Below are 92,641 nucleotides of genomic sequence, written 5' to 3'. Positions count from 1 at the left end.
CTGCAGTGGGATGTGCCGGCCGGGGAATTGGGGTCGCACCGGCCACAGTGGTGATTTCAGGGCCGCTTTCGCGGGCAAGCCCTAATGCCGGTCAGTTAAGCGCTAAAGCAGAAAAACCTGCGACCTGTGGCGAGGGAGCTTTCTCCCGTTGGGGCGCGAAGCGGCCCCAAAAATGGGACTGCTACGCAGTCCAGCGGGAGCAAGCTCCCTCGCCACAGGGACCGGTTCTGTCTTAACTGACTGGCATTAGGGCAAGCCCGCTCCCGCATTTTGACTGTATTCCAAAGAGCGACTCAGTTAATTGTGGGAGCGGGTTTGCCCGCGAAGCCCCCGCCATTTCCCCATCCCGAGACACCTGACCTCACAACGACAACACTCCACTGTACAGCCCATAGGCCGCCAGCCCGGCGCCTGTAATCACGCAGCCGAAAATGCCTTTTTCCACAGGCGTAAACAAAGGCTGGCCCTGCTCGCGCTTGGCCTGGGCGAACAGGATCACACCGGGGGCATACAACAGGGCCGACAGCAGCAGGTATTTCAGGCCGCCCGCATACAGCAGCCACACGGCGTAAGCCAGGGCAATCAGGCCCACCAGCAAGTCCTTCATGCGCCGGCGCTGGGCGCCTTCGTAGGTTTCGCCACGCCCGCTCAACAGCACCGCATAGGCCGCCGACCACAGGTAGGGCACCAGAATCATCGACGATGCCAGGTAAATCAGAGTGGTGTAGGTACTGGCTGAAAACAGCGTGATCACCAGGAACGCCTGGATCATCACGTTGGTCAGCCACAGGGCGTTGACCGGCACCTGGTTGGCGTTTTCCTTCTTCAGGAACGCCGGCATGGTGTTGTCCTGGGCGGTGGCGTAGAGAATTTCCGCACACAGCAACGCCCATGACAGCAGCGCCCCCAGCAGCGAAACCGCCAGGCCCAGGCTGATCAGTATCGCGCCCCAGGGCCCGACGATATGTTCCAGCACCCCGGCCAGGGATGGGTTTTGCAATTGCGCCAGTTCCGGCTGGCTCATGATCCCCAGGGACAGCACATTCACCAGCACCAGCAGCGCCAGCACGCCGAGAAAGCCAATCACGGTGGCCCGGCCCACGTCCGCGCGTTTCTCGGCCCGTGCCGAGTAAACGCTGGCGCCTTCGATACCGATGAACACAAACACTGTGACCAGCATCATGTGGCGCACCTGGTCCGCCACGCTGCCCATTTGCGGATTGCCCAGGCCCCAGATATCGCGGCTGAAGATATCCGCCTTGAACGCCACGGCGGCAATCACGATGAACATCAGCAGCGGCAAAATCTTCGCCACGGTGGTGATCTGGTTGATGAACGCCGCCTCCTTGATTCCGCGCATCACCAGAAAATGCACAGCCCACAGCAACACCGACGCACAGCCGATGGCCAGCGGCGTATTGCCCTGACCGAACACCGGAAAAAAGTAGCCCAGGGTGCTGAACAGCAATACGAAATAACCGACGTTGCCCATCCACGCACTGATCCAGTAACCCCAGGCGGACGAGAACCCCATGTAATCGCCAAACCCGGCCTTGGCATAGGCATACACGCCGGAGTCCAGCTCGGGCTTGCGGTTGGCCAGGGTCTGGAACACAAAGGCCAGGGTCAGCATGCCGACCGCCGTGATAGCCCAGCCGATCAGCACCGCGCCCACGCCAGCCCGTTCGGCCATATTTTGCGGCAAGGAAAAAATCCCACCGCCGATCATCGAACCCACCACCAGGGCGATCAGGGCACTGAGCCTAAGTTTCTGTGCGGGGTGGGACATGGAGATTCCTCGAAATAAATTTTTTAGGTGACACTTTAGTGCACGACTAATTCATTTAATCAGTGCACTGCCCCATAACATAAAGACATGTAAATACACGGCTTTTAGGCTTATTTAGAATTTAAATAAGTGCGACATGAAGCAATCGACAAACAATATTAAAAAAGTTTGCATATTGCTGAACACGAACTAGCTTCATACATCCGCATGCCCACCAATGGATTAATCAGAAGGGAGAAAAGCGCTCTGCAAAGCGCGTTTGGGCTCTTCAGCGCCCACGAACGCCCATACTAAATCATTAATTCACAAGGGAATGTGCCAATGGTGTGATCTGAGTCAGCTGTTTGATTAGCGCACGGAATTATTCTGTGATCTCTCTCTCCTGAATTGGAGTCATGCAATGTCTGATTCACCCGCAAAACTTAGGCTTGGTGCGCTGGTTGCCCTCGTCGTCGGCTCAATGATTGGCGGTGGGATCTTCTCATTGCCGCAGAATATGGCCGCCAGTGCCGACGTGGGCGCGGTGTTGATTGGCTGGGTGATTACCGCCATCGGCATGCTGACCCTCGCGTTCGTGTTCCAGACCCTCGCCAACCGCAAGCCAAACCTGGACGGCGGTGTCTACGCCTACGCCAAGGCCGGTTTCGGCGACTACATGGGCTTCTCGTCCGCCTGGGGTTACTGGATCAGTGCCTGGCTGGGCAACGTCGGTTACTTCGTGCTGCTGTTCAGCACACTCGGCTATTTTTTCCCGATCTTTGGCGAAGGCAATACCCCGGCCGCGGTGATTGGCGCGTCGGTATTGCTGTGGGCCGTGCATTTCCTGGTGCTGCGCGGGATCAAGGAAGCGGCATTCATCAACCTGGTGACCACTGTCGCCAAAGTGGTGCCACTGGTGCTGTTCGTCTTGATCGCACTGTTCGCGTTCAAGCTGGACATCTTCACCGCTGACATCTGGGGCGTGAAAAACCCGGACCTGGGCAGCGTGATGAACCAGGTGCGCAACATGATGCTGGTCACCGTATGGGTGTTCATAGGCATCGAAGGCGCTAGCATCTTCTCGTCCCGCGCAGAAAAACGCTCCGATGTGGGCAAGGCCACCGTGATCGGCTTTATCACCGTGCTGCTGTTCCTGATGCTGGTGAACGTGCTGTCCCTGGGGATCATGACCCAGCCGGAACTGGCCAAGCTGCAGAATCCATCGATGGCCGCCGTGCTGGAACATGTGGTGGGCCACTGGGGCGCGGTGCTGATCAGCGTCGGCTTGATCATTTCGCTGCTGGGGGCGCTGCTGTCGTGGGTGCTGCTGTGCGCGGAGATCATGTTCGCCGCCGCCAAGGACCACACCATGCCGGCCTTTCTGCGCAAGGAAAACGCCAACCACGTGCCGGTCAACGCTTTGTGGCTGACCAACGCGATGGTGCAAATGTTTCTGGTGATCACGCTGTTTTCCGCCAGCACCTACCTGTCGCTGATCTACCTCGCCACCTCGATGATCCTGGTGCCCTACCTGTGGTCGGCAGCTTATGCGCTGTTGCTGGCGGTGCGCGGCGAGACGTATGAAAACGCCATTAAGGAGCGCAAGAAAGACCTGTTCATCGGCGCCATCGCCCTGATCTACGCGATCTGGCTGCTCTATGCCGGCGGCACCAAATACCTGCTGCTCTCCGCCCTGCTCTACGCCCCCGGCGCGATCCTGTTCGCCAAGGCCAAGCGTGAACTGGGCAAACCGATATTCACCAACGTCGAGAAGCTGATTTTCGCCGCAGTGGTCATCGGCGCCCTGGTGGCTGCCTATGGGCTCTATGACGGCTTCCTGACCCTATGATTCTTTACCCAAAGAAATGATGTTCCTTGGAGGATCTGAAATGACCACGGAAAAAGTGAAGTACGGCGTCCATTCCGAAGCCGGCAAACTGCGTAAAGTCATGGTGTGCTCCCCAGGCTTGGCCCACCAGCGGCTGACCCCCAACAACTGCGATGAGTTGCTGTTCGATGACGTGCTCTGGGTCGCCCAGGCCAAACGCGACCATTTCGACTTCGTTACCAAGATGCGCGAACGAGACATTGATGTGCTGGAAATGCACAACCTGCTGACCGACATCGTCGCCATCCCCGAAGCCCTGGACTGGATTCTGCAGCGCAAGATCACCCCCAATACCGTCGGCCTGGGCCTGGTCGACGAAGTCGGTTCCTGGCTGCGCAGCCTGGAGCCGCGCAAGATCACCGAGTTCCTGATCGGTGGCGTGTCGGCCGATGACTTGCCGAGCAGCTTCGGTGGCAGAACCATCGAGATGTTCCGCGACTTCCTGGGCCACGCCAGTTTCATTCTGCCGCCGCTGCCCAACACCCAGTTCACCCGCGACACCACCTGCTGGATCTACGGCGGCGTAACGCTCAACCCGATGTACTGGCCGGCGCGACGCCAGGAAACCCTGCTGACCAGCGCCATCTATAAATTCCACCCCGAATTCACCAACGCGGACTTCCAGATCTGGTACGGCGACCCCGACCAGGAGCACGGCGCCGCCACGCTGGAAGGCGGTGACGTGATGCCGATCGGCAACGGCGTCGTGTTGATCGGCATGGGCGAACGCTCGTCCCATCAGGCCATCGGCCAACTGGCGCGCAACCTGTTCAAGAACAAGGCGGTGGAACGGGTCATCGTCGCCGGCCTGCCAAAATCCCGCGCAGCGATGCACCTCGATACCGTGTTCAGCTTCTGCGACCGCGACCTGGTTACCGTCTTCCCCGAGGTGGTCAACCAGATCGTGCCCTTTACCCTGCGCCCTGACGAAAGCAAGCCCCACGGTATCGATATTCAACGGGAGACCACCAACTTCCTCGACACCGTCGCCGCAGCGCTCAACCTCAAGGCCCTGCGCGTGGTCGAGACCGGCGGCAACAGTTTCGCCGCCGAACGCGAGCAATGGGATGACGGCAACAACGTGGTGGCCGTAGAGCCGGGCGTGGTGATCGGTTACGACCGCAACACCTACACCAACACCCTGCTGCGCAAGGCCGGGGTGGAAGTCATCACCATCAGCGCCGGTGAACTCGGCCGAGGCCGTGGCGGCGGCCACTGCATGACCTGCCCGATCATCCGCGACCCTATCGACTATTAAGGAGATTCCATCATGGCTTTCAATATGCGCAACCGCAGCCTGCTGTCGCTGATGCACCACACCACTCGCGAGCTGAACTATCTGCTGGACCTGTCCCGCGACCTCAAGCGTGCCAAATACACCGGCACCGAGCGTCCGCACCTCAAAGGCAAGAACATCGCGTTGATCTTCGAAAAAACCTCGACCCGCACCCGCTGCGCGTTCGAAGTCGCGGCCCATGACCAGGGTGCGCACGTCACCTACATCGACCCGGTGTCGTCACAGATCGGCCACAAAGAAAGCATGAAAGACACCGCTCGTGTCTTGGGCCGGATGTTCGATGCGATCGAATACCGTGGTTTCGCACAGGAAATCGTCGATGAGCTGGCCAAGTTCGCCGGCGTGCCGGTGTTCAACGGCCTCACCGCCGAATTCCACCCGACGCAAATGATCGCCGACACCCTGACCATGCGCGAACACAGCGACAAGCCGCTGCATGACATCAGCTACGCCTACCTTGGCGACGCGCGCTACAACATGGGCAACTCGTTGCTGATGATCGGCGCCAAGCTCGGCATGGATGTGCGCATCGGCGCGCCAAAAGCCCTGTGGCCCCACGAGGACTTCATCAAGCAGTGCCAGGCCTTCGCTGAAGAAAGCGGCGCACGCATCACCATCACCGAAGACCCTGCCGAGGCGGTCAAGGGCGTGGACTTCATCCATACCGATATCTGGGTGTCCATGGGCGAACCGGTGGAAGCATGGGACGAGCGCATCGAGCAACTGCTGCCGTACCAGGTCAACACCCAGATGATGAAAGCCTCGGGCAACCCGCGCGTGAAGTTCATGCACTGCCTGCCGGCGTTCCACAACAGCGAAACCAAGGTCGGCAAAGACATCGCCGCGCGTTATCCGCACCTGGCCAACGGCGTGGAAGTGACCGAGGAAGTCTTCGAATCGCCCGCCAACATTGCCTTTGAGCAGGCGGAAAACCGCATGCATACCATCAAGGCGATTCTGGTGTCGGCGTTGGCGGATATCTAAACCTCAACACCGCTCCCACTGTCGAAACACGGTCAGTGTGGGAGCGGGCTTGCTCGCGAAGGCGGCGTGTCAGTCGCTACATCTTTCACCGATACACCGCTTTCGCGAGCAAGCCCGCTTCTACATTTTGCCCGGTGTTCACAAAGCTGAGCTCTAGAAGGATTGCATTATGCGCATCGTCGTAGCCTTGGGCGGCAACGCCCTCCTGCGCCGTGGTGAACCCATGACCGCGGACAATCAACGCGCCAATATCCGGATCGCCACCGAACAGATCGCCAAAATCCACGCCGGCAACGAGCTGGTGATTGCCCACGGCAATGGCCCGCAGGTCGGCCTGCTGTCGTTGCAGGCAGCGGCCTATACCAGCGTGTCGCCTTACCCGCTGGACGTGCTGGGTGCCGAGACCGAGGGCATGATCGGCTACATCATCGAACAGGAACTGGGCAACTTACTGGACTTCGAAGTGCCCTTCGCCACCTTGCTCACCCAGGTTGAAGTGGACGCCAAGGACCCGGCCTTCCAGAACCCCACCAAGCCCATCGGCCCGGTGTATGCCAAGGCCGAAGCCGAAAAACTCGCCGCCGAAAAAGGCTGGGCCATTGCTCCGGATGGCGACAAATACCGCCGGGTGGTGGCCAGCCCACGCCCGAAACGCATCTTCGAAATTCGCCCGATCAAATGGCTGCTGGAGAAAAAGGCCATCGTGATCTGCGCCGGCGGCGGCGGTATCCCGACAATGTACGGCGAGGACGGCAAACTGCAGGGCGTTGAAGCGGTGATCGACAAGGACCTGTGTTCATCCTTGCTGGCCGCGCAACTGGACGCCGATCTGCTGGTGATCGCCACCGACGTCAACGCGGCATTCATCGACTTCGGCAAGCCCACCCAGAAGGCCATCGGCCAGGCTCACCCCGACGCCATGGAACAACTGGGCTTCGCCGCCGGTTCCATGGGGCCCAAAGTGCAAGCGGCCTGCGAGTTCGCGCGCCAGACTGGCAAAACGGCAGTGATCGGTTCACTCTCCGACATCGAAGCCATCGTCCAGGGCAGCGCCGGCACACGCATCAGCACGGCGACACCTGGCATCACCTATCTGTGAAGTAGAGGAGATTTGCCTATGGCTACCTTTGAACCGGGACACCTGCACGTCGAACGTCACGCACTCAACGAGCATGACTACAGCTACAACCTGTGCATCGACTATGAAGTCAGCCAGGACCCAAAGGAAGGCAAGGGAATGCTCTTCAAACTGCACGGCTCGGTGCAGGGCAAGGACCTCAAGGAAGAGTTCTTCCTGCCCAAGGACCAGGCCTTCGATTTTGCCCGGCATGCCATGAACATCGCGCAGAAATACGGCATGCCGAAGATGGCGGTGCTGAATGGCTCGATGCACAAGCAGTACGACTTGATGTTCGAAGACGTGCGGCATCAGTTGGACGTGAAATCAGGTGATCCGGTCAAGCCCGAGCACCTGGAATAACCCACCTGCACTGACACAACGCAGGCAATGTGGGAGCAAGCCCGCTCCCACATTTTTGATCTCCATCACCTGTCAGGCATACTGGCCGCCTCTCGCTTCCCAGAATTCTCAGCAGCCCCATGCGTATCCACGTCAGCTTTATCGACCGCGTCGGCATTACCCAGGAAGTCCTGGCCTTGCTCGGTGGGCGCAATCTCAACCTGGATGCGGTGGAAATGGTGCCGCCCAACGTCTATATCGACGCGCCGACCTTGAGCGCCGAGGTGCTCGAAGAACTGCGCGATGCGTTGTTCAGCGTGCACGGCGTGCAAGCGGTGACAGTGGTGGACATCCTCCCCGGCCAGCGCCGCCATCTGCAACTGGACGCCCTGCTGGCCGCCATGACCGACCCGGTGCTGGCCCTGGACAGCGCGGGTAAGATCCTGCTGGCCAACCCGGCGTTGATCGCCCTCTACGGGCGCGAACCGGCCGGGGAAAGCATCGCCGAGCTGTTCAACGACCCTGGGCTGCTGGAGACCTTGCTGGAGCACGGCTTTCGCCTGCCGCTGCGCGAAATCAGCGTCAACGGCCAAACCCTGCTGCTGGACGCCACGCCGATCACCGACGCCGGCGCCCTGCTCACCCTCTACCCGCCCAACCGCATCGGCGAGCAATTGTCGGCGCTGCACCACGACCATGCCGAAGGGTTCGACGCGCTGTTGGGCGAGTCTGCGGCCATCCGCACCTTGAAGGCGCGCGCGCAACGAGTCGCCGCGCTGGATGCACCGCTGTTGATCCAGGGCGAGACCGGCACCGGCAAAGAGTTGGTGGCACGCGCCTGCCATGCGATCAGCGCACGTCACAGCGCGCCGTTTTTGGCATTGAACTGTGCCGCGTTGCCGGAGAACCTCGCCGAAAGTGAATTGTTCGGTTACGCCCCCGGCGCCTTTACCGGCGCCCAACGCGGGGGCAAGCCGGGGCTGATGGAGCTGGCCAACCAAGGCACGGTATTCCTCGATGAGATCGGCGAAATGTCGCCGTACCTGCAAGCCAAGTTGCTGCGCTTTCTCAATGACGGCAGCTTTCGCCGAGTGGGCGGCGACCGTGAGGTGAAGGTGAACGTGCGCATCCTCAGCGCCACCCACCGCGACCTGGAAAAGATGGTCAGCGAAGGCACCTTCCGTGAAGACCTGTTCTACCGCCTCAACGTCCTCAACGTTGAAGTGCCGCCGTTGCGTGCACGCGGCCAGGACATCCTGTTGCTGGCCCGCTACTTCATGCAGCAGGCCTGCGCGCAGATCCAGCGCCCCGTCTGCCGCCTGGCACCGGGCACTTACCCGGCGCTGCTGGGTAACCGTTGGCCGGGCAACGTACGCCAGCTGCAAAACGTGATCTTCCGCGCCGCTGCCATCTGCGAAAGCAGCCTGGTGGACATCGGCGACCTGGATATCGCCGGAACCTCCGTCGCCCGCCAGAGCGACGGCGAAGTCGACAGCCTGGAACAAGCGGTGGAAGATTTCGAGCGCAGCCTGCTGGAAAAGCTCTACACCAGCTACCCCTCCACCCGCCAACTGGCCAGCCGTTTGCAGACTTCCCACACTGCCATCGCCCATCGCCTGCGCAAATACGGCATCCCTAATAAACCCTGAACCCACAGCGGCATTGCAGTGCTGGCAGGATTTGGTCTGAGAACGACACTCCGTGTACTGAAAGCGCTACAGCGTAACGATATCGCTACAACCCTGTTTTTTGCGCGCCATGCAAGGCTTTGATCCGCATAGACTTTTTTTCTCGTGCCCAAGTGTAGCGAAATCGCTACACCCGAACGCCGCCGATTTATAAAGGCCTTCTTTAAGCCTTTGTTTTTTAACATTTTAATAACATTGGCCACGATATTGCTAAGCAACTCCCATTATTCCAATCCCGTCCACCAGACGAATCTGGCCTTGAGGAGTTTCCATGAGCGAGTTGCGCTTCACTGAAGATCACGAATGGCTGCGCGCCGAAGCCGATGGCAGCGTTACCGTGGGCATCACCGCTTTTGCGCAGAATGCGCTGGGTGATGTGGTTTTCGTGCAACTGCCTGAGCTGCAGGCCTACGACCGTGGCGCTGAAGCCTCCACCGTGGAATCGGTCAAAGCCGCCAGCGGCGTGTACATGCCTCTTGACGGTGAAGTGCTGGAAGTGAACGCCAAGCTCGAAGGCAACCCTGAATTGGTCAACGAAGACCCAATGGGCGAAGGCTGGTTCTTCCGCTTTAAACCGGCTGATGCCGAGGCGGTAGCTAAACTGCTGGATCAGGACGCGTACGACCGCCTGATCAAAGCCAACGCTGAAGCCTGAGGAGCGTGCCATGACAATCACTACGAGCACCGCCAACGAATTCATCGCCCGCCACATCGGCCCGCGCCAGGAAGACGAGCAGCAAATGCTCGCCAGCCTGGGCTTTGATTCCCTCGAAGCCTTGAGCGCCAGCGTGATTCCGGAAAGCATCAAGGGCACCAGCGTGCTCGGCCTGGAAGACGGGTTGAGCGAAGCCGAGGCCCTGGCCAAAATCAAAGCCATCGCCGCCAGGAACCAACTGTTCAAGACCTATATCGGCCAGGGCTACTACAACTGCCATACGCCGTCGCCAATCCTGCGCAACCTGTTGGAAAACCCCGCCTGGTACACCGCGTACACCCCGTACCAGCCCGAGATTTCCCAGGGCCGCCTCGAAGCGCTGCTGAACTTCCAGACCCTGATCAGCGACCTCACCGGCCTGCCGATCGCCAACGCATCCTTGCTCGACGAAGCCACCGCCGCCGCCGAAGCCATGACCTTCTGCAAGCGCCTGAGCAAGAACAAAGGTAGCCACGCGTTCTTCGCCTCGGTGCACAGCCACCCGCAAACCCTCGACGTACTGCGCACCCGCGCCGAGCCACTGGGCATCAATGTGGTAGTGGGCGATGAGCGCGAACTGACCGACGTCAGCGCATTCTTCGGCGCCCTGTTGCAATACCCGGCCAGCAATGGCGATGTGTTCGATTATCGCGAGCTGACCGAGCGGTTTCACGCAGCCAATGCCTTGGTTGCCGTGGCCGCTGACCTGCTGGCCCTGACTTTGCTCAGCCCGCCGGGCGAGTTCGGCGCCGATGTGGCCATCGGCAGCGCGCAGCGCTTCGGCGTGCCGTTGGGCTTTGGCGGCCCGCATGCGGCGTATTTCTCTACCAAGGATGCGTTCAAGCGCGACATGCCGGGCCGTCTGGTCGGTGTCTCGGTAGACCGCTTCGGCAAGCCGGCCCTGCGCCTGGCCATGCAGACCCGCGAGCAACACATCCGTCGCGAGAAAGCCACCAGCAACATCTGTACCGCGCAAGTGCTGCTGGCCAACATCGCCAGCATGTACGCCGTTTACCACGGCCCTAAAGGCCTCATCCAGATCGCTCAGCGTATTCACCAGCTGACCGCGATCCTGGCCAAGGGCCTGACCGCCCTGGGCTTGAAGGTCGAGCAGGAACACTTCTTCGACACGATCACCCTCAACACCGGCGCGAACACCGCCACCCTGCACGACAAGGCACGTGCCCAGCGCATCAACCTGCGCGTGGTGGATGCTGAGCGTATTGGCCTGTCGATCGACGAAACCACCACCCAGGCTGATATCGAAGCCTTATGGGCGATCTTCGCCGACGGCAAGGCGCTGCCCGCTTTCGCGGCAACCGAAAGCACCCTGCCGAGCGCCTTGCTGCGCCAGTCGCCGATCCTCAGCCACCCGGTGTTCAATCGCTACCACTCGGAAACCGAGCTGATGCGCTACCTGCGCAAGTTGGCCGACAAGGACCTGGCGCTGGACCGCACCATGATCCCGCTGGGCTCGTGCACCATGAAGCTCAACGCCGCCAGCGAAATGATCCCGGTGACCTGGGCCGAATTCGGCGCCCTGCATCCGTTCGCCCCGGCAGACCAAAGCGCCGGTTATCTGCAACTGACCTCAGACCTGGAAGCCATGCTTTGCGCGGCCACCGGCTACGACGCAATCTCCCTGCAGCCGAACGCCGGTTCCCAGGGTGAATACGCAGGCCTCCTGGCCATCCGCGCCTATCACCAGAGCCGTGACGAAGCGCGTCGCGACATTTGCCTGATCCCGTCGTCAGCCCACGGCACCAACCCGGCGACGGCCAACATGGCCGGCATGCGCGTGGTGGTCACCGCCTGCGACGCACGTGGCAACGTGGACATCGAGGACCTGCGCGCCAAGGCCATCGAGCACCGCGAGCACCTCGCCGCGCTGATGATCACCTACCCGTCCACCCATGGGGTGTTCGAGGAAGGCATCCGTGAAATCTGCGCGATCATTCACGACAACGGCGGCCAGGTGTACATCGACGGCGCCAACATGAACGCGATGGTCGGCCTCTGCGCACCGGGCAAGTTCGGCGGCGACGTGTCCCACCTGAACCTGCACAAAACCTTCTGCATTCCCCACGGCGGTGGCGGCCCGGGCGTTGGCCCGATTGGCGTCAAGTCACACCTCACGCCGTTCCTGCCAGGCCATGCGGCCATGGAACGCAAGGAAGGTGCAGTGTGCGCGGCGCCCTTTGGCAGCGCGAGCATCCTGCCGATCACCTGGATGTACATCAGCATGATGGGCGGCGCCGGCCTCAAGCGCGCATCGCAGTTGGCGATCCTGAACGCCAACTACATTTCCCGTCGCCTGGAAGAGCATTACCCGGTGCTGTACACCGGCAGCAACGGCCTGGTGGCGCACGAATGCATCCTGGACTTGCGCCCATTGAAAGACAGCAGCGGCATCAGCGTAGATGACGTGGCCAAGCGCCTGATCGACTTCGGCTTCCACGCGCCGACCATGTCGTTCCCGGTGGCCGGCACCTTGATGATCGAACCGACCGAAAGTGAATCCAAGGAAGAACTGGATCGCTTCTGCGACGCCATGATCGCCATCCGTGAAGAGATCCGCGCGGTGGAAAACGGCACGCTGGACAAGGACGACAACCCGCTGAAGAACGCGCCGCATACGGCCGCGGAACTGGTGGGCGAATGGAGCCACCCCTACAGTCGCGAGCAGGCTGTATACCCGGTTGCTTCGCTGATCGAAGGCAAGTACTGGCCGCCGGTTGGCCGGGTCGACAACGTATTTGGCGACCGCAATCTTGTGTGTGCGTGCCCGTCGATCGAGAGTTACGCATAACCTGAAGGTCAACTCGAAATAGATGTGGGAGCGGGCTTGCTCGCGAAAGCGGTGTATCAGTTATAGATGCATCAACTGACAGTCCGCTTTCGCGAGCAAGCCCGCTCCCGCATTTTTGACCGAGTACACCCGACACATAACAAGAAACCGGAGAACCACTCATGTCTTTAAGCGTGTTCGACCTGTTCAAAATCGGCATCGGCCCTTCCAGTTCCCACACCGTCGGCCCGATGCGCGCCGCCGCCCGTTTTGTCGAAGGGCTCAAGCGCGACAACCTGCTCGGCGCTACCACCTGCATCAAAGTAGAACTCTACGGTTCGCTTGGCGCCACCGGCAAAGGTCACGGCAGCGACAAGGCCGTGTTGCTGGGCCTGGAAGGCGAGCACCCGGACACCGTGAACACCGAAACCGTGGCCGAACGCCTTGCGCAGATGCGCAGCGACGGTCGCCTCAACCTGCTCGGCGAACACAGCATTGCGTTCAACGAGAAAGAACACTTGGCGATGATCCGCAAACCCCTCGCCTACCATCCCAACGGCATGATCTTTCGCGCCTTCGATGCGGCCGGCATTCAGGTCCGCAGCCGCGAGTATTACTCGGTCGGCGGCGGTTTCGTGGTGGATGAAGACGCGGCCGGCGCCGACCGCATTGTCGAGGACGCCACGCCCTTGACCTTCCCGTTCAAGCACGCCAAAGACCTCCTCGGCCATTGCACCACTTATGGGCTGCCCATCAGCCAGGTGATGCTGACCAATGAAAGCGCCTGGCGCCCGGAATCGGAAACCCGCAGCGGCCTGTTGAAAATCTGGCAGGTGATGCAGGATTGCGTGGACGCCGGCTGTCGCAATGAAGGGATCCTGCCCGGTGGGCTGAAGGTCAAACGCCGGGCCGCCGCGCTGCATCGGCAACTGTGCAAGAACCCCGAGTCGGCCCTGCGCGACCCGTTGTCGGTACTCGACTGGGTCAACCTGTATGCCCTGGCGGTCAATGAAGAAAACGCCAACGGCGGGCGCGTCGTCACCGCGCCCACCAACGGTGCGGCCGGGATCATTCCTGCGGTGCTGCATTACTACATGCGGTTTATCCCCGGCGCGAACGAAGACGGCGTGGTGCGCTTTCTGCTGACCGCCGCCGCCATCGGCATTCTGTACAAGGAAAACGCCTCGATCTCGGGCGCTGAAGTCGGTTGCCAGGGTGAGGTCGGCGTGGCCTGCTCCATGGCCGCCGGCGCACTCTGCGAAGTGCTGGGCGGCAGCGTTTCACAAGTGGAAAACGCCGCTGAAATCGGCATGGAACACAACCTTGGCCTGACCTGCGACCCGATTGGCGGGCTGGTGCAGGTGCCCTGCATCGAGCGCAATGCCATGGGCTCAGTCAAGGCGATCAACGCTGTGCGCATGGCCTTGCGCGGCGATGGGCAACACTTTGTGTCCCTCGACAAAGTGATCCGCACCATGCGCCAGACCGGCGCCGATATGAAGAGCAAATACAAAGAAACCGCCCGTGGCGGTCTGGCGGTCAATATTATCGAGTGCTGACGCCCAACCGCGCGCCGGCACGTTTTCAGGAGCTGAACATGTCCACCGAAACCCTGTTGAAAACCCCATTGCACGCCCTGCACATCGAGCTGGGCGCGCGCATGGTGCCCTTCGCCGGCTACGACATGCCGGTGCAGTACCCGTTGGGCGTCATGAAGGAGCACCTGCACACCCGTGAACAGGCCGGGCTGTTCGATGTGTCCCATATGGGCCAGATCCGCCTGACCGGCGCCAATGCCGCCAAGGCCCTGGAAACCCTCGTGCCGGTCGACATCATCGACCTGCCGGTGGGCATGCAGCGCTACGCCATGTTCACCAACGAGCAGGGCGGCATTCTCGACGATCTGATGGTGGCCAACCTGGGCAACGACGAATGGTTCCTGGTGGTCAATGCCGCCTGCAAGGACCAGGACCTGGCGCACCTGCGCGCACGGATCGGCGACCAGTGCAGCATCGAGCCGCTGTTCGAAGAACGCGCGCTGCTCGCCCTGCAAGGCCCTGCGGCGGTGAAGGTGTTGGCGCGCCTGGCACCGCAAGTCACCAAGATGACGTTCATGCAGTTTGCCTCCCTGCGCCTGCTGGGGGTGGACTGCTACGTCAGCCGCTCCGGCTACACCGGTGAAGACGGGTTTGAAATCTCCGTACCGGCTGAAAACGCCGAAAGCCTGGCCCGCAGCCTGCTGGCCGAGACCGAAGTGCAAGCGATCGGCCTGGGCGCCCGCGACTCCCTGCGCCTGGAAGCCGGCTTGTGCCTGTACGGCCATGACATGAATACCGAAACCACCCCCGTTGAAGCCAGCTTGCTATGGGCGATCTCCAAGGCGCGCCGTGCCGATGGCGCGCGTGCCGGCGGCTTCCCGGGCGCAGACCGGATCTTCACCCAGCAGCAAGCCGGCGTTAACCGCAAGCGCGTGGGGCTGCTGCCGCAGGAACGCACCCCGGTGCGTGAAGGCGCGCAAATCGTCGACGCAGAGGGTACTGTGATCGGCAGCGTGTGCAGCGGTGGCTTTGGTCCAACCCTCGGTGGTCCGTTGGCGATGGGCTACCTGGACAGCGCATTTGCCGCACTGGATACCGAAGTGTCTGCGCTGGTGCGTGGGAAAAAGGTGCCATTACGTGTAAGTAAAATGCCATTCGTGCCGCAGCGTTACTTCCGTGGTTGAATGATCGTTTCCATAAGTAACGTGGTTGCGTTACGCGCACTAAACTGTAACGCAACCGCCATAAAACAGTGCACCTTCGATAGTCATTGTTATCGGAATTTCCCTATAACAAGTGAGCAAGCCTATCGAATAAGACGGCCCCACTGTTATTCAACAAAGTGTCATACACCCGAGCGAAATCGGGGCTTCTGGCAGGGGTTGTGTTTTTCATATTAGTTGGCGTAGAGTTTGTCCACTGTGTTTGCATGGGTCGCTTGGAACCTGGACCTGGGCAGTAGCTAAAGTAGTAGTGCTACAACCCGTTCGACGTCTCTTACTTTCCTGCAACCCAGCCCAGTACTCTTTCATGTGAAAGGGGCTGTCATTAATTTTTAGCGTCAAAGGAAAGAAGAAAATGGCTGAACGTCAGAGCGGTACCGTCAAGTGGTTCAACGACGAAAAAGGCTTTGGTTTTATCACTCCAGAAAGCGGCCCGGATCTGTTCGTGCATTTCCGCGCTATTCAGGGCAACGGCTTTAAAAGCCTGAAGGAAGGCCAAAAGGTCACCTTCGTGTCAGTTCAAGGTCAAAAAGGCCTGCAGGCTGACGAAGTACAAGCAGAAGGCTGATCCTTCCTGCGACAAAAAGCCCCTGATATGACATCAGGGGCTTTTTTATGGGCGCGATTCCGTAAACTGCATTTTTCTCCAGAGAGCCCTGCCATGTCCAAATCCCTGTTGAGCCCCCAAGGCGAGTTCCCCGCCGTTGGCCTGGGCCGCCGCCTGGCAGCGATGTTCTACGACTTTCTTCTATGCACCGCCCTGCTGATCGTCACCGCCTTTATCTACAAGCTGGTGTGGATAGCCTTCGTCGGTGAAGCGAAGATGCGCACCCTCACCGAATCCGGCGCGTTGGACGGTGACCCGCTGCTGTCGACGATTCTGTTGTTTGTGCTGTTCGGTTTCTTCGCCAAATTCTGGACCCATTCCGGCCAGACCCTGGGCATGCAGGTGTGGGGCGTGCGCGTGCAGAACGCCGACGGCTCGCGCATCAGCCTGTGGCAGGCGTTGCTGCGTTTTGTGGTGTCGATTGCGTCGTGGTTGTGTGCGGGGCTGGGGTTTATCTGGTCGCTGTTTGATAAGCAGAAACGTACTTGGCACGACATCTACTCGGACACGCAACTGGTGCGTATCCCGAAGCAAAAGAAGTAATCACAGAACAGCGGAGATCAAAATATGGGAGGGCTAAGCCCTCCCACATTTTTACCCAATCAGCCTTGAGTCAGGCGTTGCCAGCCAGTTTGAGGCGCGCAGCCTGGGTGAAGTCGAGCATGCGCTTGAGCGGGCGTACCGCGTGCGGGATTACCGAGGGCTCGACGACTACCTCATTACTGCCCTCACGCAAGCACTGCAACGTACGCTCAAGCGTGTTCATCGCCATCCACGGGCAGTGCGCGCAACTGCGGCAGGCGGCGCCGTTGCCGGCGGTAGGCGCTTCGATAAAGACCTTGTCCGGGCACAGCTGCTGCATCTTGTAGAAGATGCCGCGGTCGGTGGCGACGATGAATGTCTTGTTCGGCAGCCGCTGCGCCGCCGCAATCAACTGGCTGGTGGAACCCACGGCGTCCGCCAGTTCGATCACCGAGGTCGGTGATTCCGGATGCACCAGGATCGCAGCGTCCGGATACAGCGCCTTCATGTCTTCCAGCTGCTTGGACTTGAACTCTTCGTGGACGATGCAAGCACCGTCCCACAGCAGCATATCGGCGCCGGTCTGGCGCTGGATGTACGTGCCCAGGTGCTTGTCCGGGCCCCAGATAATCGTCTCGCCGTTGTCCATCAGGCTTTCGACGATCTCCAGCGCGCAACTGGACGTCACCACCCAGTCGGCACGGGCTTTGACCGCCGCCGAGGTATTGGCGTAGACCACCACCGTGCGCTCGGGGTGCTGGTCACAGAACGCGGAGAATTCATCCACCGGGCAACCCAGGTCCAGGGAGCAGGTGGCCTCCAGGGTCGGCATCAGGATACGTTTTTCAGGGGTAAGAATTTTCGCGGTTTCGCCCATGAACCGCACCCCCGCCACCAGTACGGTCTTGGCCGGGTGAGCAGCGCCGAAGCGCGCCATTTCAAGGGAGTCGGAAACACAGCCGCCGGTTTCTTCGGCCAGGGCCTGAATCACCGGGTCGCAGTAGAAGTGGGCAACCAGCACCGCGTCTTGCGCTTTAAGCTCGGCGGCGATGGCAGCGCGCAAGCTTGCCTCTTCATCGGCGCTGAGGGCCTTGGGCTGCTTGGCGTCGAGGTGAGCTTGAACCAGTAGGCGTTCGGAAATGTGCGTCATGTTCGCAAGACCTGCAGGCGCAGTAGCGCGAAAGTCGAGTGTACCACCGGCTCTGGAGCCCTTCGGGCGCCGCCGGACGAAGTGTGTATTCATCAAGCACGGGTAAAGCTGAAGCTGCGCAAGGCTACAGAATATCGAATGGATTCAAAAGCCTAATCTGGTATTGCGCAGGCATTATTCGGGGGGGAAGGCCGGTGCAGTTAAGCCCCGCGAATACCGCTATTCAAGGTACTCACAGGGCTGCACATATAGGGCGTCAGGCAAATAGCTTCTGGACGTTGCTCATCGCCTCATCGGCAAACCCTTGCAGAAAGGCCTCGAACGCCGGCACGTCATCCGGGCCGCCGGTGTAAGGCTGACCAATGATGGTCCAGGTCGCCAGGCTTTGGCTGGCGCCTTGCGGCACCACTTGCATGACGGCCCACAGGTTGCCGATGTTCAGCGAGGTGTAAATCAGCGACCAGGTCATGGTCATGCCTTCGTCGTCATAGCTATTGAGTTGCTCGATCACCACATTGCCGTCCTTGAACAACTTCTTGCGTACCGAGCGCACGCCCTCTCCCGTCATTTCGATATGAGACAAGGCCGGAATAAACTTCGCGAAACCGGAAAAGTCACCCACGATATCCCACACGCTGCGCGCATCACCGTTGACGATGACGCTGGCGACCACAGGGTTGCCCACGGGGTTGCGCACCAGGGTATCGGGTTCAAAATGTTGCATGAAACAACTCCTTTTCTTGCTTGGATGAAATCGATCAATCGCCGACAGGCGCTGCTGCCATTGTGTCACCGCGCCCCTCTGGAAATCGTGACCAGCCATGCGAAACACCTTCAGGTACTGCGCTTCGTCACCCACCTTGGAAAGGTTGTAGCCATTGGACGTCGCGAGCGGTGTGCAACCGCTTCTGTGCCTGCCGGCAATGCCAATGCGCCCGCAGAACAAATAGAACGCATCGCTGTAGCCTATCAAGTACGCCTCGCGGCGCACGGTGCGCATCAAGCCTAGCTAAGTTGCTGGTGGGCGGGCAGTGAGAAGCAGGAGCAAGGATGGACTGCGGGGAAAGGGGAAGAGAAAGAGGAGTATCAACTGACCAACAAGATCAATCGGATCACGGCGCAATGCGCGCCGGTTTGGACAGGCTAAATGACAGGCAAAAAAAAACCCGGAAATCCTCACTTACGTGGGCCTTCCGGATTTTCTAAACCGCCAAAAATGGTGGGTCGTGTGGGATTCGAACCTACGACCAATTGGTTAAAAGCCAACTGCTCTACCAACTGAGCTAACGACCCGCTGTGTGGTGGCGCGTATAATACTGATTTCTAAGGACTATTCAACACCTTATTTGAAATAAATCAGAAAAAACGCGTTTGAACTGTAATTGGGTGGGTAGAACGCCTCTCGCAGCAGCCGAATCAGCGGCCCGGCTCGTCATTCCACAGGTATTTGTGCAACTGCAATTGCAGGCGCACCGGCAGGTTGTCCGCTACTACCCAATCCGCCAGTTCACGGGCATTCAGGTCGTGATGGCTGGGTGAGAACAGCACCTCGCCCGCACGTCGCTCCAAGCCATACTGGATCAGCTTGGAAGTCGCCCAGTCATAGTCGTCACGGGAACAGATAACGAACTTGACCTGATCGTTGGCCGTCAGCAAGTCCATGTTCTCGTAGCGATTGCGGTGGGCTTCCTTGGAATCGGGGGTCTTGAGGTCGACCACTCGACTGACTCGCGGGTCGACCGCAGAGATGTCCAGGGCGCCACTGGTTTCCAGCGAGACTTCGTAGCCGGCGTCACACAACTGCTTGAGCAACGGGATGGCATTGGGTTGCGCCAGTGGCTCGCCGCCTGTCACGCAGACGTAGCGCGGCCGGTAGCCGGCAACCTGTTCCAGAATGTCGTCGAGGGTGCGCACGGTGCCGCCGCTGAAGGCGTAGGCGCTGTCGCAGTACTGGCAACGCAACGGACAGCCGGTCAACCTTACAAATACGGTGGGCAGGCCAGCAGTGCGCGTTTCACCCTGCAACGAGTAAAAAACTTCGGTAATACGTAGTGTGTCTTGCATAGTCGCCACGGGCGTAACAGCTAAACAGGCTGTCCGCCTCCGTCAGGCACTTCATGGGATTGCGCCAACGCGTCAACCCGAGGAAGCGTGTTCATAAAAGGGCGTGGATTCTAACGAAAAAACCCGCGCCAGGCGCGGGTTTCTTCTAAACGGGCTGCGTGGCCTACAAGCGTTGCAGATCCCGCTGGGCCAACTGAGCAGCAGAAGTACCCGGATACTGGGCGACCACCTGCTGCAGAATGCCTTTAACCTTGTCGGCATGACCCAGGCGGCGTTCTACGTCGGCAAGCTTGTAAAGCGAGTCCGGCACCTTGGCGTGCTTGGGATACAGCTGGCTGACCTTGGCAAACGCCTGGCCTGCCCCCTGTAAATCACCCTTTGCCAGGTTGACCTCACCCAACCAGTACTGGGCATTGCCCGCGTATTGGCTGTTGGGGTACTTACGCAGGAAAGCGGTAAACGCCTGGCTGGCCTTATCGAAATCCTTGGCCTTGATCAGGTCGAAGGCTGCATCGTAATACAGTTTTTCCTTCGCCGGATCACCCGGTTCACTGCTGGCGGCCGGGGCCTGGCTGGCTGCCGTGGCCCCCGCTGCTGCGCCACCGGCGGCGGCACTGGGCGCGCCACCGGCAGAAGAATTATCAGGAGTAGCGGCAGGTGCAACACCGGCTCCAATACGTCGATCAAGATCCTGGTAACGCTCCAGGCCCTCTTGCTTAAGCTGGTTCACTTGATTCTGCAGAACTTCAATAGCGCCTTGTTGCTGGGCCAATTGATCCTGCATGCGTTGCAGCTGGTTGAACAGCTCGCCCTGTGCCGAGGGCGCGGCCGTAGCCGCTCCCCCAGCATAGGCGCCGTTCGTGCCATAACCCGCTGGCGGATAACTGCTGCCGCTATTGTTATAGCCAGAGTTGTTATCCGTTACAGGAACCGCAGCCCACACCGTAAACGGTGCGAGGCTGAGAGCCAATACAGTTAGAGCACGACGGCACGTTCGCATGACGAATTACTTACGCAGTTCGACGCGACGGTTCTGAGCCCACGACTGTTCGTCGTTGCCAGTTGCAACTGGACGCTCTTTACCGTAGGAAACCAGTTCCAGTTGGCCTGGAGCAACACCTTGCAGTACCAGGTAGCGCTGAACGGCTTTCGCACGACGCTCGCCCAGAGCCATGTTGTACTCACGAGTACCACGGGCGTCAGTGTTACCTTCCAGAACAACGCGAGCGCCGTTAGCTTTCAGGTCCTTGGCGTGAACGTCCAGAGCGCGCATGGCTTCTGGCTTCAGGTCCGAACTGTCGTATTCGAAGTAGAAAGTGGTGATCGCGCGCAGAGCAGCTTCTTCGCTCAGGGAGCCGTCGACTGCACCAGTGTTAGCGCCGTAACCAGCGTTTGGATCAACAGCTGCGCCTTCACCGGCATTGTCGCCGCCTTTAGAGGAGCAACCAACGGCTACGGACAGAGCCAGAGCCAGAGCAGCAAACTTACCAAACTTCAGCATTTCCATCGTGAAACTCCTAATGAACCCCAGTGTGTTAAGTACTTCTTTTTGTAGCGCCGCGTCAGTTCAGGTAAGGGGACCAGGACGGTTCTCTGACTTCGCCTTGTGCGGTAGGAAGCGGGAGCCTTACGCGTCCATTAATGGACACGAGCATCAAGACTCCCCGGCCCTGCTGGCGGGTGGCGTAGATTACCATGGTGCCGTTGGGCGCAACAGTAGCTGACTCATCAAGGTTGGTATCTGTAAGGATTTTCACGGTTCCGCGCTGCAAATCCTGGGCCGCAACCCGGAAATTAGTGAAACCATCCTGACGGTGAATCATCACCAACGTCTTTTCATCGGCCGAAAGCTTGGGGTTGGCGTTGTAGTTACCGATAAAGGTCACGCGTTCCGCGCCACCACCACCCACGCTGGCTTTGTAGATTTGTGGCTTGCCGCCTCGGTCGGAGGTGAAGTAGATGGTCGAGCCATCCTTACCCCAGAACGGTTCGGTGTTGATGCCCGGGCCGCTGGTCACGCGAGTGAGCTGGCGCGAAGCCATGTTCATCACGTAGATATCCGGATTACCGTCCTTGGACAGTACGAATGCCAGGCGCGAACCATCCGGCGACCAGGCTGGCGCACCGTTGAGGCCTTCAAAGTTGGTGATCTGCTCACGACGGCCGGTATCAATGTGCTGGACGAAGATACGCGGACGCTTCTGCTCGAACGACACGTAGGCGATACGCTTGCCGTCCGGCGCGAAGCGCGGCGACAGAATTGGTTCGCGCGATTGCAGCAGGGTCACGGCGCGCGCGCCGTCATAGTCGGAGCGCTGCAGGGTGTAACGCGTGTTGTCTACGGAGAAACGCTCAGCGGTGACGTACAGCATGCGTGTGGAGAACGCACCCTTGATACCGGTGAGTTTTTCAAACGACTGGTCCGAAATGTAGTGGGCCATGTCACGCAGTTGTTCGGCGGTGCCGGAGACATTGCCGGTCAGGACCTGCTGCTCAGTGGCCACGTTGAACAAGGTGTAGGTGATTTGCAGGCGACCGCCGGCCGGCGTGATGTTGCCGACCATCAGGTACTGCGCACCCACCGCTTTCCAGTCACGGAACACGACTTCGCTGGCCTGGTTGGGCTGGCTGATCATGTTGCCTTTAGGAATCGGCGCGTAATAGCCGGAGTTGCGCAGGTCGTCGCTGACGATCTGGGCCATGTCGTCCGGCAGCACACTGCCGCCCTGCCAACCGAACGGTACTACTGCGATCGGGGTGGCCCGATCGCTGCCGCTGGTAACCAGGATGTTCTTTTCATCCGCCGCCGCTATCCCTGCCATACAGCAAATAACGACAAGCATTCCTCGAAGAAGGTTTCTCACAAGGCTAGATCCTCAGGTGTGAATGTCATCTTGAATGAACGATAGGGAGCGAAGTCGCTTGGTTTCATTCCCTGCATCTCGGTCAACCGGCCAATATTCTTGACTGCGGCGACCGCCGAACTGTCGAACGAACCGTCACCACTGGACTTGGCCACGCTGACCGAAGTCACCGTACCGTCCGGCAACATGCCGATCTGCAGCACTACTGTCATGCCTTTACGCGCCGAAGGTGGACGTGTCCAGCCTTCCGCTGCCCGAGCCCGGATCAGGTCATCGAAACTGCCCGCGACTTCATCGCCACGCTCATCGGCCAAGGCTTGCTGACGCTGAGGCGTATCGGAAAGCAAATCTGCCAGGGCCTGAGCCTTTTTCTCTTCGGCGGATTTACGTGCTGCTTCCTGGGCCTTTTTCTTGGAGGCGTCGGCGGCAGCTTTCTTCTTCGCGTCGTCGGCGACTTTCTTCTTCGCCTCGTCTGCTTCAGCTTTTTTCTTGGCGTCTTCGGCGGCTTTCTTCTTCGCGTCTTCGACGATCTTTTTCTTGGCTTCTTCAGCGGCCTTTTTCTTGGCCTCTTCTTCAGCAGCTTTCTTGGCTTCTTCTTCAGATTTCTTCTTGGCTATATCAGCCAATTGTTTCTCTTCAGCCTTTTTAGCTTCGGCAGCTTTCTCGGACTTCTTGGCTTCATCAGCCTTTTTCGCCTCGTCGGCTTTCTTCGCTTCGTCAGCCTTTTTCGATTCCTCGGCCTTTTGAGCCGCCTCTTCTTTCTTTTGTTCCGCAGCAGCCTTCACCGCTTCCTGCTCGACCTTCTTCTGTTCCATCTGCTCGACTTCGGTCTGGCGCGCAGCCGACTTCTGGGCCTCACCCGCAATCTTCTGATTGGTCTGGGTGGTGGCCTGACTTTTCGATTTCAGCTGATACAGGGTCGCCTGCACGATCGGCTTGGCTGGCGGCAGGTCCGGGGTCATGGCAAAGCTGACGAACAGCATGCCAAACACCAGGATGTGCAGGGCAATTGCCCACACGCCAGGCCAGAAATAGCTTTCCGAGGCGGACGGCTCTCGCTGTTGCTGCATCAGGGCGCCTCGGTAATCAAGCCAACGTTACCGACGCCGGCCTTCTGCAGCCCGCCCATGGCGCCCATGACGGAGCCGTAGTCGACCGACTTGTCACCGCGAATGAACACCTGGGTGTGCTTGCCGCCTTCGTTGCCGGAGCGAATGATCTTGGTCACCGCGTCAGTCATTGCCGGCAAGGTCAGGGCCTTGTCCTGCTGCTTCTGCGTGTCGACTTCGCTGCCAAGGTTCCAGTAGTAGGTCTTGTCAGCCTTGATCGAAATGGTCAGGACCTGAGTGTTGTTGTCTTGCGGCAAGGCTTCACTGGAAACCTTGGGCAGATCAACCTTCACGCCCTGGTTGAGCATCGGCGCGGTCACCATGAAGATCACCAGCAGCACCAGCATCACGTCGATGTAGGGCACTACGTTCATCTCGGCGACCGGCTTGCGCTTTTTGCGAGCTCGAGCGATTAAAGCCATTGGGAATTACCTGCTTATTCTTCGCTGGTGTGCACTTTACGGTGCAGGATCGCCTGGAATTCATCGGCGAAGGTGTAGTAACGGCTGATCAACGTTTCGCTGGTGGCGGCAAAACGGTTGTAGGCGATTACTGCGGGGATAGCGGCGAACAGGCCGATCGCGGTGGCGATCAGGGCTTCGGCAATACCTGGGGCCACGGTGGCCAGGGTCGCTTGCTGAGCCTGGGCCAGACCACGGAAGGAGTTCATGATGCCCCATACGGTACCGAACAGGCCGATGTAGGGGCTGACGGAACCCACGGTCGCCAGAAACGGCAAGCTCTGTTCCAGCTTTTCTTCCTCGCGGGAGATGGCCACGCGCATGGCTCGGGCCACGCCTTCCATCACGGCTTCCGGGTCAACACCCGGCTGCTGACGCAGACGTGAGAATTCCTTGAAACCGGCGCGGAAGATTTGCTCGACGCCCGAATCCGGGTCCGGGTTGCTGCCGGCCTGACGATACAGCTTGGACAGGTCGATACCCGACCAGAAGCGCTCCTCGAAGCTCTCCAGGGCGCGTCGACCGGCGCGCAGCAGGTTGCTGCGCTGAAAAATCATGACCCAAGAGGTAACCGATGCGGCTACCAGGGTCAGCATGACCAGTTGCACCACGACACTGGCATTGCTGACCAGGCTCCACATCGAGGAATGGTCGACGACGGTAGGTTCCACGCTAAATCTCCTGCTTTGATTGTTTACCCGCGCCGCTCACGGCGGCAAAGGCCGCACGTAGAGTTTCGGGAATGGCCCGAGGTTTCAAACTGTTGGTGCGAACACATGCCACCAGGAACTGCCCCTCACAGAGCAGCGTTGCATCCGTAGCCCGCCTGACCTGCTGTTTGAATCGCAGGCTGGCACGGTTCAATTCGATGACTTCAGCGCTGACCAGCAGTTCATCGTCCAGTCGCGCCGGTGCGTGGTAACGCGCCTCGCTGGAATGCACGACGAATAACAGGTCCTCCCCTGCCAGCGTGGATTGGGCAAAGCCCAGTTCCCGTAGCCGCTCGGTTCGAGCCCGTTCCATGAATTTCAGGTAATTGACGTAATAAACGATGCCGCCGGCATCAGTGTCCTCGTAATAAACGCGACAGCGATGTGCGAACGACTGATCCCCGTTTTGCGCGCGCATACTCTAGTGCTTACTCCTCAGGTTGCCAATCCGGCTGGACAACTGTTTTTTCATTCCTGAATTTTCTTCAGTGACTCAAATGACGACGCCAAACACTGGGACAGCACAAAGCTCGGATAAATCACCCCAACTGGCAAATACCCTGTAGGAGCGAGCTTGCTCGCGAAGCACCTGAGCGCGCCGCGTACAACCAGACACACTGCGTTGCCGTTGGCGGTTTTCGCGAGCAAGCTCGCTCCTAGAGACTTTTTAATCGTCCACTGCATCGAGGAATTCGTCTACCACGGGCATCTCTCCCAATCGTGACGGAATATTTAGCCCAAAGTGCAAATAAGCATGGCGCGTCACTACCCTGCCCCGTGGCGTGCGCATGATGTAGCCCTGCTGGATCAGATAGGGTTCGAGCACGTCCTCAATGGTATGACGCTCTTCACTGATGGCGGCGGCAAGGCTGTCCACGCCCACCGGGCCACCGTCAAATTTCTCGATCATGGTCAAGAGCAGACGCCGATCCTGGTGATCGAAACCATGCTCGTCCACATCCAGCAGGTTCAAGGCCAGGTCCGCGACAGCCTTGGTGATGTGCCCCTTGGCCCGCACTTCGGCAAAATCGCGCACGCGGCGCAGCAAACGGTTGGCGATCCGTGGTGTACCGCGGGCGCGGCGGGCGATTTCGAACGCGCCTTCCGGGTCCAGCGGCAAGCCGAGGATGTTCGCCGAACGGCTGACGATAGTCGCAAGGTCTGCCGTGCTATAGAACTCCAGACGTTGAACAATCCCGAAACGGTCTCGCAGCGGGTTGGTCAGCATGCCGGCACGCGTGGTGGCGCCTACCAGGGTGAACGGTGGCAGGTCGAGTTTGATGGAACGGGCCGCCGGGCCTTCGCCGATCATGATGTCGAGCTGGAAGTCCTCCATCGCCGGGTACAGCACTTCCTCGACGATCGGCGACAGTCGGTGGATCTCATCGATAAACAGCACATCGTGAGGTTCGAGATTGGTCAGCAATGCGGCCAGGTCGCCGGGGCGCTCCAGCACCGGGCCGGACGTGGACTTGATCGACACGCCCATTTCCTGGGCGATGATGTTGGCCAGAGTGGTTTTACCCAGCCCCGGCGGGCCGAAGATCAGCGTGTGGTCCAGCGACTCGCTGCGCCCGCGCGCGGCCTGGATGAACAGCTCCATCTGCTCGCGCACGGTGGGCTGGCCGATGTAGTCGGCCAGGCTCAGGGGGCGGATAGCGCGGTCCTGGACTTCTTCACGGTCGCGCGGGCCGGTGGCCGCGATCAGACGATCAGCTTCTATCACTTAAATCATTCCCTTCAGGGCTCGGCGGATCATGTCTTCGCTGCTCAGGTTCTTGTCCTTGATCGCCGACACCGCTTTGCTGGCCTCCTGCGGCTTGTAGCCCAGGGAGATCAACGCGCTGACGGCATCGCTTTCGGCACTGGCGACCTGGCCTGCCGGCATATCCGGCTGGTTCGGTACCAGGGCGAACATGCTCGGCACCACTTCCCAGGCCTTGAAACGATCCTTGAGTTCCACCAGCAGGCGCTCGGCGGTTTTCTTGCCGACACCGGGCACCTTGGTCAGGGCCGAGGTGTCCTGGGCTGAAACGGCACGTACCAGTTCATCCACTTCCAGGCTCGACATCAACGCCAGGGCCAGCTTGGGCCCTACGCCATTGAGGCGAATCAGCTCGCGAAAGAAATCACGGTCGCGCTTGCCAATGAAACCATAGAGCAATTGCGCATCTTCGCGCACAACCAGATGGGTGTGCAGCGTCAGCGGCTCGCCGACCGACGGCAGGCGATACAGGGTGGTCATGGGCACTTCCAGCTCGTACCCCAACCCATTTACATCCAGAATCAGGTGCGGCGGCTGTTTCTCAGCCAGGGTGCCGCGCAAGCGTCCAATCACGGTTCAGATCCTTAAAGCGTGGGGGTCAGACCAAGGCTGACCGCACATTTCGATTGCGCTGATGCTATCAGAGACGCAGGCGTCCGCCACGACTGCGTGCGGCGCCCAAACCATGAGGCAGCAGGCTGGAGCGGGTGTGGGCGTGGCAAATGGCAATGGCCAGGGCGTCGGACGCGTCGATCTGGGGTTTGGAGGTGAGCTTGAGCATGTGCATGACCATCATCTGCACCTGTTCTTTATTTGCGCCCCCGGTGCCGACCACGGCCTGTTTGACCTGGGTCGCGGTGTATTCGGCGATTTCCATGCCCTCCTCCGCCCCCGCCACAATGGCCGCGCCACGGGCCTGGCCGAGCTTCAGCGCCGAGTCGGCATTCTTGGCCATAAACACTTTTTCGATGCCCATGGTAACCGGCCCGTAAGTCTGGATGACTTCGCGCACGCCGCGATAGACGATCTGCAGGCGTTCGGCCAACTCCCCCGCGCCGGTGCGGATGCAGCCCGAGGCGACATAGACGCAGCCACGCGGGGTGTGCTGCACCACGCCAAAACCGGTGATGCGCGAACCGGGGTCGATACCTAGGATTAAAGTCATAACGCCTGCGGGTTAGTGGGAACACACATAACCCCTTTTGAAGCGGGCTTGCTCGCGAAGGCGGAGTGTCAATCACTGAGTAGATTGACTGATACACCGCCTTCGCGAGCAAGCCCGCTCCCACAGGGGGGTCTTCGTTGTACTAAGAAAGTTGCTCTGCTACAGATTCCGGAATATCGGCGTTCGAATACACGTTCTGCACATCGTCCAGGTCTTCGAGCATATCCAGCAGCTTCAACACCTTCTGCGCACCGTCCAGGTCCAATTCGGCGCTGGTGGTCGGCAGCATCACAATTTCCGCATCCGTGCCCTTGAAACCTGCGGCCTCCAGGGCGTTGCGCACCGCGTAGAAGCTGGCGAACGAGGTAAACACGTCGATGGAGCCATCTTCGTTGGTGACCACGTCGTCGGCATCCGCCTCCATCGCGGCTTCCATTAACGCGTCTTCATCCGTGCCCGGCGCAAAGGTAATCTGGCCCTTGCGCTCGAACAGGTAGGCCACCGAACCGTCGGTCCCCAGGTTGCCGCCGCACTTGCTGAACGCATGGCGAACCGCTGCTGCGGTACGGTTGCGGTTATCGGTCATGCATTCGACCATCACCGCAACGCCACCTGGGCCGTAGCCTTCATAGGTCAACTCGACCATGTCGTCGGTGTCGGCGGCGCCGGCACCACGGGCCACGGCGCGGTCGATGATGTCACGGCTCATGTTGGCGCCGAGCGCCTTGTCCAGCGCCAGGCGCAGACGCGGGTTGGAGCCAGGGTCGCCGCCACCCTGACGGGCGGCGACGGTCAGCTCGCGGATCCACTTGGTGAAGATCTTGCCTTTCTTGGCATCCTGACGCTCTTTGCGGTGCTTGATGTTCGCCCACTTGGAATGGCCAGCCATAACACAACTCCGAAATTCTGTAGAAACCGTATCAATCCCGCTGGGCGGGATTTCCCTCTTTTAAACGCAAAGACGCATCCGAAGATGCGCCTTTTTGACTGCGTACTGCCTTATCGCGCTTTCACGCCGCAGCCTTACTCAGCCTTCGGCGTCTCGCGCAGGCGAATGTGCAATTCGCGCAGTGCCTTGGCATCCACCACACCCGGTGCCTGGGTCATGACGTCCGCGGCGCTCTGGGTTTTCGGGAACGCAATCACTTCACGGATCGACTGGGCGCCGGTCATCAGCATCACCAGACGGTCCAGGCCGAAGGCCAGGCCACCGTGCGGCGGCGCACCGTATTTGAGCGCGTCGAGCAGGAAGCCGAACTTCTCTTCCTGTTCCGCTTCGTTGATGCCCAGCAGGCGGAACACCGCTTGCTGCATCTCTTTGCGGTGAATACGGATCGAACCGCCACCCAACTCAGTGCCGTTGAGCACCATGTCGTAGGCACGGGAAAGCGCGCCGGCCGGGTTGGCTTCCAGCTCGGCTGGAGAGCACTTCGGCGCGGTGAACGGGTGGTGCAAGGCGCTGAAGCTGCCGTCGTCGTTCTCTTCGAACATCGGGAAGTCGACAACCCACATCGGCGCCCATTCGCAGGTCAGCAGGCTCAGGTCGTGACCGAGCTTGATGCGCAGCGCGCCCAGGGCTTCGCTGACGATCTTGGCTTTGTCGGCACCGAAGAACACGATGTCGCCATCAACCGCACCGACGCGATCGAGGATCGTGTTCAGGTTGGCTTCCGGGATGTTTTTCACGATCGGCGATTGCAGGCCGTCAACACCGTTGGCGCGCTCGTTGACCTTGATGTAGGCCAGGCCTTTGGCACCGTAGATGCCGACGAACTTGGTGTAATCGTCGATCTGCTTGCGCGGCATGCTCGCGCCGCCAGGCACACGCAGAGCAGCGATGCGGCATTTGGGGTCGTTGGCCGGGCCGCTGAACACCTTGAAGTCGACGTCTTTGAGTTGGTCTGCCACGTCGACCAGTTCCAACGGGTTGCGCAGGTCCGGCTTGTCGGAACCGTAGCGACGCATGGCCTCTTCGAAGGTCATGTGCGGGAATTCGCCGAACTCCAGGTCCAGCACTTCCTTGAACAGGTTGCGGATCATTTGTTCGGTGAGGCCCATGATCTCTTTTTCATCGAGGAAGCTGGTCTCGATGTCGATCTGGGTGAATTCAGGCTGGCGATCAGCACGCAGGTCTTCGTCACGGAAACACTTGGCGATCTGGTAGTAACGGTCGAAGCCGGCCACCATCAGCAGTTGCTTGAACAATTGCGGCGATTGCGGCAGCGCGAAGAACGAACCGGGGTGGGTACGGCTCGGTACCAGGTAGTCGCGCGCGCCTTCCGGAGTGGCCCGGGTGAGGATCGGCGTTTCGACGTCGAGGAAGCCGTTCTCGTCGAGGAAGCGGCGGATGCTGGTGGTCATGCGTGAACGCAGACGCAGCTTCTCGGCCATTTCCGGGCGACGCAGGTCCAGGAAGCGATAGCGCAGGCGGGTTTCCTCGCCAACGTCGGAATATTCGTTGAGTGGGAACGGCGGGGTTTCCGACTCGTTCAGCACTTCCAGCTCGTAGCCCAGCACTTCAATACCGCCGGAGGCCATGTTCTTGTTCACGGCACCGGCCGGACGCAGGCGCACCTTGCCGGTGATCTTCACGACGTATTCGCTGCGCACGCGGTCGGCGGCGGCGAAGCTCTCGGCACGGTCCGGATCGAACACCACCTGGGCCAGGCCGTCACGATCACGGATATCGAGGAAGATCACCCCGCCGTGGTCGCGGCGACGGTGAACCCATCCGCAAAGGGTGATTTCCTGACCTTCCAGGGCCTCGTTCAGTTGGCCGCAATAGTGGCTGCGCATCATGGTAGTGTTTTCACTTCTCGTAATTCGAAATTCGGTGGCAGGCCTGCCTCGTCACCGTACATTAAAGCAGGGGACGGATAATGCGGGAGCCTGCGCGTAGAGTTCAACTCAGTCTGCTTTGTCGCCGCCCGCCAGATTCTTCTTGGCGCCGGTCTTGAAATCGGTCTCGTACCAGCCGCTGCCGCTCAGGCGGAAGCCCGGCATGGACAACATTTTTTTCAACTCAGGTGCCTGGCAGGCAGGGCAATCGACCAACGGCGCGGCGCTGATCTTCTGAATGGCTTCCAACTGATGACCACAGGAAGCGCATTGATAGTCGTACATGGGCATGGAGATGTCTCGGCGATCAGATCGTTACTGCGCCACGCCCTGCCGTTTTGCATAAAGCCCGGCATGCGCAGCAAAGCGCGGGATTATATCTGGTAAATCGAGGCAGCGCAGCCGGCTTTCTGCCCAAGGCCCGGCCCGCCAGAAGGAAGAGCCGGGCCTTGGAGCCCTCCTATCACATTGGCCCACACGCGCCGAGGCGACCTTTCAACAGGTGAACGACGCACACCACGCGCACCAGCCCGCTGAAGTTCTTCACACCGCCATAACGCAAATGCACTTCCCGGTCGACGTAGGACAACAGCGCACTGACCGAGCAGGTATTGATCCTGGCTATTTCCGTCAGGATATTCCAGTAGATCTGTTCAAGCCGCAGGCACGTGGAAAACCCGTTGAGCCGCACCGACCGCGATAATGGTTTGGCGAGCCCCATGTCGAACCCTTTCGCAAAGGGGTCGACCTTTATCTTGTGAAAACCAGAGGTTTCCACGCCCTTACCCAATCCACATGACATACACGTGACACTCCCTTGCCAAACAGCAGTCCATGGGTTTCTCCCATTGGACGGTAAGCCTATAAAACAGCAGGAAGCGACGAGCAGCCAGAAGACGGGGGAGTTGGGCGTCGTAGGACAACGCCAGCAAACACAGGGAAACAAGTGAGCGGCGCCATGGAGACGCCACCCGAGTTCGACGGTTACTGGTTTTCGAGCAGCGAGCGCAGCATCCACGCGGTTTTTTCGTGCACTTGCATACGCTGGGTCAACAGGTCTGCCGTCGGCTCATCGCTGACCTTGTCGAGCAGCGGGAAAATGCCCCGCGCGGTGCGGGTTACGGCCTCCTGACCAGCTACCAATTGCTTGATCATCTCTTCAGCGCTCGGCACACCCTCTTCTTCCTTGATCGAAGACAGACGGGCGTAGATCGAGTAGGCACCCGGTGCCGGAAAGCCCAGGGCACGGATACGCTCGGCAATGGAATCCACCGCCAGCGCCAGCTCGTTGTACTGCTCTTCGAACATCAAGTGCAGCGTACGAAACATGGGGCCCGTGACGTTCCAATGGAAGTTGTGGGTCTTCAGGTACAGTACATAGGTATCGGACAGCAGCCGTGAAAGCCCGTCGACGATGGATTTACGGTCTTCTTCACTGATACCAATATCGATTGCCATGTTTTTTCCCCTTCAATTAATGAGCATTCATTGATCAGGTGCAGGACCACTCTAGCAAGAGTGCAGGCCGCGTGCAGCCCGGCACAGCCAAGCGACGTGCGGCAAATCGCCCCGCACCGCTTGCGAGGCAGCGGCCGGCGAGCCGGTTGCCGAGTAGGAAAAAACGCTCGGAAGGCCGCTGAAATTACCTGCACCCGTCTAGGACAAGCCTCCGACGCGAAAATGCCGCCAAGATTGCAATACCCTGAAATGCTTGATTTGAGTAGGCACAGCCTTTGCTGTTAAATAGGCGGCGTGTGGCTGCCGTTCATTTCTGCGGCACGTCACATAGGCTGATACCCGCGCACGTGCTCAACGCCTCCCATTGTTCAGAAGCGAACCGTGCCAGTCAGCTCTTCCTTGTGATCCGTCTTAACGTGAGTTAATCAAAATGTTGAAAATCGTCCACCTGCTAACGGGCGTTGCAGCTTTGCTGCTGTCCTTTATCCCGAGCCTGCAGCCTGAAAGCCTGCCCTACCTGCAACAATACGACGCTCTATACCTGGCCTTGTTCGGCCTTCTCAACCTGACACTTGCACCGGTAATCCCTTACTGGAACAAAGGCACGCGTCATCAACTGCAAAACCTGGTCAGCGCGCTGCTGGTGCTGACCGTAGTCGTTCAAACCCTTACCCTGCTGGCGCCCATGCCTGAAGTCGGTGGCCACCCGGCCATCCTGCTCAGCCTGGTGATTGCTATGGTTGCCATCGTTCTTCACTTGGCCATCAGCTTCTACCGCTCATCCCCTGCGGCCGCGTCGCAAAACTATGACATGACCAACCGGGATACCGGGACCGTCAAGTGGTTCAACACCTCCAAAGGCTTCGGCTTTATTTCGCGCGATTCGGGCGACGATATCTTCGTCCACTTCCGCGCTATCCGTGGTGAAGGCCACCGCGTACTGGTCGAAGGCCAGCGCGTGGAGTTCTCGGTGATGAACCGCGACAAAGGCCTGCAAGCTGAAGATGTAATCGCTGCTCTGCCGCGTCGCTGATTCCAGCCTGCGCTGCAAAAAAAAACCGCGATCCGGTGTTGGCTGGATCGCGGTTTTTTATTGCGCATTCATTCAATAGTGCGGCGGCGGTGCTTCTTCTTCCGAGGTTTCGAACTGGCCGCCCATCTCTTCCTGACGCTTGAGCAACGCGATCATCTGCAATTGCAGGCGCTCCACCGCTTGCTGCTGAGCGATCAGAATGTCATTGAGGGTTTCGATGGTGTCGTCCTGGAAAGCCAGACGGCTTTCCAGATCGGTGACGCGATCTTGCAGGTCCACGGTTCAGTCCTGAGTAAAAATGAAATCGGCAGGCAGTAATTCACGCAATCGGGCGCGGATCGCCGCCACCTGCTCTGCACTGTAAGGACGGGCCGCATGCTTGCCCCACACCGGCGCCGGCCAGGCCGCGTCGTCGCGCTTGCGCACGATGACGTGCACGTGCAGTTGGCTGACGACGTTGCCCAGCGCGCCGATGTTCATCTTATCGGCGCTCAGGCCTTCGTTCAGCAACTGTGCGAGGCGCGTCGTTTCCTGCCACAACGTCTGTTGCTCGGCGACATCCAGCTGAAACACTTCGCTGATACCGTTAATACGCGGCACCAGAATGAACCAGGGGTAATTCGAATCATTGGACAGCAGCAGGCGACAGAGCGGGAAGTCCCCAATGGCCAATGTGTCTTGTTGCAGGCGTTGATCTAAAGCGAACACGTGGGCACTCCGTTCGACAGGGCAATTACAGGCGCCCAGCATAACGCCGAATGCTCAAGGCTTCACGGCGAATGCGCAAGCGCCCGGAGCCAAACGGGTCGCCTCTACGCACCCTTTCGAGGCAGTCGGCTCGGTGAACCACGCTAACTCGGGCTTTGACGGGATGCACCAAAATGACCCACCTATGCTTCAAAGGGAGCCGGCCGTTACCCACCGGGCAGGGTCAATCGGTAACGTTTTGCCCGGTTGCCGGTTTTGTGAACCGCCGCACGGAGGTAACACCTCAACGTCAAACCGGAACCAAACGACCTAAAACCCCCGTGCTTATGCGGTTTTTACATTGCCGTAACGTTTTTCACGAAAAAATGACATTCGATTAGCGCTTTGTGCACGCTTGTTGCATTCACCTCAATATCGTCGGCAACGACACCTGGTTGGAAGCCAGGGTTTCGCGATAGGAAACAGTAGCGTTTCAATGTGTATCAGGGATGGATTCAAACTTTTAAACAGTCTGAAAAGAGCATTGAAGTTGTCAGCCCGTTTACCGACTGGCTGTGATTTGCGACACGGAGCTTGCAATTTACGACAGCCTCGTAAAGAAGCTGAAAGGATAGTTGGGTAAGTATCGTCAATAGAGTCAGCGTGAGATAACTTTGCGCCGACACAATAAAGAAAGAGCCGCCCAGATAAAAATACAGGTGGGACGGCAGTACTCTTCTAAAACCAAAGGAGCAAATCACGATGCGCGTGATGAAGTGGAGCATGATCGCCCTGGCTGTTTCGGCAGCAGGCACCTCGCAGTTCGCAACGGCGTCCGCCCAAAGCGATTCCAAAGGCTTTGTTGAAGACAGCACTTTCAGCATCAACACCCGGGCTCTGTACTTCAGCCGCGACTTCCGTAACAACCCGTCGGGCCCAGGCTCCAAGAGCCGTGCCGAAGAAACCGGCCTGGGCTTCAATGCCTTGTACGAATCGGGCTTCACCCAAGGCACCATTGGTGTCGGTGTTGACGTGATCGGCCTGATGGGCCTCAAGCTCGACAGCGGCAAGGGTCGCGCGGGTACCGGTCTGTTCCCTACCGGCTCCGACGGTCGTTCGCAGGATGAGTACTCCAAAGGCGGCGGCGCGGTTAAATTCCGTATCTCCAACACCGTCCTGAAAGTCGGTGACCAATACACCACCGCCCCTGTGTTTGCTTCCGACGACAGCCGCCTGCTGCCGGAACTGCCACAAGGTATATCGATCACCAGCAACGAAATCAAAGGCCTGAAGCTTGAAGGCGGTCACTTCACTTCAAGCGTCGCGCAGAGCCAGACCTACCACGACAGCCTGGGCCTGACGAAGACCGACTTTGTCGGCGGCGTCTATGCCTTCACACCGGAAGTCACCGGCAGCCTGTACTACGCGAAGACCGAAGATTACTTCCGCAAGTACTACAGCAACCTGAACTGGACCCACGCACTGAGCGATGATCAGTCGTTCGCGCTGGACTTCAACATCTACGACACCAAAAGCGACGGCGCCGGCCTGCAGCGCGCAGAGAAAGATGGCGTAACCAAGCTCGACAACCGCGCATTCAGCTTGCAGGGCGCGTACACCATCGGCGCTCACACCTTCACCCTGGCCGCCCAGAAGGTGACCGGTGACGGCGACTACGGCTACGGCGTAGATGGCGGCGGCACAGTGTTCCTGGCCAACTCCGTCGCCCGTTCCGACTTCAACGCCGAAGGCGAGAAGTCGTATCAGGCGCGTTACGACATCAACATGGCAACCTTCGGCATTCCTGGCCTGAGCTTCATGACGCGTTACGTAACCGGTAGCGGCGCCAACACGGCCACCACCAGCAACGGTAAAGAGTGGGAACGCGACATCGAAGCCAAGTACGTGATTCAGAGCGGCCCGGCTAAAAACCTCAGCCTGCGTCTGCGTCAAGCGACCTATCGTTCCGGGGATGGCGTTTACTACGGTTCGCCTTCGATCGACGAACTGCGTCTGATCGCGAACTACCCGCTGAACATCCTGTAATTGCGCAAGCCGTTACAACGATGACTTAAGGTTTCGACCTTGAATAAAAAGCCGCTCCCCTGTTTACAAGGGAGCGGCTTTTTTATTGCAGTTATATTTCACCGGTAAAGTAACTAGCAAGCTAAGTAACTATATTCACGCATGATATATAACCGTCGCGTTCAACCTGACCTTTCGGCCAACTTAAACGCGACACTGCTTTATCACTTCGTCGGGGCTTCCTGCATCACGCGAATAACGCGCTGCGGGAACGGAATATCAATGCCCGCCGCTTTCAAACGGTCGCGCGCCAGTTCATTAAGCATAAACACAACATCCCAATAATCCGGCGTATTGGTCCAGCAACGCAGGGAAACGGTGATAGAGCTATCACCCAGGGTCGATACCACTGCGACGGGCGCCGGATCGGCCAGCACGCGCGGGTCTTTGGCCAGTTCCAGCAACACTTCACGGGCTTTCTGCAGGTCCGCCTCGTAGTCCACGCCCACATCAAACACTACCTTGCGGGTCGGCTGGCGGTTGGTGTTGGTGATGATGCCGTTGGACAGGATGCCGTTGGGTACGATCACCGTCTTGTTGTCGCCGGTTCGCAGCACTGTGTGGAAAATCTGGATACTGTCGACGGTACCCGAGGTGCCCTGGGCTTCAATCCAGTCACCGATGCGGAACGGACGGAACAACAGAATCAGCACGCCGCCGGCGAAGTTGGCCAGGCTGCCTTGCAAGGCCAGGCCGATAGCCAGGGTCGCGGCACCGATAGCGGCGACGAACGAGGTGGTCGCCACACCGATCATTGAGGCCACGCTGACAATCAGCATGACTTTGAGCGCTATGTTCGCAAGGCTGGTGATGAAGTGTTGCAGCGCCAGGTCGGCGTTGCGCAGGGCCAGTAAGCGCCCTACTCGGTGGGTAAAGACGTTGATCAGCCACCAGCCGATGGCCAGGGTGATAACGGCCAGCAGTACCCGGCTGCCGTATTCCATGATCATCGGGATCCAGGACTGGGAGGTCTTGATCAAGTGATCCACTTCTGCGTTTAAATCCATGTAGCTTCTCCTGTCTTCGCGGATATGCGGCTTGATTGACTGCCTGAAAACGCAATTGAGCCCCGTAGGGCTCAATTGTAGGCGCCGATTCTGGGCCGTGGGACGTCAAAAACGTCCTCGGGTTCCCCAAACTGCCATCAGTCGCGGAAGTTATTGAACTGCAGCGGCATGTCGAAAGTCTTGGCGCGCAGGGCCGCGATGGCCTCTTGCAGGTCGTCGCGCTTCTTGCCGGTAACGCGAACCTGTTCGCCCTGGATGGCGGCCTGGACCTTCAATTTGGCATCCTTGATATGCGCGACGATCTTCTTCGCCAGTTCCTTGTCGATGCCTTCCTTGAGCACGGCTTCCTGCTTCATCAGCTTGCCGGAAGCGTAGGCGTCCTTGACTTCAAGGCACTGCACGTCGATCTTGCGCTTGACCAGGGCCAGCTTGAGGATTTCGATCATTGCTTCGAGCTGGAAATCGGCCTCAGCGGTCAGGTTGACGGTCAGTTCCTTTTCCTTGAATTCGAAGCTGCCCTTGCCTTTCAAGTCATAGCGACGGTCCAGTTCCTTGACGGCGTTCTCGACGGCGTTGGTGACTTCGTGTTTGTCCAGTTCAGATACCACGTCGAACGAAGGCATGTGATTTCTCCAATATAAGGGGCGGGCTCAGTGGAGATGGAGCGCGCCCGAGCTAAAATGCCGGGGCATTATAGCGGTTCTTTCACCGCGTTCACCGCTGGCGACCCTACGGAGCACACACTGATGTCGACCACCTGGCATATTCTCGGCGCCGGTAGCCTGGGCACCCTCTGGGCCACGCGGCTGGCGCGCGCAGGCGTGCCGGTGCGGCTGATCCTGCGTGATCAAGCGCGCCTGGCCAGCTACGCGTCGGGCCAGGGGCTGACCCTGGTTGAACAAGGCATTGCGCACACCTACCGGGTCATCGGCGAAATACCCGACAGCCCGGAACCGATTCATCGCCTGCTGGTGGCGTGCAAAGCCTACGATGCCCAACATGCTGTCGCACAGGTGCAACATCGCCTGGCGCCGGACGCGGAGCTGATCCTGCTGCAAAACGGCCTCGGCAGCCAGGACGCGGTGGCGGCCCAGTTGCCACAGGCGCGTTGCATTTTTGCCTCCAGTACCGAAGGCGCGTTTCGCGACGGCGAATGGCGCGTGGTATTTGCCGGCCATGGCTACACCTGGCTGGGGGATGCGGCGCGCCCTACCGCGCCGCTGTGGCTGGATGATTTGCAGGCGGCCGCCATTCCGCATGAATGGAGTACCGATATCCTCACCCGCCTGTGGCGCAAGCTGGCGCTCAATTGCGCGATCAATCCCCTGACCGTGCTCTACCAATGCCGCAACGGCGGTCTGCAGGCCCATCAATGTGAAGTCGCAACCTTGTGCGCTGAGTTGACCCAATTGCTGGAGTGCTGCGGCCAGCCCGCGGCTGCGCAGGATTTGCACAGTGAAGTGCAACGGGTGATCCAGGCCACCGCGGCCAACTACTCTTCCATGTACCAGGACGTGGCCAACGCACGGCGTACCGAAATCAGCTACCTGCTGGGCTACGCCTGCCGGGCCGCCGCCCGCCATCAACAAGTGCTGCCGCATCTGCAGCAGCTGCAAGTGCGCTTGGTGGAGTACTTGGTTGCACGCCGATTGCCCAGCGACTGAGGCACGCGCTACCCTGCCCTTATGTCTATCGCCTGCGAAAAACCTGATGCCACTGCGCCAGCGTCTTGAAAACTTACCGGTAGGGCAGAAACTGCTGGCCGCCCTGCTGGTGCTGCTGACCACCGTGTTGCTGGTGGCCAACCTGACTTTTATCAGCGCCGCCTACTGGATCTCCCAGGAAAGCATGGCGCCCCAGGCGTTGCAGGCCATCGGTCGGCTGGTGTCCAACCCGGCACTTGCCGCCGAAGCGCTTCAATCTCCCGCCCAGGCCAACGCGCTGCTCAATGAGCTGACCAGCTATTCACCGTTGCGCGCCGCCGCCCTGTACGACGGCGAAGGCAATCGCCTGGCGCAAATGCAACACGGAGACCGCCTGCACCTGCCCGACAACTACCGGCATATCGAGGCCTGGCGTCTCACTGAATTTCGCAGCAACCAGGTCATCACCCTGCCCCGCGCCGGCCAACCTTCAGGGCATTTGCTGCTGGTGGCCAGCAGTGAGCTACCGGTAGCGTTCTACACCGGCACCCTGACCGCGAGCCTGGGCATCCTGATTTTCAGCGTGTTGCTGTGGCTGGTCATTGCGCGGCAGATCAAACGCCTGATCACGCGGCCCATTTATGAACTTGAAGAACTCTCGCGCCAGGTGACTCGCGAAGAGAACTACGCCCTGCGCGCGGGCCCCGGCAACCATGATGAAATCGGCAGCCTGGCGGAAGCGTTCAACACCATGCTGTCGCGCATCGAGGCCCGGGAGCAGCAGCTCAAACGCGCACGGGATGACTCCCAGGCCGCCTACGACCAGGCCCAGGGCTTGGCCGAAGAAACCCGCCATACCAACCGCAAGCTGGAACTGGAAGTGCAGGTGCGCAGCAAGATCGAGAAAAAGCTCACCGGCTTTCAGAATTACCTGAACAGCATTATCGACTCGATGCCTTCGGCGCTGATCGCCCTGGACGAACAGCTCTACGTCACCCAGTGGAACCAGGAAGCCACTGCGCTTTCCGGCACGCGTCTGGATGAAGCCCTCAACCAGCCGATTTTCCTTGCGTTCCAACCGCTCAAACCGTACTTGCCGCAAATCAAGGCCACCGTGGAACAGCACACGGTGGAGCGGATCGAGCGGGTGACCTGGGTCAAGGATGACGAGCCAAAGCATTACGCCCTGACGTTCTACCCGTTGATGGGCGGCGCCGGGCGCGGTGTGGTAATCCGCATCGACGACATCACCCAGCGCCTGTCCCTTGAAGAGATGATGGTGCAATCGGAAAAAATGCTCTCGGTCGGCGGCCTGGCTGCCGGCATGGCCCATGAAATCAACAACCCGCTGGGCGCGATCCTGCACAACGTGCAGAACATCCGGCGGCGCCTGTCACCCGACCTGCCCAAGAACCTGGAGCACGCCGAACAGGCGGGTATCGAACTGGACTTGGTCAATCGTTACCTGCAAGGCCGCGAAGTCCCGCAGTTGCTGGACGGGATTCAACAGGCCGGGGCGCGCGCAGCGAAAATCGTCACGCATATGCTCAGTTTCAGCCGGCGCAGCAACCGGCAAATGGCCCCCTGTGACTTGCCGGCCTTGATCGACCAAGCGGTGGAGATCGCCGGTAATGATTTCGACCTCGCCATCGGTTTTGACTTCAAGGGCCAGGCGATCACCCGCCAGTTCGATCCGCAACTGGGCCCGGTGCCCGGCACAGCCAACGAATTGGAGCAGGTGTTGCTCAACCTGCTGAAAAACGCCGCCCAAGCAATTCACCTGCGTGAAGACGACAGCGAACCGGGGCGAATCATCCTTCGCACCCGTCTCAACCCGCCCTGGGCCGAGATCCAGGTGGAAGACAATGGCATCGGCATGAGCGAAAACGTGCGCAAACGCACCTTCGAGCCGTTCTTCACCACCAAGGAAATAGGCCAGGGCACCGGGCTTGGGCTGTCGGTGTCGTATTTCATCATCACCAATAACCATAAGGGCCAGATGGAAGTGCACTCAACCCTGGGCCAAGGTACGTGTTTCACCTTGCGCCTGCCGTTGGCCGGCAGCCAATTGTCCCCCGCAGAACTCACCCAACTGGAGCAATGACCATGGGCTTTCGCCTGTCGAAGATCTACACGCGCACCGGCGACCAGGGCGAAACCGGCCTCGGCGACGGCCGGCGCGTGCCCAAGGACCATCCACGGGTGGAAGCCATCGGCGAGGTGGATACGCTGAACAGCCAGTTGGGGCTGCTGCTGGCCAACCTTGAAGAACAGAGCGGCAAGCATCCCCAATTGAACGATGTCATCGAGGTGCTCACGCCTTGCCAGCATCGATTGTTCGATCTGGGCGGTGAGCTGGCCATGCCGGTGTACAAAGCGTTGAATGCAGCGGAAGTGGATCGGCTGGAAGCGGCGATTGACCGTTGGAACGAAGAAGTCGGGCCACTGGAGAATTTCATCCTGCCCGGCGGCTCAGCGTTGATCGCCCAGGCGCATGTGTGCCGCAGCCTGGCGCGCAGTGCCGAACGCCGCTGTCAGCATTTGAATGCGGTCGAGCCCTTGGAGGGGGTGGGGTTGGCGTATATCAATCGATTGTCGGATTTGCTGTTTGTAGCGGCCAGGGTGATTGCCAGGCGCCAAGGGATTGCCGAGGTTTTGTGGCAGGCGGCGGCCAAGCCACACTGAATACTGTGGTGTTTGATCGGGCCCTTTCGCGAGCAATCCCGCTCCTACATTTGGGCCACATTCCATGTTGGAACGCGGTCGAATGTGGGAGCGGGCTTGCTCGCGAAGAGGCCATTCAGGACACCCTCAAACCTCAGGCCAGAACGCTCTGATACCCGCCACGCCCTGAGCCCCAGCCTCCCAGGCCTTCTCTCGCTCTGCCGGCCCGACCCCACCCAGCAGAAACACCGGCTTGCTGAACCCACGGATCAGCTCAGCCGCCTGTTCCCAACCCAACGGCTGAGCATCGGGATGGGTCTGAGTCGGCTGAACCGGAGACAGCGTGACAAAATCCACGTCCATCATTTCCGCCAGCGCCAGCTCTTCAGCAGTGTGGCAAGAAGCCGCCAGCCACCGATCCTTCGGCAGTGGTCGCCCCTTGCTCGCGTATTTACGCAACTGCGCCGAGGTCATATGCCAGCCCGCGGCGGGGAAATCCCCCAGCCATTCGAACGGCCCCTTGATCATCAGTTGCGCCTTGCCGGCACACAAGCCAACCGCGTCCACCGCCAGGTCCCGATATTTCGGGTCATAGCCGTTGGGCGCGCGCAGCTGAACCAGCTTGATGCCACCGGCGATTGCCTTCTGGATGCCGCGCAACAGCGTCGGGGTTTCCAGCTCGCCAGGGGTGATCAGGTACTCGGCGGGCAGGCGCGCGGCGGCGACGATCGGCGCATTCGCCGCGGGGAACGCATAGTTCACCAGGTCCCGTGGCGTCACCCATTCCAGCGGCTGCCCTTCAACACCATGGGGCTCGCCGGTAAAGGCCGAGATTTCCCAGACATCCAGCAACACCTGCTTGTCCGGATAGTCATGCTGCACCTGGATCAACGGCCGCGCCGTGGTGACCTGGATGCCCAGCTCTTCCTGCAATTCGCGGGACAAGGCCGTAGCGACTGACTCGCCAGCCTCCACCTTGCCGCCGGGAAATTCCCAGAGGCCACCTTGATGCTGAGTATCGGCGCGGCGTGCCAGCAGGATTCTGCCATCGACACCGCGAATCACCGCTGCTGCTACATGCACTCGTTTCACCGCCACTGCTTCCTCTCGTTATAGCCCTTACAGAAGTGAGCTTGCTCGCGAAGAACGTCAACGATAACGCGTACATCCTGGATAAACGCGGTGGCGTTGAGTTTTTCGCGAGCAAGCTCGCGCCTACATTCAGGTGCGATATTCCGCGTTGATTTTCACGTATTCGTGGGACAGGTCAGTGGTCCAGATGGTTTCGCTGCACTCGCCGCGACCCAACTCGATACGGATGGTGATTTCTTCCTGCTGCATCACCGCCGAGCCCTGGGCTTCGGTGTAGGTTTCAGCGCGAGCGCCACGGCTGGCAATACACACGTCGCCGAGGAAGACGTCGATCTTGCTCACATCCAGCTCAGGCACGCCGGCACGGCCAACGGCTGCGAGGATACGGCCCCAGTTCGGGTCGGAAGCAAATAATGCGGTCTTGATCAGCGGCGAATGCGCCACGGTGTAACCCACATCCAGGCATTCCTGGTGGTTGCCGCCGCCGTTGACTTCAACGGTGACGAACTTGGTCGCGCCCTCGCCGTCGCGCACGATGGCCTGGGCCACGTCCATGCACACGTCGAATACCGCCTGCTTCAATGCTGCAAACAGAGGGCCTTCAGTAGACGTGATTTCCGGCAGGTTGGCCTGGCCGGTGGCGATCAGCATGCAGCAGTCGTTGGTGGAGGTGTCACCGTCGATGGTGATGCGGTTGAACGACTTGTTGGCGCCGTCCAGCATCAGGCGCTGCAATACGTCACGGGAGACTTTGGCATCGGTGGCGATGTAGCCGAGCATGGTGGCCATGTTCGGGCGGATCATGCCCGCGCCCTTGCTGATACCGGTGACGGTGACGGTCACGCCGTCGTGCACGAACTGACGGCTCGCACCTTTGGGCAAGGTGTCGGTGGTCATGATACCGGTGGCCGCCGCCGCCCAGTTATCCACAGACAGGTCATCCAGCGCAGCTTGCAAAGCGCCTTCGATTTTCTCCACCGGCAGCGGCTCACCGATCACGCCAGTGGAATATGGCAGCACTTGGCTGGCGTCTACGCCGGTCAACTGCGCCAGCTTGGCGCACGTGCGCTCGGCAGCGACAAGCCCAGGCTCGCCGGTACCGGCGTTGGCATTGCCGGTGTTGGTCAGCAGGTAACGAATCGACCCGGCCACACGCTGCTTGGCCAGGATCACCGGCGCAGCGCAAAAAGCGTTGAGGGTGAACACACCGGCGACAGTCGAGCCCTCGGCACAGCGCATCACCACCACATCCTTGCGCCCCGGACGCTTGATGCCGGCCGAAGCGATACCGAGTTCAAAACCGGCGACCGGGTGCAATGTGGGCAAAGGACCAAGACCAACAGCCATGTATGCGCTCCTTGAAAATAGAGGATGTGTGTGCCGTCGCTATCGACGGGGGAGTTAATGGCAAAACGCCGCGACGGCTGATGCCGGTCGCGGCGCGGGGTGTTGCAGCGTCAGGCGAAAATCTTATTCGATCTGGCCGTGGCAGTGTTTGAATTTCTTACCCGAACCGCACCAGCACAGCTCGTTGCGGCCCAGCTTCTGGTCGTTGCGCACCGGGGTTTGAGCCAGGGCCACATCGACCTCTTCGCCCAACACCTCAGGCGCGTCCAGGCCCGGCGCTTCGTCGTGCTGGAACTGCATGCGCGCAGCCAGCGCTTCGGCTTCCTGGCGCAGGCGTGCTTCTTCCTCGATCGGGTCTTCGCGACGCACCTGAACGTGGGACAGCACGCGGATCGAATCGCGCTTGATCGAATCCAGCAGCTCGGAGAACAACGTGAACGACTCGCGCTTGTACTCCTGCTTCGGGTTCTTCTGGGCGTAACCACGCAAGTGGATACCGTGGCGCAGGTGGTCCATGGTCGACAGGTGGTCTTTCCACAGGTCGTCCAACACGCGCAGAACGATTTGCTTCTCGAAAGTGCGCAGTGCTTCGGCACTCGCTTGCTCTTCTTTCTCGTTGTACGCGGCCAGCAATTCGGCCATCAGTTTTTCGCGTAGGGTTTCTTCGTACAGGTGATCGTCTTCGTCGAGCCACTGCTGAACCGGCAGGTCGACCCCGAAGTCGCTCTTCAACGCGGCTTCCAGACCGGCAACATCCCACTGCTCAGGCAGCGACTGTGGCGGGATATGCGCGCTGACGGTGGCGTTGAGCACGTCCTGACGGAAGTCAGCGATGGTCTCGCCAATGTTGTCGGCGGCCAGCAACGTATTACGCATGTGATAGATCACTTTACGTTGTTCGTTGTTGACGTCATCGAACTCGAGCAGCTGTTTACGGATGTCGAAGTTGCGGCCTTCTACCTTGCGCTGGGCCTTCTCGATAGCGTTCGTCACCATGCGGTGCTCGATCGCTTCCCCGGACTGCATGCCCAGGGCCTTCATGAAGTTCTTCACCCGATCCGAGGCGAAGATACGCATCAGGCTGTCTTCCAGGGACAGGTAGAAACGGCTGGAACCGGCATCGCCCTGGCGACCGGCGCGGCCACGCAACTGGTTGTCGATACGGCGCGATTCGTGACGCTCGGACGCGATCACCTGCAAACCACCGGATTCCAGCACGGCCTGGTGGCGTTTCTGCCAGTCAGCCTTGATCTGGGCGATTTGCTCAGGGGTCGGGTTGTCGAGCGAGGCCACTTCCACTTCCCAGTTACCGCCCAACAGGATGTCGGTACCACGACCGGCCATGTTGGTGGCAATGGTCAGCGCGCCGGGGCGACCGGCCTGGGCGATGATTTCGGCTTCTTTTTCGTGGAACTTGGCGTTGAGAACCTTGTGCTCGATGCCTTCCTTGTTGAGCAGGTTGGACACATGCTCGGACGTCTCGATGGTCGCGGTACCCACCAGGATCGGACGGCCCTTGGTCATGCCGTCCTTGATGTCGTTGATGATCGCCGCGTACTTTTCTTCGGCGGTCAGGAACACCAGGTCGTTGTAGTCTTTACGCGCCAGTGGCTTGTTCGGCGGGATGACGACCACCGACAGACCATAGATCTGATGGAATTCGAACGCTTCGGTGTCGGCCGTACCGGTCATGCCGGACAGTTTGTTGTAAAGACGGAAGTAGTTCTGGAACGTGGTGGACGCCAACGTCTGGCTTTCGGCCTGGATGTTGAGCATTTCCTTGGCTTCGATGGCCTGGTGCAGGCCTTCGGACAAGCGACGACCGGGCATGGTGCGGCCGGTGTGTTCGTCGACCAGTACCACCTGACCTTCCTGGACGATGTATTCGACGTTGCGATGGAACAGCTTGTGGGCACGCAGGCCGGCATAGACGTGGGTCAGCAGGCCCAGGTTATGCGCCGAGTACAGGCTTTCGCCCTCGGCCAGCTCTCCGATCTGGGTCAGCATCTCTTCGACGAACTGGTGACCCGCTTCGTTGAGTTCGACCTGACGGGTCTTCTCGTCGATGGTGAAGTGACCTTCTTTGGTCACCACGCCTTCGACTTCCTCGATGTGCTGCTCCAGGCGCGGGATCAACTTGTTGATCTCGGTGTACAGGCGCGAGCTGTCCTCGGCCTGGCCGGAGATGATCAGCGGGGTACGGGCTTCGTCGATGAGGATGGAGTCGACTTCGTCGATCACGGCAAAGTTGAGTTCACGCTGGAATTTTTCTTCCATGCTGAACGCCATGTTGTCGCGCAGGTAGTCAAAACCGAATTCGTTGTTGGTGCCGTAGGTGATGTCGGCGGCGTAGGCGGCACGCTTCTCTTCCGGCGGCTGGAACGGCGTAACCACGCCGACGGTCAGGCCGAGGAATTCATACAGCGGGCGCATCCAGTTGGCGTCCCGGCGAGCCAGGTAGTCGTTCACCGTCACAACGTGCACGCCCTTGCCGGACAGTGCGTTGAGGTAAACGCCCAGGGTTGCCACCAGGGTCTTGCCTTCACCGGTACGCATTTCGGCAATCATGCCTTCATGCAAGGTCATGCCGCCGATCAACTGGACGTCGAAGTGGCGCATGCCCATGACGCGCTTACCGGCTTCACGGGCGACCGCAAAGGCTTCGGGGAGCAGCTTGTCGAGGGTTTCACCTTTGGCTATGCGGGCCTTGAACTCTTCGGTCTTGGCGCGCAATTGCTCATCGGACAGGGCAACCATCTGCTCTTCGAAGGCATTGACCAACTGCACCGTCTTGAGCATGCGTTTGACTTCGCGCTCATTCTTGCTTCCAAAAAGTTTCTTTAACAAAGGCGCAAACATATCGGCAGGTTCTTCCACACATAGGGATGGAGGGCGCACCGTGAGTGGCCCGAGCAGCCCTCACGGCCGCATGCGAACGCGCATTCTACCCGGAATCGTGGGTGAGGAAAGTGGCGTTGTTCCCGGATGCGGGCACGGCGCTGTGAGAGGGCTTGTTTAAAATAAGGGCTTTTGCTGGAACTTCAACCCATCGAGCGCAGAAGTTACTTATTGATTTCATGGGAAAAGCACTGCCGATGACGGCTTCGGGGCCCACGGACGCTTTCTGTTAAGATGCTCGCTCTGTTACTTAAGGTGTCTAAACATGGCATTTCGCCCTCTTCCAGCCCGCGCTCCCGGCGTGTTGCTCCGCGAAGCCAAGCCGCTGAAAGCCATCTTTGGCCATGCGCAGCGCCTGGGGCATTTGCAACGCCTGCTTGAAAGCCAGCTGCAACCGGCCGCGCGCGAACACTGTCATGTGGCGTCCTGGCGTGAAGGCAACCTGCTACTCATTGTCACGGACGGGCATTGGGCGACGCGTTTGCGTTACCAGCAAAAACGCTTGCAGCGCCAACTGATCGTGTTTGATGAGTTTGCCGGCTTGACCCGCATCCAGTTCAAGGTGCAGCCGGCCACCGTGCTGCGAAGCACGGCGGGACATACGATGGACCTGTCGGCAAATGCCGCCGAAACCCTCCAGGCAACGGCCGAAGGGATCAACGATCCGGGTTTGCGCGCGGCACTGGAGCGGCTGGCCGCCCATGCCAAGCCCAAACCTTGAGCCTACTTGCGCTTGCTGCCGCCCAGCAACGAGCCCAACAAGCCACGCACCAACTGCCGGCCCATCTGATTGGCGGCCTGCTGCATGGCTGATTTCAGCGCCTTGCCTGCCGTGGTTCCCAGGAACGCACCGGCCTTGTCGGTGAAGCTGGATTCTTCGGCCGCAGGCTTGTCCTCCTCGGTCGGCCCCAACGCCTTACGCGCCATCAGTACTTCGTAGGCTGATTCGCGATCAATCGGTTTGTCATAACGGCCCTGCAGCGGCGAACTGGCGACCAGCGCCGCACGTTCGGCCTCGGTGAGCGGCCCGATCCGCGACTGCGGTGGTGCGACCAACACGCGCTGGACGATCTCCGGCGTGCCCTTTTCCTGCAAGGTGCCCACCAGCGCCTCACCAGTGCCCAACTCGGTCAGCACCGCCAAGGCATCGAAGGCCGGGTTGGGCCGGAAACCGTCCGCCACCGCCCGCAGGGATTTCTGCTCTTTGGTGGTGAATGCCCGCAAGCCATGCTGAATACGCAGGCCCAGCTGTGCCAGTACTGTGTCAGGCAAGTCGCCCGGAGATTGGGTGACGAAGTACACGCCCACCCCTTTGGAGCGGATCAACCGCACCACCTGTTCCAAACGGTCCTGTAAAGCCTTGGGTGTATCGGCGAATAGCAAATGCGCCTCATCGAAAAACAGCGCCAACAGCGGTTTTTCGGCATCACCGCGCTCCGGCAACTGTTCGAACAGTTCCGCCAGCAACCACAACAGGAACGTCGCGTACACCTTCGGCGCGTCATGCACCAGGCGGCTGGCGTCCAGCAAATGGATACGGCCGCGCCCGTCGCTGGCGGGCTGCAAAATATCCTCGAGTTGCAGGGCCGGCTCGCCAAACAGGGCTTCGGCACCCTGCTGTTCGAGCACCGCGAGGCGGCGCAACAAGGCCTGACTGGAGCCGGTGGTCATCAACGCCGCATCGTCGCCCAACAGTTCGGGGTGATAACGCAGGTGGTTGAGCAACGCCTTGAGGTCTTTAAGGTCCAGCAGCAACAGGCCTTCTCGGTCGGCTACCTTGAATGTCGCGTACAGCGCCGACTGCTGGCTGTCGGTGAGTTCCAGCAGGCTGCCGAGCAGCAACGGCCCCATTTCGCTGATGGTGGTGCGCAACGGGTGACCGGACTGCCCGTGGATATCCCACAGCGTGACCGGATAAGCCTTTGGCGCGTAATTAAGGAAAGGCATCCCGGCGATGCGTTCGGCGACTTTGCCCTGGGGGTTGGCCGCGGCGCCCAGGCCGCAAAGGTCACCCTTGATGTCGGCGGCGAATACCGCCACGCCCGCATCACTGAAGGCTTCGGCCAGGCGCTGCAAGGTGACGGTCTTGCCGGTGCCCGTGGCGCCGGCAATCAACCCATGACGGTTGGCCAGACGCATGGGCTGGGCAATGGGCTGGCCGCCTGGGCCGGCACCGATAAGCAGTTGTGTGGAGTCAGGCATTTCGTCACCTATGGTTAATCTTTAGTGCAGCCGGGTCGATAAAGACAGTGTGAAACCCAAAAAGTCTAAAAACGGGGGGGAGATATTTCCTACAACTGCCTCTGAAGCTTGCAAGAAGTACCACACCTTTTTTGACGCTGCCATTTTTGCGCATCCCATAAAGACGCGCCTCGGATACCAAGACCTTAGCGGACCCTACAAGCCATGAATAAAAACCTGCGCTTCAGCCACAAAATTTTGCTTGCAGCCTCCCTTATCGTCATCGCCGCCTTTGCGTTGTTTACCCTCTATAACGACTACCTTCAGCGCAATGCGATTCGTGACGACCTTAATAGCTACCTGCATGAAATGGGCGACGTCACCGCCGGCAGCATTCAAACCTGGCTCACCGGGCGCATCGCCCTGGTAGAAAACGCTGCGCAGAATATCGCCCTCAACCCCGATCCGCCGGTCGTGGCCAGCCTGCTGGAACAGAAAGCGCTGACATCCTCGTTCATGGCCACCTACGTCGGCGACAGCCAGGGTACCTTCACCATCCGCCCCGAGACCAAGATGCCCGACGGTTTCGACCCACGTGTCCGCCCTTGGTACAAGGGCGCCCAGAACACCAACGGCTCGACCTTGACTGAGCCCTATATCGACGCGGCAACGGGGCAACTGATTATCTCCATCGCCACACCGAGCGCCAAGGCCGGCCAGAGCATCGGTGTGGTGGGCGGTGACCTGAGCCTGCAAACCCTGGTGGACAACATTGGCGCACTGGACTTGGGCGGCATGGGTTACGCATTTCTGGTCAGCGCCGACGGCAAAGTGCTGGTGCACCCGGACAAGGCCCTGGTGATGAAGACCCTGGCGGACGTGTACCCCAAAGACACGCCGAAGATCAGCGCTGATTTCAGCGAAGTGCAGGCCAACGGCAAGACCAATATCGTAACGTTCACCCCGATCAAGGGCCTGCCTTCGGTGAACTGGTACCTGGGTATCTCGGTGGATAAAGCCAAGTCGTTCGCCATGCTCAGTGAATTCCGTACATCAGCGGTCATCGCCACGATCATCGCGGTGGTGATCATCATCGCGTTGCTGGGCATGTTGATCCGCGTGTTGCTGCAACCGTTGCACCTGATGACCCGTGCCATGCAGGACATTGCCGATGGCGAAGGCGACCTGACTCGCCGCCTGACCATCCACAACAATGACGAGTTCGGCACCCTGGGCAATGCGTTCAACCGTTTCGTCGAGCGCATTCACACCTCGATCCGCGAAGTATCGTCGGCCACCGAGCAGGTCAACGAAGTGGCATTGCGGGTCGTCAGCGCCTCCAATTCGTCGATGGTCAATTCAGACGAACAGGCCAACCGCACCAACAGCGTCGCCGCTGCGATCAACCAACTGGGCGCTGCCGCTCAGGAAATCGCCCGTAATGCGGCGCAAGCCTCCAGTCAGGCCAGTGATGCACGGCATTTGGCGGAGGAAGGCCAGCAGGTGGTAGAACGCAATATCAAGGCGATGACCCAGCTGTCGACCATGATCAGCGCCTCCAGCAGCAATATCGAGGCCCTGAACAGCAAGACGGTGAACATCGGCCAGATCCTTGAAGTGATCACCAGTATTTCCCAGCAAACCAACTTGCTGGCGCTCAACGCCGCCATCGAAGCTGCGCGTGCCGGTGAAGCCGGGCGCGGGTTTGCGGTGGTGGCCGATGAAGTGCGCAACCTGGCGCATCGCACCCAGGAATCGGCGCAACAGGTGCAGAAGATGATCGAGGAACTGCAAGTCGGCGCCCGTGACTCGGTGAGCACCATGAGTGAAAGCCAGCGCCACAGCCAGGACAGCGTGGAGATCGCCAACCTGGCCGGCGAGCGTTTGAACAGCGTGACTCAGCGCATTGGCGAGATCGACGGCATGAACCAGTCCGTCGCCACCGCCACCGAGGAGCAGACCTCGGTGGTGGAGTCGATCAATATGGACATCACTGAAATCAACACCCTCAACCAGGAAGGCGTGGAAAACCTGCAATCGACCCTGCGCGCCTGCACGGACCTTGAGCGGCAGGCCGCCCGACTCAAGCAAATGGTGGGCAGCTTCAGGATCTGATAGTGCTTTACCGTGGCGAGGGAGCTTGCTCCCGTTGCACGCGTAGCGGTCCCATCTTCAGGGGCGCTTCGCGCCCAGCGCGAGCAAGCTCCCTCGCCACAGGTTTATCCATTGCCTGCACACTGACGGCCCTGGGCTTCCCGCTTCCACACCTCCTCCCGTTCTCAGTTTGAACATGCGGCGCGACACCAATCTCAATCGAACATCTATCCTTAGCTCAGGTCCACGTTAAGGAGAGCAATGGATTGGAGGGATGTTCATCGTGCATATCGCTGACATAACCATGTTCTACGCCCCGGCCAGCGGTGGCGTACGCACATATCTGGACGCCAAGCACCGGCGCCTGGCGGTTAAGCCCGGCATTCGCCACAGCCTGTTGGTGCCCGGCGCCCATTTGAGCGAGCGGGATGGTATTTTCGAGGTGCCGGCGCCGCCGCTGCCCTTCGGCAAAGGCTATCGCTTTCCCCTGCGCCTGGCGCCCTGGCGAAATGTCCTGCACGATTTACAGCCTGATCTGATCGAAGTCGGCGATCCGTACCTGACCGCCTGGGCCGCTCTGGACGCCCGGCGCCAGTTGGATGTGCCCGTCATCGGTTTTTATCACTCCGATTTACCGCTGCTGGTGCGTAACCGCATGGGCGCCTGGTTTACCCCCAACGTCGAAGCGTACGTCAGCAAACTCTATGGGAATTTTGACCGGGTGCTGGCTCCCAGCCAGGTAATGGCCGACAAACTCACTGGGCTTGGGGTGAAAAACGTCTTCGTACAACCCCTGGGCGTCGACCTGCAAACCTTCACCCCCGCCGTGCGCGACCCCGGCCTGCGCGCCGAACTGGGCATTGATGAAGACACCCGGCTGCTGATTTTTGCCGGGCGTGGCTCCAAGGAAAAAAACCTGCCGGTGCTGCTCAATTGCATGAAGCGCCTGGGTGAGGGCTATCACTTGTTGCTGGTGGGCTCCGGCATGCCGGCCAGCGTGCCGGAGAATGTCACCGTGGTCGATGGCTTCCGCCCGGCCCATCACGTGGCCCGCTTGATGGCCAGCGCCGATGCGCTGCTGCATGGCGGCGACCAGGAAACCTTCGGGCTGGTCATTCTGGAAGCCATGGCCTGTGGCATCCCGGTGGTCGCGGTTGCTGCGGGCGCCTTCACTGAAATTGTCGACGAGCGCTGCGGCCTGCTCTGCCCGCCCAACGATCCCAAGGCGATGGCCGATGCGGTACGCGAACTGTTCGGCGCCGACAGTCGCCGCCTCGGTGAACAGGCCCGGTGCCATGTCGAACAGCATTACGCGTGGGATGCGGTGGTGGACAGCCTGCTGGGGCATTACCACGCCGTGCTGGGCACACATAAACCGATGCTCGCCCATGGCTGAACGTTCCGTGATGCTGGTGCTGCACGACGTGGCGCCGAACACCTGGGCCGATTACCGGCCGTTCGTCGAGGCCGTCGATGCCATCGGCAATGTCCCCATCACTTGGCTGGTGGTACCGGATTTTCATCACCATAACGCCCTGGAGGCCCACGGTGACTTCCGGCGCCTGCTCGATGACCGCGTAGCCAAAGGCGATGAACTCACCTTGCACGGTTACTACCACTGCGACGAACAACCCCGGCCGCGCACGCCCAAAGAGTGGTTCATGCGGCGCATCTACACCCATGAGGGCGAGTTCTACCAGTTGTCCGAGGCCCAGGCGTTGCAGCGCCTGACTGACGGCATTGAGGTATTCCAGCGCAATGACTGGCCGCTGCAGGGGTTTGTCGCCCCCGCCTGGTTGATGAGCCAGGGCACCCGGTTGGCGCTGCGCCAGTTACCGCTGAGCTATACCAGCGACCCGCAGCATCTGTACCGCCTGCCTGACTTTACGCGCATTCATGCCCCTGGCCTGGTGTGGAGCGCCCGCAGTGCCTGGCGCCGAGGCTTGTCCAAAGCCCTCAGCGATCGACGCGAACAGCGCTGGCAGGCCGCCCCGGTGATTCGACTAGGCTTGCACCCCGTGGATATGCGCCACGCGTTTTCGCGGGATTACTGGCTGCAGATCCTGCTGCGCCTGCTCGATGACGGACGCACGCCACAGACCAAGGCCGCGTGGCTGTCGACGCTGCCATGCGCCGGCTGATCTGGCTGTCTCTGGCGCTGATGGTCGCGCTGGTGATCCCAGTGTGGCTGGGCGGTGGCGAAACCATTGCGCGCCTGCGCCAATTCCCCCTGCCCCAGTTAATGGGGATGTTTGCCATGATTATCGGCTGCTGGTTGATCAACAGCCTGCGCATCCGCTTGTTGCTTGGCGAACAGCGCCACCGGTTGAGATGGCGCAAAAGCCTGGGAGTGGTGATATCGACTGAGTTCGCCATGTGCGCTACGCCTGGCGGCAGCGGCGGGCCGCTGACGCTGATGGGCCTGCTGGCACGCAATGGCATACGGCCCGCCCACGGCAGCGCGGTATTCGCCATGGACCAGTTGAGCGACATGCTGTTTTTTCTCTGCGCATTGGTGGGCATCGTGCTGTATGCGCTGTTCCATAGCCTCAGCCCCCGCCTGGAATGGCTGCTGGGGCTCAGTGCCGCGTCGATGGTCGGCGGGATCGTCGGTTGCCTGGTGGTGGTGCGCTTTCATCGCAGGTTGATTCGCCTGGCCGGGCGGGCGCTCAAGGCCATGAATGTACGCGTCGGCACCCGTCGACGCTGGGCTCGCCGGTTGCTGCGCTTTCTTGCGGCATTCACCCAAACGCTGAAATTGCCCCGGCACACGCTGCTCGGCGTGTTTGCGCTGACCAGCCTGCATTGGTTATTGCGCTATAGCGTGTTGTACCTGGCACTGCGCGGCCTGGGTGGCGACGTGCAATGGGCGTGGAGTTTCCTGATCCAGATGGTGGCATTGACCGCAGGCCAATTCAGCCTGCTGCCAGGCGGTGCCGGGGCGGCGGAGTTGACGTCGGCGGCATTGCTGGCGCCCATGGTGGGCAACTCCACGGCGGCGGCGGCGATCCTGATCTGGCGGGCGGTAACCTACTACTTCTATCTGCTGGCCGGTGCGCCAGTGTTTCTGTTGATGGTGGGCAAACCGTTGCTCAAGCGTCTTTTCCAGGGGCAGCGGGCGGCTTCTCGTGTTCCTGCAACTGCTCCCACAGCTGGGCAGCGCCAGGAAAGTCAGTACCATCATCGGCACCCAGCGCGTCCGGGTCGTAGCGACTCAGACACCCCTCGCCCACTGTAGCCGGTGGTTTGGAGGTCGCCTTATCGAGTGGGTCGGTCATTTGCGCGTCCTGAAAATAAAAAGGGCCCGGAGAGTTTTACTCCCGGGCCCCTGCTTGTTCAATCACAACGCGTTGATCAGAACACCACGGTCTTGTTGCCGTGCACCAATACGCGATCTTCCAGGTGATAACGCAAGCCACGGGCCAGCACCATCTTCTCGACGTCACGGCCGAAACGCACCATGTCTTCGATGCTGTCGCTGTGGCTGACGCGAACCACGTCCTGCTCGATGATCGGACCGGCGTCCAACTCTTCGGTGACGTAGTGGCAAGTCGCGCCGATCAACTTCACGCCGCGCAGCGACGCCTGGTGATAAGGCTTGGCCCCCACGAACGAAGGCAGGAAACTGTGGTGAATGTTGATCACCTTGCCGGCATATTCGCGGCACAGCTCCGGCGGCAGGATCTGCATGTAGCGCGCCAGCACCACCACGTCGGCATCGTGCTGCTTGACCAGACGCGACACCTCGGCGAACGCGGGCTCCTTGTCCTGCGGGTTGACCGGCACGTGGTAATACGGGATGCCATGCCATTCGACCATGCTGCGCAGGTCGTCATGGTTGGAGATCACACAGGCAATCTCGCAATCGAGCTCATCGCTGTGCCAGCGGTGCAGAAGGTCCGCCAGGCAGTGGGATTCACGGCTGGCCATCAGTACGACGCGTTTTTTCTGCTCGGTGTCGGTGATGTGCCAGGTCATCGAAAACTCTTCGGCGATCGGCGTAAACGCCTCACGAAAAGCTTCCAGGCCAAAAGGCAATGTGTCGGCACGAATTTCGTGACGCATGAAAAACCAACCGCTGAGATCATCCGAGTGATGGCTCGCCTCGGTGATCCAACCGTTATGAGAAGCCAGAAAGTTACTGACCTTGGCAACGATGCCAACCCGGTCCGGGCAAGCAATCACCAGCCGAAAAGTGCGCATTAGGGGGAAACTCCAGAACTTCGCAAAGGCCGCCATTCTAGCGATTGCGCAGAAAAACTGCAGTACTCCTTGCGGCTTATTCCGATCCCGGGCGCTGGCAACACCCCTTAATAGCGTAAGGTTTTACCTACGGCATATGAGCATACAAGGGTAAGCCCGGCACTTTGCAAAATTAACGTGATTGTTTTCAGCGGTACGCCTAATAATTAATACAAGTGCCTGGCGCTACCACAATCATTCAATGTAATTCACCTGAATAGCTGCTTAAATGTTTACTTGCTGAAGTTGCCTGACTATTATTGGGCCACTCACCCTGCCATTCAGCGTTCTACATAAGGTAGTCCACATGTCTCTGATCAACGAATACCGCGCCACCGAAGAAGCTATCAAAGAGCTGCAAGCCCGTTTGAAGAACCTGTCGCAAGACGACAAGCTGAAAACCGAGCTGGAATTCGAAGGCAAACTGCGCACCCTGATGGGCGAATACTCCAAATCCCTGCGTGACATCATCGCGCTGCTGGATCCGGAATCGAAAGTTAAAGCACCCCGCGGCGCTGTGAAAACTACCGGCACCAAACGTGCTCGCAAGGTCAAGCAATACAAAAACCCGCACAACGGCGAAGTGATTGAAACCAAAGGCGGCAACCACAAGACGCTGAAAGAGTGGAAAGCCAAGTGGGGCGGTGACGTAGTAGAAGGTTGGGCTACCCTGCTGGGCTAAGCCTGATCGGGTTCACACCCGGTACGCAACACATTAAAAACGCCAGCTTGCTGGCGTTTTTTATTGCCTGACTGTTTTGCAGTTGCTCGGCTATAGATTCAGGCGAGCCGCTAAAGAGTCGACATAGTCTTGCCATTCACCCAGTACCTGGCACTGAAACGACGTCGCATTGTTTTCCAACTCCTTGCGCGCCAGCTTAAATGCCACCACGGTATTGGGCGCCCCCCACATCGGGTCTGACAAACGTTGCTGACAGAAAAGTCTCCAGCGCTCTTGCTCCTCATTGTTCAAGGTCTCAGGAAAGTTACGCGCACGGTAGCGAAATAATAATTCCGGCAACCGATGATCATCGAAAGGCCATTGCTGGCGCCCCAATTGTACCGGCTCTGCCGTGCGGACTTGTTCACATAAGCGCCGGTCACGGTCGCCGATAAAACCCTCATACAGCTGCTGCTCCGGATCCGCAGTCCCGGCAAACTCTTCCTCGGCGTAAACACTCGCCAACTTGTCACGCCAAACTTCCTGTGCGTCAGTTAGCCGCAGCGCCCGCGCCTGATAAACCTCCATCTGCAATTGCAGACGCTCGCAATCTTGCGCGCGCAGCACCTTCAAGGGCGCGACGACCGGGCAGCGGTTGATGTGCAGCAACTTGAGGGGAACCGGCAGCTCACCCTGCGCCAGTTCATCACGCCGCGTATAGAGGCGTGCGCGCAACGTCTCGGCATCAAGGTCTAGCAGGCCCTGCGGATCGAGCGCCAAGTCACAGACAATCAATGCATTGCGATTGCGCGGATGCCAAGCCAAAGGCAATACGACACCCAGATAATGACGCTCGGCGCTGAAGCGTCCGGAAATGTGCACCATTGGCTGCAACAATCGCACCTGGTCCATCACCCGTTGCTTGCTGCGCAGCTGAAACAGCCACTCATACAGCTTGGGTTGTTTCTCGCGCACCAATCGCGCCAGGGCGATGGTCGCGCGCACATCAGACAACGCATCGTGGGCCTGGCCGTGGTCGATGCCGTTGGCCTCGGTCAGGCGCTCAAGCTTGAGCGTCACGCGCCCGTCCTGCTCGGGCCACACGATGCCCTCGGGTCGCAGGGCATACGCGGTACGCATCACATCGATCAAGTCCCAGCGGCTGTTACCGCCCTGCCACTCGCGCGCATAAGGGTCGAAAAAGTTGCGATACAGGCTGTAGCGCGTCATTTCATCATCAAACCGCAGGGTGTTATAACCCGCACCGCACGTACCGGGAGCCGAAAGCTCGGCATGCACCCGCGTCATGAAGTCTGCTTCGGCAAGGCCTTTCTGCGCCAGGACCCGGGGCGTAATACCGGTGATTGCACACGCCGCCGGGTGGGGCAGGATATCGTCGCTGGGCTGACAATACAGATTGATCGGCGGGCCGACCTCATTGAGCTCGAGGTCGGTACGAATGCCGGCTACCTGCAGCGGGCGATCGCTGCGCGGGTTGATCCCGGTGGTTTCATAGTCGTACCAGAAAATGGAGGTCACGGGCTGTTCCTGTGCTGAATACCGGCAAAGTCTAGGCGCTGCGAGGTGTCAGGAGCCAGCGATACCTTTACTGTACAAACATCCAGCAAAATCTTGAAGGCTTGCTTCCAGCCTCGACACTGCTAGCATCCGTCTCTCTCAGTCGCTTCGCACCGCAAAGGATCGCAATGCCAACAACTCCTCTGGATACCCGCTACCAGATCGAGACCCCCGAGGGTATCGACCTGCCCTTGCGCCCTGCGGGGCTTGCGCCAAGGGCATTGGCCTTTGCCTTCGACCTGCTCGTGCGGGGCATGATCCTGGGCGTCCTGCTTGTGCCCATAGGGCTGCTTGGCAACCTTGGGCTCGGCTTGGGCTCGCTGCTGCTGTTCGTGGTCAGCTGGTGGTACATGGTGCTGTTCGAAGTGTTCAACCAGGGCTGCTCACCCGGCAAGCAGGTCATGGGCCTGCGGGTGATACAGGACGACGGCACCCCGGTCGGTTGGTCGGCGTCGCTGATCCGCAACCTGCTGCGCTTTGTCGACATGCTGCCCTTCGGCTACTTCTTCGGCGCCATCAGCTGCCTGCAACATCCGCACTTCAAGCGGCTCGGCGACCTGGCAGCGGGGACGCTGGTGGTCTACCGCGAGCAAGCGTTGGCCCGCCCGCGCCTGCCTCAAGCAGCCGCCCTGCGCCTGCCCTTCGCACTGGAGCTGGGCGAACAGCGAGCCATCCTCGGTTTTGCCGAACGTCAGGCTGAACTGTCTGCCGAGCGGGTCCATGAACTGGCTGCAATTCTCGCCACGCCCTTGCAGGTATCTCCGGCGCGCGCCGTGGAGCAACTCAACGGCGTGGCCCACGGTTTGTTGGGGCCGACATGAAGCAGAGCCTTTTTGAAAGCCGTCACAAAACGCAGTGGCAGATTTTCGCCGAACAGCTGAAACAGTTGGAGCTAGGCAAAGCCACCGAAGTAACCGACTTTCCCTATCAATATCGACGCCTGTGCCAACACCTGGCCCTGGCCCAGGAGCGCGGCTATAGCAGTTACCTGGTGGACCAGCTGCAACAACTGGCGCTGCGCGGCCACCAACAACTGTATCGCCATCGCAGTCAAACCACGGCGAACGTACTGGCTTTTATCCTCGCTGACTTCCCGCGCCTGGTGCGTGAACAATGGCGCTTCGTACTGATCGCCAGCCTGCTGTTCTTCGGTAGCCTGCTGGGCATAGCGTTGTTGGTCTACCTGTTTCCCGACCTGATCTACAGCATCGTCAGCCCGCAACAGGTGGCCGAGATGCAAGCCATGTACGACCCCGCCGCCAGCCGCCTGGGCCGCGCGGCCGAACGTGCCTCCAGCGAAGACTGGATGATGTTTGGCTACTACGTGATGCACAACATCGGCATCGCCTTCCAAACCTTTGCCGCCGGCTTGCTGTTCGGGCTGGGCAGCGTGTTCTTTCTGGTATTCAACGGTTTGATCATCGGGGCCGTCTCCGGGCACCTGACTGAAATCGGCTACGGCCAGACCTTCTGGTCATTCGTGATCGGCCATGGCGCGTTCGAACTCAGCGCCATCGCACTGGCCGGCGCAGCAGGGCTGCAACTGGGCTGGTCGCTGATCGCGCCAGGGCCACTGGCACGTGGCGAATCCCTGCGCCTGGCGGCCCGCAAAAGCGTGCAGATGCTCTGCGGGGTCATGCTGTTGCTGCTGATCGCGGCGTTCATCGAAGCGTACTGGTCATCCAGCACGACCATCGCGCCCTGGATCAAATACCTCGCAGGCAGCGCACTTTGGCTGCTGGTGGCCGCCTACCTGATTTTCGCTGGACGGACTCGCCATGCGCCTGATTGACTCAAGCGTGGTCATCCGCCCCCGCACCTCCTGGGAAGCCATGGACCTCGGCGTACTCATGGCTCGCAAACACCGTGTATTGCTTATGGCCAGCTGGGCTCTGGTCAGCATGCCGGTGTTCATTCTGCTCACTGCACTGCTGTGGCAGTACCCGTCTTACGCCATGTTCCTGTTCTGGTGGCTAAAGCCCGCCTTCGAACGCTTGCCGTTGTACATTCTTTCCAAGGCCCTGTTTGGTGAAACCCCAAGCCTGAAACAGGCCGTTCGCCAGTGGCCTCGCCTGCTCAAGGGGCAACTGTTCGCCAGCCTGACCTGGCGCCGGTTGAGCGTGAGCCGCAGCTTCGTGCTGCCGGTGAGCCAACTCGAAGGTCTTGAGGGCCAAGCGCGTCAACAACGCCTGGGCGTACTGCAACAGCGCAATGCGGGCGCCGCGCGCTGGCTGACGATCATCGGGGTGCACCTGGAAATCGGCCTGTGGTTCGGATGCATGGCGCTGTTCTACTTATTCATCCCGGAGCAGGTCGAACTGGATTGGGACTGGCAGCGGCTGGCACTGGCGACAGGCCCGCAAGGGTTATGGCTGGAACATCTGAGTAATGCCTTCTATGCGCTGGTCCTGGTGTTCTGGGAGCCCATCTATGTCGCGTGCGGTTTCAGCCTGTATCTCAACCGTCGCACCGTCCTGGAAGCGTGGGACCTGGAACTGGTGTTTCGCCGGTTGCGCCAACGCCTGAGCAGTGTCGCGCCGCTGTTGCTGCTGGTCATCGGGCTGACACTGGTGCAACTGAGCCCATCGGCGATGGCGGATGAACCCGTTGACCCAAAGCCCCTAAGCACCCAATCGGCCAGCCAATCGATCAAGGCATTACTGGAAAAACCGCCGTTCAAGAACCCGGAAACCGTCACCCGCTATCGTTTTGGCGAGGAAGAAAAACCCGCAACAGCCCGCAAAACCGACGGCGGCGGTAAGTTACCGGGCTGGCTCCAGCAGTTACTCGACAACCTCAACAGCAACACCTTCAAGCACGCGGCCCAAGGCCTGGAGATACTGCTATGGAGCTTGGTGATTGGCGGGCTGGCCTTGGTGGTGTGGCGCTATCGTGAATGGCTGCGCACGTTTGTCAGCCGCAGACAGCGGCCTCATCCTGAAACCGCGCAACCTGCGCCTGCCCAGTTGTTCGGCTTGGAAGTCGGGGTGGAGACGTTGCCCGACGACATCGCCAGCGTCGCCGAACAGTTATGGCCCAGCCAACCGCGGGAAGCCCTTGGCCTGCTGTATCGCGGCCTGCTCAGCCGGCTGCTGCATGAGTTCAACCTGCCGCTCAAAAGCGCCGACACCGAGGGCCAGGTACTGGAGCGCATTCGTCATTTGCAGCGGCCGCAGTTGCTGACATTCAGTCACGAGTTGACCCTTCACTGGCAAAACCTCGCCTATGGTCACCGCCTGCCGCCCGGTGCCGCCCAGCAAAAACTCTGCAGCGATTGGCGCGCACTCTTCAATGGCGGGGTCGGCCAATGAACCGCCCATTGCTGTGGATAGCCCTGCTGCTGGCTTGCCTGTTGGGAGCGGGCGGCCTGTATGCCTGGCATAAGGCAATTCCCTATGAGGAGGTTGTGGATCACGGCCCGTCGCCGGATGCGCTGGCTAATCCTTATCTCGCGGCCGAGCACTTCCTGCGCCGGCAAGGCTTGGCGGTCGTGCATGCCAACGGGCTTGAGCGGCTTGCCGACCTGCCCGCCACCGGCCGTAGCCTGCTGTTGCTGGGGGAGCGTAGCAACATGACCCCACGCCAGGCCGAACAACTGCTGGCATGGGCAAAAGCCGGGGGGCACCTGCTTCTGGTGGCCGAGGCGTTATGGGATGAAGAGACCGGCAAAAGCGGCGACCTGCTGCTCGATCGTCTCAACCTTCGCCAGGCCTTGAGCGACGACTTCGACGAGCCGGCGCCACCGCGCAAAAAGATCGCGCCGGACCTCACCAAACTGTACGTCGATAATGAAACCGCACCGGCGTATTTCAGTTTTGACACCGACTTCAACCTTACCGACCCCAAGCACCTGGCGCAGTTTTCAGCCAACAGCGCCAAGGCCAGCCACCTGATGCAGCTTGACCTTGGGCTAGGCCGCGTCACGGTGATCACCGACAGCGACCTGTGGAAAACCCCGAGCATCGGCAAACACGACAACGCCTGGCTGCTGTGGTACTTGAACCAGGGCACCGACGTGACCTTGCTGTTCAACAGCGACGCGGACAACCTGTTTACCCTGTTAGTCCGTTATTTCCCCCAGGCCCTCGTCGCGCTCGCTGCGCTGGTAGCCCTGGCGCTCTGGCACGTCGGCATGCGCCAGGGCCCGATCCTGGCGCCCGCGCCCAAGGCACGTCGTCAGCTACAGGAACATTTGCGAGCCAGCGCCGACTTTCTGCTACGCCGCAGCGGCCCGAATGCGCTGCTGCAAGCCTTGCAGCACGACATCCTGCGCACCGCCCGGCGGCGCCACCCCGGTTTTGAACACCTCGACACCGCAGAACAATGGCGGGTGCTGGAACACCTCACCCGACAGCCCTCCCCTATCATTCGCCAGGCACTCGGCGCACCTGCGCAGAAGCGGCTCTCCAGCGCCGACTTCAGCCGACAGGTCGCGTGCCTGCAAACCCTCAGGAATGCCCTATGAGCGACTCTCCAATGGCCACAGGCCTGACCGCAGAAAACTTTCAATACGCCAGCCAACAGGCCCAGGCCCTGCGCGTCGAATTACGCAAGGCGGTGATTGGCCAGGACGCGGTGATTGATGACGTACTCACCGCCTTGATCGCCGGTGGCCACGTGCTGCTCGAGGGCGTACCGGGGCTTGGCAAAACGCTGCTGGTGCGTGCCTTGGCCCGTTGCTTTGGCGGTGATTTCGCACGCATCCAGTTCACGCCGGACCTGATGCCCAGCGATGTCACCGGCCACGCGGTGTATGACCTGCAGACCGAACAGTTCAAGCTGCGCAAGGGGCCGTTATTCACTCACCTGCTACTTGCCGATGAAATCAACCGCGCACCGGCCAAGACCCAGGCCGCGCTGCTCGAAGCCATGCAGGAGCGCCAGGTCACCCTGGAGGGCGAGGCATTGCCCATCGGCACGCCGTTCATGGTGCTGGCCACCCAGAACCCCATCGAGCAGGAGGGCACCTACCCGCTGCCCGAAGCTGAGCTGGATCGATTCATGCTCAAGGTGCGCATGGGCTATCCCGATGCACAACAAGAAGTGGATATGGTGCGCGAAGTGACCCGCTCGTCCAGGGCCGACATGCTCGATGTGCAACCGTTGCGTACCGTGCTGCAAGCCGAAGACGTGGTGCAGATGCAGCAGATCGCCAGCGGCATGCCCCTGGATGAACAGGTCCTCGACTACGCCGTGCGCCTGGCGCGAGCCACGCGCAGCTGGCCGGGCTTGGCCATCGGCGCCGGCCCACGGGCCTCTATCGCCCTGGTTCGCGGCGCCCGCGCCCGGGCGTTGTTGCGCGGCGGCGAATTCGTGACCCCGGATGACGTCAAGGGTTGCGCCCTGGCGGTGCTGCGTCACCGCGTGCGCCTGGCACCGGAACTGGACATCGATGGCCTGGAGGTGGACCAGGTGATCAAGCAGTTGCTCGATCAGATTGCGGCACCCAGGCAGTAGCGCCGGTATGAAACCGACCCGTCTGCTCTTGACCTGGCTGAGTGTATTGGTGGCCCTCAATATCCTGCTGGGCACCGCGATGGCCTTGCAGTTCAAGGTGCCCGACACCTTGCACGCAATCGCCTGGGGCCTGCTGTTGGCCCTGCTGTTGCTGGCGATGCTGGATGCCATACGGTTGCGCCGTCGCCCGTCGCCACGTGTGCGCAGGACGCTGCCCGGCAGCCTGGCGCTGGGGCGCTGGGGAGAAGTGCGCCTGGCACTGGAACACAATTATCCACAGCCCCTGACCGTGCAGGTATTCGATCACGTGCCCGACGGGCTGGTTGTGGATAACCTGCCTCAATCCATCCCGCTGCGCCCCGGCGAGCACGGCGAGTTGGGCTATCGCGTTCGCCCGGTGCGACGCGGGCATTTCAGCTTCAGCCGCTGCGAAATTCACCTGCCCAGTCCGTTGGGGCTGTGGTCGGCGCGGCGTTGGATAGAAGCGCTTGATGCCACTCGCGTGTATCCGGACTTCGCACGTTTATCCGGTGCGCAGTTGCAGGGGGTGGATAACTGGCTGAGCCAACTGGGGGTACGTCAGCACCAGCGGCGCGGGTTGGGCCTGGAGTTTCATCAATTACGCGAGTTTCGCGACGGTGACAGCCTGCGTCAGATCGACTGGAAAGCCACGGCACGACAACGTACGCCGATTGCCCGGGAATATGAGGATGAGCGCGACCAACAGATCGTGTTGATGCTCGATTGCGGCCGGCGCATGCGCAGCCAGGATGACGAGCTGTCCCACTTCGACCACGCGCTTGATGCCTGCCTGTTGCTGAGTTATGTGGCCTTGCGCCAAGGCGATGCAGTGGGGCTGTGTACCTTTGCCAGCGACCAACCGCGTTACCTGGCGCCGGTCAAGGGCAACGGCCAACTGAACGTTTTGCTCAATGCAGTCTATGACTTGGAAAGCACACGCAAAACAGCTGACTACGAGGCCGCCGCCAGCCAATTGCTGGCTCGGCAAAAACGCCGCGCATTGGTGATCGTGGTCACCAACCTGCGCGATGAAGACGATGAAGCACTGATCACTGCCATCAAGCGAATCGATCGACACCATCGGGTACTGGTTGCGAGCTTGCGAGAGGAAGTACTCGACCAACTGCGCCAGGCCCCGGTACAGACCCTACCCGAAGCCTTGGCTTACAGCGGCGCAATTGACTACCTCAACATGCGTAACCAACTGCATGACCGCTTGGGCGCACATGGGCTGTCGGTACTCGATAGCTTGCCGTCGGAGTTGGGCGCCGCGCTGGTGACGCGTTACCTGCGCTGGAAAAAAGCCGGAGTGTTCTGAAGGCAAGCGCACGGCTACGGTGTGCACAACCTCCATAGCCGCCAGCAAAAAATGTTCAGGCGGATGCCTGTAGAGGATCGAAACTGAAGTAATGCAGCAAGGCGCTGATCAGGTGTTCGTACTCTTCGCCCGCCTGGCGCACGCGAAACCCCGAGTCGTAATGCTGGGGATTGACGTCTTCACGGCTCCACAAACAGGTGGCGGTAAGGTCAACCGCCTGGAATTCGCCGTGCGGGCCGGGAATTTTCAAGCGCAGCTCAAAATCTGCGGCGATCATCATCGGCAGATGGCTGATCAGCATCAGCCCGTCTTTGGAAACGTCGCCCAAAAAACCGATCGGTTTGTCCGTGAGCCGGTTGAACACCTGCAGGAAGTAAGGTAGCTGATGCCGTTCGATCCGTCGTTCGATAAACATGGTGAGGTCGCCATCCAATAAAGCCAGTGATTCGGAACGAGCCCATCGCTCGCTCTCCCTGGATATCGGTGTGACAAGACGTGGTTGTCACGAGACAGCTGCCGAATCCAAGCGTTGCATTCTTTTGAATAGAAAACTATAAAAACAGATATTCAAAGAGTAGCCCAAGACTAGCAACAGGCCAGTTATCAAACGACAAATTTCATTACAACGACGCCGGGCGCGGTTGCGCCGCACTCGCGCCGGAGTAATGCCCCAACTGGCGCAGGGTATCAAGCCGGGCACGGGCACGGTAAGCGTACTCGCTTGACGGGTACTGGCTGATGATGAATTGATAGGTTTGCGCTGCATCGACGAACAGTTTCTGCCGTTCCAGGCATTGCCCACGCAGCATCGAAACCTCCGGCTGTACATAACGCCGGGTACGGCTCTCACGGTCGACCTGGGACAACTCCAGGGTAACCCGCGCGCAATCCCCCACCCCATAGGCGCGGTAAGCGTTGTTCAAGTGGTGGTCCATTGACCAGCGGGTGCAGCCGACAACACTGACTGCCAGGGCGGCAACGAGCAAAATTCGCATGGGGGTTCTCCTGTCTTGTGCAGTGTATCGACCCCTCGACGAAAATCTTCAGGGATGTTCGCCTTTTCGTCCGCAGCAAAAACAAGCCGATCATCGATAAGTAGTGCACACGAACAATGACTACAACGAAAGAGCATAGTAGCCTTCCCCAGCGCTTGAACTCAGGAGTCTGTGCATGTCCGTCCGTCGTACCAAAATCGTCGCCACCCTTGGCCCGGCCAGCAACTCGCCGGAAGTCCTCGAACAGCTGATTCTGGCTGGTTTGGACGTTGCCCGTCTGAACTTCTCCCACGGCACCCCGGACGAGCACAAGGCTCGCGCCAAGCTGGTGCGTGACCTGGCCGCCAAACACGGCCGCTTCGTGGCGTTGCTGGGTGACCTGCAAGGCCCGAAGATCCGTATCGCCAAATTCGCCAACAAGCGGATCGAGCTGAAGATCGGTGACAAATTCACTTTCTCCACCAGCCATCCGCTCACCGAAGGCACCCAGGACGTCGTAGGCATCGACTACCCGGACCTGGTCAAGGACTGCGGCGTCGGCGACGAACTGCTGCTGGACGACGGCCGTGTGGTCATGCGCGTCGACACCGCTACCCCGACCGAACTGCATTGCACCGTGATCATCGGCGGCCCGCTGTCCGACCACAAAGGCATCAACCGTCGCGGCGGCGGCCTGACAGCACCGGCCCTGACTGAAAAAGACAAGGCCGACATCAAGCTCGCCGCCGAAATGGAAGTTGACTACCTCGCCGTATCCTTCCCGCGCGACGCCGCCGACATGGAATACGCACGCAAACTGCGCGACGAAGCCGGTGGTACCGCCTGGCTGGTGGCCAAGATCGAACGTGCCGAAGCCGTAGCTGATGACGAAACCCTCGATGGTCTGATCAAGGCTTCCGACGCTGTCATGGTTGCCCGCGGTGACCTGGGCGTTGAAATCGGCGACGCCGAGCTGATCGGCATTCAGAAGAAGATCATCCTGCACGCACGTCGCCACAACAAAGCGGTGATCGTCGCGACCCAGATGATGGAGTCGATGATCCAGAACCCGATGCCGACCCGCGCCGAAGTGTCCGACGTGGCCAACGCCGTGCTCGACTACACCGACGCCGTGATGCTCTCTGCTGAAAGTGCCGCCGGCCCGTACCCGCTGGAGGCCGTCCAGGCCATGGCACGTATCTGCGTCGGCGCTGAAAAGCACCCCACCAGCAAGACCTCCAGCCACCGCATCGGCAAAGTCTTCGAAAGCTGCGACCAGAGCATCGCCCTGGCCGCCATGTACACCGCCAACCACTTTCCCGGCGTCAAAGCGATCATCGCCTTGACCGAGAGCGGCTATACGCCGTTGATCATGTCGCGCATCCGTTCCTCGGTGCCGATCTATGCGTTCTCCCCGCATCGCGAAACCCAGGCCCGCGCGGCCATGTTCCGTGGCGTGTACACCGTACCGTTCGACCCTGCATCGTTGCCGCCTCACGAAGTGAGCCAGGCGGCGATCGACGAGTTGATCAAGCGCGGCGTTGTGGAGAAAGGCGACTGGGTGATCCTGACCAAGGGCGACAGCTATCACACCATCGGCGGCACCAACGGCATGAAGATCCTGCACGTTGGCGACCCAATGGTCTGAGTGACACGCTGAAAAACAAAAGCCCCGCCATGTGAATGGCGGGGCTTTTTTGCATGTTGAATGCTGACAGGTGTGGTGAATGCAATGGCCTCTTAGCGGGCTTGCCCGCGAAGGACCAACCGCTCAATACGCGTTCAGCGCCGGGCAATAAACCCCGACAACGCCGCAATCGCCTCCGGCGACCTCAACCGCTGCACAAACAGCGCCCCCTCCTCCTCGATCACCTGCCGCAACTGCTCACGGTCAACGCTCTTCATCAACTGCTTGGTCACCTGCACCGCCCCCGGCGCAAGGGCCTCAAAGCGCCCGGCCATTTCCCGCGCCCTGGCCAAAGCGGCTTCGCCACTGCCCAGCGCCTCGCTGGCAATGCCCCACTGCGCCGCCTGCGCGCCAGTAAACCCTTCACCCAACAGCAGCAATTCAGCGGCCTTCGCATGCCCCAGCAAGCGCGGCAGGATCAGGCTCGAGCCAAACTCCGGGCACAACCCCAGGTTCACGAACGGCATACGCAACCGCGCATCACGGCTGACATACACCAGATCGCAATGCAGCAACAGTGTCGTGCCGATGCCCACCGCCGGCCCGGCAACGCCGGCGATCACCGGCTTACGGCAGTTGAGCAGGCTGCGCATAAAGTGAAACGGCGGGCTGTCGAGATCGTTGGGCGGTTGTTCGAGGAAGTCGCCGATATCGTTACCGGCGGTAAAACACTCGCTGTTACCTTGGATCAGCACGGCATAGACGTCGGCGTCCGCATCGGCCTGTTCCAGCGCGTGGGCCAATTGCGTGTACATGAGGCGGGTCAGGGCGTTTTTCTTGTCAGGGCGATTGAGCTGCAGGGTCAGCAACCCGCCCTCGCGTTGCAGCAGGATGGCGTCGGTCATGGCGAATCTCGCGGCAGTAGGCGTCAGCGCTCAACCACGGGGCAGGAACACATCGGCCAGCAGTTGATTACGCGGCAGTCCCGCCAGAAACAGGCGTTTGGCGAACGCCTCGACGCTGACGGGATGCCCGCAGAGTAAGGCCTGAGTTTGCCGGGAAACAAGCCGCAGTTGCGCCAATGCCTGGTCCGACTGTGCCGCAGTCCATAATTCCACCGTCACGTTGGCATGGCTCGCGGCCAGGGCCGCCAAGGGCTCGGCCAGGTAATGCTCGTCAGCGTCATGCGCCAGGTGAATCACGCGGATGGCGCCTTGGTGATCCTGGCGCAGCGCCTCGCGCAATACGCCCCACAATGGGCCAAGGCCGGTGCCGGAGGCGAGCAGCCACAGGGGCCGCGCGTGCCAGTCCGGATCGTATTGCAGCGCCCCGCCGCGCAACTCGCCCAGGCGTAGACGATCACCAGCTTTCAACTGTCGAGCCAAACGGCTGAATTCGCCGGGTAAACGGCAATCCAGATGAAACTCCAAATACTCATCTTCCTGAGGCAAGCTCGCCAGGGAATACGGCCGCGCCACGTGCCCCGCCCACAACACCAGGTGCTGCCCGGCCCGGTACCGCAGGCCGCGCTCGGGTTGCAGGCGCAGACGCAGCACCGATGCCGTCAGCCAATCGGCGCCCACCACCTGCGCAGCCAGGCCGTCACGCACAGGGTCAAAGGCTTCGACGCGCAGATCGCCGACGACCTGGCACTGGCACGCCAGGCGCCAGCCGTCCTGGCGCTGCGCCGGGCTTAATGCGTCAGGTTGCCTGTCCTGAACTTCGCCCTGGCAACGTACCAGGCAGGCGTGGCAACTACCGGCGCGGCAACTGTAGGGCACGGCCACCCCCGCCTGGTTCAAGGCGTCGAGCAGGTTGCTGCCGGTGGTTACCGACCAATGGCGTTCGCCGACGTACAGTTCAGGCATAAAAAACTCAATCACAAAGAGGCGCGCACAGGGAATCATGCCTGCGACAGTTTGACCATAGTCGGGTGTATCGGCCACCGCGCCGGGTTATACTGCCGCGCCTTTTTAGCGTCGCGCCTGCACCACTTTGGCGTGCCTTGGAAAGGTGAGCTCAGCCGACCGATGCAGTACTGAGCCCACCTTTATTGAATGTTCCCTTATAGAGGAGCGCGACTCATGACCGTGATCAAACAAGACGACCTGATTCAGAGCGTTGCCGACGCCCTGCAATTCATTTCCTACTACCACCCCGTTGACTTCATCCAGGCGATGCACGAGGCCTATCTGCGCGAAGAATCGCCGGCCGCCCGTGACTCCATGGCCCAGATCCTGATCAACTCGCGCATGTGCGCCACCGGCCACCGCCCGATCTGCCAGGACACCGGTATCGTCACCGTGTTCGTGCGCGTGGGCATGGATGTACGTTGGGATGGCGCCACCATGGGCCTGGACGACATGATCAACGAAGGCGTGCGTCGCGCCTACAACCTGCCGGAAAACGTGCTGCGTGCGTCCATCCTGGCCGACCCGGCAGGCGCGCGTAAAAACACCAAGGACAACACCCCGGCGGTGATTCACTACTCCATCGTTCCGGGTAATACCGTGGAAGTGGACGTGGCCGCCAAGGGCGGCGGTTCCGAAAACAAGTCGAAAATGGCCATGCTCAACCCGTCCGACTCGATCGTCGACTGGGTGCTCAAGACCGTTCCGACCATGGGCGCCGGCTGGTGCCCACCGGGCATGCTCGGCATCGGCATCGGCGGCACCGCCGAGAAAGCCGCGGTGATGGCCAAGGAAGTGTTGATGGAATCCATCGACATCCATGAACTGAAGAAGCGCGGCCCTTCCAACCGTATCGAAGAGATGCGCCTGGAGCTGTTCGAGAAGGTCAACCAACTGGGCATCGGCGCCCAGGGCCTGGGCGGCCTGACCACCGTGCTCGATGTGAAGATCATGGACTACCCGACCCACGCCGCTTCCCTGCCGGTGTGCATGATCCCCAACTGCGCCGCCACCCGTCATGCGCATTTCGTGCTCGACGGTTCGGGCCCGGCATCGCTGGAAGCGCCACCGCTGGACGCCTACCCGGAAATCGTCTGGGAAGCCGGCCCATCGGCCCGTCGCGTCAACCTCGACACCCTGACGCCAGAAGACGTGCAGAGCTGGAAGCCGGGCGAAACGGTGTTGCTCAACGGCAAGATGCTCACCGGTCGCGACGCGGCGCACAAGCGCATGGTCGAGATGCTGAACAAGGGCGAAACCCTGCCGGTGGACCTCAAGGGCCGCTTCATCTATTACGTCGGCCCGGTTGATCCGGTGCGCGAAGAAGTGGTTGGCCCGGCCGGCCCGACCACCGCGACGCGGATGGACAAGTTCACCCGTCAGATCCTCGAGCAAACCGGCCTGTTGGGCATGATCGGCAAATCCGAGCGCGGCCCGACCGCCATCGAAGCGATCAAGGACCACAAGGCCGTGTACCTGATGGCCGTCGGCGGCGCCGCTTACCTGGTGGCACAAGCCATCAAGAAATCGCGCGTTGTCGCTTTCGCCGAACTGGGCATGGAAGCGATCTACGAGTTCGACGTAAAAGACATGCCGGTCACCGTCGCGGTGGACAGCAAGGGCGAATCCGTCCACATCACCGGGCCTGCCATCTGGCAGAAGAAGATCAGCGAGAGCCTGGCGGTGGAAGTGCAGTAAGCGCCTCCCCTCAAAGATAAAGGCGACTGCGGCCCCACGGCCAAGTCGCCTTTTTTATTGTGGCGAGGGAGCTTGCTCCCGCTGGAGTGCGAAGCGCTCCCAAGATTTTGAGGGCCGCCGCGCAGCCCAACGGGAGCAAGCTCCCTTGCCACAAATCACAGTCCCGCTCGTGCTATGGTGCCGCAGTAAGCGCCTCCCCTTAAGGATAAAGGCGACTGCGGCCCCACAGCCAAGTCGCCTTTTTTATTGTGGCGAGGGAGCTTGCTCCCGCTGGAGTGCGGAGCGCTCCCAAGATTTTGAAGGCCGCCGCGCAGCCCAACGGGAGCAAGCTCCCTTGCCACAAATCGCAGTCCCGCTCGTGCTATGGTGCACTCCCTTACCGTGTCTGCTCATATCCGTATGATCGCGATCCCCCGCCCCCTGCGCCTGACCTTCTATTCACTGCTGATCATCGCCGGTGCCGTGCTGGCCGCTGCCCTGGCCATGCGCCATGCCGAACGCCAGACCCTGGCGGACGATGCCGCCCGCGCCAATCAACAGCTCGCGCTGTATGCCAACTCGCTGCACACCCTGATTGAACGCTACCGCGCCCTGCCCGCCGTGCTGGCCCTGGACTCGGAGATGATCAACGCCTTGAAAGGCCCGCTGGATGCCACCACCCAGGACCTGCTCAACCGCAAGCTGGAACGCATCAACAGCGCCGCACAGTCTTCCACCCTGGAATTGATGGACCGCACGGGCCTGGCCGTGGCCGCCAGCAACTGGAACCTGCCCAGCAGTTACGTGGGGCACAACTACGCGTTCCGACCGTATTTCAGCCAGACCTTGAGCCAGGGCGCCGGGCGCTTTTATGCCGTGGGGGTGACCACCGGCATCCCGGGTTATTTTCTTTCCAGCGCGGTGGTCGACGAACACGAGCAGTTCCTCGGCGCCATGGTGGTCAAACTGGAATTCCCCGAACTTGAACGTGAGTGGGCCCAGGGGAACGACCTGCTGTTGGTCAGCGATGCGCGCGCAATTGTATTTATCGCTAATCAGCCGGGCTGGCGCTACCGCAACTTGCGTGCGCTGTCGGCCAGCGACCTGGCCGAACTCAAGGCCACCCGCCAATACGACAAGAAGCAACTGCAGCCGCTGGAGACCCGCACCTTGCAGCGCTTCGACGACAACAGCCACCTGATGCGCGTCAATGGCCCCGACGGCAGCGCCAACTACATTTGGGAGTCGCTGCCGCTTAAAGCCGAAGGCTGGACCCTGCACCTGCTGCGCAAACCCCAGTTCCCGTTTGAAGACCAGCGCAACGCCGGCCTCGCCGCCGCCGGGTCGTGGCTGGCACTGGTGTTTCTCGTGCTGTTCCTGAGCCAGCGCTGGCGCCTGGCGCGGTTGCGTCAACGCAGCCGCGAAGAGCTTGAGCAATTGGTAGAGGAACGCACCCAGGCCCTGCGCACCGCCCAGGATGGCCTGGTGCAGTCGGCCAAGCTGGCGGCACTGGGGCAGATGTCGGCCGCCCTCGCCCATGAAATCAACCAACCGCTGACCGCTCAGCGCATGCAATTGGCGACGCTGCGGCTATTGCTCGACCACGGCCGCGTGGACGATGCCTACCAGGCACTTACGCCGCTGGATGACATGCTCACACGCATGGCCGCGCTGACCGGCCACCTCAAGACCTTCGCCCGTAAAAGCCCCAGCGGCCTGCGCGAACGCCTCGACCTGGCCACCGTCGTCGACCAGTCCCTTCACCTGCTCGACGCACGCCTGCGCGATGAAGCGATCAGCACGGTGCTGGACGTGACGCGCCCCGCCTGGGTACGTGGCGACGCGATTCGCCTGGAGCAGGTGTTGATCAACCTGCTGCGCAACGCCCTGGACGCCATGGCCGACAAGCCGCGCAAACACCTGGAAATCCGTCTGCACGCCGACCAGCAGCTTTGGCGGTTAAGCGTCAGCGACAGCGGCGGCGGGATTGCCGAAGAACACTTGAACAACGTATTCGACCCCTTCTTCACCACCAAGCCGGTGGGCGACGGGCTCGGCTTGGGGCTGGCCGTGTCCTACGCTATCGTGCATGAACTGGGCGGTCGCCTGACCGCCGGCAACCGTGGCGACGGCGCGGTATTTACCCTGACCTTGCCTGTCGCGCTGGAGACGCCCGACCTATGTTGAACGCGGTGATTGTGGTTGATGACGAAGCCAGCATTCGTACGGCCGTCGAACAATGGTTGAGCCTGTCGGGGTTTGCGGTGCAGCTGTTCGGCCGTGCCGAAGAATGCCTGGCGCAGTTGCCCAGGGACTTTCCCGGCGTGATCCTGAGCGACGTACGCATGCCCGGCCTCAACGGCCTGGAGCTGCTGGCCGAAGTGCAGCGTCGCGATGCCGACTTGCCGGTCATCCTGCTCACCGGCCACGGCGACGTGCCGATGGCCGTCGAAGCCATGCGCGACGGCGCCTACGACTTCCTGGAAAAACCGTTCAGCCCGGACGCCCTGCTCAATAGCCTGCGCCGAGCGCTGGATAAACGCGGGCTGATCCTGGAAAACCGCCGCTTGCACCTGCAAGCCGATCATCGCGCCCAGCTGGAATCCAGCCTGCTCGGCGTGTCCAAGAGCCTGCAGAACCTGCGGCGCCAAGTGCTGGACCTGGCGACGCTGCCGGTCAACGTGTTGATCCGGGGTGAGACCGGCAGCGGCAAAGAGCTGGTTGCACGCTGCCTGCATGATTTCGGCCTGCGGGCGAAAAAGCCTTTTGTCGCGCTCAATTGTGCAGCGATCCCCGAGCAACTGTTTGAGGCCGAACTGTTCGGCCATGAAAGCGGCGCGTTCACCGGCGCCCAGAGCAAGCGTGTCGGCAAACTCGAGTATGCCCACGGCGGCACGTTGTTCCTCGATGAAATCGAAAGCATGCCCTTGGCCCAGCAGGTAAAACTGCTGCGCGTGTTGCAGGAACAGAAACTGGAGCGCCTGGGTTCCAATCAAAGCATTCATGTGGATTTGCGCATCATCGCCGCCACCAAGCCGGATCTGTTGGAAGAGGCCCGCGCCGGGCGTTTTCGCGAGGACCTGGCCTATCGTCTCAACGTCGCGCAACTGCGCCTGCCACCGCTGCGCGAGCGGCGCGAAGATATCCCGCTGTTGTATGAGCACTTTGCCCAGGACGCCGCTCAGCGGTTGGGGCGCACTGCCGAACCTCTAAGCGGCCCGGCGCTGGGGCGTCTGCTCAGTCATGACTGGCCAGGCAACGTGCGCGAATTGGCTAACGCTGCCGAGCGCCAGGTGCTGGGCCTTGGCGAGCCGGAACCGGAGGGCATCGAGGCCGGGCAATCGTTGGCGGCGCAGCAGGAAGCCTTCGAGGCGCACTGCCTGAAAGCCGCGCTGAGCCGGCATAAAGGCGATATCAAGGCGGTGCTGGCGGAACTGCAACTGCCGCGCCGCACCCTCAATGAAAAGATGCAGCGGCATGGGTTGGTGAGAGAGATGTTCCTCTGAGTTCAAGGCAGTGTGGCCTTGAAGGTGTCATCACAGGCATAAGCGGATTTCCGCTCACCTCCATCAAATCATCAGCAACATTCCGCTCAAAAAAAACCTGTAACCCGTCTAAATCGGGCCTTCATCTACCTGGCACAGCTCCTGCTATAGCCAGAACAGGCTGCGCACGCGCCGCTCCATAAAAACAACTAGATGAAGGATCCTTCAATGGATAACTCCAATACCTTGCCTGTGGGGTCGGCGGCTGCGCCGGCGAAAGAACGCACCACCTCCAGCCGGATCAGGTCGATCTTCAGCGGCTCCGTCGGCAACATGGTCGAGTGGTATGACTGGTACGTGTATGCCGCGTTTTCACTGTACTTTGCCAAAACCTTCTTCCCCAAAGGCGACACCACCGCCCAATTACTCAACACCGCCGCGATCTTCGCCGTGGGCTTTCTGATGCGCCCTATCGGCGGTTGGTTGATGGGCCTGTACGCCGACAAAGTCGGGCGTAAAAAAGCCCTGATGGCCTCGGTCTACCTGATGTGCTTCGGCTCGCTGCTGATTGCCCTGAGCCCAAGCTATGAACTCATCGGTATCGGGGCGCCAATCCTGCTGGTGTTTGCCCGTTTACTGCAGGGGCTGTCGGTGGGCGGCGAATACGGCACCTCCGCCACGTACCTCAGCGAGATGGCGACCAAGGAACGCCGTGGTTTCTATTCCAGCTTCCAGTACGTCACCCTGATCTCCGGCCAGCTCATTGCCCTGGCAGTGCTGATCGTCCTGCAGCAAACGCTGACCACCGAACAACTGTATGCCTGGGGCTGGCGTATCCCGTTCGCCATCGGCGCATTGTGTGCAGTGGTTGCGCTGTACTTGCGTCGCGGCATGGAAGAAACCGAATCGTTCACCAAAAAGGAAAAAGCCAAGGAAAGCGCGATGCGCACCTTGATGCGCCACCCCAAGGAACTGCTTACCGTTGTCGGCCTGACCATGGGCGGTACTCTGGCGTTCTACACCTACACCACCTACATGCAGAAATACCTGGTGAACACCGTCGGCATGAGCATCTCCGACTCCACCACCATCTCGGCGGCGACGCTGTTTCTGTTCATGTGCCTGCAACCGCTGGTGGGCGGCCTGTCGGACAAGATTGGTCGCCGGCCGATCCTGATCGCCTTCGGCGTGCTCGGTACACTGTTCACCGTGCCTATCCTCACCACCTTGCACACCATCCAGACCTGGTGGGGCGCGTTCTTCCTGATCATGGCGGCGCTGATCATCGTCAGCGGCTACACCTCCATCAACGCGGTAGTGAAAGCCGAACTGTTCCCCACCGAAATCCGCGCCCTGGGCGTGGGCCTGCCGTACGCCCTGACCGTGTCGATCTTCGGCGGTACCGCTGAATACATCGCGCTGTGGTTCAAAAGCATCGGCATGGAAACCGGCTACTACTGGTACGTCACCGCGTGCATCGCGGTGTCGCTGATGGTCTACGTGACGATGCGGGACACCCGCAAGCATTCGCGGATTACTACAGACTAAGCACCGACAGGCCAGGCACCAACGCCGATTTGATTGATGCTGTTTGCGCAGGCAGACACATCGAACAAATCGGCGTTTTTTTGTGCGCGGTATCTGTACTCGCCGTGCATTCCAACCGGCGTCCGGCCGCTATATACGTATCGTCGCGCAGCTGTCCGGGCCTTCTAGAATCGCGGTTTCAACTGCCGCGCCCCAAGGAAGAAGCCCCCATGACCACCAACAATCCGCTGCTGTTGCCTTATAAGCTACCGCCGTTCTCGGCGATACGCGCAGAACACCTGGTGCCCGCCATCCAGGCGATCATCGAGGACAATCAGATCGCCATTCCCTCGATCATCAGCAGCCAGACGCCCTTTCCAACCTGGGACGATCTGGTGCTGGCCATGGATGAACTGAACGCACGCCTGGAAGACACCCTCGGCGTCATCGAGCTTTTGGGGTCCACCCAGAGCGAGCCGCATTGGCAGGCGGCAATCGCCCGCTGTCAGGCCCTGGCGGAACGCTACCACTCTGGGTCCACCCACACTCATGCGTTGTACACACTGTACCGGCGGCTCGCCGGCAGCCCGATCGCCGCGCTGTTCGACGCTCAACGTCAAACGACCCTGCGCAAAGTGCTGCGCGAGTTCCACCTGGCCGGTATCGATCTATCGCTCGAGCAGCAGTTGCAGTTAAAAGCGCTGAACCTGCAACTGGACGGATGGCAGCGCGAGTACCTGGAGCGCGTGGAAAACGCCGACAAGGCATGGAGCAAACCGATTGAAGACCGCGCACTGTTAAGCGGCCTGCGCGACGACACGGTGGAGTCAATGCGGGAGGCGGCTCAAGCGCGTGGTCTGCCGGGCTGGCTGCTGACCCTCAGTGAAGAAACCTATCGAGAGGTCGTGACCTACGCCGACAATCGCAGCCTGCGCCAGGACATCATGACGGCCTATTACAGCCGCGCGTCAGACAACGAACCGGTGCTGGCGGCACTGCTCGACGTGCGTCAACAAAAAGCCCGATTGCTGGGCTACCCCAACTATGCCCAGTTGGCGCTGGTAGGCCAGATGGCGGACACCACCGAACAGGTCGTCACTTTTTTGCACCAGCAGGTTGAACAGTCGCGAAGCGCTTTTGCCCAGGATGCCGAGCAGTTGGCACAGTACGCAGCGCAACGGGGCATCACCGAGGTGCAGGCTTGGGACGCGGACTATTTCGCAGAAAAAATTCGCCAGGACACGGCAGGTATTTCCCAAACGGCACTGCGTGAGTACTTCCCATGGGAGGCGGTATTACAACGCTTGCGCACGCTGGCCAAGACCTTGTTCGGCGTTGAGCTGGTAGAGCAACCCACTGCCGACACCTGGCACACGGATGTGCGCACATTCGAGCTCAGGGAATACGCACAGCCGATCGGGCACTTGTTTATCGACCCTTACCGCCGCGAGGGAAAGTCGGGGCCAGGCTCCACCGTCGGCTTGCGCAATCGCCGAATCACCGCCGAAGGCCGACCCCACATGCCCATCGCGGTGCTGAATATGGCGTTGCCCGCGCCCACCCGAACTCAGCCCTGCCTGCTCGACCACTTGCAGTTGAGAATCTTGCTGCATGAGTTCGGCCACTGCTTGCAACACCTGTTAACCGCGGCACCGTACCGGATCATTTCGGGCGTCGGTGAGATGGGCCATGACACGGGTGAATTCGTCAGTCAGGTGTTCGAACAGTTCTGCTTTGAGCCGTCATTTCTGATCTGGCTGTCAGGCCATTTCAACACCGGGCAAGCGTTGCCGGACGCATTCGCCGAGCGGATTGCCCGGTACATCCACACTCAATCGAGCTGGGAAACCGCCAACGTGTTGCTCATGGCTCTGGTCGACTTCGAGCTGCATCGAACCTATGGCGACGGCCGTACGCCCATTAAAGTGTTCACCGCCGCCAATGCGAAAGTCGGGCTGCTTCAATGGCCCAAAGGCGCCCGGCCGATCCACCGCTTCGAACAACTGGCCGGGGACTATGGCGCCAGTGCCTATTCCTATAAATGGTCCGGTGTGCTTGCCACGCAGGCGTTTGCCCGGTTTAAACGTGACGGCCTGTTCAACCGCGCCACCGCAAAGGCCTTCCGTGAGGCATTCATTACCGGCGGGGATGAGCGTTCGCTGACGAGTTCACTGGCCATTTTTCTCGCTGACCAGCCTACAACGCCGGCCTGAGCGATCGGCAAAAGCAGGGCTGCCTGGTGGAAATCCATCGCCAGGCCTTGCACTATGGTGCCCCCTAGAAACAGACGCCCAGCAGGAACCCCGGCCATGTCCGACGCTATCCACTTCTACGAACCCGCCAAAGGCCACGGCCTGCCCCATGACCCGTTCAACGCCATCGTCGGGCCACGGCCCATTGGCTGGATTTCGTCGCACGACAGCGAAGGCCACCTGAACCTGGCGCCCTACAGCTTCTTTAATGCGTTCAACTACATTCCGCCGATCATTGGTTTTTCCAGCGTCGGGCGCAAAGACAGCCTGAACAACATCGAACAGACCGGCGAGTTTGTGTGGAACCTGGCGACCCGCTCGCTGGCTGAACAGATGAACCAGAGTTGCGCGGCGGTTTCGCCCCAGGTCAATGAGTTTGAGTTGTCCGGGCTGACGCCGGTGGCCTCGAAGATCGTCGGCGTACCCAGGGTAGGCGAGAGCCCGGTGTCGTTCGAGTGCAAAGTGACGCAGATTATTCAACTGCAACGCGCCGACAAGGCGCTTGTGCCGAGCTGGCTGGTGCTCGGCGAAGTGGTCGCGGTGCATATTGCCAAGTGGCTGCTCAAGGACGGCATCTACGACACTGCCGCCGCCGAGCCGATTTTACGCGGCGGCGGCCCGGCGGATTATTTCCAGGTGGGGCCGGAAGCACTGTTCAAGATGCACCGGCCCAAGTGATTGCAGTGCAACCACGCGGCTAAACGGCCGGAACTGTCCAGGACAGCTCGCCGTCCGCGTCGACATCGGTCAGCTGCTCAAGCTGCACGCTGGCCGCTTCGTCTGCATCGCTGGCCGTCTTGAATGTCTGCCCCTCGAGGATCTTGTGAAACCGCGGGGCGCCCATGCCGTCGAGTGCCTTGACGGCAACGGCGGCGCTGTAGCCGCCTTCGCCCGGTACTACGGCGGAAACGGCTTCGTGATGGGCAAATTGTTTACGTGCCATAGTGCAGGTCCTGGCCAATGGAAAGTCGGCCATTCTAAACCCTAACCGGCCAGTTGCAGGTACTCGCCGTAGGCTTTGACGGCGGATGCATCGGTGAAGGTCTGGAAGTCCATGCTGCGCACAACCATGTCGTTCAGCAACTCGGTGAAGATCATCAGGGTCGGGGAACTGAAGTAGGCGCTCATCGCCTCCTCGCTGCTCCAGGAGCCCGAAACCAGCCATACATCCGGGTCGGCCAGGGAGTGCTGCAACGAGAATTGCAGGCAACCCTGAGCCTGTCGGCCCGGTTCGATCAAACAGCTCAAGCGCGCACCCAGTTCGGTGCTGCACCCGGTACGGGCACGGATAAAGGCCATATGGCTCGCGGGAATGGGGGTGGACATGTTCGACTCTCCCGTTGAGAAGTGATGCTCGGCAAGCTCTGTGAGGGCGTGTTGCCACAGGATCAAAGATAGCGGCGCGGGTGTCGGCGCAGTTAGTCGATTCCTGCCGGCTTATTGCACAATCCTGCGAAAAGCGTAGGCAGGACGTTCGAGCTGCAGGTTTATTCCAAGCCCAAACGGCTTGTTTCAGTGAGATGACAGCGGCTTTACTTGCCTGATTCACGATACGCCGCAGGATCAGGCAAGGATTGTGCAGAATCGACGTAGCACTCTTTTAAAACCCACCGCTAAGCTGAGCGCCATCAAACCCGCGTGTAGAGGACGCCCCATGCCGACGCCCGACCTCAAGCCCATTCCCCTCGATGCCGAGATGGAAAAGCAGCGTGCCGAACTGGCCAGTATTGTGCACCGCCATACCTGGGAGGATGGTTCCTACGGCACGGCGATCACGTCGCTGTACCTGAACCGCCACAACACACCGCGTGATTTCATGCCGGTGCTGGTGGAGCCGGCATTGTGCATCCTCGCCAGCGGCAGCAAGGAAGTGCGCCTGGCCGACGAAATCTTTGCCTATGACCCGCTCAATTATTTAGTGTTCTCGGTCGCCATGCCGGTGGCGGGGCGGATCATCGACGCCACTGCGGAAGATCCCAACCTGTCGGTGCGCATCAATATCGACCCGGCCCAGCTCACCGCGCTGATCGCCGAAGCCGGCCCGATGGGCGTGCCGTCGCGCCCAACCTCGCGCGGCATGTACGTCGACCGCATCGACAACCAGTTGCTCGACGCCGTGCTGCGCCTGACCCGCCTGCTGGACACGCCCAAAGATATCGCGATGCTCGCGCCGCTGATCAACCGCGAAATCCTCTATCGCTTGTTGCGTGGCCCCCAAGGCTATCGCCTGTATGAAATTGCCGTCGCCAACAGCCAGAGCCATCGGGTGAGCCAGGCGATCACTTGGCTGAACCGCAACTACGAACAGCCGCTGCGCATCGATGACCTGGCCCGGGAAGTGAACCTGAGCGTCTCGACCTTGCACCACCGGTTCAAGGCGATTACCGCCATGAGCCCGCTGCAATACCAGAAGCAACTGCGCTTGCAGGAAGCCCGGCGCTTGATGATCGCCGAAGGGCTGGAGGCCTCGGCGGCGGGGTATCGAGTGGGGTATGAAAGCCCGTCGCAGTTCAGCCGCGAATACAGCCGGTTGTTTGGCGCGCCGCCTCTGAGAGATCTGGCCAGGCTGCGCCAAAGCATCTGACCTGATGAAGGTCAAACCGGGGGAGCCGGCTTGCCGCTTCCCCGGTTGATCCGCATGTATTCAGTCCAGGCCACGGGGTAATTGGAGCGTCACGCGCAAGCCGCCTTCGCGCAAATTCTGCAAACTCACTTCACCACCATGGCTATGGGCGATATTGCGCGCAATCCCCAACCCCAGGCCGTAGCCCTGCTGCTGCCCGGCCAGGCGAAAGTGCGGTTCGAACACCTGCTCCAGACGCTGTTCCGGCACGCCGGGGCCTTCGTCGTCCACATGCAGGATGAACTCGGCGCCGTTGTCCTCGATGTGCAAATGCGCGTTCTGCCCGTATTTCAACGCATTGTCGATCAGGTTGCCGATGCAGCGCTTGAGCGCCAGCGGCTTGCCCGGATAAGTGGTCAGGGCATGCCCATGCTGGGTCACTCGGCCATTGCCGTTGGGCGCAAGGTACGGCTCCACCAGGCATTCGAGGACGTGGTTGAGGTCCACCGGCTGGATGTTTTCGTGGATATCGGTGTCTTTCACGCATTGCAGCGCGCCCTTGACCAGCAACTCCAACTCATCCAGGTCACGGCCGAATTTGGTTTGCAGGTTCTCATCTTCAAGCAATTCCACACGCAGGCGCAGGCGGGTGATGGGCGTGCGCAAGTCGTGGGAGATCGCGCTGAATAACTGGCTGCGCTCGGTCAGGTAACGGCTGATGCGCTCGCGCATGGCATTGAATGCACGCCCCACCTCCACCACTTCGCTGCCGCCGCCTTCGGCCACCGGTTCCACATCCGCGCCCAGGGACATGTCCCGCGCCGCCCGCGCCAGGCGCTTGAGCGGCCGGCTTTGCCAATGCACCAGCAGGCCGATAAACAGCAGCAGAAAACCGCTGGTCAATACGATAAACCACACCTGTTGGGCTGGAAGGCCCTGCTCTTCAAGGCTGGTATAGGGTTCGGGCAACAACGAGGCAATGTACAGCCACTCACCAGGAGCGAGTTGAATCTGGGTGACCAGCACCGGCGGGTTGACCGGTTCCAGGGTCAACGCATAGTGAGCCCAGGAGCGCGGCAGTTCGTCGAGTTTAAGGCCGGCATTGAAGATGCGCAGGTCTTCGGCGCTGACGAACTCCACCGAGATATGCACATCGGCGCCAAGGGTCTGGCGCAACACGTCGTCCACCGCCACCAGCACCGCCTGCTTGCGCGGGGTTTCGGGCAATACCTGCATGTCCAGCGGGCGATCGTTGAGGGTCACCACAAAACGCGTACCGCCCATGCTGCGCAACTGGTCGAGTACCAGCGGGCGGTAGGCCACCGGCAACGAACGGAAGTAACTCACGCTGGCGGTCATTGAATGCGCCAGGCTACGGGCGCTGGTGACCAGGCCTTCCAACTGCGTGGCGCGCAGCTGCGAGACCCAGATCACGCTGGACAGCGCCTGGGCGAACAACACAGCGAGCAAGGTCAGCAGCAACATGCGCCCAAGCAGCGAGCGTGGCACGGGAAAACGACGGCGGCGTTCGCTCAGGTGCTCAGTGGGCATTGCCGGCAACCACTGTGGCTGCCAGTTGATAGCCGCTGCCGCGTACGGTGCGGATCAGGCGCGGCGGTTTCTCGGTGTCGCGCAGGCGTTGGCGCAGGCGGCTGACGGCCATGTCGACGATTCGGTCCAACGGCATCAGGTCGCGGCCACGGGTGGCGTTGCCGATGGTGTCGCGGTCGAGGATCTGCTGCGGGTGGTCAAGAAACAGCTTGAGCAGGGCAAAGTCGGCACCGGAGAGGATCACCTCTTCGCCGTCCACGTGAAACAGCCGGTGGCTGACCATATCCAGGCGCCATTCGTCGAACGCCAACACCTCGCCGCCACTGCTGCGCTCCTGGCCGAACTGGCAGCGACGCAGCAGTGCCTTGATCCGCGCCTGTAACTCGCGGGGGCTGAACGGCTTTCCGATATAGTCATCGGCGCCCAGTTCCAGGCCGATCACGCGGTCGGCTTCGTCGGAACTGGCGGTGAGCATGATGATCGGCACCTGCGCCTGGCGCGGGTGCTGGCGAATCCAGCGGCAGAGGCTGAAACCGTCTTCGTCCGGCAGCATCACATCCAGGATGACCAGGTCGCACGGCGCCTCGTTCATCGCCTGGCGGAACCCCGCGCCATCGGCCACGCCACGGACCTGGAAGCCGGCGCGACTGAGGTAGGTTTGCAGCAATTCGCGGATTTCCTGGTCGTCGTCGACGAGGAGAATCGATTTACTGATTACGCTCACGGGGTCCTCCTTGTTGTGGTGGCCTAGCTTAAATCATCTGTCGCCCTTGGGGGCCTTATCGCAAACAAGCCAGCGCCCACAGCCTGGAATCCATTCCAGGTGCGGGCGCTGGCTTGCCTGCGATGGCGCCTTTATGGTCTAGGCAACCGCCTGCTCAAGCGCCACGCCCGCCCCGGTCAGCCCGGAATACGGTGCGGTCACCAGCCATACCGGGATGCCTTTGAAGTAGTCGCTCATGCAGCCTTTGTCGGCAAAGCTGTTGGCGAAGCCGCTGGTGATGAAGAAGTCGGCAAACCTCGGTATCACCCCGCCCACGATATACACACCACCACGCCCGCCCGTGGTCAGCACGTTGTTGCCCGCCACGCGGCCCAGCCAGATGCAGAACTGGTCGAGGACTTCCATCGCCACCGGATCGCCCGCTAGGCCCGCCGCCGTGATGGCCTCGGGCGTTTCCAGTACCGGTGTGTGCCCGTCCACCGCACAAATCGCCCGGTACAGGCGCGGCAAACCGCCACCGCTCAACGCGGTTTCCGCACTGACGTGGCCGATCTCGCTGTAGATGTGTTGCCACAACTGGGTTTCGCGCGGGCTGCTCAGGGGCAGGTCGACATGGCCGCCCTCCCCCGGCAATGCCGCGTAACGGCCTGCGCCGAGGTCCAGCAGCGTACCGACGCCCAGGCCGGTGCCCGGGCCGATCACCACGGCCGGTCGCAATGGCTCCGGGGTACCTTCGCACACCACACGAAACTCGTCGGGCTGCAAGCGGGTCATGCCCAGGGCCATGGCCGAGAAGTCATTGACCAGCAGCAGTTCGTCCACCTGCAACGCCTGGCAAAAAGCCGTCTTGCTCAGGCGCCAGTGATTATTGGTGAACTTGAATTCATCGCCGCTCACCGGCCCGGCCACCGACAGGCACACCGCACCGATGTCGCCAATCGCCAGGCCTTCTTCGCTGAGGTAGACCTTGATGGCCTCCTCAGGGCTTGAGTGATCCGCCGTGGCCTGCACGCGGATCGAATGCAGTGCCTGATCCCGCCACAACGCAAAACGGGCGTTGGTACCCCCGATATCACCGACCAGCGCTAACTTCACTTAAGCGTCTCCAAGGCAGAGGTAAAGGCGCTGGCGCCCTGCTCTGCGGAGCTTGCGGCCAAGCGCATGAATGCAAACAACTCGCGACCGGCGCCCACGTTATTGCCCAACAGGCCCGTGGCAGGCGTGCGCGCTGCGAAAACTTCGGCGTCCACCTTAAGCTCCAGGGTGCCGGTGACGCCATCGACGCGAATGATATCGCCATCCTGGACCCGCGCCAGCGGCCCGCCGCTCTGGGCTTCGGGGTTGACGTGGATCGCGGCGGGAATCTTACCCGAGGCGCCGGACATACGCCCGTCTGTTACCAAAGCCACTTTGAAACCACGGTCCTGCAACACGCCGAGGAACGGGGTCATCTTGTGCAGTTCGGGCATGCCGTTGGAACGCGGGCCCTGGAAGCGCATCACCGCGACAAAGTCTTTTTCCAGCAGGCCCGCCTTGAACGCGTCGGCCAGGTCCTGTTGATCCTGGAACACCACCGCCGGTGCCTCGACCACCTGATGCTCAGGCGCCACGGCGGAGACTTTCATCACGCCACGGCCAAGGTTGCCTTCCATCACACGCAAGCCGCCTTCGGCCGAAAACGCACGGGCCACGGGGCGCAGGATGGTTTCGTCGAGGCTTTCGATGGGGCCGTCGCGCCAGATCAGTTCGCCGTCAACCAGGAACGGCTCCTGGGTGTAGCGGCTCAAGCCCTTGCCCGCCACGGTATTGACGTCTTCGTGAAGCAGGCCGGCTTCGAGCAGTTCGCGGATCAGGAACGACATGCCGCCCGCTGCCTGGAAGTGATTGATGTCCGCCTTGCCGTTCGGATACACGTGCGACAGGGTCGGCACCACCTCGGAGAGGTCGGCCATGTCCTGCCAGGTGAGGATGATGCCCGCCGACATGGCGATGGCCGGCATGTGCAGGGTGTGGTTGGTGGACCCGCCCGTGGCGTTGAGGGCGACGATGGAGTTGACGATGGACTTCTCGTCGACGATCTCGCCGATGGGCGTGAAGTTGCCGTTGGCCTTGGTCAGGCGCGTGACCTGATGCGCGGCCTCGCGGGTCAGTGCATCGCGCAGCGGCGTGTACGGGTTGACGAACGAGGCGCCCGGCAAGTGCAGGCCCATCACTTCCATCAACAGCTGGTTGGTGTTGGCGGTGCCGTAGAAGGTGCAGGTGCCGGGGCTGTGGTAGGACTTCATCTCCGACTCCAGCAATTCTTCGCGGCTGGCCTTGCCTTCGGCGTAGCGCTGGCGCACATCGGCTTTCTGTTTGTTGGAGATACCCGAGGGCATCGGCCCGCCGGGCACGAAGACCATCGGCAAGTGGCCGTAGCGCAGTGCGCCCATCATCAGGCCGGGAACGATCTTGTCGCAGATGCCCAGCATCAGCGCGGCGTCGAACATGTTATGGGACAGCGCTACCGCCGTGGACATGGCGATGACTTCGCGGCTGAGCAGGCTCAGTTCCATGCCCGGCTCGCCCTGGGTCACGCCGTCGCACATGGCGGGCGTGCCGCCGGCGAACTGGCCGACCGAGCCGACTTCGCGCAGGGCTTTCTTGATCTGTTCAGGAAAGTGTTCGTACGGCTGATGCGCCGAGAGCATGTCGTTATATGAAGAAACAATTGCCACGTTGGCGGCATTCATCATGCGCAGGCTGTTTTTGTCTTCGGTGCCGCAACCGGCCACGCCGTGGGCGAAGTTGGCGCACTGCAGCTTGCCGCGCATCGGACCGTCGCTGGCCGCGCCGCGAATGAGCGCAAGGTAAGCCTCGCGGGTGGCGCGGCTGCGGGCGATAAGCCGTTCGGTGACCTCAAGAACGCGGGGATGCATGTATAGAACTCCAGGCTAACGGATGTGGCGACCTGAGTGTCTATGCTGATCAAACGCCCGCCGCGCATCGGATGGCAGAGAGTCGTTTTGATCATCGGACCAGTTGATTCAGGTCACACGTTGTAGATTGAAAAAAATATTGACACTAAAAAGGCTTGTTTTCTATTTTTATGCGAATAATCTTGTAATTCTTACAACAAATCGACGATAGGCACCTTCCAATGACTCTACGTATCGCAATCAATGGTTTTGGCCGTATCGGCCGTAATGTCCTGCGCGCACTGTATACCCAAGGCTACCGCCAGGATTTGCAGATCGTCGCTATCAATGATCTGGGCGACAGTTCAATCAATGCCCACCTGCTCAAGTACGACACCGTCCATGGCACATTCGACGCAGAGGTCGCCCACGATCAGGAAAGTCTGACCGTCAATGGCGACCGGATCGCGGTCAGTGCCATTCGCAACCCGGCCGACCTGCCGTGGGCCGCGCACCAGATTGACGTGGTGTTCGAATGCACCGGTCTGTTCACCGACCGTGACAAGGCTGCCGCCCATATTAGCGCCGGCGCGCGCAAGGTGATCATCTCCGCCCCGGCCAAGGGCGCGGACGCGACCGTGGTCTACGGTGTAAACCATGACATTTTGCGTCAATCGCACCAGATCATCTCCAACGCATCGTGCACCACCAACTGCCTGGCGCCGGTCGCCCAGGTGCTGCACCGCGAGCTGGGCATCGAAAGCGGCCTGATGACCACGATTCACGCCTACACCAACGACCAGAACCTCACCGACGTCTACCACACCGATCCGTACCGCGCCCGTTCGGCCACGCAAAACATGATCCCGAGCAAGACCGGCGCCGCTGAAGCCGTCGGCCTGGTATTGCCGGAACTGGCGGGCAAGCTGACCGGCATGGCGGTGCGCGTGCCGGTGATCAACGTGTCGCTGGTGGACCTCACCGTACAACTGAAAAAAGAAGCCACGGCCGACGAAGTCAACGCGCTGTTGAAACACGCCAGCCAGCACTCGAAAATTCTCGGCTACAACACCCTGCCGCTGGTTTCCAGTGACTTCAACCATAACCCGCTGTCGTCGATCTTCGATGCCAACCACACCAAGGTGAGCGGCAAGTTGCTCAAAGTGCTGGCGTGGTATGACAACGAGTGGGGCTTCTCGAACCGGATGCTGGATAACTGCCTGGCGCTGTGTAACGCCGAATGATCTGAATCTGAGCGCAGGTTTAATTGAAGCGGGCTTGTGTGGGAGCGGGCTTGCTCGCGAAGACGGTGTGTCAGTCGATGGATATTCCAACTGACACACCGCCTTCGCGAGCAAGCCCGCTCCCACATGGGTTGTGTACGCCCGCTTCCACGAAGGTCAGCAGAATAGCCACTTGCCATTTCAGTTGATGATAAGCATTATCATTAACTGCATATCGGTCTGGTATCACTGTGAGCCAATCTCGCTTCAACGACGTCTTTCTCACCCAACGGGTGATCCTGCTACGCACTCTGCAACGCATGGTCAATAACCACAGCACCGCCGAGGACCTGTTGCAGGAAACCTACCTGCGCGTAACGCGAGCCCTGAGCGAGCGGCCGATCGACCACCTTGAACCCTTCGTCTACCAGACAGCGCGTAACCTGGCACTGGATCATTTGCGTTCGCGCAGGATTCAAGCCCGCACTCTGCAGGAAGATGTGCCGCTGGATATCCTGCAAAGCGTCGCCGCGCCGATCAGCACACCCGAAGACGCCACCCAGGCCGAGCAATTGCTTGAGCACCTGAGCGTCAGCCTGGGCCAGTTGAGCGCCCGCCAGCAACAGATCTTCATCCTCAGCCGCTTGCACGGGTGCAGCTACCAGGAGATTGCCGACCAGCTGCAAGTGTCCTTGAGCACCGTGCAAAAGGAACTGAAATTGATCATGGCCATCTGTGTAGGTGTGGCCGAACGGTTGGATCAGCCTTAAGCTCCATCCGGCAGAGGTGTCGACCCAGGCTGTAGGAAAAATGAATAGAACGTGGCGAAGACCCGAGGAACACCGTGACGGACCCGAATAAACTGCGCCCCCATGAGCTGGCTCATGAGGTGCTGCAAGACACGGCCATGGACCAAGCGCTCGATTGGCTGATCGCCTTGCAGTGCCCGCAACCCGGCCAACAAGTCGCCTTCGACGCCTGGCTCGCCAAAGACCCGGCGCACGCCCTCGCTTTCACCAAGGCCCAGGCCGCCTGGGGTGGCGCGCCGGTGCACAGCGCCGCCGTGGCGTTGGCCGCGCCGCGCAGACCCAGCGCCTGGCGCCGGATCAAACCGCATTGGAAACCCCTGGCGACCGCCGCCGTGCTGCTGCTTGGTCTGTTCAGCTTCAGCAACCTGCCGGTTCGCCTGCAGGCCGACCACCTCACTGTGGTGGGTGAGCGCCAGCGCCTGCAACTGGATGAGGGTTCCAACGTACTGTTGAACACCAATTCAGCGTTCTCCAGCAGCATCAAGGACCACCAGCGCATTGCGCGCCTATACCAGGGCGAAGCGTTTTTCGATGTCGCCCCCGCCCGCGGACTGCCGCTGGAAATCGACGCCGGCCCCGTGCGCGCCAGCGTGCGCGACACCGCGTTCGCCGTGCGCTATCTGGATGGCGAAGCCCAAGTGCAAGTGCAACGCGGTGATGTCGATCTAAGCAATACCTTCGACGACGCTCGGGTGCGCCTGAGTGCCGGTGAAAGCATCCGCATCGGCCCCAAGGGGTTCGGCCAGCCGGCCAAGCTGGACGCCGGCAAGGACCTGGCCTGGGTTCAAGGCCGGCTGGTATTCGAAAACTGCCCGATGAGCGAAGTACTGGCGGAGCTGCGTCGCTATTATCCGGGCTGGATCGTCAACACCAACGACACGCTCGCCGACGTCGCCGTCACCGGTAACTACCGTCTCGACCAGCCATTGGACGTGGTGCGCTCCCTGGCCCACATCACCTCGGCCAAGCTGTCGGAATACCCGGCGCTGGTCATCCTGAACTAAATGAGAATTATTTTTACTCGAAGCTGACCGACGATACGTCTCGTTATAGCCAATGCAACTGATTCCTATTTGGATCGGTTCGCAACTATAAGATTCGTATCTCCGGAGCGCTCTCGATGTCTTCTCGTTTCAACCGCCGGCCTTGTTCGCCCATCCTGACCTTGCTGACCGCCGCCATTCTGATGGCCGGCGCGCCGGCGATGGCCGCCACTGCCGCGCAACCTGCGCCGCGCAGCCACGGCAACTACAACTTCAGCATCGAACAGCAACCACTGGTGTCGGCGCTGAACGCTTTTAGCGGCGTGACCGGCTGGCAAGTCGGCCTGCCGGCCGAATTGGGCCAGGGTGTGTCGTCCCCTGGCGTGCGCGGCGCGTTGCCGCCGGAGAAGGCGCTGGAACGGCTGTTGGCGGGGACCAACCTGAGCTATCGCAAGCTGAGCAATAACAACATCGTGCTGGAGAAACGTGCCGCCGACAGCGCCCTCAACCTGCAACAAGTGACCATCAGCGCCACCCGTACCGAGCAGGACGTGAACAGCGTACCGAGCATGGTCAGCGTGCACGACCGCCAGGCGCTGGACCGTCAGAACGTCAACAACACCCGTGAACTGGTGCGTTACGAGCCGGGCGTGTCCGTGGGCGGTGCCGGCACCCGCTCGGGCAACGCGGGCTATAACATTCGCGGCATCGACGGCGACCGCATCCTCACCCAGGTCGATGGCGTCGAAGTACCGGACAACTTCTTCAACGGCCCCTACGCCAAGACCCGTCGCAACTACGTCGACCCGGAAATCGTCAAGCGCGTGGAAATCCTGCGCGGTCCGGCCTCGGCCCTGTACGGCAGCAGCGCCATTGGCGGCGCGGTGAGCTATTTCACCCTCGACCCGGATGACATCATCAAGCCCGGCCAGGATGTCGGCGCCCGCCTGAAGAGCGGCTACAGCTCCGCCGACGAAAGCTGGCTGACCTCCGCCACCGTCGCCGGCCGCGTGCAGGACTTCGACGGCTTGCTGCACCTGAGCCAGCGCAACGGCCATGAAACCGAATCCTACGATGGCAACAACGCCACCGGCCTGGCCCGTACCGGCGCCAATCCGGAAGACGCCCGAACCACCAACGTGCTGGCCAAATTGGGTTGGAATTACGGCGACGACAACCGCATGGGCCTGACGTACGAAAAGTACAAGGATGATCGCGACGTCAACCTGAAGAATGCGGTGGGCGGCCCGTTCATCGGTGGCCGTGGTTTCAACCTTTACCGCGACCGTCGCGGCAACGACACCATCACCCGTGAACGTTTCGGCCTGGAAAACAGCTTTGCCCTCGAATCGCCGATCGCCGACCGCATCAAGACCAGCCTCAACTACCAGATTGCCAAGACCGACCAGACGACGGCTGAAACCTATCAGTCCGGCCGCCGCGTATTGCGCACCCGCGACACGCTGTACGAAGAAAAACAGTGGGTCTTCGATGCCCAACTGGACAAGGCCTTCAGCCTCGGCAACAGCGATCACCAAGTGACGTACGGCACCACCCTCAAGCAGCAGAAAGTCACCGGCTCGCGTGAAGGCGGCGCCACCTGCCTGGCGGTCGGCAGCGGCTGCACCGCCATCGGCGCGCCCAGCCCGGTAGCCAGCGACAGCGTGAAGAAATCCAGCGACTTCCCCGACCCGACCATCAACACCTATTCGCTGTTTGCCCAGGATCAGATCATCTGGGACAAATGGACCTTCCTGCCCGCCGTGCGCTACGACTACACCCGGCTCAAGCCCAAGCTGACCGACGAATTCCTCAACACCGTCAACCCTACCGGTGCGTATGCGGTCGACGGCAAGGACAAAACCTGGCATCGCGTCACGCCCAAGTTCGGCCTGACCTACGCGCTGACCGATCAATACACCTGGTTCGGCCAGTACGCCGAAGGTTTCCGCACGCCGTCCGCCAAAGCGCTGTATGGCCGTTTCGAAAACCTCAACCTGGGCTACACCGTGGAGCCCAACCCCGACCTCAAGCCGGAAACCAGCAAAGGTATCGAAACCGGGCTTCGCGGCAAGTTCGACGAAGGCTCGTTCGAAATCGCCGTGTTCTATAACAAATACCGCGACTTCATCGACGAAGACAACGCGGTGGTCGGTGGCACCGTCGAGCAGTTCCAGGCGGTGAATATCAAACGCGCCACTATCAAGGGCGCGGAAGCCAAGGGCCGTCTGAACCTGGACACATTCGGCGCGCCGCAAGGCCTGTACACCCAAGGTGCGGTGTCCTACGCCCATGGCCGCAATGACGACAACGGCGAGCCGCTCAACAGCGTCAACCCGCTCAAGGGCGTATTCGGCCTGGGCTACGACCAGGAAACCTACGGCGGCCTGCTGAGCTGGACCCTGGTGAAAAAACAGAATCGCGTCGACGGCAGCACCTTCCACGCCCCGGACGGCGATACCAGCGGCCCGTTCAAGACGCCGGGCTTCGGCATTCTCGATCTGACCGCCTACTACAAAGTCACCCACGACGTAACCATCAACGGCGGCCTCTACAACCTTACCGACAAGAAGTACTGGAACTGGGATGACGTGCGCAGCTACGACAGCGTCGGCGAAGCCGCGGTGACCGGCCCGGCCAACCTTGATCGCCTGACCCAGCCGGGTCGCAACTTCGCGATCAATGTGATCTGGGACATCTGACGACACCCGCCGCACCTCGCCGCGATGAATGCGCGGCGAGGTGAGGATTTTTTACTGTGCCGCGTCTTCCTGTTCGTCTAGTTGATAACCGCTCTCTTTAGAGCTGCAAGGCGCTACCCCTCTCAAGGACTTTTTTCATGACCACTTCTCCTACCGCAGAACGTGCACGCCTGCGCTCCCAGCGCCTGAACCAGATCACCCACGAGCCGCACACCAGGCTCGATGCGTTGGTAAAGGCTCACGCCCCGTTTGAAACCCAGGCCAACTTCGCCCGCTTCGTGGTGGCGCAGTACCTGTTCCAATCGGAGCTGGTCGCGCTGTACAACGATGCCGAACTGAACCAGATCATTCCGGACCTGGCCGAGCGCTGCCGTGCCGAAGCCGCCAAGCTCGACCTGGGCGACCTCGACACCGACGTGCCGCCACCGGTTGCCGGCGCCGTGCACAACCCTGGCTGCGCAGAAGCCCTGGGCTGGTTGTTCGTTTCCGAAGGCTCCAAACTCGGCGCTGCATTCCTGATCAAACGTGCCGTGGGCCTGGGCCTGAGCGAAACCTTCGGCGCCCGACATCTGGGCGAGCCGGCGGGCGGTCGTGCCGAAGGCTGGAAACGCTTCACCCGCATCCTTGATGGGCTGGTATTGAGCGCCGAGGAAGAGGCCGCAGTTGAGAAAGGCGCAATCGATGCGTTTGTGCGCTTCACCGTATTGCTGGAACAGGCGTACGCTAGCGCCCCCGAGCTGGCATAAATGTTCCGGTAGAAACGATTCAAGGTGGGCGCTGGCTTGCCTGCGCCCACACTTGATCGCAGCCCATTCGCCCTGTTCTCTCCCATCAGAAAAGCTTCAGCATGACCGGCAAAACCCAATCCACCTCTAAAATCGCGCAGATCCTCTTCGGCCTGCTGGCCTACGTCAGCCTGGGGATCGGCCTGGTGGCGATTGTCATACCGGGTTTGCCTACCACCGAATTCATCCTGCTGGCCGCCTGGGCCGCGACTAAAAGCTCACCCCGTCTCAGCGCCTGGCTGGAAAACCATCGGCTGTTCGGGCCGATCCTGTTCAATTGGCGCAATGGCAAGATCATCGCGCGCCGGGCCAAAGTCAGCGCCACCGTGAGCATGGTGCTGTGCGCCGCGCTGATGCTGGTGATGCTCGATTACGGCTGGCCGATCTACCTGGCAATCGCCGGCATGAGCCTGGGCAATGTGTGGATCTGGTCTCGCCCCGAGCGGCTTGCACGCCCCGTATAACGTGCCGTGCAGGCGCTACCGCTCATCGCCTGACGCTCATGAATTGATTTGTTACGCCGATGTTTCAGACAGGTGCCGAATGGACTTGGCTCTGCTGCGTGCATCTCAATAAGTCCATTCGTGAGTGAATCTATGTTCGACACCCTCTCCATTCGCCTGAAAATCGTGCTGCTGTCGGGCCTCTGCCTGTTAGGAGTCATCGCACTGGTGGTCGGCATCAATATCTACACCACCAACCAGAACGACCAACTGGTCAGTGACTCAAGCTCACGAATGCTGACGGCCAGCGTAGAACAGCTGCTGCAAGCCAAGGCAGCCGAACAGGCCGTGCAATTGCAGAAAACCTTCAACGAAAACCTGCTGACGGTCACCGCCCTCGCCGACCAAATCAAAGACCTGCGGAACCTGGGGGCCAAGCGTTCCCTGGAGGCCGGTGCGCT

Annotated in this window: 83 protein-coding genes, 1 tRNA gene and 1 pseudogene; 45 read left to right on the top strand and 40 right to left on the bottom strand. The window is 60.5% G+C overall.

Annotation, left to right across the window (positions count from 1 at the left end):
- Positions 1–361 precede the first annotated feature (361 nt).
- The gene (gene arcD, locus Q1V60_RS18570; protein ID WP_300633252.1) at positions 362–1,789 is read right to left on the bottom strand and encodes an arginine-ornithine antiporter; all 1,428 of its coding nucleotides are present in this window, start codon (positions 1,787–1,789) and stop codon (positions 362–364) included.
- A gap of 400 nt (positions 1,790–2,189) precedes the next feature.
- On the opposite strand from arcD (Q1V60_RS18570), the gene arcD (Q1V60_RS18565) reads away from it, so the two are divergent.
- The 12 genes from arcD (Q1V60_RS18565) (at position 2,190) to Q1V60_RS18510 (ending at position 16,477) form a co-directional block, all read left to right on the top strand.
- Positions 2,190–3,617: an arginine-ornithine antiporter gene (gene arcD / locus Q1V60_RS18565; RefSeq protein ID WP_300633251.1), complete on the top strand. Its 1,428-nt coding sequence runs from the start codon at positions 2,190–2,192 to the stop codon at positions 3,615–3,617.
- A gap of 40 nt (positions 3,618–3,657) precedes the next feature.
- A complete protein-coding gene (gene arcA / locus Q1V60_RS18560; protein WP_300633249.1) occupies positions 3,658–4,914 on the top strand; it encodes an arginine deiminase in 1,257 nt (418 codons plus the stop codon).
- A gap of 12 nt (positions 4,915–4,926) precedes the next feature.
- A complete protein-coding gene (locus Q1V60_RS18555; RefSeq protein ID WP_300633247.1) occupies positions 4,927–5,937 on the top strand; it encodes an ornithine carbamoyltransferase in 1,011 nt (336 codons plus the stop codon).
- Positions 5,938–6,106: 169 nt separating this feature from the next.
- Positions 6,107–7,036 carry a carbamate kinase gene (arcC, locus tag Q1V60_RS18550; RefSeq protein WP_300633245.1) on the top strand — a complete coding sequence of 310 codons (930 nt, stop codon included), beginning with the start codon at positions 6,107–6,109 and terminating at the stop codon, positions 7,034–7,036.
- Positions 7,037–7,054: 18 nt separating this feature from the next.
- A complete protein-coding gene (locus Q1V60_RS18545) occupies positions 7,055–7,417 on the top strand; it encodes a DUF5064 family protein (protein WP_065895065.1) in 363 nt (120 codons plus the stop codon).
- A gap of 119 nt (positions 7,418–7,536) precedes the next feature.
- Positions 7,537–9,045 (top strand): sigma-54-dependent transcriptional regulator, encoded by a 1,509-nt coding sequence (locus Q1V60_RS18540; protein ID WP_300633241.1) that lies wholly within the window; start codon positions 7,537–7,539, stop codon positions 9,043–9,045.
- Between the two features lie 310 nt (positions 9,046–9,355).
- Entirely contained in the window at positions 9,356–9,739 is a 384-nt protein-coding gene (gene gcvH, locus Q1V60_RS18535; protein WP_300633239.1) for a glycine cleavage system protein GcvH, read from the top strand.
- Positions 9,740–9,749: 10 nt separating this feature from the next.
- A complete protein-coding gene (gene gcvP / locus Q1V60_RS18530) occupies positions 9,750–12,587 on the top strand; it encodes an aminomethyl-transferring glycine dehydrogenase (RefSeq protein WP_300633237.1) in 2,838 nt (945 codons plus the stop codon).
- Between the two features lie 161 nt (positions 12,588–12,748).
- The gene (locus tag Q1V60_RS18525; protein WP_300633235.1) at positions 12,749–14,125 is read left to right on the top strand and encodes an L-serine ammonia-lyase; all 1,377 of its coding nucleotides are present in this window, start codon (positions 12,749–12,751) and stop codon (positions 14,123–14,125) included.
- A gap of 38 nt (positions 14,126–14,163) precedes the next feature.
- On the top strand, positions 14,164–15,288 hold the full coding sequence (gene gcvT, locus Q1V60_RS18520; protein ID WP_300633233.1) for a glycine cleavage system aminomethyltransferase GcvT: 1,125 nt from the start codon (positions 14,164–14,166) through the stop codon (positions 15,286–15,288).
- Positions 15,289–15,682: 394 nt separating this feature from the next.
- Positions 15,683–15,895, top strand: coding sequence for a cold-shock protein (locus Q1V60_RS18515; protein ID WP_007253000.1), 213 nt, complete (start codon positions 15,683–15,685; stop codon positions 15,893–15,895).
- A gap of 93 nt (positions 15,896–15,988) precedes the next feature.
- Positions 15,989–16,477 carry an RDD family protein gene (locus tag Q1V60_RS18510; RefSeq protein WP_300633227.1) on the top strand — a complete coding sequence of 163 codons (489 nt, stop codon included), beginning with the start codon at positions 15,989–15,991 and terminating at the stop codon, positions 16,475–16,477.
- A 70-nt stretch (positions 16,478–16,547) separates the two neighbouring features.
- Here Q1V60_RS18510 and nadA read toward each other — a convergent pair whose 3' ends face one another.
- Positions 16,548–17,606 carry a quinolinate synthase NadA gene (gene nadA, locus Q1V60_RS18505; RefSeq protein ID WP_300633225.1) on the bottom strand — a complete coding sequence of 353 codons (1,059 nt, stop codon included), beginning with the start codon at positions 17,604–17,606 and terminating at the stop codon, positions 16,548–16,550.
- 256 nt (positions 17,607–17,862) lie between these two features.
- On the bottom strand, positions 17,863–18,330 hold the full coding sequence (locus Q1V60_RS18500; RefSeq protein WP_300633223.1) for an SRPBCC family protein: 468 nt from the start codon (positions 18,328–18,330) through the stop codon (positions 17,863–17,865).
- Here Q1V60_RS18500 and Q1V60_RS18495 point away from each other — a divergent pair.
- Complete coding sequence (locus Q1V60_RS18495) at positions 18,322–18,615, top strand: hypothetical protein (RefSeq protein ID WP_300633221.1); 294 nt, start codon at positions 18,322–18,324, stop codon at positions 18,613–18,615. The two genes, Q1V60_RS18500 and Q1V60_RS18495, sit on opposite strands and share 9 nt — an antisense overlap.
- Before the next feature lie 208 nt (positions 18,616–18,823).
- Here the strand turns inward: Q1V60_RS18495 and Q1V60_RS18490 are convergent.
- The 17 genes from Q1V60_RS18490 to Q1V60_RS18410 form a co-directional block, all read right to left on the bottom strand.
- A tRNA-Lys gene (locus Q1V60_RS18490) sits at positions 18,824–18,899 on the bottom strand.
- Positions 18,900–19,022: 123 nt separating this feature from the next.
- Positions 19,023–19,670 carry a 7-carboxy-7-deazaguanine synthase QueE gene (gene queE, locus Q1V60_RS18485; protein WP_300633219.1) on the bottom strand — a complete coding sequence of 216 codons (648 nt, stop codon included), beginning with the start codon at positions 19,668–19,670 and terminating at the stop codon, positions 19,023–19,025.
- Positions 19,671–19,833: 163 nt separating this feature from the next.
- Positions 19,834–20,670, bottom strand: a complete 837-nt coding sequence (gene ybgF / locus Q1V60_RS18480) for a tol-pal system protein YbgF (RefSeq protein WP_300633217.1) — start codon at positions 20,668–20,670, stop codon at positions 19,834–19,836.
- 6 nt (positions 20,671–20,676) lie between these two features.
- A complete protein-coding gene (gene pal, locus Q1V60_RS18475; RefSeq protein ID WP_003193861.1) occupies positions 20,677–21,177 on the bottom strand; it encodes a peptidoglycan-associated lipoprotein Pal in 501 nt (166 codons plus the stop codon).
- 55 nt (positions 21,178–21,232) lie between these two features.
- Complete coding sequence (gene tolB / locus Q1V60_RS18470; RefSeq protein ID WP_057723839.1) at positions 21,233–22,513, bottom strand: Tol-Pal system beta propeller repeat protein TolB; 1,281 nt, start codon at positions 22,511–22,513, stop codon at positions 21,233–21,235.
- Positions 22,514–22,530: 17 nt separating this feature from the next.
- Complete coding sequence (tolA, locus tag Q1V60_RS18465; RefSeq protein ID WP_057723840.1) at positions 22,531–23,604, bottom strand: cell envelope integrity protein TolA; 1,074 nt, start codon at positions 23,602–23,604, stop codon at positions 22,531–22,533.
- A complete protein-coding gene (tolR, locus tag Q1V60_RS18460; RefSeq protein ID WP_161793227.1) occupies positions 23,604–24,056 on the bottom strand; it encodes a protein TolR in 453 nt (150 codons plus the stop codon). Before tolR ends, tolA begins: the two co-directional genes overlap by 1 nt.
- 23 nt (positions 24,057–24,079) lie before the next feature.
- Positions 24,080–24,775, bottom strand: coding sequence for a protein TolQ (gene tolQ / locus Q1V60_RS18455; protein WP_053135845.1), 696 nt, complete (start codon positions 24,773–24,775; stop codon positions 24,080–24,082).
- 1 nt (position 24,776) lies between these two features.
- Positions 24,777–25,232: a tol-pal system-associated acyl-CoA thioesterase gene (gene ybgC / locus Q1V60_RS18450; RefSeq protein ID WP_003175800.1), complete on the bottom strand. Its 456-nt coding sequence runs from the start codon at positions 25,230–25,232 to the stop codon at positions 24,777–24,779.
- Between the two features lie 249 nt (positions 25,233–25,481).
- Entirely contained in the window at positions 25,482–26,540 is a 1,059-nt protein-coding gene (ruvB, locus tag Q1V60_RS18445) for a Holliday junction branch migration DNA helicase RuvB (RefSeq protein ID WP_053135842.1), read from the bottom strand.
- Complete coding sequence (gene ruvA, locus Q1V60_RS18440; protein WP_025854761.1) at positions 26,541–27,152, bottom strand: Holliday junction branch migration protein RuvA; 612 nt, start codon at positions 27,150–27,152, stop codon at positions 26,541–26,543.
- 67 nt (positions 27,153–27,219) lie between these two features.
- Positions 27,220–27,744: a crossover junction endodeoxyribonuclease RuvC gene (ruvC, locus tag Q1V60_RS18435; protein ID WP_057723842.1), complete on the bottom strand. Its 525-nt coding sequence runs from the start codon at positions 27,742–27,744 to the stop codon at positions 27,220–27,222.
- A gap of 142 nt (positions 27,745–27,886) precedes the next feature.
- Positions 27,887–28,633 carry a YebC/PmpR family DNA-binding transcriptional regulator gene (locus Q1V60_RS18430; RefSeq protein ID WP_300633209.1) on the bottom strand — a complete coding sequence of 249 codons (747 nt, stop codon included), beginning with the start codon at positions 28,631–28,633 and terminating at the stop codon, positions 27,887–27,889.
- A gap of 134 nt (positions 28,634–28,767) precedes the next feature.
- Positions 28,768–30,543: an aspartate--tRNA ligase gene (aspS, locus tag Q1V60_RS18425; protein WP_300633207.1), complete on the bottom strand. Its 1,776-nt coding sequence runs from the start codon at positions 30,541–30,543 to the stop codon at positions 28,768–28,770.
- A gap of 108 nt (positions 30,544–30,651) precedes the next feature.
- A complete protein-coding gene (locus tag Q1V60_RS18420) occupies positions 30,652–30,873 on the bottom strand; it encodes a zinc ribbon domain-containing protein (protein WP_003193872.1) in 222 nt (73 codons plus the stop codon).
- Between the two features lie 172 nt (positions 30,874–31,045).
- Positions 31,046–31,384, bottom strand: coding sequence for a ribbon-helix-helix domain-containing protein (locus Q1V60_RS18415; protein ID WP_300633204.1), 339 nt, complete (start codon positions 31,382–31,384; stop codon positions 31,046–31,048).
- 182 nt (positions 31,385–31,566) lie between these two features.
- Positions 31,567–32,040, bottom strand: coding sequence for a Dps family protein (locus tag Q1V60_RS18410; protein WP_003193874.1), 474 nt, complete (start codon positions 32,038–32,040; stop codon positions 31,567–31,569).
- 430 nt (positions 32,041–32,470) lie between these two features.
- Here Q1V60_RS18410 and Q1V60_RS18405 point away from each other — a divergent pair, with 430 nt between their 5' ends.
- A complete protein-coding gene (locus tag Q1V60_RS18405) occupies positions 32,471–33,073 on the top strand; it encodes a cold-shock protein (RefSeq protein ID WP_300633201.1) in 603 nt (200 codons plus the stop codon).
- Between the two features lie 72 nt (positions 33,074–33,145).
- On the opposite strand, the gene Q1V60_RS18400 is transcribed toward Q1V60_RS18405, so the two are convergent.
- Together Q1V60_RS18400 and Q1V60_RS18395 are read right to left on the bottom strand one after the other, a co-directional pair.
- On the bottom strand, positions 33,146–33,352 hold the full coding sequence (locus tag Q1V60_RS18400; RefSeq protein ID WP_300633199.1) for a SlyX family protein: 207 nt from the start codon (positions 33,350–33,352) through the stop codon (positions 33,146–33,148).
- 3 nt (positions 33,353–33,355) lie between these two features.
- Positions 33,356–33,781, bottom strand: coding sequence for an HIT domain-containing protein (locus Q1V60_RS18395; protein WP_300633197.1), 426 nt, complete (start codon positions 33,779–33,781; stop codon positions 33,356–33,358).
- 741 nt (positions 33,782–34,522) lie between these two features.
- On the opposite strand from Q1V60_RS18395, the gene Q1V60_RS18390 reads away from it, so the two are divergent.
- The gene (locus tag Q1V60_RS18390) at positions 34,523–35,806 is read left to right on the top strand and encodes an OprD family porin (RefSeq protein WP_300633196.1); all 1,284 of its coding nucleotides are present in this window, start codon (positions 34,523–34,525) and stop codon (positions 35,804–35,806) included.
- A 203-nt stretch (positions 35,807–36,009) separates the two neighbouring features.
- Here Q1V60_RS18390 and Q1V60_RS18385 read toward each other — a convergent pair whose 3' ends face one another.
- Together Q1V60_RS18385 and Q1V60_RS18380 are read right to left on the bottom strand one after the other, a co-directional pair.
- Positions 36,010–36,852, bottom strand: a complete 843-nt coding sequence (locus Q1V60_RS18385) for a mechanosensitive ion channel family protein (RefSeq protein WP_300633195.1) — start codon at positions 36,850–36,852, stop codon at positions 36,010–36,012.
- A gap of 137 nt (positions 36,853–36,989) precedes the next feature.
- A complete protein-coding gene (locus Q1V60_RS18380) occupies positions 36,990–37,475 on the bottom strand; it encodes a YajQ family cyclic di-GMP-binding protein (RefSeq protein ID WP_003193880.1) in 486 nt (161 codons plus the stop codon).
- Positions 37,476–37,598: 123 nt separating this feature from the next.
- On the opposite strand from Q1V60_RS18380, the gene Q1V60_RS18375 reads away from it, so the two are divergent.
- Genes Q1V60_RS18375 through Q1V60_RS18365 form a run of 3 tightly spaced genes read left to right on the top strand, consistent with a single transcriptional unit; the run spans position 37,599 to position 41,180 of the window.
- Positions 37,599–38,516 carry a putative 2-dehydropantoate 2-reductase gene (locus Q1V60_RS18375; RefSeq protein ID WP_300633192.1) on the top strand — a complete coding sequence of 306 codons (918 nt, stop codon included), beginning with the start codon at positions 37,599–37,601 and terminating at the stop codon, positions 38,514–38,516.
- A gap of 46 nt (positions 38,517–38,562) precedes the next feature.
- A complete protein-coding gene (locus Q1V60_RS18370; RefSeq protein WP_300633190.1) occupies positions 38,563–40,599 on the top strand; it encodes an ATP-binding protein in 2,037 nt (678 codons plus the stop codon).
- Positions 40,600–40,601: 2 nt separating this feature from the next.
- Positions 40,602–41,180: a cob(I)yrinic acid a,c-diamide adenosyltransferase gene (locus Q1V60_RS18365; RefSeq protein WP_300633188.1), complete on the top strand. Its 579-nt coding sequence runs from the start codon at positions 40,602–40,604 to the stop codon at positions 41,178–41,180.
- Positions 41,181–41,306: 126 nt separating this feature from the next.
- Here the strand turns inward: Q1V60_RS18365 and Q1V60_RS18360 are convergent, their stop codons facing one another.
- From Q1V60_RS18360 to secA, 3 genes are all read right to left on the bottom strand, one after another.
- Positions 41,307–42,251: a Nudix family hydrolase gene (locus tag Q1V60_RS18360; protein ID WP_300633258.1), complete on the bottom strand. Its 945-nt coding sequence runs from the start codon at positions 42,249–42,251 to the stop codon at positions 41,307–41,309.
- 129 nt (positions 42,252–42,380) lie between these two features.
- Positions 42,381–43,598: a bifunctional glutamate N-acetyltransferase/amino-acid acetyltransferase ArgJ gene (gene argJ / locus Q1V60_RS18355; protein ID WP_300633186.1), complete on the bottom strand. Its 1,218-nt coding sequence runs from the start codon at positions 43,596–43,598 to the stop codon at positions 42,381–42,383.
- Between the two features lie 123 nt (positions 43,599–43,721).
- Positions 43,722–46,457, bottom strand: a complete 2,736-nt coding sequence (gene secA, locus Q1V60_RS18350; RefSeq protein WP_300633184.1) for a preprotein translocase subunit SecA — start codon at positions 46,455–46,457, stop codon at positions 43,722–43,724.
- Positions 46,458–46,761: 304 nt separating this feature from the next.
- Between secA and Q1V60_RS18345 the strand changes: the two genes are divergently transcribed.
- On the top strand, positions 46,762–47,217 hold the full coding sequence (locus Q1V60_RS18345; RefSeq protein ID WP_300633182.1) for a DciA family protein: 456 nt from the start codon (positions 46,762–46,764) through the stop codon (positions 47,215–47,217).
- Positions 47,218–47,219: 2 nt separating this feature from the next.
- On the opposite strand, the gene Q1V60_RS18340 is transcribed toward Q1V60_RS18345, so the two are convergent.
- Positions 47,220–48,698, bottom strand: coding sequence for a helicase HerA-like domain-containing protein (locus Q1V60_RS18340; protein WP_300633180.1), 1,479 nt, complete (start codon positions 48,696–48,698; stop codon positions 47,220–47,222).
- Positions 48,699–48,902: 204 nt separating this feature from the next.
- On the opposite strand from Q1V60_RS18340, the gene Q1V60_RS18335 reads away from it, so the two are divergent.
- The 4 genes from Q1V60_RS18335 (at position 48,903) to Q1V60_RS18320 (ending at position 54,009) form a co-directional block, all read left to right on the top strand.
- The gene (locus Q1V60_RS18335; RefSeq protein ID WP_300633178.1) at positions 48,903–50,792 is read left to right on the top strand and encodes a methyl-accepting chemotaxis protein; all 1,890 of its coding nucleotides are present in this window, start codon (positions 48,903–48,905) and stop codon (positions 50,790–50,792) included.
- Positions 50,793–51,045: 253 nt separating this feature from the next.
- Positions 51,046–52,167, top strand: coding sequence for a glycosyltransferase family 1 protein (locus Q1V60_RS18330; protein WP_300633176.1), 1,122 nt, complete (start codon positions 51,046–51,048; stop codon positions 52,165–52,167).
- Positions 52,160–52,912: a polysaccharide deacetylase family protein gene (locus Q1V60_RS18325; protein ID WP_300633174.1), complete on the top strand. Its 753-nt coding sequence runs from the start codon at positions 52,160–52,162 to the stop codon at positions 52,910–52,912. The genes Q1V60_RS18330 and Q1V60_RS18325 overlap by 8 nt, the downstream gene beginning before the upstream one ends.
- Positions 52,900–54,009 carry a lysylphosphatidylglycerol synthase transmembrane domain-containing protein gene (locus Q1V60_RS18320; protein ID WP_300633256.1) on the top strand — a complete coding sequence of 370 codons (1,110 nt, stop codon included), beginning with the start codon at positions 52,900–52,902 and terminating at the stop codon, positions 54,007–54,009. Before Q1V60_RS18325 ends, Q1V60_RS18320 begins: the two co-directional genes overlap by 13 nt.
- A 116-nt stretch (positions 54,010–54,125) precedes the next feature.
- Here Q1V60_RS18320 and purU read toward each other — a convergent pair whose 3' ends face one another.
- Positions 54,126–54,974, bottom strand: coding sequence for a formyltetrahydrofolate deformylase (purU, locus tag Q1V60_RS18315; protein ID WP_058412500.1), 849 nt, complete (start codon positions 54,972–54,974; stop codon positions 54,126–54,128).
- 346 nt (positions 54,975–55,320) lie between these two features.
- Between purU and mvaT the strand changes: the two genes are divergently transcribed.
- A complete protein-coding gene (gene mvaT / locus Q1V60_RS18310) occupies positions 55,321–55,695 on the top strand; it encodes a histone-like nucleoid-structuring protein MvaT (RefSeq protein ID WP_003175830.1) in 375 nt (124 codons plus the stop codon).
- Positions 55,696–55,785: 90 nt separating this feature from the next.
- Here the strand turns inward: mvaT and sbcB are convergent, their stop codons facing one another.
- The gene (sbcB, locus tag Q1V60_RS18305; protein ID WP_300633170.1) at positions 55,786–57,213 is read right to left on the bottom strand and encodes an exodeoxyribonuclease I; all 1,428 of its coding nucleotides are present in this window, start codon (positions 57,211–57,213) and stop codon (positions 55,786–55,788) included.
- 167 nt (positions 57,214–57,380) lie between these two features.
- Here sbcB and Q1V60_RS18300 point away from each other — a divergent pair, with 167 nt between their 5' ends.
- The 6 genes from Q1V60_RS18300 to Q1V60_RS18275 are packed head-to-tail and all read left to right on the top strand — an operon-like array spanning position 57,381 to position 64,048.
- Positions 57,381–58,073, top strand: a complete 693-nt coding sequence (locus Q1V60_RS18300) for an RDD family protein (RefSeq protein ID WP_300633168.1) — start codon at positions 57,381–57,383, stop codon at positions 58,071–58,073.
- Complete coding sequence (locus tag Q1V60_RS18295) at positions 58,070–59,044, top strand: stage II sporulation protein M (protein WP_300633166.1); 975 nt, start codon at positions 58,070–58,072, stop codon at positions 59,042–59,044. The genes Q1V60_RS18300 and Q1V60_RS18295 overlap by 4 nt, the downstream gene beginning before the upstream one ends.
- The gene (locus Q1V60_RS18290; protein ID WP_300633164.1) at positions 59,031–60,563 is read left to right on the top strand and encodes a DUF4129 domain-containing protein; all 1,533 of its coding nucleotides are present in this window, start codon (positions 59,031–59,033) and stop codon (positions 60,561–60,563) included. The genes Q1V60_RS18295 and Q1V60_RS18290 overlap by 14 nt, the downstream gene beginning before the upstream one ends.
- Positions 60,560–61,717: a DUF4350 domain-containing protein gene (locus Q1V60_RS18285; protein WP_300633162.1), complete on the top strand. Its 1,158-nt coding sequence runs from the start codon at positions 60,560–60,562 to the stop codon at positions 61,715–61,717. Before Q1V60_RS18290 ends, Q1V60_RS18285 begins: the two co-directional genes overlap by 4 nt.
- Positions 61,714–62,709 carry a MoxR family ATPase gene (locus tag Q1V60_RS18280; protein WP_300633161.1) on the top strand — a complete coding sequence of 332 codons (996 nt, stop codon included), beginning with the start codon at positions 61,714–61,716 and terminating at the stop codon, positions 62,707–62,709. The genes Q1V60_RS18285 and Q1V60_RS18280 overlap by 4 nt, the downstream gene beginning before the upstream one ends.
- A 7-nt stretch (positions 62,710–62,716) precedes the next feature.
- Positions 62,717–64,048, top strand: a complete 1,332-nt coding sequence (locus Q1V60_RS18275; protein WP_300633160.1) for a DUF58 domain-containing protein — start codon at positions 62,717–62,719, stop codon at positions 64,046–64,048.
- Positions 64,049–64,103: 55 nt separating this feature from the next.
- Here Q1V60_RS18275 and Q1V60_RS18270 read toward each other — a convergent pair whose 3' ends face one another.
- Both Q1V60_RS18270 and Q1V60_RS18265 read right to left on the bottom strand, forming a co-directional pair.
- Positions 64,104–64,463 carry a PilZ domain-containing protein gene (locus tag Q1V60_RS18270; RefSeq protein ID WP_300633158.1) on the bottom strand — a complete coding sequence of 120 codons (360 nt, stop codon included), beginning with the start codon at positions 64,461–64,463 and terminating at the stop codon, positions 64,104–64,106.
- Positions 64,464–64,668: 205 nt separating this feature from the next.
- Entirely contained in the window at positions 64,669–65,043 is a 375-nt protein-coding gene (locus Q1V60_RS18265) for a hypothetical protein (protein ID WP_057723866.1), read from the bottom strand.
- Positions 65,044–65,218: 175 nt separating this feature from the next.
- Here Q1V60_RS18265 and pyk point away from each other — a divergent pair, with 175 nt between their 5' ends.
- Positions 65,219–66,670 (top strand): pyruvate kinase, encoded by a 1,452-nt coding sequence (gene pyk / locus Q1V60_RS18260; protein WP_300633156.1) that lies wholly within the window; start codon positions 65,219–65,221, stop codon positions 66,668–66,670.
- Positions 66,671–66,804: 134 nt separating this feature from the next.
- Here the strand turns inward: pyk and Q1V60_RS18255 are convergent, their stop codons facing one another.
- Positions 66,805–67,554 (bottom strand): enoyl-CoA hydratase, encoded by a 750-nt coding sequence (locus Q1V60_RS18255; RefSeq protein ID WP_300633154.1) that lies wholly within the window; start codon positions 67,552–67,554, stop codon positions 66,805–66,807.
- A 30-nt stretch (positions 67,555–67,584) separates the two neighbouring features.
- A complete protein-coding gene (locus tag Q1V60_RS18250) occupies positions 67,585–68,517 on the bottom strand; it encodes an iron-sulfur-binding ferredoxin reductase (RefSeq protein ID WP_300633152.1) in 933 nt (310 codons plus the stop codon).
- Between the two features lie 216 nt (positions 68,518–68,733).
- Here Q1V60_RS18250 and Q1V60_RS18245 point away from each other — a divergent pair, with 216 nt between their 5' ends.
- The 6 genes from Q1V60_RS18245 to Q1V60_RS18220 all read left to right on the top strand — a co-directional run bounded on the left by Q1V60_RS18245 (position 68,734) and on the right by Q1V60_RS18220 (position 78,178).
- A complete protein-coding gene (locus Q1V60_RS18245; protein ID WP_057960547.1) occupies positions 68,734–70,257 on the top strand; it encodes a fumarate hydratase in 1,524 nt (507 codons plus the stop codon).
- Positions 70,258–70,656: 399 nt separating this feature from the next.
- A complete protein-coding gene (locus Q1V60_RS18240) occupies positions 70,657–72,423 on the top strand; it encodes an ATP-binding protein (protein WP_300633254.1) in 1,767 nt (588 codons plus the stop codon).
- Positions 72,417–73,742 carry a sigma-54 dependent transcriptional regulator gene (locus Q1V60_RS18235; RefSeq protein ID WP_300633148.1) on the top strand — a complete coding sequence of 442 codons (1,326 nt, stop codon included), beginning with the start codon at positions 72,417–72,419 and terminating at the stop codon, positions 73,740–73,742. Before Q1V60_RS18240 ends, Q1V60_RS18235 begins: the two co-directional genes overlap by 7 nt.
- A gap of 207 nt (positions 73,743–73,949) precedes the next feature.
- Positions 73,950–75,269, top strand: coding sequence for an MFS transporter (locus Q1V60_RS18230; protein ID WP_300633146.1), 1,320 nt, complete (start codon positions 73,950–73,952; stop codon positions 75,267–75,269).
- Between the two features lie 209 nt (positions 75,270–75,478).
- The gene (locus Q1V60_RS18225) at positions 75,479–77,461 is read left to right on the top strand and encodes a M3 family metallopeptidase (protein ID WP_300633144.1); all 1,983 of its coding nucleotides are present in this window, start codon (positions 75,479–75,481) and stop codon (positions 77,459–77,461) included.
- A gap of 96 nt (positions 77,462–77,557) precedes the next feature.
- Positions 77,558–78,178: a flavin reductase family protein gene (locus tag Q1V60_RS18220; protein WP_300633142.1), complete on the top strand. Its 621-nt coding sequence runs from the start codon at positions 77,558–77,560 to the stop codon at positions 78,176–78,178.
- 19 nt (positions 78,179–78,197) lie between these two features.
- On the opposite strand, the gene Q1V60_RS18215 is transcribed toward Q1V60_RS18220, so the two are convergent.
- Positions 78,198–78,443: a hypothetical protein gene (locus Q1V60_RS18215; RefSeq protein WP_300633140.1), complete on the bottom strand. Its 246-nt coding sequence runs from the start codon at positions 78,441–78,443 to the stop codon at positions 78,198–78,200.
- A gap of 41 nt (positions 78,444–78,484) precedes the next feature.
- Positions 78,485–78,826 carry an antibiotic biosynthesis monooxygenase family protein gene (locus Q1V60_RS18210; RefSeq protein WP_300633139.1) on the bottom strand — a complete coding sequence of 114 codons (342 nt, stop codon included), beginning with the start codon at positions 78,824–78,826 and terminating at the stop codon, positions 78,485–78,487.
- A 328-nt stretch (positions 78,827–79,154) separates the two neighbouring features.
- Between Q1V60_RS18210 and Q1V60_RS18205 the strand changes: the two genes are divergently transcribed.
- Positions 79,155–80,084 (top strand): AraC family transcriptional regulator, encoded by a 930-nt coding sequence (locus Q1V60_RS18205; RefSeq protein WP_300633138.1) that lies wholly within the window; start codon positions 79,155–79,157, stop codon positions 80,082–80,084.
- 60 nt (positions 80,085–80,144) lie between these two features.
- Here Q1V60_RS18205 and Q1V60_RS18200 read toward each other — a convergent pair whose 3' ends face one another.
- From Q1V60_RS18200 to edd, 4 genes are all read right to left on the bottom strand, one after another.
- Positions 80,145–81,614 (bottom strand): ATP-binding protein, encoded by a 1,470-nt coding sequence (locus tag Q1V60_RS18200; protein WP_300633136.1) that lies wholly within the window; start codon positions 81,612–81,614, stop codon positions 80,145–80,147.
- Positions 81,604–82,338, bottom strand: coding sequence for a response regulator transcription factor (locus Q1V60_RS18195; protein ID WP_300633134.1), 735 nt, complete (start codon positions 82,336–82,338; stop codon positions 81,604–81,606). The genes Q1V60_RS18200 and Q1V60_RS18195 overlap by 11 nt, the downstream gene beginning before the upstream one ends.
- Before the next feature lie 138 nt (positions 82,339–82,476).
- Positions 82,477–83,433 carry a glucokinase gene (locus Q1V60_RS18190; RefSeq protein WP_300633132.1) on the bottom strand — a complete coding sequence of 319 codons (957 nt, stop codon included), beginning with the start codon at positions 83,431–83,433 and terminating at the stop codon, positions 82,477–82,479.
- Positions 83,430–85,256 carry a phosphogluconate dehydratase gene (gene edd / locus Q1V60_RS18185; RefSeq protein ID WP_300633130.1) on the bottom strand — a complete coding sequence of 609 codons (1,827 nt, stop codon included), beginning with the start codon at positions 85,254–85,256 and terminating at the stop codon, positions 83,430–83,432. The genes Q1V60_RS18190 and edd overlap by 4 nt, the downstream gene beginning before the upstream one ends.
- Before the next feature lie 221 nt (positions 85,257–85,477).
- Here edd and gap point away from each other — a divergent pair, with 221 nt between their 5' ends.
- From gap to Q1V60_RS18150, 7 genes and pseudogenes are all read left to right on the top strand, one after another.
- Positions 85,478–86,479 (top strand): type I glyceraldehyde-3-phosphate dehydrogenase, encoded by a 1,002-nt coding sequence (gene gap / locus Q1V60_RS18180; RefSeq protein ID WP_300633128.1) that lies wholly within the window; start codon positions 85,478–85,480, stop codon positions 86,477–86,479.
- Between the two features lie 230 nt (positions 86,480–86,709).
- Positions 86,710–87,228, top strand: a complete 519-nt coding sequence (locus tag Q1V60_RS18175; protein WP_300633126.1) for a sigma-70 family RNA polymerase sigma factor — start codon at positions 86,710–86,712, stop codon at positions 87,226–87,228.
- 74 nt (positions 87,229–87,302) lie between these two features.
- On the top strand, positions 87,303–88,271 hold the full coding sequence (locus Q1V60_RS18170; protein WP_300633124.1) for a FecR domain-containing protein: 969 nt from the start codon (positions 87,303–87,305) through the stop codon (positions 88,269–88,271).
- A gap of 116 nt (positions 88,272–88,387) precedes the next feature.
- A complete protein-coding gene (locus Q1V60_RS18165) occupies positions 88,388–90,952 on the top strand; it encodes a TonB-dependent receptor (protein ID WP_300633122.1) in 2,565 nt (854 codons plus the stop codon).
- Positions 90,953–91,089: 137 nt separating this feature from the next.
- Positions 91,090–91,698: a biliverdin-producing heme oxygenase gene (locus Q1V60_RS18160; protein ID WP_300633120.1), complete on the top strand. Its 609-nt coding sequence runs from the start codon at positions 91,090–91,092 to the stop codon at positions 91,696–91,698.
- Between the two features lie 101 nt (positions 91,699–91,799).
- A complete protein-coding gene (locus Q1V60_RS18155; protein ID WP_300633118.1) occupies positions 91,800–92,201 on the top strand; it encodes a YbaN family protein in 402 nt (133 codons plus the stop codon).
- Positions 92,202–92,333: 132 nt separating this feature from the next.
- Positions 92,334–92,641: pseudogene (locus tag Q1V60_RS18150) on the top strand (chemotaxis protein); the annotation flags it as partial.

Source organism: Pseudomonas sp. (assembly GCF_030147005.1).
Taxonomy (GTDB): domain Bacteria; phylum Pseudomonadota; class Gammaproteobacteria; order Pseudomonadales; family Pseudomonadaceae; genus Aquipseudomonas.
Note: the sequence above shows the minus strand (reverse complement) of the source record. Positions and strands in the feature narration are given on the sequence as shown.

Coding starts and splice junctions, on each gene's coding strand:
- arcD (WP_300633252.1), bottom strand. CDS start 1,789: ATGTCCCACCCCGCACAGAAACTTAGGCTCAGTGCCCTGATCGCCCTG.
- arcD (WP_300633251.1), top strand. CDS start 2,190: ATGTCTGATTCACCCGCAAAACTTAGGCTTGGTGCGCTGGTTGCCCTC.
- arcA (WP_300633249.1), top strand. CDS start 3,658: ATGACCACGGAAAAAGTGAAGTACGGCGTCCATTCCGAAGCCGGCAAA.
- Q1V60_RS18555 (WP_300633247.1), top strand. CDS start 4,927: ATGGCTTTCAATATGCGCAACCGCAGCCTGCTGTCGCTGATGCACCAC.
- arcC (WP_300633245.1), top strand. CDS start 6,107: ATGCGCATCGTCGTAGCCTTGGGCGGCAACGCCCTCCTGCGCCGTGGT.
- Q1V60_RS18545 (WP_065895065.1), top strand. CDS start 7,055: ATGGCTACCTTTGAACCGGGACACCTGCACGTCGAACGTCACGCACTC.
- Q1V60_RS18540 (WP_300633241.1), top strand. CDS start 7,537: ATGCGTATCCACGTCAGCTTTATCGACCGCGTCGGCATTACCCAGGAA.
- gcvH (WP_300633239.1), top strand. CDS start 9,356: ATGAGCGAGTTGCGCTTCACTGAAGATCACGAATGGCTGCGCGCCGAA.
- gcvP (WP_300633237.1), top strand. CDS start 9,750: ATGACAATCACTACGAGCACCGCCAACGAATTCATCGCCCGCCACATC.
- Q1V60_RS18525 (WP_300633235.1), top strand. CDS start 12,749: ATGTCTTTAAGCGTGTTCGACCTGTTCAAAATCGGCATCGGCCCTTCC.
- gcvT (WP_300633233.1), top strand. CDS start 14,164: ATGTCCACCGAAACCCTGTTGAAAACCCCATTGCACGCCCTGCACATC.
- Q1V60_RS18515 (WP_007253000.1), top strand. CDS start 15,683: ATGGCTGAACGTCAGAGCGGTACCGTCAAGTGGTTCAACGACGAAAAA.
- Q1V60_RS18510 (WP_300633227.1), top strand. CDS start 15,989: ATGTCCAAATCCCTGTTGAGCCCCCAAGGCGAGTTCCCCGCCGTTGGC.
- nadA (WP_300633225.1), bottom strand. CDS start 17,606: ATGACGCACATTTCCGAACGCCTACTGGTTCAAGCTCACCTCGACGCC.
- Q1V60_RS18495 (WP_300633221.1), top strand. CDS start 18,322: ATGTTGCATGAAACAACTCCTTTTCTTGCTTGGATGAAATCGATCAAT.
- Q1V60_RS18500 (WP_300633223.1), bottom strand. CDS start 18,330: ATGCAACATTTTGAACCCGATACCCTGGTGCGCAACCCCGTGGGCAAC.
- queE (WP_300633219.1), bottom strand. CDS start 19,670: ATGCAAGACACACTACGTATTACCGAAGTTTTTTACTCGTTGCAGGGT.
- ybgF (WP_300633217.1), bottom strand. CDS start 20,670: ATGCGAACGTGCCGTCGTGCTCTAACTGTATTGGCTCTCAGCCTCGCA.
- pal (WP_003193861.1), bottom strand. CDS start 21,177: ATGGAAATGCTGAAGTTTGGTAAGTTTGCTGCTCTGGCTCTGGCTCTG.
- tolB (WP_057723839.1), bottom strand. CDS start 22,513: ATGCTTGTCGTTATTTGCTGTATGGCAGGGATAGCGGCGGCGGATGAA.
- tolA (WP_057723840.1), bottom strand. CDS start 23,604: ATGCAGCAACAGCGAGAGCCGTCCGCCTCGGAAAGCTATTTCTGGCCT.
- ybgC (WP_003175800.1), bottom strand. CDS start 25,232: ATGCGCGCGCAAAACGGGGATCAGTCGTTCGCACATCGCTGTCGCGTT.
- ruvC (WP_057723842.1), bottom strand. CDS start 27,744: ATGACTTTAATCCTAGGTATCGACCCCGGTTCGCGCATCACCGGTTTT.
- Q1V60_RS18430 (WP_300633209.1), bottom strand. CDS start 28,633: ATGGCTGGCCATTCCAAGTGGGCGAACATCAAGCACCGCAAAGAGCGT.
- aspS (WP_300633207.1), bottom strand. CDS start 30,543: ATGATGCGCAGCCACTATTGCGGCCAACTGAACGAGGCCCTGGAAGGT.
- Q1V60_RS18420 (WP_003193872.1), bottom strand. CDS start 30,873: ATGCCCATGTACGACTATCAATGCGCTTCCTGTGGTCATCAGTTGGAA.
- Q1V60_RS18415 (WP_300633204.1), bottom strand. CDS start 31,384: ATGTCATGTGGATTGGGTAAGGGCGTGGAAACCTCTGGTTTTCACAAG.
- Q1V60_RS18410 (WP_003193874.1), bottom strand. CDS start 32,040: ATGGCAATCGATATTGGTATCAGTGAAGAAGACCGTAAATCCATCGTC.
- Q1V60_RS18405 (WP_300633201.1), top strand. CDS start 32,471: ATGTTGAAAATCGTCCACCTGCTAACGGGCGTTGCAGCTTTGCTGCTG.
- Q1V60_RS18390 (WP_300633196.1), top strand. CDS start 34,523: ATGCGCGTGATGAAGTGGAGCATGATCGCCCTGGCTGTTTCGGCAGCA.
- Q1V60_RS18385 (WP_300633195.1), bottom strand. CDS start 36,852: ATGGATTTAAACGCAGAAGTGGATCACTTGATCAAGACCTCCCAGTCC.
- Q1V60_RS18380 (WP_003193880.1), bottom strand. CDS start 37,475: ATGCCTTCGTTCGACGTGGTATCTGAACTGGACAAACACGAAGTCACC.
- Q1V60_RS18375 (WP_300633192.1), top strand. CDS start 37,599: ATGTCGACCACCTGGCATATTCTCGGCGCCGGTAGCCTGGGCACCCTC.
- Q1V60_RS18370 (WP_300633190.1), top strand. CDS start 38,563: ATGCCACTGCGCCAGCGTCTTGAAAACTTACCGGTAGGGCAGAAACTG.
- Q1V60_RS18365 (WP_300633188.1), top strand. CDS start 40,602: ATGGGCTTTCGCCTGTCGAAGATCTACACGCGCACCGGCGACCAGGGC.
- argJ (WP_300633186.1), bottom strand. CDS start 43,598: ATGGCTGTTGGTCTTGGTCCTTTGCCCACATTGCACCCGGTCGCCGGT.
- secA (WP_300633184.1), bottom strand. CDS start 46,457: ATGTTTGCGCCTTTGTTAAAGAAACTTTTTGGAAGCAAGAATGAGCGC.
- Q1V60_RS18345 (WP_300633182.1), top strand. CDS start 46,762: ATGGCATTTCGCCCTCTTCCAGCCCGCGCTCCCGGCGTGTTGCTCCGC.
- Q1V60_RS18340 (WP_300633180.1), bottom strand. CDS start 48,698: ATGCCTGACTCCACACAACTGCTTATCGGTGCCGGCCCAGGCGGCCAG.
- Q1V60_RS18335 (WP_300633178.1), top strand. CDS start 48,903: ATGAATAAAAACCTGCGCTTCAGCCACAAAATTTTGCTTGCAGCCTCC.
- Q1V60_RS18330 (WP_300633176.1), top strand. CDS start 51,046: ATGTTCATCGTGCATATCGCTGACATAACCATGTTCTACGCCCCGGCC.
- Q1V60_RS18325 (WP_300633174.1), top strand. CDS start 52,160: ATGGCTGAACGTTCCGTGATGCTGGTGCTGCACGACGTGGCGCCGAAC.
- Q1V60_RS18320 (WP_300633256.1), top strand. CDS start 52,900: ATGCGCCGGCTGATCTGGCTGTCTCTGGCGCTGATGGTCGCGCTGGTG.
- purU (WP_058412500.1), bottom strand. CDS start 54,974: ATGCGCACTTTTCGGCTGGTGATTGCTTGCCCGGACCGGGTTGGCATC.
- mvaT (WP_003175830.1), top strand. CDS start 55,321: ATGTCTCTGATCAACGAATACCGCGCCACCGAAGAAGCTATCAAAGAG.
- Q1V60_RS18300 (WP_300633168.1), top strand. CDS start 57,381: ATGCCAACAACTCCTCTGGATACCCGCTACCAGATCGAGACCCCCGAG.
- Q1V60_RS18295 (WP_300633166.1), top strand. CDS start 58,070: ATGAAGCAGAGCCTTTTTGAAAGCCGTCACAAAACGCAGTGGCAGATT.
- Q1V60_RS18290 (WP_300633164.1), top strand. CDS start 59,031: ATGCGCCTGATTGACTCAAGCGTGGTCATCCGCCCCCGCACCTCCTGG.
- Q1V60_RS18285 (WP_300633162.1), top strand. CDS start 60,560: ATGAACCGCCCATTGCTGTGGATAGCCCTGCTGCTGGCTTGCCTGTTG.
- Q1V60_RS18280 (WP_300633161.1), top strand. CDS start 61,714: ATGAGCGACTCTCCAATGGCCACAGGCCTGACCGCAGAAAACTTTCAA.
- Q1V60_RS18275 (WP_300633160.1), top strand. CDS start 62,717: ATGAAACCGACCCGTCTGCTCTTGACCTGGCTGAGTGTATTGGTGGCC.
- Q1V60_RS18270 (WP_300633158.1), bottom strand. CDS start 64,463: ATGTTTATCGAACGACGGATCGAACGGCATCAGCTACCTTACTTCCTG.
- Q1V60_RS18265 (WP_057723866.1), bottom strand. CDS start 65,043: ATGCGAATTTTGCTCGTTGCCGCCCTGGCAGTCAGTGTTGTCGGCTGC.
- pyk (WP_300633156.1), top strand. CDS start 65,219: ATGTCCGTCCGTCGTACCAAAATCGTCGCCACCCTTGGCCCGGCCAGC.
- Q1V60_RS18255 (WP_300633154.1), bottom strand. CDS start 67,554: ATGACCGACGCCATCCTGCTGCAACGCGAGGGCGGGTTGCTGACCCTG.
- Q1V60_RS18250 (WP_300633152.1), bottom strand. CDS start 68,517: ATGCCTGAACTGTACGTCGGCGAACGCCATTGGTCGGTAACCACCGGC.
- Q1V60_RS18245 (WP_057960547.1), top strand. CDS start 68,734: ATGACCGTGATCAAACAAGACGACCTGATTCAGAGCGTTGCCGACGCC.
- Q1V60_RS18240 (WP_300633254.1), top strand. CDS start 70,657: ATGATCGCGATCCCCCGCCCCCTGCGCCTGACCTTCTATTCACTGCTG.
- Q1V60_RS18235 (WP_300633148.1), top strand. CDS start 72,417: ATGTTGAACGCGGTGATTGTGGTTGATGACGAAGCCAGCATTCGTACG.
- Q1V60_RS18230 (WP_300633146.1), top strand. CDS start 73,950: ATGGATAACTCCAATACCTTGCCTGTGGGGTCGGCGGCTGCGCCGGCG.
- Q1V60_RS18225 (WP_300633144.1), top strand. CDS start 75,479: ATGACCACCAACAATCCGCTGCTGTTGCCTTATAAGCTACCGCCGTTC.
- Q1V60_RS18220 (WP_300633142.1), top strand. CDS start 77,558: ATGTCCGACGCTATCCACTTCTACGAACCCGCCAAAGGCCACGGCCTG.
- Q1V60_RS18215 (WP_300633140.1), bottom strand. CDS start 78,443: ATGGCACGTAAACAATTTGCCCATCACGAAGCCGTTTCCGCCGTAGTA.
- Q1V60_RS18210 (WP_300633139.1), bottom strand. CDS start 78,826: ATGTCCACCCCCATTCCCGCGAGCCATATGGCCTTTATCCGTGCCCGT.
- Q1V60_RS18205 (WP_300633138.1), top strand. CDS start 79,155: ATGCCGACGCCCGACCTCAAGCCCATTCCCCTCGATGCCGAGATGGAA.
- Q1V60_RS18200 (WP_300633136.1), bottom strand. CDS start 81,614: ATGCCCACTGAGCACCTGAGCGAACGCCGCCGTCGTTTTCCCGTGCCA.
- edd (WP_300633130.1), bottom strand. CDS start 85,256: ATGCATCCCCGCGTTCTTGAGGTCACCGAACGGCTTATCGCCCGCAGC.
- gap (WP_300633128.1), top strand. CDS start 85,478: ATGACTCTACGTATCGCAATCAATGGTTTTGGCCGTATCGGCCGTAAT.
- Q1V60_RS18165 (WP_300633122.1), top strand. CDS start 88,388: ATGTCTTCTCGTTTCAACCGCCGGCCTTGTTCGCCCATCCTGACCTTG.
- Q1V60_RS18160 (WP_300633120.1), top strand. CDS start 91,090: ATGACCACTTCTCCTACCGCAGAACGTGCACGCCTGCGCTCCCAGCGC.
- Q1V60_RS18155 (WP_300633118.1), top strand. CDS start 91,800: ATGACCGGCAAAACCCAATCCACCTCTAAAATCGCGCAGATCCTCTTC.